Below are 115,343 nucleotides of genomic sequence, written 5' to 3'. Positions count from 1 at the left end.
GCCCCAGCTGTTTTGCCACAGACTCCAGCGCGTGCCCCTTCGACACGCCGCCCGCCATCACTTCCAGACAGGTTGGCAGCGAGAAACTGACGTTAACGCGATCGCCCCAGCGCGCTTCAATCGCCTGCTCCAGCGGCAGCAGACTGGCCGGATCGCTGCAGGTGAAGAAGACTTTGCTGATGCCATCGGTGGGCAATATTCCCGGCTCATAGAGCTGATACATAAACTCCGACTCCTGAAAATAGTCCTGCTCATCGGGATGGTGACGGTTCATAAACCACTCATCATCGCGATAAACATGGGTCAGAATGTTTTCATCCTGATATTTCAGGGCGTAAAGCTCGCTGGCGATATCGCCGTCAAGATTGTGGCTGAAAATCAGCTCGCCTGAGGCGTTATGCACGCGCGCGCCGTTGGAGGTGATCATGTACGCCGGAATGCCGAGCTTGTCGCGCATCTGTCCCACGTCGATATGGTGGCGGCCGGTGGCAAAAACAAAATGGATATCACGCGCCACCAGCGCCTGCAGCGTGGTACGGGCAAACGGCGTCAGACGATGTTGCGGCGAGAGCAGCGTGCCATCCAGATCGGATGCAACGATGTGAAACATGGAAACCTCGGGTTGTAATAACGGAAATAACGTCAGCTGAGATGACGGGCAAAAAAATCCACGGTGGCATTGAGCGCTTCGGCGCGCATTGCATCTGATTCAAACAGAATTTCATGTCGCGCGCCTTTAATGACGCGCGGTGCGTTACCTTCACAGGGATGCCCGGCTGCCGCCAGCGCCTGGCAGAAGAGATCCTGTGAACGGTTGTCCACCACATCATCTTCACTCGCCTGCAGCAGCAGCAGCGGCGTGGTGATATTTGCCGCCTGACGCATGATATTGCGTCCGGCCTGCACGCCTTCACGCACCCAGTGATAGGTCGGACCGCCGACGCGAATAGCCGGATCGTCAGCATAAAAGCGCAGATTGCGTCGATAGCGCTCGCGGCTGTGCGTCAGGCGGTTAATGCCAAACGGATGCGCGCGCCAGCGCCCGGTGCCAAGGGCGTATCCGTCGCGCAGCGCCGGCCGCTTCTCTGCCCAGTCAAGAATACGGTGCGCCAGAAAGGGCGGCAGCGGTAGCACAATGCCAAACATAGGTGCGCACAGCACCGCCGCATGAAATGCCCGCGGCTGCCGGGCCAGAAACAGCGCGACAATCGCACCGCCCATTGAGTGAGCGAGGACATAGCGCTGCTGATAATGCTGGCTGACAATCTCTTTCAGGTAGAGGGTCTCCAGATCGTCAACATAGTCGCTGAACTCCACCACGTGTCCGCGGTGCGAATCTGCCAGCAGCCGCTCAGAGCGCCCCTGCCCGCGATGGTCAATAATCACTACATCGTAGCCGCAGTGAAACAGGTCGTATGCCAGCTCCGGGTATTTGATATAGCTTTCAATACGCCCCGGCACAATCAGGATCACGCGCGTGTGGTGTGGCGCAGTAAAACGTACATAGCGGAGAGTAAGATTGCCCGTGCCGGTGAACTCACACTCTTCCCGCTGCCGCCAGAAGTCGAGCAGCGGACCGGTAGCAAACGCCGCAAAAGCGCGTTCACGCCTGAGCCAGCTCTCTCTGTGATGCTGCATCTGCCCCTCCCGGAGAGTTCAATTCGCCCTGCTGGTATGCCATAGCGCAGCGCAATTTTCTGGCGTATTGTGTCATACTTCGCTCGCTTCAGGGAATGTCATGTATGACTACAGAATGGTGGTTAACCTACCTGCTTACCACAACCATCCTCAGCCTTTCGCCAGGCTCGGGCGCTATTAATACCATGAGCACCGGTATCAGCCACGGCTATCGCGGTGCGGCCGTATCGATCACCGGCTTACAGCTCGGGCTGGCAGTGCATATTGTGCTGGTGGGGGCCGGACTCGGCGCGCTATTTTCACAGTCGCTGCTGGCGTTTGAGATCCTCAAATGGGCCGGCGCTGCCTATCTGATCTGGCTGGGTATTCAGCAGTGGCGCGCCGCTGGCAGCCTCGATCTGAACGCCGTTGCCAAAGCGATGCCGCGCCGGCACCTGTTTCAGCGCGCGCTGCTGGTTAACCTGACCAACCCTAAAAGCATCGTGTTTCTTGCCGCGCTGTTTCCGCAATTTATTCTGCCCCATCAGCCGCAGCTGATGCAGTATCTGATCCTCGGCGTGACCACGATCGTGATCGATATTATTGTAATGATTGGCTACGCCACGCTGGCGACGCGCATTGCGGGCTGGATCAAAGGTCCGAGACAGATGAAGCTGCTGAACCGCATTTTTGGCGGATTGTTTATGGCGGTCGGCGCGCTGTTAGCCAGCGCGCGCAAAATAGCGTAATAAACGGCCGGGTGTGCAGTCAGCCACACCCGGCGCAGCGTCGCCGTTTCAGGCGACCGGGCCTAGCGCGAAATAATCAGGTGAATGCCAAAACCAGCAAACAGCACGCCCGCCATGCCATCCACCCACTTTGCCATGCGCTGATACTTCTCGCGCATCCACGGCAGGGCAAAGATAGCGGCCACCAGCGCAAACCATGCAAAGGTTTCTGCAATAATCAGCAGGAATAGCCCCCAGCGCGTCGCGGCACCGACATCATTCCCGACAAACAGCGAAAAGACGCTGCCAAAATAGATAATGGCTTTGGGATTGGACAGGTTTGTCAGCAGCCCTTTCAGAAAACTCATGCCGCGCTTTGGCAGCTCTACTACGGGTGCATCACTCTGCGGCTGCTTATGGCGCTGACGTGCCGAGCGCAGCAGCTGCCAGCCCATCCACAGCAGATAGAGTCCGCCACCCACCATGATAATTTCATGCAGCCACGCCATTTTGGCCAGCAGCAGGTGCAGCCCCATCAGCGCTACGCCCGCCCAGATAACAATTCCCAGCGTAATGCCCAGCACGCCCATCATCGCCTCTTTGCGCGAGCGGCTGGCCGCAGTTTGCGACACAAAAAAGAAGTCCGGGCCGGGGCTCATCAGCGCAACCAGGTGCACCAGCGCGACGGTAGCAAACAATATCAGCATGCGTTTAGTCCTTTATTCGTCATTATCAAGATGTTCCCGGATCATCAGCAGGAACGGCTTACCAAAGCGCTCCAGCTTGCGATGCCCTACGCCGTTTACGCTCAGCATATCTGACGCGCTGACCGGCAACTGTTCTGCCATTTCAATCAGCGTGGCGTCATTAAACACCACGTAAGGCGGAATATTCTCTTCATCTGCTATCGCCTTACGCAGCTTACGCAGCTTGGCAAACAGCTTGCGATCGTAGTTGCCGCCGTACACTTTTGGCGCACTGCTGCGGCTTTTCGCCGTTACGGTGCGCGGTACCGCAAGCATTAGCGGTATTTCAGCGCGCAGTACCGGGCGCGCAGCCTCGGTGAGCTGCAGCGCAGAGTGCATGGCGATATTTTGTGTCACCATACCGAGGTGAATGAGCTGACGCAGTACGCTGATCCAGTGCTCCAGGCTCTGCTCGCGTCCCAGGCCATAGATCGGCAGTTTGTCGTGGCCGTTATCGCGAATACGCTGGCTGGCTGAGCCGCGCAATACTTCCACAATGTAGCTCATGCCAAAACGCTGGCCGGTACGGTAAATGCACGACAGCGCTTTCTGCCCGTCGACCAGCCCGTCATAGCGGCGGGGAGGATCGAGGCAGATATCACAGTTGCCGCAGGGCTGCTGACGTCCTTCGCCAAAGTAGTTCAGCAGTACCAGACGCCGGCAGGTTTGCGCTTCCGCAAACGCGCCCATCGCATTGAGCTTGTGACGCTCGATATCCTGCAGCGGCCCCGGGACTTTCTCCTCCAGGCATTTGCGCAGCCAGACCATATCCGCCGGATCGTAAAGCATCATCGCCTCAGCAGGCAGGCCGTCACGTCCGGCGCGACCGGTCTCCTGATAGTAAGATTCGATGTTGCGCGGGATATCAAAATGCACCACAAAGCGTACGTTGGGTTTGTTGATCCCCATGCCAAACGCCACGGTAGCGACCACAATCTGCAGATCGTCGCGCTGAAACGCCTCCTGCACATGCGCACGCTGTGCGCTGTCGATGCCGGCGTGATAGGCGCCCACGCTCAGACCACGGCTCTGCAGACGCGCGGCGGTATCTTCCACTTTTGCCCGGCTGTTACAGTAGATAATGCCGCTTTTGCCACGCTGCTCCTGCACATAGCGCAGCAGCTGATCGGTGGGCTTGAACTTCTCCACCAGGGTATAGCGAATGTTAGGACGATCAAAGCTGCTGACCTGAATCAGCGGATCGCGCATCTGCAGCAAATGAACAATGTCGTTACGCGTGGTTTCATCGGCCGTGGCGGTCAGCGCCATCACCGGCAGCTGCGGAAAGCGCTGCCTCAGCTGCCCGAGTGCGCCATACTCCGGCCGGAAGTCATGCCCCCACTGCGAAATACAGTGCGCTTCATCGACGGCCAGCATCACCGGATTCCAGTGCTGCAGCCCCTCGAGGAAGTTGTCCATCATCAGACGTTCCGGAGCGATGTAGAGCAGTTTGAGCTTTCCGGTACGGCAATCGGCAAAAACCTGCTGCTGCTGTTCGCGCGTCTGCGTCGAGTTAAGACACGCCGCCGCCACGCCGTTGGCCAGCAGCTGATCAACCTGATCTTTCATCAGTGAAATCAGCGGGGAGACCACCAGTGTCAGCCCGTCCTGCACCAGCGCCGGGATCTGATAACAGATCGATTTGCCGCCGCCGGTCGGCATGACGACCAGACAGTCGCGCCCCGAGAGCGCTGACTCGATAATGGATTGCTGACCCGGACGAAACTGCTGATAGCCGAAGGTGTCATGTAACACCTGCTGCGCCAGCGTTTCCTGATTGTGCACTGCCGAAATTGCCACGGTAATCCTGTTTTACTGATTAGAACAGATCGTTAAGCGTTACGCCCACGCCTAAACGGGTCTGACGGTGGTTATAGTCGATAAGCGATTCGCCATAGCCGCTGAACAGCTGCGTATAAAAGCGAACGTGTTCAGTGAGAGGATAGCTCCAGGCGAAGGTTGCGCCGCCGTAGCCGCTGTTCCAGTTATAGTTGCCTTCCACGCTGAAAATGCTGTCGCCCATCATATAGCCGAGCTTCGCGCGGTAATAACCCATGTATTTGGTAATGTCCGGGTTATCGTCATTGCTGGCGCTTTCCGGCAGACGATACCAGGGCTTGATCTCCGCAAGGAAGTTGCCGTTTTCTGCCATCAGGCGGGCGTAAAGGCGGTTCCAGCTGCGGGAAGTGGGATCGCTGCGACCATTGGACTGATGATTAACGCCCAGCTCCACATCGCGCAGCGTCCAGCCTGCCAGTGAGTAGTCCGTTGCCCAGCCCAGAAACAGCTGTGGCTCATAGTTCGTTTCGCGGAAGGGTGACGACGCGCCGCGATTCGACAGCTGCCACCATGAACGCTGAGTATACGAGGCGGCCAGTACTGAGTTATCACCTAAAATGCCGCGCCACAGCGGAAACGCCAGGCTGAGCTGGAATTTTACTTCATCTTTTTTCGCTTTGTCTGCCCAGTTGTAAGAGGAAATCGCCTCTTTATTCATGTCGCTGGTGTAGGTGTAAAGCAGGTAGTTGTTTTCATAGGGGTAAAGCACAAACGGATTGTCATGCTTTTCCAGCAGATTTGCGATCACGCTCCCCTTCACCGCAGGTGCGTCGTGAATATTTTTAATCGTGGCTTCATCTGCCTGCGCCAGTGCAGGAACGGTTAATGCCGCGGCCAGCATGACGTATTGCTTACGCATAGTGTTCTCCAGTGCGCTGCGTGGGAAGGTTTTCAGGGCGGTGGTACAAAAAGCAGGCCATTCTACACGCAAAGCGGGGCGTTGATCAGCGCCGATTTCTGAAACTGGAAAGCAGCGCGGGAGCAGCATAATATACACAACTTCTTAACATCTTAAGGCCGTAACTATGTCATCTCCGATGCTGACTCAGCAGGACGCGCGCCAGCTGATTGGTGAAATTTTTGTTTATCATATGCCGTTTAATCAGGCGCTGGGCCTGGAACTGGAACACCTTGATGCTGATACGGTCCGGCTGGCATTTGCCAATAAAACCATGCTGGTAGGCAACGCCGCACAGCAAATCCTGCATGGCGGCGTGATTGCCTCAGTACTGGATGTTACCGCCGGGCTGGTTTGCGTCAGCCATGCGCTGACGCGGCAGGAGAGCATCAGCGAAGAGGAGCTGCGGCAGCGGCTGGCGCGAATGGGCACTATCGATCTGCGGGTTGATTATCTGCGCCCGGGCCGCGGCGAGCGTTTTATCGCTACCGGCACTCTGCTGCGTGCCGGTAATAAAGTCGCCGTGGCGCGCGTTGAACTGCATAATGAGCAGCACGATTATATCGCTACGGCCACCGCCACCTACCTGATTGGTTAACCCGCGCAGCGCAACCGGTGCGCCGCCTTATGGACAATACAATGGACAGCCAGCAAACGCGGGAGGGCATTTTTTATGCGCTCGGCGCTTATTTTATCTGGGGCGTTGCTCCGGCCTACTTCAAACTGGTCAGGGCAGTGCCGCCCGCCGAAATCATGACCCATCGGGTGATCTGGTCCGTGCTGTTTATGCTGATCCTGATCACGCTGAGCCGCAGCTGGAAGCAGGTGCGCCAGGTGGCCGCTCAGCCGAAAAAAGTTCTGCTGCTGGCGCTGACCGCCGTCACCGTCGGCGGCAACTGGCTGCTGTTTATCTGGGCGGTCAATAATCAGCATATGCTGGAGGCGAGCCTCGGCTACTTTATCAATCCGCTGATTAATGTGGTGTTGGGTATGCTGTTTCTGCGTGAGCGCTTTCGCCGTCTGCAGTGGCTGGCGGTTGTGCTGGCGGCGGCGGGCGTACTGGTGCAGCTGTGGCAGTTTGGCTCGCTGCCGGTAATTGCGCTGGGGCTGGCGCTGAGCTTTGCGCTGTATGGTCTGGTGCGGAAAAAGATCCAGGTTGATGCACAAAGCGGCATGCTGATCGAGACGCTGTGGCTGTTCCCGCTGGCGGCGATCTATCTGTTTGGTATTGCCGACAGCGCGACCAGTCATCTCAGCGCCAATCCGCTCAGCCTCAATCTGATGCTGGTGGCCGCCGGCGTGCTGACCACCATTCCGCTGATGCTGTTTGCCGCAGCCTGCGCGCGTCTGCGCCTCTCAACCGTGGGCTTTTTCCAGTATCTTGGCCCGACGCTGATGTTTCTGCTGGCGGTACTGTTTTATGGCGAGCGCCTCACCCCCGATAAGCTGGTCACCTTTGGCTTTATCTGGCTGGCGCTGGCGGTGTTTATTTTTGACGCCGTACTCTTCTCAGCCCGCACGCGGATGCGCAAAGCGTGAGATAAAGCGCGCCAGTGCCGGGCCGGTGAGCAGAATGGTAAACAGACGCAGCGTCTGCAGCGCCATAACAAACGCCATATCGACCCGGCTGCCGGCGGCGATAATAGCGACGGTATCCAGCCCGCCCGGGCTGGTAGCCAGATAGGCGGTCATCAGGTCAATATGCAATACCCGCGTCAGCATCCATGCCAGCGCCGCACACAGCACCATCAGCCCGAGGATTGAGGCGAGCATCTGCGGCAGCGTCCGCAGCGCCAGCAGGAAAATCGGGCGCGTAAAGCGCAGTCCGACGCTCCAGCCAATCAGCGCATAGGCCAGCGCCAGCAGCCACTCCGGCACCTGCAACGTCGCGATTTCGCTCCCCTGCAGCGTGGCCCCAGTCAGCGCCGGCAGCAGCAGCGCACCGGAGGGGATCCGCAGGCGCTGCCCGAGCCAGGCACCGGCGATCATCACCACCAGCGTCAGCAAAAAACCGTGATCAAGCGCCGGAAACCAGATTAGTCCGGTCGCACCGCCGCTGGTATCCAGACCAATACGCGCCACTACCGCCGCCGCCGTGGCGACGAACAGCACGCGCAGATACTGCATAAACGCGACCAGCCGCACGTCAGCCCCGAAATCCCCCGCCATCGCCACCATCGCCGAGGCGCCGCCGGGCGACGATCCCCAGGCACCGGTAGGCCCCGGCAGGTTACTGAAGCGCACCAGCAGAAAACCTGAGAGACCGCTGGCGGCCAGCGTAAGGATCAATACCGCCAGCACCACCGGCCAGTCGTTTAATAAGGGGGTCAGTATGGCGGGCGACAGGCTCTGAGCGATCATGCAGCCCAGCACCGCCTGCGCCAGAATAAACAGCCGCTTATCGATGCGCAGCGTTGCGCCGCTGAGTCCCATTACGGTTCCGGTGATCATCGGGCCAAGCAGCAGCGCAGCGGGCAGGTGAAGCAGCTGGAGAGCAACGCCCAGCGTCAAAGATGCAACCACCAGCAGCATCCATTGTAAGCGGAGAGAGTAGTGTGACATGAGCAAAATCAGACAAAGATAAGAGTTCAACAGGTTACGCAGGTTGCGCCCCCGGAGCCAGCGCAAATCGTTTTTTAATCAGCAGGCGGGGGCGATGTTTGACCAGGGCGCCATGAATGGCGCCCCTACAGAAATGTAGGGGGCGCATTTATGCGCCCCTGGCGTCAGACGGGTGCGGTGTTCAACCAGGGCGCCATTAATGGCACCCCACGATCACAGCCAGTTTTTGCGTTTGAAATAGAGATAAGGTGCCAGGCCTGCCAGCATCATCAGGCAGATTGCGCCAGGATAGCCGAAGCTCCATTTTAGCTCAGGCATAAACTCAAAGTTCATACCATAGCTGGAAGCCACCAGCGTTGGCGGCAGGAACACCACCGAGACCACCGAGAAGATCTTGATAATGCGGTTCTGTTCGATATTGATAAAGCCCATCGCCGCCTGCATCAGAAAGTTGACCTTCTGGAACAGGGATTCATTGTGCGGCAGCAGCGATTCAATATCGCGCAGGATCTCACGTGCCTGCTCCAGCTGGTTACCTGGCAGGCGCGCCTTACGCACAAGGAAATTGAGCGCACGCTGCGTATCCATCAGGCAGAGACGGACTTTCCAGCCGATATCTTCCAGCTCGGCGAGACGCGACAGCGCCTCGTCATACTCTTCACCCTGCTGGCCTTCCATAATCACGCGGCTCAACTTCTCCAGCGCGCTATAGATATTTTCAATCTCATCCGCCAGCTGCTCAATTTTGGTCTCGAACAGATCCAGCAGCAGCTCGTAAGCGTTGCCGTCGGTCAGCTGCTGATTGCGGGCGCGCATGCGGTAAAGGCGAAAGGCTGGCAGCTCGCGCTCGCGCAGCGTATAGAGGCGATCTTCGCGGATTGTAAAGGCCACGGTGGAGTTGCCGGCGTGATCTTCAGCATCCTCAAAGAAAAAGAACGAGTGGATATGCAGGCCATCTTCATCTTCAAAGAAGCGCGCCGAGGCTTCAATATCTTCCAGCTCCGGACGCGTTGCCAGGCTCTGTCCCAGCTCTGACTGCACGCGCTCGCGCTCGCTGTCATCCGGCTCGATGAGATCGACCCATACCGACGTGTTGAGTTTATCGTTGTTGTCTTCCAGCTCGATGCGCGTCAGGCGATCGCGCTCGAGTTTAAATGCGCTCAGCATAGCAATACTCCCCATTGCAGACCAAATGGGACAGGGCGGTGCCCGTCACGTCCGAAACGTAACGGACACGGCAAAGCCTTAACGCGGAAACTTTCGCTTCAGGGTGTGATCAGTGCTGACTCATGCGACGGATAAGCAAAGGAGGTCGCGGATAACCTTTAAGGCTACCTGCGTAAAGAGGTAGCCTTAGATATTCCTGCTAAACAGGATGTTGAGCCAGCATCGACTGGGCGCGTCCAAGGCATTGTCCTCTCATGATAATAGTGCGCGCATGTTACGCTGAGACGAAAAAGTCGTCAAGGTAGCGCAGCCGCGCTACATCGCCTCCAGCCGCGCATACGCGGCGACCAGCCACTTAATGCCCTGCCCCTGGAAAGCGACCTGCAGGCGACTGTGCTCGCCGCTGCCTTCCAGATTAATAATGGTGCCTTCGCCAAACTTCGCGTGGCGCACCCGCTGACCCAGGGTAAAGCCGCTGTCGCTTTTGCTGGTGGGCGTGCCCATGCGCTGATGGCTGACCGGACGGCTGACGCTGGCGCGCAGGCGCACTTCCTCCACGCACTCTTCCGGCAGTTCGCCAATAAAGCGCGACGGGCGATGATAGACTTCCTTGCCGTAAAGCCGCCGCGTCTCGGCGTAGGTGAGCGTCAGCTTGACCATCGCCCGGGTGACACCAACATAGGCCAGCCGCCGCTCCTCCTCCAGACGCCCGCCCTCATCCAGCGACATCTGGCTCGGGAACATGCCCTCTTCCATGCCGACAATAAAGACCTGAGTAAACTCCAGCCCTTTTGCCGAGTGCAGCGTCATCAGCTGTACGGCATCCTGCCATTTATCCGCCTGACCTTCGCCCGCCTCCAGCGCGGCGTGCGATAAAAACGCCTGCAGCGGCATCAAATCTTCATCTTCATCCTGATAGCTGAACTGGCGGGTGGCCGTGACCAGCTCCTCTAAGTTCTCGATACGCGCCTGGCCTTTTTCGCCTTTTTCCTGCTCATACATCAGCCACAGACCGGAATCTTTAATCACGCGATCGGTCTGCACATGCAGAGGCATCTCTGCGGTTTCATGCGCCAGCGCATCAACCAGTTCGCAGAAGCGCTGCAGTGCCGACGCCGCCCGCCCTGCCAGGGCGCGATTCTGCAGCAGTTCCCGCGTGGCCTGCCACAGCGTCAGCTGTTTTTCGCGCGCCGTCTGCCGTACCACATCAAGTGTCCGATCGCCCACGCCGCGCGTCGGCGTATTGACCACGCGCTCAAATGCAGCGTCATCGTTACGGTTGGCAATCAGGCGCAGATAGGCGAGCGCATCTTTGATCTCCTGACGTTCAAAGAAGCGCATACCGCCATAAATACGGTAGGGCATGCTGGCCTGCAGCAGCGCCTCTTCCAGCACGCGCGACTGGGCGTTACTGCGATAGAGAATCGCGCAATCCTGCAGCGCATTGCCGTTCTCATGCCAGGTTTTAATGCGGTTAACCACAAAGCGCGCTTCATCCAGCTCGTTAAACGCGCAGTAGATTGAAATCTTTTCGCCGTCGCTGCCGTCGGTCCAGAGCTCTTTTCCGAGCCGCCCGCTGTTGTTGGCGATCAGGGCATTGGCAGATTTCAGGATATGGTTGGTGGAGCGGTAGTTCTGCTCCAGGCGGATAGTTTCCGCCCCGGGAAAGTCCTGCAGGAAGCGCTGGATATTTTCAACCTGCGCGCCGCGCCAGCCGTAGATGGACTGATCGTCATCGCCGACAATAATTACCCGGCTGCTGTCGCCCGCCAGCATGCGGATCCACGCATACTGAATGTTGTTGGTGTCCTGAAACTCATCGACCAGAATATTGCTAAAGCGCTCGCGATAATGATTCAGGATCTGAGGCTTATGCAGCCACAGCTCATGCGCGCGCAGCAGCAGCTCGGCAAAATCGACCAGGCCGGCGCGATCGCACGCCTCCTGATAGGCCTGATAAATACGCAGCCACGTCTGCTCAACCGGATTGTTGTAGCTTTCGATATGTTTTGGCCGCAGGCCCTCATCTTTCTTGCCGTTGATGTACCACATGCCCTGCCGTGCCGGCCACTGCTTATCATCCAGATTCATTGACTTAATCAGACGCTTCAGCAGCCGCAGCTGATCTTCGCTGTCGAGGATCTGAAAATCCTGCGGCAGTCCGGCATCCAGATGGTGCGCCCGCAGCAGGCGATGCGCCAGGCCATGGAATGTGCCAATCCACATGCCGCCCTGTCCGCTGCCAATCAGCTGATCGATACGATGACGCATCTCAGCCGCCGCTTTATTGGTGAAGGTGACCGCCATGATGGAGTATGGCGAGCAGTTCTCCACCGACAGCAGCCAGGCGATGCGGTGCACCAGCACACGGGTTTTGCCGCTGCCTGCTCCGGCCAGCACCAGCAGATTGCTGCGCGGTGCGGCAACCGCCTCACGCTGTTTGTCATTCAAGCCGTCGAGCAGATCAGAAACGTCCATAAGCACCGTTTTTAAAGAATAGAGTTGCGTACCCTGAGTCATTCGTCCTGCAGCGATGCTGCAGATCTCTGAATGGTCGCGCGCTTACGCAGGTAAGTCGCCAGAGTGAACCGGCACAGCCCGTAAAGCCGTGCGCCGGAGGATACGACTGGATAAATTTACAGCCATTATAGCAGTGAGGTCAGGGATGCCAACCGATGAATTTCAACGTGCGGCAGCAGACGGGCGTCATCAATCTGCATCAGATTGCCGCTGTTCAGGTTGATCCAGCACGCCTGCAGGCCGGCGCGCAGCGCGCCTGCAACATCGGTGGTCAGGTCATCGCCAACGTGCAGGATCGCCTCCGGCGCAATAGCAAGACGCTCCGCCGCGAGATGATACATATCCTGCCACGGCTTGGCGCGACCGTGCGGACCGGCGCGCAGCGTAAACTGAAAGTAGTGCTGAATGCCGAGCTTTTCCGGATCGGCATTGCCGTTAGTGATGGCCACCAGCGGCACGCGCTCGCCGAGCCAGCGCAGCGTCTGGTGCGTCTCTTCCGGCATCACAACCTGACTGCGCCAGTGGTGAAAGGTGCGCATAACCTCGCCTGCGCCCGCGGCAGCGTCGGCGGCCGGCAGGCCAATATTCAGCAACGCCAGTTCCACCGAACGGCGGCGCCACTCTGAGACGTCATGATAAATATCGGGTTCGCGCGCCAGCAGCTCATCACGCAGCTGCTGATAATCGGCCGGTGTGAATTCACGCAGCGCCGGGTGAAACGCCTGCAGCGCCGCATGCGTCTCCTGCGCGGTCTTACGGATCACCGGGCGGTTGTCATACAGCGTATCATCCAGATCGAAGGTCAGCGCCTTAACCGGATGCAGGGAGCGGTAAAACTTCATTCTGATTTTCCTCGTTTGGCACGCGGATGCGCGGCATCGTAGACCGAGGCCAGATGCTGGAAATCGAGATGGGTATAGATCTGGGTGGTCGAGAGATTGGCATGCCCGAGCAGCTCCTGCACCGCGCGCAGGTCGCCGCTTGACTCCAGCAGGTGGGTGGCGAAAGAGTGGCGCAGCTTATGCGGATGAATATGGCTGGCCACGCCCTGCTTGATGCCCCACTCGGCAAACCGCTTCTGCACGTTGCGCGCGGAAATCCGGCTGCCGCGCGAAGAGACAAACAGCGCATCATCCTGCGGAGCAAAACTGTCGCGCAGCGCCAGCCAGTGCTGCAGCCAGGTCACCGCCGTTGCGCCAACCGGCACGCGCCGCTCTTTACTGCCTTTACCCAGCACCTGGACTTCACCCGACTCCGCATCAAGATCGCGGCAGTTGATCCCGACCAGCTCGCTGAGACGCAGGCCGCCGCCATACATGGTTTCAAGCATTGCGCGATCGCGCACCGCCAGCGGGTCATTAAGGTCAATCTCCAGCAGCTGCGTGACTTCATCCACGTCCATATTCTTTGGCAGATGGCGGGCGTTACGCGGCGTGGCGATACCTTTCGCCGGATTTGCGCTCAGCATGCCCTGGCTGACCTGCCAGTCGAGAAAGCTGCGCAGGGCAGACATCCGCAGCGCCAGACTGCTCGCCTGCAGGCCATCGCGCCGGCTGCGCGCCGCCAGACTGCGCACCTGCGCCGGCTCCAGCTTTGACCATTCGGTTAACTGCATGCTTTCCGCGAGAGTCACAAGCGCCAGCAGCTGACGACGATAGTTTTTCTGCGTCAGCGGACTGAGCTGGCGTTCTACCTGCAGATAGCGCAGAAAGGCGTCGACGGCGGGCAGCAGCGTACTCATACGCGCTCGATCCAGCGCGCCAGCAGCGTCGGCAGCATCTGAGCCAGGTGCTGCAGTAAGAGTGTCCCCATGCCGGCCTGATAGTGCTGATTATCGCGGCTGCTGAAGATGACGACGCCCGCCTCACCCCGCTCGCCCAGCAGCGACATCGCAACCGAGCCAACGGCTTTTGCCTGCGGCAGCAGCAGCAGCAGCTCCGGTCCGTTCAGGCTGCCAAGATAGTGCTGCTGCTGACCAAAACGCTGAATACGCAGCGGCTCAAACGCCTGTCGCGCCAGACCCAGCTGGATAAAATCAGAGGGCGCGCCGAGGCGCCATTGATCGCTGAACAGCCGCACATTGGCGCCCGCCAGACCCAGCTCACGCGCCCAGCGCTGCAGGCGGTTCAGCATCTCCTGCAGGCTGTCAGCAGCGGCGAGATGCCCCTGCAGCGCCAGCAGGCGATCGAAGAGCTGATGATTAGTGTTGGCCTGCTCCATCAGCAGCGTGATCTCCTCTTCCAGCTGACGGATGTGGTTGCGCTGGCGCGCCATATGCCACTCTACCAGCGAGACGCTGCCGCGCACCGCGTGCGGCACCGCCATCTGTTCAACCTGACGTGCGTTGCGGATAAAAAAATCGGGGTTCTGCTGCAGATAAGCGCTGACGGCGCGATCGTCGAGCTGTACCGCGCTGTCAGTCTGCTCTTCCGGGTATTTCATAAATGGATAAATCCGTCATAAACGTGGGTGGCGGGTCCGGTCATATATAGCGGCTGTCCGGCCCCCTTCCAGGCGATATGCAGCGTCCCGCCCGGCAGATCGACACGCACTTTTTCTGCCAGCAGCCCCTGCTGAATACCACAGGCTACTGCTGCACAGGCGCCGCTGCCGCACGCCTGAGTTTCGCCGGCTCCGCGCTCATAAACGCGCAGGCGTACGTGCTCACGGCTGACCACTTCCATAAAGCCGACGTTAACGCGCTCCGGGAAGCGCTCGTGACTCTCCAGCGCCGGCCCCAGCGTCTCAACGGCTGCAGTGATCACGCTCTCCACCTGAATCACACAGTGCGGATTACCCATTGAGACTGCACCAAACATCACGGTCTGCTCAGCGACGCGCTGCAGATAGAGATTTTCCGCCTTGTTAGCGCGCAGCGGCACACGCTGCGGATCAAAGTCAGGCTCGCCCATATTGACCCGTACCAGCTCGTCGCTGGTCACGCTCAGCACCATACGTCCGGTTTGGGTGCTGACGCGAATGTCACTTTTGTTGGTCAGCCCTTTGAGGCGCACAAAGCGGGCGAAACAGCGCGCGCCGTTGCCACACTGCGCCACTTCACTGCCGTCAGCGTTAAATATGCGATAGTGAAAGTCGAGATCCGGATCGTAGGGTGGTTCTACGATCAGCAGCTGATCAAAGCCGATCCCCAGATGCCGATCCGCCAGGCGGCGAATCAATTCCGGCGAAAAAAAGACGTTTTGTGTCACTGCATCCACGACCATAAAGTCGTTGCCGAGACCGTGCATTTTCGAGAACTGCATTTTCTGCTCCGCCGGATAACTCATTAAATTTAGTTTGACTGTACGCCTGATGAGCTGCCGGTGACCAGGCCCCCGGTATCCGCCTGCTGAGCGGCCTGCTGCTGCTGTTCTGTCGGCTTGTCGTTCTGCTGCGGCTTATCCGCGGGCGGGAAGTATAACGGGCCTTTCAGGCCGCAGCCTGCCAGGCTGACCAGCATCAGCGCCATGCTCAACTGGCTTATGACTCGTCTCATTTTATCTGCTCGTATTGTCCAATTCTCAGCTGCTTATCATCGCAGCTGATGGTGTAAAAGCAACAGGAAATATCGGACAGGGTGGCCGCACAGGCTGGCTGAAAACCCGCGATCAGTGCACCTGATAACGCGGCATAAAATCGGCGTTGTCGTTATCCGGCGGGGTCGGGCAGAGCTGCGTCAGGGTCTGACTGCGGAACGGGATCACCTGAAAACGGTCGCCGGTGTTCACGATTTGATAAAACTGCGGCAGATTGAAATTGATAAAGCTTGAGCCGTAGGTAAAGCGATCGTGTGATGAAGAGTAGAAACGGCTGACGTCGCGCACCAGCTCCTCTTTACTGCCTTCGCAGTGGTGGTAAATCTCCACGCGATTGCTCTCATCGAGAATATAGATGTTGAATCCGCGATCGTCGCTGGTGTCTTCAAAGAAGAACTGAATAATGCCTTCGCTGGCGTAGCCGTTTACCACCGGCGGCAGCGGAGTCTGATTCGACTCCACCTTGATCGATAACCCATGCAGCTTGTTGTTGGAAATTGCGCCGTAAAACTCTACCGCGTTCTCCAGCTTCTGCACCGAGACGCTCATGCGTTCAAAGAAGAGTCCCCAGGTCTGCCCCGCGACGCGAATCGCTTTGAAGCGGCCCGGCTCCTGCCGCGTACTCGACAGGCGCAGCTCAATGCACTCTGATACCAGCTGCTGTACCCGCGTGCGGATCAGGCCACGCAGATGCTGACTGTAGCAAAATACCTCAACCGTATCGGGCGGCGCCGCATCCTGATGCATCTTGCCCAGAATGGTTTTCAGCGCGTCAATCATCGCCTGTTCACCGCTGAAATGCAGGGTGCGTACTTCATTCCACGAGTTGCGGTAGAGCAGATCGACGCTGCCAATCAGGCACTGCTGCTGCTGACCAAAGCTGAATACATCCAGCTTGCGGAAATCAAAGTGCACCACCTGGTTACGGAATGCCGCAGTGGGATCGTGCTCAAGATTGACAATAATCGCCAGATGGCGGATTTCGCACGGGCTGTAGAGCGCTTTTGGCGTAGGCGCCGGCAGGCGCAGCGGAAAGTGGCCGGAGACATCGCTGACCAGCTCCTGCAGACGCGCCAGGTCGCACAGCTCGTTACCTTTAATGTGCAGCCGCGTTTTCTGCGTCAGTAATCCGTTGAACCATGCCCACGCCACCAGCTTGTTCAGATAGCGGTTATATTCCAGCGGCTGATGGCTGATAATAGAACTCATATCCGGCGACTGATTATAGAGATACCAGCCTGGCCGGTTCGCGCGCCCGGCGGGCACGTGGATAAAGGTCAGATTCTCTTCTGACAGATCGGGTGATATTTGCGGGTTGACCAGCGTGACTTTACCCGGCAGCGCTTCAAAAGCGGCATACAGTTTACGCGTCAGCACGCCGATATCCTGCGGGCTGGCACTGACGCTTAAATTGTTCCGGCGCGCAAAGCGGATCAGATTACGATAGCTCTGCATCATCGCATCCAGCAGCTCATTATGCGCCTCGCGCACGCGCTCGATCTTCCACTCCGCCCGATTATCCAGAACGGCGAGTTTCGCTTCGTCCCAGCCCCAGGCTTTTACCAGCTGTAGCAGGATTTCGCGTCGCCAGCCGTTGCGGGCGTGCTGATCGTCTCCGGAAAGCTTCTCGCACACTTTCAGATAGAAACAGCGCCGCACCAGGTCGAGGCGGGCGTGATCTTCCACGCTGGTCAGATAGCGCGTGACCCGCTCCAGCATCATGCAGTAGGGGTCCAGCCCGAAGCTGACGATCTCGCCTTCATGCAGGCGCTGTCTGATATCCATCGCCAGCAGCTGCGTATTCGGATACTCCCAGCTGTACGCTTCCAGCAGCAGCGTTTTCAGCACCGCTTTATAAGGGGAGTCGATACTTTTATAGAGCTGCCACAGGCTGGCGCCAAAATACTCTTCTGCCGACAGCGTACCCAGCCCGCCTAAATCGAGCCATTCGTTCGGGGTCAGTACACCCTGTGAATAGAGCGACATGACGTAGTCGTCATAGTGATGCTCTTCCTCATTCGGCACCATATTCCACAGAACACGCTTACCCGCCATGCGCACCGCCGTACGGTAGAACTCATCGAGCAGCAAAATATGCTGTGTCGATCCGCAATCCTCACCGCCGAGGCTGCCGCTCTCGTTATGGCGAAAACGGTTTTCATCGATAAGGAAAAAGCTGACTTCCACACCCATTGACACACACCACTTCTGTAACAGCGTACACTTACGCTGCAGGGCCAGACGCTCTTCGTTATCAAGCCAGGAGTGGTGGCACACCCAGATATCCAGATCGGATGCGCTGTTCTGCCCGACCGACGAGGTGCTGCCCATTGAGTAGATAGCGGTAATTGGCCGTTCGCCCCCGGCCGCTGGCGTCAGGTCTGCCGCCGGTTTGCCGGTAACGGTATGCAGCAGCTGCTGTTGCTGTTCATCAGGCGTGAAGAAGCAGACGCCGTGTGGAACGTTACCTTCGAGGTAACCCGGCATCAGAGGATGATGATAGTGCAATAATGTTGGCAGCAGACTGTAGACGTGCTGGAAAGCAGGCCCCATGGCAGCCAGCGCGCGATCTACGCGCAGCTGGTTAATCGCATCCAGTCTCTGTTTAAGTGTCTCAATGTAGAGGTACAAGACGTTTCGCCTGATTGTCCCAGTGTTAAGCACCCTGCTTCCAGCGTTTGCCATTTTAATAATGAGGTATGCAGGCAAATTATTGCTGGAAACGTGATCAATCTAACACCAGAAGGATTGACCGTAAAGAAAGTTGCGCTACATGACAGTTTAGCATCTGCCGCAGAGCAACCCGCTTTTTTTGCGCCACGCCTGCTGAGGTATGGCGAGCCACAAATGAATAGTGCGGCCTTTTCAATCCGTTGAAACTGACAGCATTCCCCTATCGATGATAGGATAATCGATGAACGATCAAAATGGTTAACGGTATGTTAAACAAAATTTTCAGAATTGCTACCCGTCAAAGTCCTCTCGCACTCTGGCAGGCACAATATGTTCAGCAGCGCCTGATGGCAGCCCATCCGGGCCTGCAGGTAGAGCTGGTGCCGATGGTGACCAAAGGTGATGTTATTCTCGATACCCCGCTGGCAAAAGTGGGCGGCAAGGGTTTGTTCGTAAAAGAACTGGAACAGGCCATGCTGGAGAATCGCGCCGATCTGGCGGTGCATTCCATGAAAGATGTGCCGGTTAACTTTCCGGAAGGCCTGGGTCTGGTAACTATCTGCGAACGTGAAGATCCACGCGACGCCTTTGTCTCTAATCACTATAACGCTATCGATGAGCTGCCTCAGGGTGCAGTAGTCGGCACCTCCAGCCTGCGCCGTCAGTGTCAGCTGAGCGCACGCCGGCCCGACCTGGTTATCCGTTCGCTGCGCGGCAATGTTGGCACCCGTCTCGGCAAGCTCGATGCGGGTGAATATGATGCCATTATTCTGGCCGCTGCCGGTCTGAAACGCCTTGGGCTGGAAGATCGCATTCGTCAGGCACTGCCTGCAGAGCTTTCACTGCCCGCCGTGGGACAGGGTGCCGTAGGCATTGAGTGCCGGCTTGATGACAGCGCATTAATTACGCTGCTGCAGGCGCTGAACCACAGTGAGACAGCCGTATGCGTGCGCGCTGAGCGCGCCATGAATACCCGGCTTGAGGGTGGATGTCAGGTGCCGATCGGCAGTTTTGCCGTACTGGAAGATGATCAGCTCTGGCTGCGCGGTCTGGTCGGTGCGCCCGACGGCAGCCAGATGGTAACCGGTGAACGCCGTGGCCCGCGTGAGCAGGCGGAGCAGATGGGCATTTCGCTGGCTGAAGAGCTGCTGAATAAGGGCGCGCGCGAAATTCTGCATGAGGTCTATCAGGGGCAGCCGCCGGTATGACTATTCTCGTGACCCGTCCGGAACCGGCTGCCAGCGAGCTGGTTGCGCGCCTGCGCAGCCTGGGCAAGCTGGCGTGGGCGTTCCCGCTGATTGAATTTACGCCGGGTCGCGATTTAGCACAGTTACCGCAACAGCTGACGGCGCTGCGGCCGGGCGATTTGGTTTTTCTGCTGTCACAGCAGGTGGTGCATTTTGCACAACCGGCGCTGCAGCACAGCCAGACAGTCTGGCCCGCGGTCGCTGATTACTATGCGATTGGCCGCTCAACCGCGCTGGCGCTGCATACCGTCACAAATCTCAAAGTAGACTATCCTCATGCGCGGGAGACCAGCGAAGAGCTGGTTCGCCTGCAGCGCCTGCAGCAGGTCAGCGGCAAGCGCGCGCTGATCCTGCGCGGCACTCCCGGTCGGGAATTATTAGCTGAAACTCTCATCGAACGTGGCGCAGAAGTGCAATACTGTGAGTGCTATCAGCGCAATGAGAAGCACTACGACGGCGCTATTGAGGGTCGGCGCTGGCGCGACCGCGGGATTACCACGCTGGTGGTGACCAGCGGTGAAATGTTAAAACAACTCCATGCACTGTTTCCGCCAATCGATCGGCGGGAGTGGTTACTGCACTGTCGACTGGTGGTCGTCAGTGAACGTTTGGCTACCCAGGCCGCTGAAGCGGGCTGGCAGGAGATAGACGTAGCCGATGGTGCCGATAACGACGCGCTGCTGCGTGCGTTACGCTGAACTTAACAATGGGATGAGCCACAATGACGGAACACAAAGCTTCCTCCGCCATGGTTGAAGAAACTACCCCAGCGGACACTTCCCCGACGCCAGAAAACCAGCCGCCACGCGAAAAACAGCGCGATGGCCGGGTATTAAGCGCCGTGGCAATTGTGATTGCGCTGGCGATTGGCGCAGGCCTTTACCTCAACGGGAAACACCAGGCCGATGTACAGGCTCAGACTAACCAGCAGCTCAGCGAGCAGCTCAGCGCGCTGCAGCAGCAGCTTGGCAGCGACAAACGCCAGCTGACGCAGCAGCTGACTGACGCGGGCACTGCCCTGCAGGAAGCGCGCACGAAGCAGGATAACAGCGCAAAAGAGCTGGAAACGCTGCGCGAAAAAGTCGCCACTATCTCCGGTAATGACACCCGCACCTGGCTGCTGGCGCAGGCTGACTATCTGGTAAAACTGGCGGGCCGCAAACTCTGGAGCGATCAGGATGTCACCACGGCCGCTGCTCTGCTGAAAAGCGCCGATACCAGTCTGGCTGAGATGAACGATCCCAGCATGACCAATGTTCGTCGGGCGCTGACGCAGGATATCAGCTCACTTTCGGCCGTCAGCCAGGTCGACTACGACGGCATCATCCTCAAGCTGAATCAGCTCTCTAACGGCGTAGACAATCTGCGCCTGGCGGACAACGACAACGACGATGCGCCAATGGATAGCGACGGCGGCGAACTCTCCGGCTCGCTGCACGAATGGCGGCAGAATCTGGTGAAGAGCTGGCATAATTTTATGGATGATTTCATTACCATCCGCCGCCGTGATAATACCGCTCAGCCGCTTCTGGCGCCTAATCAGGACGTCTATCTGCGTGAGAATATCCGCTCCCGTCTGCTGGTGGCTGCGCAGGCGGTACCGCGTCATCAGGAGGAGATTTATAAACAGTCGCTGGATGCGGTATCGAGCTGGGTACGCGCCTGGTATGACACCAACGATGCGGCGACCCGGGCGTTTCTTGCACAGCTGGACGAACTGAGCCAGCAAACCATCTCAATGGATGTGCCGGATTCGCTGGAAAGTCAGCCGCTGCTGGAAAAACTGATGCAAACGCGCGTGCGCAATCTGCTGGCGCAGCCATCGGTTGCGGCTGAACAACAGGGAGGCTGACCATGCTAAAAGTACTGGTACTTTTCCTGCTGTTGCTGGCTGGCGTCGTGCTGGGCCCGATGGTAGCCGGGCATCAGGGTTATGTGCTGATCCAGACTGATAACTGGAATATTGAGACCAGCGTGACCGGGCTGGGGATCATCCTGGTCCTGAGCCTGCTGGTGATTCTGCTGGCAGAGTGGATCCTGCGTCGTCTGTTCCGCACCGGCGTCCGTACGCGCGGCTGGTTCACCGGCCGCAAACGTCGCAGCGCGCAGCGTCATACGCAGCATGCGCTGATGAAGCTGGCTGAAGGTGACTATCAGCAGGCAGAGAAGCTGCTGGCGAAGAATGCCGATCACGCCGATCAGCCGGTAGCAAACTATCTGCTTGCGGCTGAAGCGGCACAGCAGCGCGGCGATGAAACCCGTGCTAATCAGCATCTGGAACGCGCTTCTGAACTGGCAGAGAACAATACTATCCCGGTGGAGATCACCCGGGTCCGGCTGCAGCTGGCGCGCAACGAAGATCATGCGGCGCGTCACGGTGTTGACCGTCTGCTGGAAGTTGCGCCGCGCCATCCGGAAGTGCTGCGTCTGGCGGAGCAGGCCTATATTCGTACCGGTGCCTGGGGTGCCCTGCTGGATATTCTGCCGGCGATGCAAAAGGCCAAAATTAACGATGATGCGCAGCGTCATGCGCTGCAGCAGCAGGCGTGGCTGGGGCTGATGAACCAGGCGATGGCCGATCAGGGTAGCGAGGGCCTGAAGCGCTGGTGGCAGAGTCAGAGCCGCAAAACGCGGCAGGAGACTGCGCTGCAGGTCGCCATGAGTGAGCATCTGATCGAGTGCAACGATCCCGACACGGCTCAGGATATCGTGCTGGACGGTCTGAAAAAGCAGTATGACGATCGGCTGGTGCTGCTGATGCCGCGCATTAAAAGCGGCAATCCTGATGCGCTGGAGAAAGCGCTGCGTCAGCAGATCAAACAGCATGGGGCAACGCCACTGCTGCACAGCACGCTGGGGCAGCTGCTGATGCGCCACGGCGAGTGGCAACAGGCGGCCGATGCGTTTGAGCAGGCGCTGGCGCAGCGTCCTGATGCGTTTGATTATGCCTGGCTGGCGGATGTCTACGATCGCCTGCAGCGTCCGGAGGATGCGGCCAGCATGCGCCGCGAGGGCCTGCTGCTGACGCTGAAGAACAATCCGGCAACCTGATTTATGCTTGTTGTTTGTCTGCCGGGCTTGTCCCGGCTTTTTTTTGCCTGAACCGTGTCATCCCCGCCGTAAGCAGATAAAAAAACACCTGCCAGAAGCAGGTGTAAGATCAGGTCGTAAGACAACTGATGGTATCCGACTCAACGTAATGTCCGTCTAACTACAGTAGCGCACAGCGTTACTGCCAGGCTGGACAACGGATACCGTAAGGGGCTCTGCATCATTCCCAGGTTTATGTCGCCTGAGCGGACATAAGAGGTGGAATGAGCATCTACGACAGGAAGTATTGCACAAGATGTGCCAGATTGGCATTTTTCTTAAAAAGCTTTTCTGGTTCAGAGAGTTAACGCTGCTGTTCTCTTATCTGAAAAGCGACATGCCGCAGGCAGTATGCGATTGCGGTCATTTCCGTCGCAAAACAGCGACAAATAGATCTCTTATGGAATAAATTCAATTTATTCAAAGCGTTATTTGTCGCAAAAATACGACAAAAACTGTAGCGGTCGCATTGCGGGTTTAAACCAGGGCGCCATTAATGGCGCCCCTACGGTTTGGTGGGGGCCGCGCATCGTATCGCAGATTTTTTTGCAGGGGTCGCATTTATGCGACCCTGGCCGCAGATTACACGCAAACGAAAAAAGCCTGCTTTTTCAAGCAGGCTTTTCGAATATGGTCGGCGAGAGAGGATTCGAACCTCCGACCCACTGGTCCCAAACCAGTTGCGCTACCAAGCTGCGCTACTCGCCGATTTTTTACTTCTTTACTTCTTTACTTCTTTACTAAAATTCTGCCTGGTGCGAAGAGAGGGACTTGAACCCTCACGTCCGTAAGAACACTAACACCTGAAGCTAGCGCGTCTACCAATTCCGCCACCTTCGCATGTCCCAGCAAAATCTGGGGTGGCTAATGGGACTCGAACCCACGACAACTGGAATCACAATCCAGGGCTCTACCAACTGAGCTATAGCCACCATAATTCTGGTGCGTAAGCTGTTACGCTTACTATTCACTGCATAACGCGGTTAAAACCAACCACCGAAGCTCTTGCGCCCAAAAGAAAATGGCGCGCCCGACAGGATTCGAACCTGAGACCTCTGCCTCCGGAGGGCAGCGCTCTATCCAGCTGAGCTACGGGCGCGTAGCGCCGTTGCGGATGGGCATACTACGTATTTGGCTTCACCCTGTCCAGTGCTTTTTAAAGAAAAAAACGCGTTTGGTTATGCTTTGTGCATTCCGTCGATAAATAGCGCAATTTCACGCTTATAAGCTAAAAAATTGCTGGATTAATCAGCAGCCTCAGAGATCGCCCCTCCAGTGATAGCGCAAATATTTCAGCAGCTTTAACTGCCGGCGCCAGCGTGAAGGCTGCCGGATCAGCCGATAGAGCCACTCCAGCCCCAGACGCTGCCAGAGACGCGGTGCACGGGTAACGTTGCCGGTAAAAACATCATAGGTGCCGCCTACTCCCATATAGAGTGCGTCGGGCCAGTGCTGGCGGCAGTCACGCATCAGAAGCTCCTGACGTGGTGAACCCTGCGCTACGGTAACGATTTTTGCGCCGCTCGCAGCGATACGTGCAAACAGCGCCTCACGGTCAGCCGGGGCAAAATAGCCGTTCTGGCTGCCGACAATATTTACATTCCACTGACGCTGCAGTTTGTCGCAGGTCTCCTGCAGTACCTGCTCGCGGCCGCCAATTAAAAATACCGGGATCCCGGCGCGTCCGGCGCGCTCCATCAGCGCCTCCCACAGATCGGCACCGGCAATGCGGCTGACCTGCAGCTGCGGATACTTTTTGCGCAGCGAGCGGACAATACTGATGCCATCCGGATATTTAAACTCAGCTTCGCTAATCAGAGCGCGTAGCTGCGCATCTTCTTCCAGCGTCAGCATCTTTTCAGCATTGATGGCAATCAGCGTACCGCGCCGGGGCGTGTTATCAGGCAGCAGAAAGCTGACAAAGCTCTCCATATCGTTAAACGCGTGCAGATCAACGCCGCGTATCGCGTAATGCGGCTCAGTGGTCGTCATGGTTTTCATCTTCCGTTTTGCCCGATGATCAGGAGGAACCGCGCAGCGCCTGAACACGACGCGGACGAATAAGCCCTGCGCGCGCCAGCAGCCAGCTGAGCAGCTTTGCCAGGCCTGTACAGGCGGCAAAAATGATGCAGAAAAACACCACGCGCGAGCCGAATGCGTCCAGCCCCTCGCGAGCGAGAACGATCATGTTAAACACCGCACCGAAGCAGAAACTCTGCAGCACCGCGCCGCTATAGCGGTTGTCGCTGTCACGTCCCTGCGTATAAAGCGCGTCAAAGCCTTTCATCAGGAGGCCCACCGCTACCGCACCCAGCGGAATAAACAGCACGCCACCCATGATCAGCAGCGAACCGATCAGCGTCGGCGAAATGGCCAGGCCGGAGTGGTTATTCAGCACTTCCCAGGTAAAGTAGTTAGCGCTGTTCAGGATCGCAGAGGGACGATCGGGCCACAGCCAGCCCGGAATAAAGACATAAAAGTCGCGCCAGAGCGGCGCCAGCCCCTGAAAATCGATTTTGTCATAGTTCTGCAGCAGCAGCGCCAGGTTCTCCCACGGCGAGAACGTATCCCGAGTCAGGTAGAGAAACGTATAAAAGGCCTCTGCCCCGGCCACATCCAGGTTGTAGCGCCGCAGCGCCAGCCAGAACATACCGCAGATCGCCATCGCGCCTGCCCCTGCCAGCATCCAGAGCGTGATCCAGCCGCGCGTAATACCAATAAACAGAAACAGCGCAAAGGCGATGATGATGTTCGCGCGCGTACCGCCCACCAGCGCATAGGTCAGCAAGCCAAACGCCACCGTTACCAGCAGAAACAGCAGCCACTGCCGCTGTGTCGGATGCAGAAAATAGCGGATCAGCATCGCCGGAATAAAGAAATAGAAGAAGCGCTTGAGCGCCACGCCAGAAACCTCACTCGAGAAAATCTGGTTATAGGCCGAGAGCCGGAACAGCAGCAGCCCGTTGTGCATGAAAAACACGGTCACCGTGCCAATCGCCACCAGCGCCAGCAGCAGGCAGGTGAGATGCGTCTCCACCCGATCCATTACCAGCCACGGCTTGCGCGGCGCGGCGCTGGCCGGTCGCAGCCGGACTTTATAACTGACGTAGTAAATAGCGTAGAAGCTGGTGGCTGCCAGCAGCGCCTGCAGCAGAAAGGCGGGCGGTACCACGGCCACATCAAAGCGGAATACCAGTACGCTGGTCAGCGGAAAACCAAAGTAGAAGGTCAGCAGAAACAGCAGCGTAAAGAAGAGATGAAAGTTAAAGCGCACGCGCCTGAACTCACGCCAGGTCAGCGTCAGGATAAAGCCCAGCGAGCAGAGATAAACCACCAGCAGACCACTAAACTGCAGCAGACTCATGATGCACTTCCTTCACTCAGGCTGAGCGCATGGCGCCAGCCGGCAAGATAGCCCGGCGCAAAAAAAGCGATGGCCGGTTTGTCGCACGCCGTCAGCTGGCGCTGCGCTTCCGCGATGCGGCTGGCATCAAGTTCGTCACAGCTGAACAGCACCGGGATGCCCTGCTCGCTGAGATCGCGCCAGAACGGATTTTTACGGTTCAGCACAAAGGGAATGTTAGCCTGAATCAGCAAACAGAGCGTGCCAATCCCCTGCTGCCGCTCAAACATAAAATAGCCAAGCTGGCAGCGTCTGAGCAACTGCAGGTAGGCTGGAAAATCGAGCCTGTCGCGGATCAGCGTAACCTGCCCGGCCGGAAACAGACGCTGCGCCGCCGCATCGATCTCATCAATATAGGCATAGTTGTTGGCCGGGTAGCCGAGCGGAACCAGCACGCTGACCTGCTCGCCAAACTGCCGGCGTATCGCCTGCAATCCTTCAATGTGCCGGTTGCTGCGGTCGCCGGAGTTGCCCAGCAGGATCGTCAGCGCACTGTCCGATGCTGTGGCTGCCGGCAGCGCAATATCAGGCATGCGCGTCGGAAAATAGAGCAGTGACGCCGGCACCTGCGGATGCCGCTGCTGATAAAAAAAGAGATCGCCGCGCGTAGCAAACACCTGTGCCATACGCCCCTGCGCGATGCGGCGCAGCAGATAGAACAGACGATATTTCAGCCCGGCACCCTCTTCATACAGGTCAGCTCCCCAGACATGCCAGAACGCCTGATGGCGGCGGATCTTTCCGCTGAGCAGCGCCAGCCAGATACGCGGGTTAAACTGTCCGTGAAAGAAAAAGCGCCGGGAGCGATCGGCGGCGCGCGCTATTACCGCCTGCGCCAGCGCGGCTTTAGTAGCGAAAGTTTCGATCTGCAGCTGGCTACAGGCGGGCAGCGAGCCAGGCGCAGCAACCACCATAAAGCGGCGCGGCGCGGCGGCAGGCAATTCAGTGCCTATCACGTCATTAAAGAAACGCAGCACCGTCTGATTGTGATGCGGGATATCAGATCCCAGCACATGAAATAACGTCATTTTGTCCGGCAATAAATCAGGAAAGCGCCACAGCAAAGGGCAAAATAGAGTATATAGGTCGCCATATACGCCTGCGCTGCGCCAGTCGCGCCGTGAAGCGGGATCAGCCAGCGCGAAAACAGCGTCAGCAAAGCAAACTGGCTGATCTCGGTGAGAATATAGAAGCGCAGCGACGCTTTGGCGATCACCAGATATCCGAAAACATAGGCGCCGACTTTAAAGAGATCGCCACATAACTGCCAGATAAAAAGATCGCGCATGTCGCTAAACTGCGGGGAAAACAGCAGCCAGATCGCCATGTCGCGCAGCAGCCAGACCGCGAAACTGGCGGCCGCTACCGCCGGCAGTACAAACCGCAGCGCGCGGCCTATCTCCCGTGCAATCTGCGGCTTATGCTCCAGGCGTGCCAGCGTCGGCAGCAGCCAGACGCTGAAAGTAGCGGTAATAAACTGCAGATAGGCGTCAGAGATCGTCGTCACGCCCTGCCATAATCCCACCTGCGCCCAGCCCTGCTGTTCCGCCAGCAGATTACGCATCATTACCCACGCAACCGGCAGCGTGATCGACGTTATCAGCGCCATCAGCGTATATTTTGCCAGGTTGCGTGCCAGTTCCGGCTGCCATACTGGCCTGAGCCAGCGCAGCGGCAGCACCGCACGATGGCGCCGCAGCATAATCAGCGCCGGTATCACCAGCAGCGCCGGGACCAGCGCCAGTCCCGCCAGCGCCCCCTGATAACCGCCCAGCCACCAGCAAATAATATAACCGGCCACCCCTGTCAGGCTGCCGGTTATCAGCGCCAGCGCATTGCCGCGCGCATCGCGAAAGCCTTTCAGCAGCGCCAGTGCCAGATTCGCCCAGGCGATGCCAAACTGCAGAAACGCCACGATGCGCACCACGCTCTGGTAGTGCTCGTGCCCAAACAGCATCCGGCTGACCGGTGCCGCCCCCAGCAGCAGACACGCGGCCAGCAGCGCCGAAAAGCCCAGCACCATCGCAGAGGCCGTACCGGTCAGCGCCCGCAGCTGCGCAGGTTCATGCTGCAGCTGCGCCACGCTGGCGGTCACGCCATTAAAAATGCCTGCGCCAGCCAGTACGCCGAGCACGGTAATCAGCTGCCGGAAGTTACCCGCCTGCCCGACGCCTTCCGGACCGAAACTCAGCGCCAGCAGCTTTATCACCAGCAGGCCAGCCGCAATTTTTACCAGCGTGGAGGTCGCGGTCCAGACCGATGCTTTTGCCAGCGACATCAGGCAAAGTAGCTCAGCAGAGAGCTAATCACGGTACGCTGATTGTTATCTGACAGGTTATAGAACAGCGGCAGGCGCAGCAGGCGCTCGCTGTCGCGCGTGGTGACGCGATCTTCACCGTGGAAGCGGCCAAATCGCTCACCGGCAGGCGACGTATGCAGCGGAATGTAGTGAAACACCGTGAGGATCTCCGCTTCTTTCATCCAGCGTATCAGCGCTTCGCGATCGTCACTATCGCGCAGTTTCAGATAGAACATATGCGCATTATGACGGCAGCTATCCGGCACTGCCGGCAGCGCGATCCGCCCCTGAGCCGCCAGCGGCTGCAGCGCGTCGTAGTAGCGCTGCCACAGTCGCAGTCGCTGCTGGTTAATAGTCTGCGCCGCTTCCAGCTGCGCCCAGAGATAGGCTGCCTGCAGATCGGCCATCAGGTAGCTTGAGCCGATATCGCGCCAGGTATATTTATCCACCTGACCACGAAAAAACTGACTGCGGTTGGTGCCTTTTTCCCGGATAATTTCAGCACGCTCGGTGAGCGCTGCATCATTTATCAGCGTCGCACCGCCTTCACCTCCGGCGGTGTAATTTTTCGTTTCGTGAAAGCTAAAGCAGCCGATGTGCCCGATGGTGCCAAGCGCGCGGCCTTTATACTGTGACATGACGCCCTGTGCAGCATCTTCAATGACATAAAGCTGATGCTTTGCAGCCAGCGCCATAATGGTGTCCATTTCACACGCCACGCCCGCATAGTGTACCGGTACGATAGCGCGCGTTTTCGGCGTGATCGCAGCCTCAATCAGTGTCTCATCGATGTTCATCGTATCCGGGCGCACGTCAACAAAGACAATGGTGGCGCCGCGCAGCACAAACGCGTTTGCGGTGGAGACAAAGGTATAGCTCGGCATGATCACTTCATCACCGGGCTCGATGTTGATCAGCAGCGCGGCCATCTCCAGCGAGGCGGTGCAGGAGGGCGTCAGCAGCACTTTTTTACTGCCAAAATGCTGCTCCATCCACTGCTGGCAGCGGCGGGTAAAGCCGCCGTCACCGCACAGCTTGCCGCTGGCCATCGCCGACTGCATATAGTCTGTTTCAGTGCCCACCACAGGGGGGGCGTTAAAAGGGATCATGATGCTTTCCTGTAAAACCAGTAGGCGGTGCTTTCCAGCCGGGCACCGCAGCGTAAATAGAGGCGCATCGCTGCAAGATTGCTGAGCTGCGTGGCAACTCGCAGCTGCGCCAGCTGGCGCACCCGGCCCCAGTCAGCCGCAGCCAGCAGCAGACGCTGGCCAATACCCTGCGACCGGGCATCAGGCAGCACCGCCAGCAGTCCGATACGCACATCGCCGTTCACTTCACGCAGGGAGACAAAGCCCTGCAGGCTGCCCTGTTCATCGCAGGCGATCAGACACTGGTGATCGAAGGTGCCGCGCACCGCGTTTTCAATCCACTGCGCATAAAACCGGCCGCTGTCGGCCGCGTCAAACCACGGGGCACGAAACCGGCTCTGGCTGAAGGCTTCTGCAGCGGCGGCACGCAACGCCGGGATTTGCGCCTCACGCGCAATTCGTACGCCAGGCTGACGCGCCGTCTGCGTCAGCGGTAACGTCAGATCGGCTTCTCCCTCAACCAGCTGAAAGCCGTGCTGGCAGACCGCATCAATCGCCGCGGTCTGCTCTGCCGGCACTTTTATCTGCAGCAGGCCTGTCACCTGCTGCAGCGCCTGCGGCAACGTTAGTTCACCCTGCAGCGTCAGGCGCGCCGTGGGCTGATGAAAGAAGTCACTCTCCCACTCAAGGGGATCAATACTGACGCGGACGGGCATGTAAAATATCCAGCAGATACTGGCCGTAGCCGGTTTTGGTTAACGCCTCGCCTGCCGCCTGTAGCTGAGCATCGCTCAGCCAGCCGTTGCGCCAGGCAATCTCTTCCAGGCAGGCTATCTTGAATCCCTGCCGCTTTTCTACCGTCTGCACAAAGACGCTGGCTTCAACCAGGCTGTCATGCGTACCGGTATCCAGCCAGGCGAACCCGCGACCCAGCAGCTCAACAGAGAGTGAGCCAGCCTCCAGGTACATCTGGTTAATCGCCGTAATCTCCAGCTCACCGCGCGCCGAGGGCTGGACGCGCTTTGCAAACTCCACCACGCGGCGATCGTAAAAATAGAGTCCGGTCACCGCCCAGCGCGATTTTGGCTGCGCCGGCTTCTCTTCGATTGAAAGCGCATTAAACGCCTCATCAAATTCCACCACGCCGAACCGCTCGGGATCCATCACCTGGTAAGCGAAGAGCGTCGCGCCTTCCGTTCGGGCAGCCACTTTTTTCAGCTTCGGACTAAAACCCTGACCAAAGTAGAGATTGTCGCCCAGCACCAGACAGCAGTGGTCGTCACCAATAAACGATTCACCAATAATAAACGCCTGCGCCAGTCCATCGGGGCTTGGCTGTTCAGCATAGGAGAGCCGGACACCAAACTCACTGCCATCCCCCAGCAGACGCTCAAAGTGCGCCCGGTCTTCAGGCGTGGTAATGATCAACACATCGCGGATGCCTGCCAGCATCAGGACAGAAAGGGGATAATAGATCATCGGCTTGTCATACACCGGCAGCAGCTGCTTGGAAATTGCGCGGGTAATCGGATGCAGGCGCGTTCCTGAACCACCCGCCAGAATAATACCTTTCATCATTGCTCCTTCTGGCTCTGCTTCAGCGCGATGCGGTTAAGCCGAGGCGTTCAGCGCGATAGCTGCCGTTGAGAATAGCCTGCCACCACTGCGGGTTGGCCAGATACCACTCCACCGTTTTACGTATGCCGCTCTCAAAGGTTTCCTGTGGCGTCCAGCCCAGCTCGCGGGCAATTTTGCTGGCATCGATGGCGTAACGCAGATCGTGTCCGGGACGGTCGCTAACAAAGGCGATCAGCTCGCGGTAGCTGTTAATCACCGCAGGACGCTGCCCGGCGGCAAGCTCATCGAGCAGATCGCACAGAGCGTGCACTACCTCAAGATTACGTCGCTCATTATGCCCGCCAATATTGTAGGTCTCTCCTGCTTTGCCGTGACTGACAACGGTATAGAGCGCGCGCGCATGATCTTCCACATAGAGCCAGTCGCGGATCTGGCTGCCGTTGCCGTAGACCGGCAGCGCCTTGCCCGCCAGCGCATTGATGATAGTCAGCGGGATCAGCTTCTCCGGAAAATGGCACGGGCCATAATTATTGGAGCAGTTGGTGACGATCACCGGCAGTCCATACGTTCGCATCCAGGCACGCATCAGATGATCGCTGCTGGCTTTTGATGCGGAGTAGGGGCTGCTCGGCGCATAAGGCGTGGTTTCGGTGAAAAAATCATCCGTACCGTGCAGATCGCCAAAGACTTCGTCTGTGGAAATATGGTGCAGCAGGAAGCCAGCTTTGCGCGTGCTCTCCATCGCCTGCCAGTAGTGGCGTACCGCTTCCAGCAGATGATAAGTGCCGACAATATTGGTTTCGATAAAGGCAAATGGCCCATCAATCGAGCGGTCGACGTGGCTTTCTGCTGCCAGATGCATTACGCAGTCGGGCTGATACTGCGCCAGCACCCGATCAAGCTCCGGCCGGTTACAGATATCAACCTGTTCAAAGGCAAAACGCGGATGCTGCTGCACGCCCGCCAGCGACGCCAGATTGCCGGCGTAGCTTAGCTTATCCACCACCACGACCTGATGCTCCGTGCTTTCAATCAGAAAGCGCACCAGCGCTGAGCCTATAAATCCCGCGCCGCCGGTGATCAGAAAGCGTTTCATCGCCATACCCCTTTGGTATCGACAATCCACGGCTGGGCAATCTGCGCAGCGTCAATGGCCCGGAACTGTGCATGATCAACCAGCATCACCAGAATGTCAGCCTGCTGTAGCGCCTGCTCCACGGATACCAGCGAGGCGTCCTGCCCCAGCCGGTCAGGAATCGACGTAACGTGCGGCTCGACAACCCAGGTCTCTCCGCTGTGCCACGCCGCAATGCGCTGCGCGACCGCCATCGCCGGGCTCTCACGCAGATCGTCGATATCGGGCTTAAACGCCAGCCCGAAACAGGCAATAGCGATCTCGCTGGCGCGCTTATCGCTCTGCGTCGCGCACTCCGCCAGCGCCTGTTTTACCTGCTCCAGTACCCAGCCAGGTTTGGCATCATTCACTTCACGCGCGGTGCGAATCAGCCGCGCCTGCTGCGGGTTCTGCGCCACAATAAACCACGGGTCGACGGCAATACAGTGTCCGCCCACGCCCGGTCCGGGCTGCAGAATATTGACGCGCGGATGCCGGTTCGCCAGCGCAATCAGCTCCCAGACGTTGATCTTCTGATCGGCGCAGATCAGCGACAGCTCATTAGCAAAAGCGATATTGACATCGCGGAAGCTGTTTTCCGTCAGCTTGCACATCTCCGCCGTACGCGCGTTGGTTTCAACGCAGGCTCCGCGCAGGAAAATACGGTACAGCTCGCTGGCACGCGCCGAACAGGCGGGCGTCATGCCGCCAATCACGCGATCGTTCTCCAGCAGTTCGGTCATCACCTTGCCAGGCAGCACCCGCTCCGGACAGTAGGCGATAAAGATATCGCTCTCGCCCTCATGCTGAGGAAAACGCAGATCGGGACGCGCCTCGGCCAGCCATTCCGCCATCTGCTCTGTGGCGCCGACCGGCGAAGTCGACTCCAGAATCACCAGATCGCCTGTTTTCAGTACCGGTGCCAGCGACAGCGCGGCCGCGCGGACAAAGCTCAGGTCTGGCTGATGATCGTTCATAAAGGGCGTGGGGACAGCGATCAGAAACGCATCTGCCGGTTCTGCCGTCGTGGTGGCGCGCAGCAGCCCCTGCTGCACCGCCTGCCGGACCACCTCGCCGAGATCGGGCTCCACGATGTGGATTTCCCCCCGGTTAATGGTTTCAACGGCGCGCAGATTGACATCCACGCCCACGACCTGCTTTCCCCTTGAAGCGAAAACGGCTGCCGTTGGCAGCCCGATGTAACCCAGTCCGATCACGGAAATGGTATTAAAAGACATAATTAAACTCTGTTGTTGTTCAGCGCCTGCAGAATGCGTGCGCAGGCGTGGCCGTCGCCATAAGGGTTGTGTGCCCGGCTCATACTCTGCCACGCCTCTTCGTCCTGCAGCAGCAGGGTGACTTCAGCGACAATGGTATCGACATCGGTGCCAACCAGTTTTACCGTCCCTGCCGCGACCGCTTCCGGCCGCTCCGTGGTATCGCGCATCACCAGCACCGGTTTCCCCAGCGACGGCGCCTCTTCCTGAATTCCGCCGGAATCGGTGAGGATCAGCCAGGCACGGTTCATCAACCAGACAAACGGCAGATACTCCTGCGGTTCGATCAGAATAATATTGTCGATACCGCTAAGTATCCGGTTAACCGGCTCGCTGACGTTGGGATTGAGATGCACCGGATAGACGATCTGCGCCTGCGGATGAAGGCGCGCAATCTGCGCCAGCGCACTGCAGATACGCTCAAAGCCCTTACCAAAACTTTCGCGCCGGTGACCGGTAACCAGGATCAGCTTTTTGTCCGATTCCAGAAACGGATAGTGCGCCGCCAGGCGGGCATTGAGATCGGCGTTGGTCAGCACGCGATCGCGCACCCACAGCAGCGCGTCGATTACCGTATTGCCGGTGACAAAGATACGCGCATCAGGCAGGTTTTCCCGCAGCAGGTTCTGCCGCGATGTGGTGGTCGGCGTGAAGTGATAGCTTGCCAGATGGCCTGTGAGCGTGCGGTTAGCCTCCTCCGGCCAGGGCGACATCAGATTACCGGTGCGTAAACCAGCCTCGACGTGTCCCACCGGGATCTGCTGATAAAAGGCCGCCAGGCTGGCAGCCAGCGTGGTGGTGGTATCACCGTGCACCAGCACCACATCAGGTTTAAAATCGGCTAAAACGGTTTTCATGCCCTGCAGAATACGGCAGGTAATCTCGGTCAGCCCCTGCTCCGGGCGCATGATATTTAAATCGTAATCGGGCTGCAGCTGAAACAGATGCAGCACCTGATCGAGCATTTCACGGTGCTGTGCGGTGACGCACAGGCGGGATTCAAACGCAGCATCCTGCGCCAGTGCCTGCACCAGCGGCGCCATTTTGATGGCTTCAGGACGGGTGCCAAATACAGTCAGTACTTTCACGCTGATTCTCTTATTGGCGAATAGCTGATAACGCGCGCGGCCGGCGCACCAGCGCCACACCCGCTCCGACCAGCGCCCCGATCGCTCCCCACATCACCATCATAAACAGACGGCGCGGGCTGTCGCGTGAAACGGGCTCTTCCGGCGTGCGCAGGTAGCGGTAAGTCTGGAACTGTTTATCAAGGCGTGGGCCAGCCTGTAACGTGCTCAGCATCGCCCTGTTTTGATCATAGCTCAAATCGTAGGCGGGGCCGCTGGCCTGCAGCATATCGAGCTGCGCCTGTAGCCGCTGCTGGCCCAGTAAAAAGCGATCGCTCTCTGGCAGGCTCTCACCTGCAGCAGGCGCACGGTTATCGGTAATACCCTGCTGACTGGCGAGCTTCAGCGCCTGCTCAATGCGCTGACGCTGGCGATCGTACACCGCCTGCGCCACCGCCTGCTGCCGGTCAACCTGCGACTGCAGCTGCACGTTGCGCGCCTGCCATGCGCCTTTCAGCTCTTCATTCAGATGGCGTGCCGCACGCTCGCTGGCGTAAGCAATATACTGACGCAGAAGATTGTTAGCATCACCGGCGGTTTCTGCCACCAGCCGCACCGTATCAAGCGTGTTGTGCGCACTATCTGCCGGCATAAACTGGATGTTGGTGATCATATCGTCCAGCAAGGCCGCATCATTATGCGCATTACCACTTTTACGGCTTTTAAAATAGTCGGTCTGCTGCCAGAAATCGCGCCGCGTATCCCATGAAGCGAGCTGCATGGTGAACTCCTGATAGACCTCATCCATTACGGTAGGGGCCGGATTATTCAGGCTCAGCGTATTGCTGTGGATATCGAGGTTGTTCAGAAACTGCTGCTGTACATAGTAGTCGCCCAGCATGTTAACCGTAGGCCGGTCGGTGACTGCCGTGGTGCTCCACGCCTGCTTCATCAGCATTGAAGCGAGCCAGGCCAGCAGGGCAAACAGAACAGCGCAGCCCGCTATCCAGCGTTTACCGCGCCACAGCGTGCAGCCCAGGCCGCGAATATCCAGTTCGTTCTCCACAACAGAGTTCATAACAGCGGTGTCCTTATCTGATGCTTATCCAGGTCATGTTTTATTGATATGCGCTTGATTCCATCTGCGCTTGAGACGGCGAATCATTCGTGCCATACGCCACGCGTGTTTAATGCAGTAGCCATAGAGCAGAAATGCTACCAGGAAGAGCACCAGCATGACCCACTCAGGTATGAACGCCAGATATTCGCCGAGCACGCCGATGCCTGCCAGCAGCGCCGCCGCCAGCGTGATCAGTAAAAAAGCCTGACGTGACGAGAAACCGGCACGCATGATGAGATGGTGAATATGTTGCCTGTCGGCTGAGAATGGACTCATGCCCTTGCGCAGCCGGCGATACATGATAGCCACCATATCCATCAGCGGGATGGCGATCAGCCACAGCGCTGTTACCGGCGTAATAGGATGGCTCAGGCCCTGTGTCGTTTCCAGCAGGATCCAGATAATGGTGAAACCGATCATGGTGCTGCCGGCATCACCCATAAACACTTTATAGCGTTTGCCCAGAAAACCGAGGTTCAGCAAAATATAGGGAATAGTGGCGGCGATCATGGCAAAACACCACATTGCCAGGCTGGTCATGCCGTCAAAATAGAGAATGATCCCCATTGCACCGAACGTTACGCAGGAGAGTCCGCCCAGCAGACCATCGATACCGTCGACCATGTTAAACGCATTAATTGCCGCCCAGACGGCGAACAGCGTTAATACGTAGCCAAAGGGACCGACGACAATCTCCACCGGACCCACAATAAAACCGAGACTCAGCAAATAGAGCTTGGCGCCATACATCATGACAACGGCGATAATCGCCTGCATACAGGCGCGAAACTTTACGCTGATATCAAAGCGATCGTCGAGTGCGCCGACCAGCACCAGCACGCCGGCACAGAAGAGATAGAGCAGGCCGTTCGGCATATAGGACTGCGTAATAAGGAAAGCGAAGCAAACGCCAGCGTAAACGGAAATACCGCCAACGAGAGGGATAACGCCCTGATGCTTTTTCCTTGCATTAGGCTTATCAACTAATCCGATTTTTTTTGCGACCTTACGGGCCATAAAAAGGAATGCCAGAGAGAAGAGAAAAGTTAAACCCAGCTCTGCACCCATAGTGAGTAAATTCACATTAACGCTCTCAGCTAAAATCGTGGACAACAATAAGCAAAATCCCGGTTATTGCTGTATATCCCTGTCTGACCAGGCCGCAGCGCGCGCGGTTGCTGAAAAAATCGCCGCCTTTCTGCTTGCGTCATTCTAAAACTTTTCTGACTCGCCTAATCCTAATGCGCACAAATAAAAAACGCCACGATAAGCCGTGGCGTTTAACAGAAATAATGCCGATTTATTACCTGCGTAACAATATCATTGTTTCGCTTTTAACCGCTTATGAACGCTTCATCATGTCGAAGAATTCATCGTTGGTTTTGGTCATCGCCAGCTTGTTGATGAGGAACTCCATCGCGTCAATCTCGCCCATCGGGTGAATAATTTTGCGCAGGATCCACATCTTCTGCAGCTCTTCCTGAGAGGTGAGCAGCTCTTCTTTACGGGTACCGGAACGGTTGTAGTCAATTGCCGGGAAGACGCGTTTTTCCGCAATCTTACGCGACAGGTGCAGTTCCATGTTACCTGTACCTTTAAACTCTTCGTAAATGACTTCATCCATTTTCGAACCGGTATCAACCAGCGCTGTGGCGATGATAGTCAGGCTACCGCCCTCTTCCACGTTACGTGCTGCACCGAAGAAACGCTTCGGACGATGCAGGGCGTTGGCATCAACACCACCGGTCAGGACTTTACCTGAGGCAGGAACCACGGTGTTATACGCACGCGCCAGACGGGTGATTGAGTCGAGCAGGATGATGACATCTTTTTTATGCTCGACCAGGCGCTTGGCCTTTTCGATGACCATTTCAGCAACCTGCACGTGGCGGGATGCAGGCTCATCGAAGGTAGAGGCGATAACTTCACCTTTAACCAGACGCTGCATCTCGGTCACTTCTTCCGGGCGCTCGTCAATCAGCAGCACCATCAGGACGCAATCCGGATGATTATACGCAATGCTCTGCGCAATGTTCTGCAGCAGCATGGTTTTACCCGCTTTTGGCGGTGCCACAATCAGGCCACGCTGGCCGCGGCCAATTGGCGACGCCAGATCCAGCACGCGAGCGGTTAAGTCTTCAGTTGAGCCATTACCCCGCTCCATACGCAGACGACTGTTAGCGTGCAGCGGCGTGAGGTTTTCGAACAGAATCTTACTGCGGGCGTTTTCCGGCTTGTCGTAGTTAACTTCGTTAACTTTCAGCAGGGCAAAATAGCGCTCACCCTCTTTTGGCGGACGGATTTTACCGGAAATGGTGTCGCCGGTACGCAGGTTAAAACGACGAATCTGGCTGGGGGAAACATAGATATCGTCAGGACCGGCGAGGTAGGAGCTGTCTCCGGAACGGAGGAATCCAAATCCGTCCTGCAATATCTCCAGCACGCCATCACCAAAGATGTCTTCGCCGCTCTTCGCATGTTGTTTGAGGATGGCGAAAATAATGTCCTGTTTGCGCATGCGCGCCAGGTTTTCCAGCCCCATATTTTCGCCGAGAGTAATCAGCTCAGAAACCGGCGTATTCTTTAATTCGGTAAGATTCATAGTGATGGGTTCTTAAACTCGGGGTAATTCTCGAAATGATTGTCGTGAATGGTATGGCAAAAATTCCATGCCTGTTAATGGCTCTTTTTCAACACTGCTCGGCGGGTATCGTCTGATAGAGCGATAGGAAGCGAGAGACGGTCGAAAGATGATGCCGGGTATGCTAGCCGTCAGATTGCCAAACCACAAAAACGTTCAACTCGAGCGGGGTCTGACAAGAGAAATCTTTAGATGCAAACTACAAAGGTAAGTGCGTAATGCAGTATCGTCAAATTAGCACGCCTGACCAGCGGCGTCCAGCAGTGGCGAAAAAATTCACCACTGCGGAACAGAGCGCGTTGCGCTTACGCCAGATTGGCGTTCAGGAACTCTTTCAGCTGGCCTTTAGACAGCGCACCCACTTTAGTTGCCGCCACTTCGCCGTTTTTAAACAGCAGCAGGGTCGGAATACCACGGATGCCATATTTTGGCGCGGTACCTGGGTTCTCATCAATGTTCAGCTTGGCGATGGTAAGCTTACCGTCGTACTCTTCAGCAACTTCATCGAGGATCGGGGCGATCATTTTGCAAGGACCACACCATTCAGCCCAGAAGTCAACCAGGGTAACACCCTCGGCTTTCAGCACGTCAGTATCGAAACTGTCATCGGTGAGGTGAACGATTTTATCGCTGCTCATGTTTAACTCCAAAGATTATGCCTGGCGAATTGGCGTAAAATATACCAACGTTGGTTAACTTTATTTCATCGGATACGCTTTCGTAAAGCGATAGTAAGCTGATATTCTACCACACTATGAGCAAAACACACTTAACCGAACAGAAGTTTTCCGACTTCGCCCTGCACCCTCAGGTCGTGGAAGCCCTTGATAGCAAAGGCTTTCAGCACTGCACGCCTATCCAGGCGCTCGCACTGCCTTTTGCGCTTTCAGGGCGTGATGTTGCGGGTCAGGCGCAAACCGGTACCGGCAAAACGATGGCGTTTCTGACGTCAACGTTTCATTATCTTCTTTCTCACCCTGCTGCTGAAGGGCGCCAGGTTAATCAGCCACGTGCGCTGATCATGGCCCCTACGCGCGAGCTGGCCGTACAGATTCACGCCGATGCGGAGCCGCTGGCTAAAGCGACCGGCCTGAAAATGGGTCTGGCTTACGGCGGCGACGGCTATGACAAGCAGCTTAAAGTGCTCGCTGACGGTGTCGACATCCTAGTGGGCACTACCGGACGTCTGATTGATTACGCAAAACAGAACCATGTGAATCTGGGCGCTATTCAGGTTGTGGTGCTGGACGAAGCCGATCGCATGTTCGATCTCGGCTTTATTAAAGATATTCGCTGGCTATTCCGCCGCATGCCGCCTGCCACGCAGCGTCTGAGCATGCTGTTTTCCGCAACGCTCTCTTACCGCGTCCGGGAACTGGCGTTTGAGCATATGAACAACGCGGAATATGTCGAAGTGGAACCGGAACAGAAAACTGGCCACCGCATCAAAGAAGAGCTCTTCTATCCATCCAATGAAGAGAAGATGCGTCTGCTGCAGACGCTGATCGAAGAAGAGTGGCCCGATCGCGCCATCATCTTTGCTAACACCAAGTATCGCTGTGAAGATATCTGGGGCCATCTGGCCGCCGACGGTCATCGCGTCGGTCTGCTGACCGGTGATGTCCCGCAGAAAAAGCGCCTGCGCATTCTCGATGATTTCACCAAAGGCGACGTGGATATTCTGGTAGCAACGGATGTTGCGGCGCGCGGTCTGCATATTCCGGCCGTAACGCACGTCTTTAACTACGATCTGCCGGACGATCGCGAAGATTACGTTCACCGTATTGGTCGTACCGGCCGTGCCGGCGCCAGCGGACACTCTATCAGCCTCGCGTGTGAAGAGTATGCGCTGAATCTGCCCGCGATTGAGGAGTATATCGGTCACGGCATTCCGGTCAGCAAATACAACAGCGATGCGCTGCTCAGCGATCTGCCACCGGCAAAACGTCTGCAGCGCAACCGCACCGGCAACGGTCAGCGTCGCGGCGGCAATAACAGTAATCGCCGGAGCAGTGCGCCCCGTAACCATAACCGTAAACGCCCAGGTTAATCCCACATGCTAAGCGCATCATCACTCTATGCAGCGATCGACCTCGGGTCTAACAGCTTTCATATGCTGGTGGTGCGTGAAGTTTCCGGCACTATTCAGACCGTGGCGCGCATCAAGCGCAAAGTCCGGCTGGCAGCAGGACTTAATGCTGACAGCGAACTCTCTGCTGAGGCGATGCAGCGCGGCTGGCAGTGCCTGAAGCTGTTTTCGGAACAGCTGCAGGATATCCCGCCAGAGCAGATCCGCGTGGTGGCGACCGCCACGCTGCGCATCGCACGCAACGCGCCAGACTTTCTGACCACCGCTGAAGCGATCCTGGGCTGTCCGGTCAATGTTATCAGCGGTGAGGAAGAAGCGCGCCTGATCTATCAGGGCGTGGCCCATACGACCGGCGGCTCCGACCAGCGTCTGGTAGTCGATATTGGCGGCGGCAGCACCGAACTGGTTACCGGTGAAGGTTCGCACGCAACCACGCTGTTCAGCCTTTCAATGGGCTGCGTCACCTGGCTGGAGCGTTTTTTCAGCAATCGCCATCTGACGCAGGACAATTTTGACCGGGCAGAACAGGCGGCGCGCGACATGCTGCAACCCGTGGTAGCGGCGCTGCGTGAGAAAGGATGGCAGGTCTGCGTCGGTGCATCCGGTACGGTTCAGGCTCTGCAGGAGATCATGGTGGCGCAGGGGATGGATGAGCGTATCACCCTGAGTAAACTGCAGCAGCTGAAGCAGCGCGCTATTCAGTGCGGCAAGCTGGAAGAGCTGGAAATTGAAGGGCTGACGCTGGAGCGTGCGCTGGTCTTTCCCAGCGGTTTGTCGATTCTCATCGCCATTTTCAACGAACTGAATATTGATAGCATGACGCTGGCAGGCGGCGCGCTGCGCGAAGGTCTGGTGTATGGCATGCTCCATCTGCCGGTCAATCGCGATATCCGCAGCCGTACGCTGCATAATGTGCAGCGCCGTTTTTCTATCGATGTGGAACAGGCTGACCGGGTGCAGCAGCTGGCTGAACGTTTTTTTCGTCAGGTCAGCCAGAGCTGGAAGCTTGACCAGCGCTGTTGCGATCTGCTGTTAAGCGCCTGTGCCGTACACGAAATTGGCCTGAGCGTCGATTTTCGTCAGGCTCCCCGGCACGCCGCCTATCTGATTCGCCATCTCGATCTGCCTGGCTTTACGCCCGCGCAGAAAAAAGTGCTCGCCTGTTTGCTGCAGAACCAGAGCGGCAGTATCGATCTGGCTCTGCTGGCCCAGCAAAATGCCGTGCCGCCGCGTACGGCAGAACGTCTGAGCCGCCTGCTGCGCCTGGCGATTATCTTCTCCACGCGTCGCCGTGACGATACGCTTCCGGCGGTACGCTTACTGGCAGAAGAGGATACGCTGCACCTTACGCTGCCGGCGGGCTGGCTGGAGGCGCATCCGCTGCGCGCCGAGCTGCTGGAGCAGGAGAGCCACTTTCAGTCCTACGTTCACTGGCTCCTGACCTTCTCCTGATGACGTGACGGCTGCCACTACTTTTTTGCATTCGCCAGCATTGCCCGCAACCCGGCCACCCGGGTTTGCCCGGTTTTAACGCGCTCTTCTGCGCTTACCACTTTTTTCTCACGCTCCCACTCGACGTCATCCTGCGGCAGCTCCAGCAAAAAACGGCTGGGTTCAGGACGAATCAGCTCACCATACTGGCGACGCTCCCGGCAGAGCGTAAATGTCAGCTCTTTCTGTGCGCGCGTAATGCCCACATAGGCGAGACGCCGCTCCTCTTCGATGTTGTTCTCATCAATGCTGCTCTGATGCGGCAACAGACCCTCTTCCATGCCGACCAGGTAGACATAGGGAAATTCCAGCCCTTTTGATGCGTGCAGCGTCATCAGCTGAACCTGGTCGAGATCTTCATCACTCTCTCCCCGCTCCATCATATCGCGCAGGGTAAAGCGCGTGACAACCTGTGCCAGCGTCATGGGCTCATTCAGCTCATCACCTTCAAGCATTTCCGTCATCCACTGGAACAGCGTATTGACGTTTTTCATCCGCATCTCTGCGGCTTTCGGACTGCCGGAGGTCTCAAACAGCCAGCTCTGATAGTCGATACCGCGGATCAGATCGCGCACCGCGCTAATCGGCTCCCGTTCAGTCAGCTGCACAATCTCATTCAGCCAGTGGGTAAAACGCTGCAGATGCTCCAGACCGCGCCCGCTTAGCGTCTGAGCCAGCCCCATGTCAAAACTGGCATTAAACAGGCTCTTATTACGCAGCGTGGCCCACTCACCCAGCTTCTGCAGCGTGGCCGGGCCGATTTCGCGACGCGGCGTATTTACGATGCGCAGAAACGCGCTGTCGTCATCCTGATTAGTCAGCACGCGCAGATAGGCCAGCAGATCCTTGATCTCCGGGCGTGAAAAGAACGAAGTGCCGCCGGAAATACGGTAGGGAATGCGGTTCTGCATCAGCAGCTTTTCAAACACGCGCGACTGATGATTGCCGCGATAGAGAATGGCGTAATCTTTATACTGGGTGCGGTTGATAAAGTGATGTGCGATCAGCTCGCCGGTTACGCGCTCCGCTTCGTGGTCTTCATTATTCGCGCTCAGCACCTTCAGCGATTCGCCTGACCCCAGTTCAGAAAAGAGACGCTTTTCAAACACGTGCGGGTTATTGGCGATCAATATATTAGCCGCTTTGAGAATACGCTGCGTGGAGCGATAGTTCTGCTCCAGCTTCACGACCTCCAGCGCCGGAAAGTCCTCTTTCAGCAGCACCAGGTTTTGCGGACGCGCCCCGCGCCAGGAGTAGATAGACTGGTCGTCATCGCCCACCACGGTAAATCGCGCGCGCGCGCCGACCAGCAGTTTTACCAGCTCATACTGGCTGGTGTTGGTATCCTGATACTCATCCACCAGCAGATAGCGAATACGCTGCTGCCAGCGTTCGCGTACCGCCTCATTACGCTGCAGCAGCAGCGTGGGCAGCAGGATGAGATCGTCAAAATCGAGCACGTTGCACGATTTGAGATGCCGATCATAGAGCTGATAGCAGTGCGCAAATATCTGGTCACGCTGGGATTTTGCTATTGCTGCCGCACCCTGCGGATCGATCAGATCGTTTTTCCAGTTAGAGATCGTGGCAATCAGCTGCTGCAGCTGTGTTTTATCCTCTTCCAGCCACTGGCTGGTCAGCTCTTTCAGCAGCGCCAGCTGATCCTGGTCGTCAAACAGCGAAAAGCTCGATTTCATCCCCAGCGCGGCATATTCACGCTTGATAATCTCCAGCCCCAGCGTATGAAAGGTTGAAATCATCAGGCCGCGCGCCTCTTTGCGTCCCAGCGTTTGCGCCACGCGCTCTTTCATTTCGCGCGACGCCTTATTGGTAAACGTCACCGCAGCAATGTGGCGCGCCTGATAGCCGCATTCGCGGATCAGGTGAGCGATTTTATTGGTAATGACGCGGGTTTTACCGGACCCCGCCCCCGCCAGCACCAGGCAGGGGCCGGTGACAAATTCGACAGCACGTTGTTGGCCGGGGTTTAAACGCATAAAAAACATCACTCGATTGAATCAGACAGGAAGAATTACATCGCGTCGCAGGGTGCGTACCTGAACGCAAAGGTCGCCATCAATGGCGCCCCTGCAACTGACGCGCACTACGCTATAATGCGCCGCACATTATACATAACAGGAGAGCACCATGGCGAAAACCGCAGCAGCTTTACATATCCTTGTGAAAGAGGAAGTACAGGCGAAAGCCCTGCTGGCGCAGCTAGAGAAAGGAGGCAACTTTCAGCAGCTGGCAAAAAAACATTCAACCTGCCCGTCCGGACGCAACGGCGGTGATTTGGGCGAGTTTCGTCAGGGACAGATGGTGCCGGCTTTTGATAAAGCGGTTTTTACCTGCCCGCTGCTGAAGCCTTACGGACCGGTAAAAACCGCGTTTGGTTACCACATCATTAAGGTGCTATGGCGCAGTTAATCACTTCTGGCTCTTCATCTGCTGCAGCACATTGCTGCACTGATTAGCGTCGGTGTCGCTGGGTGAAATCAGCGCCAGCAGCGCGGCAGCCGGTGCCACAACCGCCCCCAGCGCTACGGCCGCCGCACCGCGTGCAATAAGCGGCCCGGTTTTAACCCCGGCATCCGGATTTTTAAAGGTTCCGCGCACGTAGAGCGGAGAACGCAGCGTAATAATGCGAATGCCTTTGCTCTCAGGATTTACCGACAGATCGAGTCGCTCGCTGGCAAAGTTAACGTTGCCGGTGACGTTGATTACCGCATTTTCGGTATCAAACACGAACAGGCGCGGCGTTGCGACGCCCTGGCGCAGCGTAAGATCGGTGGCGGCACAGTTGATGCGCACTTCATCATCACCAAACAGTTTACCCACCACGTAGTTTCCGACGTTAAGCCCGGCAATTTCCATCAGGCTGCGGCTGATAAGGCCATTGTTCATCAGCAGGCGCAGCTGACCGTTGCTGCTGCCCAGCAGTGCGGCAACCGAATTGCCGGTACCGCTTAGCGTTGCGTCTCCGTTGAGCTGGCCCAGGCTGCGCTGCATGGCGGTTACATCAGGGAACAGCTGGCGCAGCTGCAGTTTGCGCGCGTGCAGATCGGCGCGGCCGCGCATCGGTGAACGGCTGCCCTCAAGCCGGATAGTGGTATTGATATTGCCGCCGGCCATGCCGAAGCGCAGCGGATCAAGCAGCAGATCGCCTTTTTCCAGCGTCAGATGCGTATAGAGGTCGCTGAGCGGCAGCTTGCTGCTGTGCTCAATGCGCTTGCCGCTAAACTTCACGTCGGCATCCATCGCATCCCAGCTTTTGGTTTCAAACTTATCGTAAGGCAGCACGCGATCGGCAGGCTGCGTGGCGGCTTCACCACGCTGCGCCTTCGCCCGCGCCGTTTTCTCACTCCCTTTACCGGAATCAACGCCAATCAGCGGGCCGAGATCGGCCATGCGCAGCTGACGGGAAGTGAGTTCGCCGCTCAGCTTCGGCCGGGGTTTGCCCTGACGATAGGTGAGCGATCCATGGATATCACTGTCACCGATATGGCCATTAAACTTTTCATAGCGGAACAGCGCGCCTTTGGCGTCATTAAAGCGGGCAGTCAGATGACCGTCAGTTTCATAAGGGGGGGTATCAGGCAGCAACACGCCGGTTAAGCCATAGAGATTGGCCAGCGTATCGCCGGAAAATCGCAGGCGCACATCCAGCCCGCCCAGGTTCAGCGGATCCTGCAGCGTGCCTTCCAGCCTTACCCGCGTGGTGCCGTTACGCAGATCGGCCTGCAGCGGAAATGGCGTGGTTTTGCTGCGCAGTGAAAGCATGCCGCCAATTCTGCCGTCGCCGGAAAGCGGCTGCTGGTTATAGGTGCCTTTCGCCTGCCAGCCAAAAACAAAATCGCCAGCGCCTTTCTGCTTATCATCGCCGCCGGTAACCTGAGCATAAGGCACGGGTTTACCGAGTGAGTTAATATTCACCGTTACATCCGCTTTGTTGATCGCATCGCGGTAGCGCAGCTGCCCCTGATCAAACAGAATATTATCCATGCGGAATGACCAGGCTGAGGGAGCCGCGTCAGCCTCGCTGTTTTCGCTACTGGCGAGCGTAAATGTCCAGTTATTCTTCTTGCTGGCGAGCTGTATCAGACGCGCGTCGGGCTGCTGCAGCTTGATCCAGGGCAGGTAGATCTCTTTGTGCAGCAGCGCCAGGGGGGCCAGCGTCGCATCAACGCGCTGCAGGTGTACCATCGTCACGTCAGGAATGTCGGGCGGATTGCCCAGCATGATATCTTCAGCGTGTACCTGCGGCCAGGGGATCCAGCTGCGCCAGCCCGGCTCAGCGCGGTTACGCGCCCAGTGTACGCCAAGGTCGCCGCGTATCGCGAAAGGACGGTTCAGCTCTGCTGACACTTTCTGATTAATGGTTGGTTTCAGGCGGTTCCAGTCAAAGGTGGCAATCACCACAACCAGTACCACGATCAGTAACAGCAGAATGCCCGCCACCCAGCTGGCAGCTTTTCCCGTGCGAGTCATGCTTTTTCCTCCTTGTTCTCACGTCTCATTAAAGATAGTCGAGACGCGGCGCAACAACATCAGAGAAGCATCAACGGCAGCGATCCCAGCTCACTAAAAGGAAGCGGACGGGAAAAAAAGTATCCCTGAGCTGCAATAGCGGGTGAGGATTGTACCTGGCGCCACTCCTCTTCGGTTTCCACGCCCTCAACTATTACGCCATTGCAGTAGCGATTAATAAGCGTCAGCAGCGTTGAGAAAAGGACTCGCCCCTCTTCTGACGCGCGCAGCAGCATAAAGAGTTCACGCGATAATTTGATGTAGTCATAGCGCAGTTCGGTCAGCGCGGAAAAATTTGCCATGCCGGAGCCAAAATCATCCAGCCATAGCGGCCCCAGCTCCGGCATCTGCGCCACCATCTCCTCCTGCGGCAGCGCATGATGCTCAGTGAGTTCAAAGCGCACCCACGGCAGCTGGCCAATCAGCCGTCGCAGGGCCGAATGCTGCTGTATCGCCAGCAGCGTCGGCCCGTCAATATTGACCGATGCCACCAGCTGATGGCGGATAAAAAAGCGGGACCACGTCAACAGCAGAGTAAGTTGTTCATGCACCACATCCAGCCGCTGCTCTGTCGATAGCGCAGCAAAGTAGCTTTCCGGTGAAAGACGCTTTTCCGGCATAGCCGCGTGCGTAACGGCGGTCAGCAGCTCAATCGCCAGCAGGCGGCCAGATATCTGATAAATAGGCTGAAAAGTATAAGTACGCTGGCACTGCTGCCGGAAATATGCGATATCCGGTTGCGCATGTTTGAGAGAAACAGGCAGCCGGTGTCCGGAATTCTTCATCACCATGGTTTTTTCCTGGTCGGTGGTGAGTGCCTGCAGAAAGCAACCCGGCGGCAAGTATCGGCTGGTCCCTGGATAACTTTATCGCTTTGTGCAGCCATATAGGGCGTCGAGTCTAACAGCGCGCCTTTGCCTTAATCGCAGAAACAGAGGATGCTTTGTCTGCTAAATCGTCGCCGGAGGGCGATTTAAAGACTTAAGGCAAACTGACGCGCCAGAAAACCGGCCGCCGGAAGGGTTCGGAAAAAGGCGCAGCCGGAGGGATTTCTCCGCTGAAATTTCCCGTGACTGGTTTGACTTACTACTCTGTTTTATCCTGTTCATTGCGCTTAGTACGCCTCTTCCATCTTTCGCACTTTATCTGAAGTGTGCACTTATTATCTTCGCTAAACATAACTGTTTAAATTCAGTCTCTTGAAAGAGAATTCCCGCCTGCCAGGTATAGTCTGATTCTCGCTGGTTATCGTTTTTTCGGCTGGACGACAACGCAAAAGAAGACCATCTTTTAATCAATAACAGCAGGACGCTGTTCCTTCGGCCGCAGAAAAACAACGACTATACGCCCTGCTCAGGACAGATTTATGCACACAGAAATTATCAATATCTGGCCATCCGGTGATGCGCCAGGCGCCAGTGACTCCCGCGCTCAGCCGCAGATTGTTGACCTGGCTAAAGAGTATGAGCCTTACGATCGCGCAGCCACCGGCGTGCGCTGCCCGGAAATGGCTATCTGGTATCCGGAAATCTCCAACGGGATCACCCTGCTGGTGGCACCGGGCGGCGGTTATCAGCGGGTGCTAATCGATCGTGAAGGCAGCGCGCTGGCCACGTTTTTTACCTCGATGGGCTATACGCTGGCCGTAATGACATATCGCCTGCCCTATGACGGGCATCATGAAGGCGCGGATGCACCGCTGGCCGATGCCCAGCGGGCGGTCCGCGTGCTGCGCGAACGGGCGCAGCAGGGCAAAAACGGTAAGTACATTGTGATGATGGGCTTTTCCGCAGGCGGCCACGTTGCGGCCTCGCTGGGAACGCGGTTTAACGAGAAGCTCTATCCGGTCCAGGATCGTATCGATGCGCTCTCACCGCGCCCCGACGCTATGGTGCTGATCTACCCGATTATCAGTATGCGTGACGGCCTGGCACACGAAAGTTCACGCACGCGCCTGCTGGGCGCCTGGCCGGATCAGAAAAGTATCGATGCCTATTCGCTGGAGACGCGCGTGCACGCGCAAACACCGCCAGCCCTGCTGATCCATGCGGCTGACGATGAAGCGGTTTCCGTTAACCACAGCATGCTGTTCTTCAGCGCGCTGCGTGAACATAAAATTCCGGCCGAGATCCATTTTTATCAGAAAGGCGGGCACGGTTTCGGTATCCGCGGCGTAGCCGATCTGCCACTGGCAAGCTGGCCGATGCTGGTCACCGAATGGCTGCGGGCGAAAACCTGACGTTGTTACGCCCTGCGCGGAATTCATCACAGGGGGCGCATTTATGCGCCCCGATCGGTGCTGTTTTCTGCTTTACTGCTTTCGTCCGGGGCCGGTGCGGCGGGCGCATCAGGCACTGCCATCACCTTGTTCCAGCTCTCCTGCAACATCTTCACATTGGTCTCTGCTTCGCCCTGTGGCTGGATCAGTACCATAGTCAGCTCCTGCGTCAGCTGCTGACGCAGTTCCTGGTTGAGCTGCTCACGCGTTAACTCACTCAGGAAAGACTGGCGCAGTTTCTGATATTGCTCGGGAGCAATATCCACTACCGCATTCTGCTGCGAGCGCAGGCGCTGCCCCATCAGAATGTCAGTATCCGTACGGGCGTAGGTGGTAAACAGCTTATTCAGCTCCAGCAGCTTCTGCGCCATAAGCGCATCAAATTCATCCTGCGGCAGCCCTTTATCGCGAACCACGGCCAGCGCTTTAGCGATCTGATTCATGTTTTGCGGCAGTGACGCGTTGGGACTCTCCATATTGATGGAGCACTGCGCGCGCTGATAAAGCACGCGGCAGTCAAAGCCGACCTGCACATTTTGCGCTTTATTATCTGCCAGCGCGCGCTGCACGTGCCAGAACAGCGCTTCCCGCGCCAGATCGCTCTGCCAGTAACGTTGCAGATACTGCGATTCGCGAATCGGTTGCCACGACGTATCCCATACCAGCGACAGCCTGTCCTGCGCCAGAGAGCCATCAACCAGATTGACCGGCTGATGCGGCAGCGGCGACAGCGTGGGCAGTGGTGCCGGCGTATCGCGTTTTCCTTTCAGCGTTGCGAAAGTCTTGCCAATCTGCTCCATGATAGTGCGGCTGTCGACATTACCAACCACATAGAGCGTCATATTATCTGGCGTATACCACTGCTGATAAAAACTGTTCAGCTGCGCGGGATCGACCGGCGCGCGCGGTGGCTCACCGGGGTCGTGCGCCAGCATGGTTGAGCCTTTCAGGCGGTAGCGCCACCAGACATCCTGCGTGTCAGATGGCCAGGTGGCGATGGGATCGGTCGCGCTTAATGCCGTCGCGACCACCTGCTCATTAATGCTCATCTTACCCGCGGTCGCCGCCAGCCAGTTTAACGCTTCTTTAAGCAGTTCTGGCCGGTTGTTGGGCAGACTGAGGTTGTACTGAGTGTAGTCGTATGACGAGATCGCTGGCGGCAGCGGACGCTGCGGATCCATCGCCTGCTGCCACAGTGCACGCTGCTGATTGGTATCCAGCGCGGTGTTATGCACCATCGCCAGGCGCGGTAACAGATGACTGAAGCCGGTCTGCTGAGCGCTCTCCGCCAGCGAGCCGGTATTAACCACCAGGCGAAGCTCAATGCGATCGCTGGGACGTTGTGGTGTGGTCAGCAGCTGCCAACTGAACCCGTTGTCCAGTTTGCCCTCCTGCCAGGCGGGATCGGGCTGAAGTGTTTCGGCGTGCGCGCCGAAACCGGTTGCTGCAAGCAGCAAGCCGCCAACCAAAAGCCGAATTCTGGTGCCCTGCATGTGAACCCCTAATCAAACAGATAAACGCTTGTTAGCACGGACTGACTGGCCACCGGGAAAGCGGCCCGCGCGGCGTATTGCCGCCGCGTTTATTTAATGACAGTTCCTTTGACCACAGGATGGCCAGGAAGTCGCGCAACAAGGAAAAAAATCGGGAAAAAAATCAACGGGGTTTATTATGCAAATGCCCGCTGTCAGGGCAAGTGACAGCGGGCATTTAATTGGAAATTAACGCAAATTGCGGATTATGCGCCGGTATGAGAGACGTGATTGACTTTTTTCGCTGAAGAAAGCGTCTCTTTCATCTGGTTTTCATCCAGCTGACCCACCCACTTAGCCACCACCACCGTGGCTACGCCGTTACCGACCAGATTAGTCAGCGCACGCGCTTCGGACATAAAGCGGTCGATGCCCAGAATCAATGCCAGGCCCGCGACCGGCAGATGCCCTACCGCAGAGAGCGTCGCGGCGAGAACAATAAAGCCGCTTCCGGTAACGCCCGCCGCGCCTTTCGAGGAGAGCAGCAGAACCACCAGCAGGGTGATCTGATGGAAGATATCCATATGAGCGTTGGTCGCCTGCGCAATAAACACGGCGGCCATGGTCAGATAGATTGAGGTGCCATCCAGATTAAACGAGTAGCCCGTTGGAATAACCAGCCCCACCACCGATTTTTTGCAGCCGAGGCGCTCCATCTTATCCAGCATGCGCGGCAGCGCTGATTCAGACGATGACGTACCCAGCACAATCAGCAGCTCTTCTTTTATATAACCGATAAATTTGAAGATGTTAAAGCCAGCCCAGCGCGCAATTGCGCCCAGCACGATCACGACAAACAGGATACAGGTAATATAGAAACAGATGATCAGCTGGCCAAGCTGCACCAGCGAGCCGACACCATACTTACCGATGGTGAAGGCCATGGCACCAAACGCCCCGATAGGTGCCAGGCGCATAATCATGTTGATCACGCCAAAGATCACTTTTGAGAAGCTTTCGATAACGTTGAACATCACGGTACCGGCGCTGCCGAGGCGATGCAGTGCGAAACCAAACAGAATAGCGAACAGCAGCACCTGCAGAATGTTGCCGCTGGCAAAGGCACCAATGACGCTGCCCGGGATGATATCAAGCAGGAACGCGATCACACCCTGCTGCTCTGCCTGCTGTGCATAAACGGCTACCGCTTTCGCATCCAGGGTGGCGGGATCCACGTTCATTCCTGCGCCAGGCTGAACCACGTTCACTACCACCAGTCCGATGATCAGCGCGATAGTACTGACGATTTCAAAATAGAGCAGCGCTACGGCGCCAGTGCGTCCGACGGCTTTCATGCTCTCCATGCCGGCGATACCGGTCACCACCGTACAGAAGATTACGGGGGCGATGATCATCTTGATCAGCTTTACAAAACCATCACCAAGCGGCTTCATCTGCGCGCCTAATTCGGGATAGTAATGGCCTAACAGAACGCCGATGCCGATGGCAACCAGCACCTGAAAGTAGAGGCTTTTAAACAGTTTCATAACAGGTGTCCAGGTAGAGACGGCATTCACCGCCTGTGTCAGGGAGAAACGCATGCGGCAAGCCGCCTGAGAGCGTAAAACCTTACCGATAAACTGAAAATAACACCCTGTTAACAGGATGAGTATCCCCTGACATTCCTTACAAAAGTTACAAAACTCTAACTATGAACTGAAACGCTTCAGCTGGCGCTGTGGCGCGGTTTCTGCAGAACAATCAATTGATAAGGTCACTATCACGTGCGTGAACAGCGCTGCAGCCAGCCCTGTTCAAAGGTGGTAAGCGGCAGGGCTTCGGCATACAGATAGCCCTGACCAATAGTAATGCCACGCGCCAGCAGCCAGTCGCGCTGCTCCGCCGTTTCCACCCCTTCAGCCACAACGTCAGCATCCACAATCTTTGCCACGGCGGCCACAATGCGCACCATAGTGTCATCGTCCGGCAGCGCGGCGACAAAGCTGCGGTCCATCTTCAGCTTATTAACCGGTAACGCTTTAAACTGATGCAGATAATTGAGATTGCAGTAGCCCATACCAAAATCGTCCAGCGCAACGGCAACTCCGGTCTGCTGCAGCGCGAGCAGCAGCGCCATCGCCTGTTCGGCATCACCTATTCCGGCGGTTTCGGTGACTTCCAGCACTAAAGAACCCGGCCGGATGCGATGCCGTTCCAGCAGGCTCTGCAGATGCGTCACCATGCCGCTGTCGCGCAGCTGGACGGCCGAAATATTTACGCTCAGCGGCAGCGTAATCCCCCGTCGCTGCCAGCCGGCCAGAATGCGGCACGCCTCTTCAAATACCCAGCGACCGATGGCGGAAATCACGCCGATCTCTTCCGCGCTGGCGATGAACTCTTCCGGCAGCCCGAAGCTGCCATCCGCCATCCGCATACGCAGCAGCGCTTCAGCCCCCGTCAGCTCACCGGTTGCCATGTTAAGCTGGGGCTGCAGATAAAGCGCAAACTCACCCTCCTGCAGCCCCTGCAGAATGTCATGCTCCTGCGTCAGCCGCTTCTGCGCCCGTTCGGTCAGGACCGGATCAAAAAACAGGATCTGATTTTTCCCCTGATGCCGCGCTGACATCATGGCTGACGTCGCCCGATCCAGCTGCTCGCGGGCAGAGCAGAGGCTCTCGTCAGAGAGCGACAGCCCGATACTGGCATTGGGTCGCAGCTGCAGCTGATACAGATTGACCGGCTGATTGATACGCAGCATCAGGTTGCGCGCCAGACGCATCGCGCGGAAGGGGTTGTGCGCCCGCTTCAGCAGCAGCGCAAAATCGCTGGGCCCCGTCTGCGCCAGCAGCGTGTGGTCATCAATCGTACTGCGGATTTTCTCTACCAGCGTCAGCATCAGCGCATCACGCTGCTCATCGCTCAGCACGCCGTTGGCTTCCTGCAGCGTTTCGATACGGATAACCATGACGCTCCAGGGCTGCTGCCGGTGACGCTGCTGCAGATGCTGGTCGAGCAGTGCCAGGAACAGCGTGCGGTTAGGCAGATCCGTCACGGCAAAATGGGTGGTCAGCCGGCTCATCTCATCGTGAACGGACTCCAGCACCTGCTGATTGCGGTTATAGCTGCGGATCAGCATGCCTATCTCATCATCGCGGTGATTGCCGGGCAGCGTAAGCTTATGTGTCAGGATGGCTTGCGGCGGCAGCTCCTGCAGCTCGCGTGAAATATCGCGCAGCGGGTGCACAACCAGACGGTTAATACACCAGCTAATAGCGACTGAGAGGATCAGCGCCATCAGCAGCCAGGTGGTGATCATGGTTGAGAGCGTACTGAGCAGAAACTGGTAAACGCGCGAGGAGTCCGCCTGAAGCACCAGATAGGCGATGGGCTTTGGCATGCCGCCCCGCTCTATCGCATACAGCGGCAGCGTGATCTGCACCGGCAGTTCAAACAGCCGGGCGACCAGACGCGGAACCGGCTTTTCCGGTGCAAAATCGGCGTGCAGCGCCTGAAACGCATTGGGCAGCACCACATCGGCCCGCGACAGGATACCGGCGGGTTTCAGTGTATTAAGAATATGCTCCGCCTGAGGGATGTCCGCTTTCAGCACCGCCTCTGAGAGCGGCTGGCGTACCGTGTGCGCCACATTCTCCATCTGCTGGGCGTAATCAACCCTGCGCTGCTGCACAAAATGAAAAAGCTGGATAACGATAAAAATCGTGATCGTCACCAGCACAACCGCAGACACGGCTGCCATTTGCTTGATGGTTAACGAGCGACTGACGCGCAACAAAATTTCTCCCGGCCGCAATGCCGCCATAATTCGCAGTGATAGTAGCCTGAATGCGCAGCAAGTATATCCCAGGTCTCAGACGTTGTACGCCGCGATAAGGGTGAAAATCATCGGTCGGAAGGAAGAGAGGCGCGTTTTCAGCGTTTTACCCGTTGCCGGGAGCGTAGAAAGCGAGCGCGCACCGCGCGCTCGCAGGAGAGCATTAACCTTTTTCCTGCCAGGCAAGCCACACTAATAGCTGCAGGCTGGCAGAGAAGTAATTCTGTTCCGGCTGAATGCGGTCGCTGAGATGACCGGTCTGGTTCAGCGTCAAATCGCGTACCGCTGTCAGGCCGCCTTCCATATTATAAGGCGCCGGGCTGTTAGCCAGTACGTCGAACCAGGCCGGCGTAGTCTGACGCGGATAGCCCTGCCAGACGTGCTGAAAAGGCACCAGCCGCAGGCTCTGCGGATCGTACCACCAGATATTCAGCGGCACGCGAATCGCATCATAACTGAACCGATTAGAGTACCCCACCGCCGGTGCGACAGAGCCATCCGCGTTCAGCGCGACCCAGTCCAGTGGCAGCGCGGTTTTACCAAACTGCATCTCACCCAGCAGCGTCATGCCATCGTCAATGAGCGTATTCCAGACGCGCAGATGGCTCTGCTGAGCAAACGCCTGCCAGGCAGCAAACAGAAAATAGGAGGGGTTCAGCACGACGTAGCTCGACTTATTAAAGCCGTTTGCGCCAGGCAGCATAACTTTGTGTCCGGCGTAATCGATCACGTTCAGCTTAATAATTGCCCGCTGAATGCGATCGGAATCCTGCTGATAATCTCCTCCCCACTTTTGGGCCGCGCGCTGCAGCGCCCAGGCAATGAGCACATTACCGTCGCTGGCGTCGTTTTTGTCTGCCACCGGATCGGCCGCATCAGGCACATAGCGCCAGTAGAACAGGTCATTTTGCGGATTATGCAGATGCGCACGCGTCCACTGCCACAGCAGATCAAAGGTAGCGCGATCGTTATTCGCTACCGCCAGCAGCATGCCATAGCCCTGACCCTCTGTATGGCTGACGCCTTTGTTGCCGGTATCGATAATCCGGCCGTCGCTGTTCAGAAAGCGGCTTTTATAACTGCTCCAGCCGTCTGCCATCGCCTGCGCGCTAAAAAATATCATCATTAAACAGAGCATCCACCGACGCCCGTGCCGCATTACATTCATTACCGCTTCCTATTGATATCGATACAGCAGCGTTGAGCCATTGTCGTTTTCCAGCGTCAGCGGTACTGCGGCGCTGCCGCCCTGACCGCGCAGCCACTGCGCATACAGCCCGCCCAGCACGGCCCCCATTGCCAGCCGCCAGCGTTCAGCCGGCAGCGTGTCGTGACCGGCCGGCAGCGCATGATGCTCAATCTGAATCGCATTTTCTGCCGGATGAATCTGCACAAAGCCCCAGTTGAAGCGGGCCAGCTGCAGATTCATCTCCCGTTCCAGATCCTGCACGGTACGTGAAGCCGGCAGCGGATAGCGCATCGCCAGCGTCTCCCCGGTGCTGGCCAGAAAAGCCGTGGCTTCATCACCGCCGTTCTCCAGCACGCTCTCTGTCATCACGTAGACCAGGTCAAACCAGCCAGGCTGATGCGACCAGGTCACGCGTGCGGTGGGTTGCTCGCTCATCAGTTATCTCCAAACATATAGCGGAAGTAGAGGTTGGCAGTGCTTTCGTTGTAGTCGCCAAAGGTGTCATACCCCAGCTGCCCGCCAATCGTGACATCTTTATTAATTTTATAATCCGCACCGGCGTGCAGGTTGTAACCTATGCCGTTTTTACTTTCACCGCTGTAGTAAGCACTTCTGACAAAGCCGCGATCGGCCAGACTCTGCAGCTGCGACTGCAGCGCAGCATCGTCCGGGAAGTAGGCGCTCTTATCCTGGCTGTAAGACTGATACCCTACCGATCCCCCGACGTTGACTTTCAGATCGTCAAACTGACGGCTGAAATCCACCGGGAATGAAACGGATGCATAGTTCTGCGGGCTGAAATAGCCGCCCTGGCCATAACTGAAATAGCTGAGGTTTTTGGAGAAATCCATCCAGGAGAGGTTCATTCCCACCTTCAGCTCGCGATCGTCGTAGTGGAAAGGCCGTACATAAACGCCAGCGGTTGCCTGAACGCTCTGGTTACTCGCCACATTTTCGCCAATGTAGCTATAAGCGCCGCCGCCGGCATAAAGTCCGGCATCGCCGTTGTCATAGCTCAGCAGGGCATTCGCGCCATTTTTCGTTACGCGTCCCCAGCGTTTGCCGCTGGTTTTATCTTCTGCTCCCACATACGAAAGCAGGCTGTCGGTCATGGCACGGCGTTCACCGGTCAGGATCAGCGTCAGGAAATCAGTCAGCTTCGGTGACCACTGGATCCCGCCCACCAGCGTGCTGAGATCCTGGCCCAGCGGCGTGCTGCCGAGATCGATTTTATAGCTGTCGCCCTTCAGCGCCATGTTCAGCTCAACGCCGGAAGCGGACTGCGAATCGGTGGCTGAAGCGGGAACGTCCGTGATTTTCGCATCCCCGGCTGCCACGACATTGCTCTGCACCAGCGCATTGCTGCCAAAGCGGCGCCATGCATCTCCGCCAGCGCTGCCCGCGGTCAGTGAAACCGGCGTAACGGTAAAATCAAACCGCGACTCGCCAAACGGCACCGTGGAAAAGGTCAGCGGCGCTTTCGCTTCGGTCAGCTTACTCAAGCCTGACTCGCCATCGCGTCCGCGCACCTGCATCTGTCCCTGTACCCAGGTCCCGGTTTTCTCCTGCAGCGCGTCCATCATCGTGTCAATCTGATGCAGCGTCTGGTTCTGCTGCAGCACAGGCGTATTGGCTGCCAGCGCAGTGTCTGCTGTGCGGCTTACTGTTGGTGCGTTCTGCCACGGCATGACCGCGCCATAGCTGGAAGAGGAACGGCCAACCGGCGAGGTGCTGCGGTTAATAAAGGGATTGTCTGCCAGCGCCAGTCCGCCAACCACAGGTACGCTGCCGCTTTGCGCGCCCTGCAGACCAATCATTTTACCGCGTGCGGTACGCAGATAACGCATCGCTTCGCCGTGCTCGCCGTTGGCTTCCGCTACGCGCGCCAGCAGCAGCAGCCGCTCCGGCGTCTCTTCATTGCGCAGTCCGCGCGTCAGCGTATTCGCCCTGCTGATATCATTCTCTGCCAGCGCCACGTTAATGGCCCCGGTGCGCGCATCCTGTTGCGGCGTATCCTGCGTGATCAGATAGTCATAGACCACGCCCGCCTCTTTGTTCATTTTGCCGGACTGATAGAGACGCGCCATGGCAAACATCAGATCGCGGTTTTGCGGATCCTGCTGCAGCGCACCCACCAGTTTGTCATAGGCCGCCGCATACTGTTTCTGCTCACGCAGGCGATCTACTTCATTGATCAGATAGCCGTTGCGCACATCAGCCAGCTGCGCTGGCGTACTGCGCGCCTGCAGTTCAGGCGAGCTGAGAAAACGCTGCGCTTCACCGCTCAACCCGGCCTGGTTGAGCACCGTGACCTGCGTGGCATAGTCCCCGGCGTTACCCTGCACGCCGCGCTGCATGTTGCTGCGTACCACCGCCACGGCGCTGGTGAGATCGCCCGCTTTCGCCAGTTTCTCCGCCAGATTGCCGGCGTCAACCGGATTAGCCGGCGGGGCAGCAGCCAGCGCGCGCAGCGTATTCGCCGCCGCCGCATCCGAGCCCTGTGCCAGATACTGATCGGCCGTTGCCATTTGCAGATTAAAGTTAACGCGCTGCGCCAGTTCACGCATTGCGCCGGTTTTACTGCGATCGGGAATACGTGCCAGCAGCTGGCTCGCCTGCTGCCACGCGCCGCTTTCGCTGGCGTTGAGCGCACCGGCATAGAGTTCGCTGCTGGTCGCGCCATTGCGCATCACCGGCTGCATCACATTGGCTGCCATCAGCGTATTGCCCTGCGCGCGGTAGAGCCGCGCCAGATCCAGACGCAGCCAGCCATCGGTGGGATAGCGCTGTACGCCGCTGGTCAGCGTGGCGATCGCGGCGGCGCTGTTGCCTGCGGCCTGCTCGCGTTTCGCCTGTGCCCGGATGGGATCGCTGTTATTACCGCGTGGCGCCACGCTCTGCCGCACGCTGTCGGGCAGTGAGGCGAGCAGGCTGTTAGCTTCAGCGCTGCGGTTCTGCTGGCGCAGCACATAGAACAGTCCCTCTTTGGCGCTGCGGTTATCCGCATCGCTTTGCAGGATCGCACGGTAGGTCTGCTCCGCCTGCTGCAACTGATTGGTGCGGCGCTGCACATCGGCACGGAACAGTTTTGCCGCCACGCCTTTTTCGCCTTCAGCCTGGGTCAGCGGCTCGCTCAGCGCCAGCGCCTGCGCACTGTCGCCGCTTTTCAGCGCCTGCTGAGCGGCGGCAAGCTGCGCGTAAAAGCGGGCATCCGCCGCCTGCTTCTGCCGCGCATCGCTCTGATCGCCACCCAGCTGTGCCGCCCGGTTCAGGTAGTCTGCGGCTTCAGCGTAGCGCCCGGCGCGCTGCGCAACATAGCCCATGCCCGCCAGCGCATCCGCATCCTGCGGGTTCGCCTGCAGCACTTTTTCAAAGCTGGACTGCGCACCGCTGACATCGCCGCTGTTCAGGGCCGTAAAGCCGGCGCCCTTTTCCGCGCCGCCCACGTTTTTACGGTAGTAATCCACTACCGCGTTATCCTGAGGATGACGCTGCTGCCAGGTCTGATAGAGCGCAGCGTCCTGAGCCTGCGGTGCCAGCCAGAGCAGCGCCTGACGCAGCGAGCGGTCAGCCTCTTTATTGCCGTCAGCCATACCGGCCAGCAGCTCAATCCCCTGGCGACGGGTCGGCTCCTGATAGGTCATCGCCTTGCCCAGCGCCAGCTGCGCACCGGTATCCTGCGGATGATCGGCGGCAAACTGCCGCAGCGCTTCAACCGCCTGCGGCAGCAGCGTGCGATCGCCGGCCATGGTCAGATAATATTCAGCGGCGACGCTCGGCGGTGGCTCGTTACCGCTGAAGGTGTTGCGCCACGTCTGCAGCGCTGCGGCGATGTTGCCGCTGCGTGCCTGCTGACGCGCCAGCGATAGCTGCGCCTGCGGAATACTCTGCAGCTGACGGGCGTTATCCAGTTCGGCCAGATGCGCATCGTTGGGCGAAACGGCACTCAGCCGCGCACGCCACTGCGCTGCCTCGGCGGTACTTCCGGTCTGCTGGGAGTAGAGCGCCAGCAGATAGAGCGCCTGGGTATTATTCGGCTCCGCCTGCAGGATTTTCTGCAGCGACGCCTTTGCCAGATCGTCATGCGCTTTCTGATGCCAGTAGGCAGCCTGGTCAAACAGCGCCTGCAGCGCAGGATTGTTGCTCTCTGCCGCCAGCAGCGGCTGAGAGAGCGTCAGCGCCCCGCCCAGCAGCAGGGCGTGGCGGATGCCGGCACTCAGTATATTTTTATGCATTCTTTTTATCCTTACTTCCTGCCGGACTGACTGTCTGCTTTGGGGTTAAGACGCCGCCATGCGTGACGCTTCAGCATGAGCCAGGCGCTGCTGCCGATCAGCACGGCAACCAGCAGCGCGGCCAGCGCCATCAGCACCGAGTGCTGGTTGGCGTACCACACCACCATCATGTACCACGGCATTTCACCGCTCGGAAACTGCGGACCAACCCGGAAGCTGCGGATCCCATTTTCATCGGTAATGATGGCGGTATCGCCGCGAATACCGGCGTTGATACGCGCTGAATTGAGATCGTCATGCAGGCGCAGCAGCTGCTGATCGCTGGTTGCCACCGTCATGACCACCAGCCGGTCGGCGCTCCACGGCGAGCGATAGCTGACAAATCCGCGCCACGCCTCATTTGAGGAAAAGTAGCGATCGGCATCCAGCTCCTGGCGATACCAGTCGCCGGTCAGCCAGCCGTGCAGTTTTTCCATCAGGCCAGGCTCGTTAACGCTCAGCGTATTGCCGCTGGTCTGCCACGGCGTGCCGTGCAGCATCTGCTGCGTAAAGGCGCTGTGCTGCATGGTGCTCACCGCCAGCACATCATTCTGCTGCAGCCGGCTCAGATTGGTGCCGCCTTCAGGCAGGCCAAACAGTACCTGATTTTGTACCAGCGCCACCCCGGTTGCGTTACCCGCGCGCGCCGCCATATCGAGTAGCGTGGCGATCTCCGCATCACCCGGTTTTTCCGGCAGCAGCAGCGTGGTCTGCGAAAAATCCGCCAGGCGCGTGAACGGGAACGCGGCCCCGACAAAGTAAGAGAGGTTCGGCAGCATGGTGAAGTGACGGGTGTGGCTCAGATCGATCCACGAATCCTCTTCGATGCGGCTTTTGATATTGTTGTTAAGCAGTACGCCGCACGGCGCATCCGCTTTTGGCTTGATATTAAAGTAGAGCGCCAGCTGGTTATCGCCGTAAATCAGATATGGCTCCAGCTTCAGGGTGTAGTGCTCCTGACGCGCGTCGCCGCCCAGGCGGTGCCAGGCGCTCTCCAGCAGGCCGACTTTGTTAACCGTCAGGTTACGCAGGAAAGTCCCGTTGAGGGCGACATTCAGGAACGAATTGTTTTCGTCGATCCAGCTTTCAGTGGGAAAACGGTAGTTCAGGTTGACCGGAATCGTATCGCCATCCCATAAAAACAGATCGGGCGCCGCGCGGAAGTTTACGCGCAGCGCATCATGCCAGATACCGGTCGTGGTCAGGCTCTGATCTTTGCGCAGCAGTTCACTCAGGCGTACCGGGCGTGAGGTGTTGATCCAGCGCGGGGCATCGTAAGGCTTACGCTGGGCCAGCGGCTGCGGCTGCACAGCAAGCTGGCTGGCATCGGTAGTCAGCGGTTTGGTTGTCAGACGATTCGCGGCCTGACGCAGCTGTGCGTCATCGCTGCCCACAATCAGCAGCAGTTTATAGACCGGATTATCCGGGTTATCGATCACCTGCAGCAGCGGGCCATTGCTGGCCGGCAGCGTCACGATGCCGATTTTGTCGCCCGGATGCCCGACCAGAATACCGTTGCGCTCTGGCAGCGCGCCGCGACTCACCGGAAAGCGAATGCCGCGGTAGTCAGACTGAATACCCATCCACGACGCCACCAGCGCGGCAGCGCTCACCGCATCCGGCGTCACGCTGCTGGCAAAACCAAAGGTGACGCTGGCCGGCGTCATACGCTGCGCATCGATAAACGGGCGCGGGAAGTTACGCAGGCTGGTGCCGATATTCAGCTGCTGCCCCTCCAGGCTCAGCGTGGTTTGCGGCAGAATCGTTACCTGATACTGCTGTGCGCTCTCTTTTTCACACAGCAGCTTATCCGCATCGTTGATTTTAAAGCTGAGGTTGTTATCTGACACTACCATGGCAGCCGGAATATCCAGCTGATAGTCGCTGACGTCGCTGTCGCTGGAGCCGAGCGGCAGCGTGCCGAGCGGCTGTCCGTTCAGCATCAGCTGCAGCGACGTATTGCGCGCGGCCAGCGCTGATGAGACGCGCAGCGACAGGTTGAGCCGTGCGTTGGTAACCACCTCATCACCGGGCAGGGTAAAGACAATGCCCGACTGCAGCTGTTCTCCGGTCAGGGTGATGCCCTGTTTCTGGCCCATCTGCGCCACAGAAATCGTACTGCTTACCGGCTGGTTGAGGACAGTGCTTCCGGTATCAGCCGCAGGCAACAGAATTGCCGGCGCCTCAGCCTCAGCCGGCGTGGCGGCACTGCTTTCCGGCGCGTCACTACCGCTTTCCGGTGCATAAGGGGCGGCACCGGCCGCCTGCTGCAGCTGCGCGTCAGCCGTGCTGTCGAGCCCTTCCGGCGGCGGCACGGCTGACAGCGCACTGCTGTCCTGCGTAACCGCAGGCTCTTCAGCCTGAACCGATGTCAGCAGCAGTGCGGTCGCCAGCGAACTGGCGAGCAGCGTTTGCGTTAATTTCTTCATGCTGCGCTGTCCTCTTTGGCCGCAGGCTGGTCATCACGCTTGTGCTTCTCGCGGCGATCTTTCCAGGTCAGCCAGAACAGCTCAAAAACGGTACGAATAATAGTGCCGATCGACACCAGCGGATTATCCTGCTTATACTCCGGCTGGATCCACGCATCCGCTCGCGCCAGCACGACGCGCACCAGCTCGCGGCGACGCGCCAGCGGCATCGCGCCAAAGCGCAGACGGATTGTCTCTGCATCGCCGGAAATTTTACTGACCGGGATAGTGATAGTGCCGGACTTCAGCAGCAGATCGATCTCTTCAATCTCATCCATTTCATGCCGGTTGTCAGGCGCATCCAGCTGCGCACCGCCCATCGAGAGATCGCTGGTGCGGGTACGCGACGAAATTCCGCTGGCGTAGTGGATCACAGCCGGGATCTGCACCTCAATACGAATGGTTTTACGCACCTGCTTGGTTTCGCGCGCCACGGCGATGGCCGCCATCAGAATAATCAGACTGAAAATAGCCCAGCCAACGTTGAGCGCGATAACCCAGGGATCGACCCCGAAATAGTCATGCGCCGTCGCGCGGACCACGCCGGCGACAATACCGATGGAGAGCAGCGTCGCGACAATGACGTGTGGCCGTACGATATGGAAATCAAAGAAGCCCTGATCGAGCAGACCGCCTTTATCCGTTACGTTGAACTTGCCATGTTTCGGCGACAGTAGCGTCAGCAGGGTCGGGATGACCAGATGGAAGCACATCACCGTTTCGTAAATCTCTCCCCAGAAGGTATAGCGGAAGCGGCCATTCATACGGGAGTTAACGTAGAGCGACATCACCAGATGCGGCAGCACATAGGCGAAGATCAGCGACGCCGAAGAGTGGATGATATTCAGGTTAAACAGCAGATAAGCCAGCGGCGCGGTAAGAAACGCCACGCGCGGCAGGCCAAACTGAAAGTGCAGCATGGCGTTGAGGTAGCAGAGGCGCTGCTGCCACTTCAGACCACGGCCAAACAGCGGATTATCCACGCGGAAAATCTGCGTCATGCCGCGCGCCCAGCGGGTACGCTGAATAACGTGCAGGCCGAGGCGTTCCGTTGCCAGACCGGCCGCCAGCGGGATCGCCAGAAACGCTGAGCCCCAGCCGCGACGCTGCATTTTCAGCGCGGTGTGCGCGTCTTCCGTCACGGTCTCAACGGCAAAGCCGCCAATCTCTTCCAGCGCGCTGCGCCGGATAACGGCACAGGAGCCACAGAAAAAGGTCGCATTCCAGTTGTCATTGCCCTGCTGTACCGGACCATAAAACAGCGATCCCTCGTTAGGAATAGAGCGGGCGGCACGCAGGTTGCGCTCGAACGGATCGGGAGAGTAGAAATAGTGCGGCGTCTGCAGCAGGGCCAGCTTCGGATCTTTCAGGAAGGGGCCGACCGTTGCCTGCAGGAACGCGCGCGTGGCGACGTGATCGCAGTCGAATACGCAGATCAGCTCGCCTTTGGTAATGGTCATCGCGTGATTAAGATTGCCCGCTTTGGCGTGCCGGTTGTCATCACGCGTGATATAGCCCACGCCCACGTCAGCGGCGAATACCGCAAACTCGCTGCGCTTGCCGTCATCCAGCAGATAGACTTTGATTTTATCGCGCGGGTAATCGATACACTGCGCCGCCAGCACGGTATCGCGCACCACGTCCAGACTTTCGTTATAGGTCGGTACGTATACATCCACCGTGGGCCACAGACGGGTATCATCCGGCAGCGGTTCAATCGTACGCTTTAAAGGCCAGGTGGTCTGCAGGAACCCGAGAATTAAGATCAGCCAGACGTAAAGTTCAGCCAGATATAAGCCAATGCCGAGAATAGCTTCGATCTCGGAATTAAACTCCAGCGTTTCGGTAGTGCGCCACCAGATATATCGGGTCGACATCAGCGCGGAAAGAATAACCATTACCACGGTTATTTTACGGCTTTTGCTGAAGCCCAGTAAAAACATCATACCGATGCTGATTAAACCAAAAATATATTGTTTCTGGCTGTCCATAGGCGTGATGATGATTACCGCCGCCACCGGCGCGAGCACCAGCAGCAGCAGGTAAAACCCGAGTTTACTCATGAGTCACCCTGAAAAAGCGTTATAAATTATCTGAGCCGGGCCTGAGCCCGGCTATTAATACTGGCTGCGGATCGGCGCCTGAACTTCACCGTTGCCGACCTGAATACTGAGCAAATTAGCCACGCGCTTTGCCACCAGTTCAATATCGAAGGCGGCCGCAGACGCGGGGCTGAAATCGTACACTGACTGCTGTGATGCATTCGCTTCCGCCACGCTTTCATCGCGGTGGACAACGCCAAGCAGGCTATCGCCCAGACGCTGCTGCATAAATGATGTGACTTCACGGCTGATATTGCGGCGATTGTCGCTTTGGTTCAGCACAAAATAGTGGCCATGTTTATTATTCAGCGGCTGACCAATCATGCGGTTATTTTCAATTTGCGGCAGCAGAGAGACGGATGCCGTATCCGCAAGCATGACTACTAAATGCATATCGGCAAGTTGCTGCATCGCTTTAAGCGCCGGCCCCGGACCGGGAGGAAAATCGGCCACAATTACCAGGCCGGGATAATTCAGCACGGTATCGAGACCGCGCCGCAAAAAATGGGTGTCGCTGGCAAGCTTGTGCTCAAAGCGTTCACGCTGCTCCTCTGTGACGTCGCCGTAGGGCAGCACAAAAATATTGCCGCCGGTGGTCAGAATCGACTGGCTCCAGTCAGCCTGCTCTTCAGAGCGCGCAACAAAGCCGCGGCCATCCTGCAGCGGGACGCCAAAATGCAGACGCAGCGCATTCTGCACATCAAAATCGATTGCCAGCACCTTGCTGCCGGCGCGCGCCAGACTCCATGCAAGGTTGGCCGCCATGGTGGTCTTCCCTACTCCCCCTTTTGGCGAGCACACACAAACTAACGGCATAACGCAATCTTCTCCAGTAGCGGTTTGAGGAGTGTTTCTTTAGACAATGCAGCGGGTTCAGCCGGACGCGAGCGAAACAGCGTGCTGAAGCGGGCAGAGGCGGGCGGAGCAACAGGCGCTGCTGCGGCCGGCACCGCGCTGGCAGGCGGCTGCGGGGCCGCTGGGCGGGTCACGACCGGCTCAGAAAGCGGAGGCGGAAACAGTGAGCCGGCGCGCTGCCGCTCCACAAGCGCCGCCGCGGGCATCGCTGCCGGCGCGCGCTTCGGCGGCGGCGGCGGAAATAGCGCACTGCTGCCCGGCGCGGCCTCGCGGACCGGCGCGGTGGCCGCCAGGCTGCTGAGCAGCGAGGCGCCCTCCTCTGCCGGAGCACGCGGAGCGGCAGGTATGGCTGGCGCGGCAAATGCCTCAGGGCCGGCCGGCTGTGGCTGCGGCAGATCGATACGCTGCCCCTGGCCCAGCTCCGGCGCATCATCTGTGCTCAGCTGACGCAGAATGGCCCACTGATGATGATCGGCGCTCTGCGCCTGACCCGACATATCTTTGAAATCGATATCAAGCGTCTGCGTTTTTTCTTTGAAACGCTGCAGATCGTCATAATTCTTCATGATCAGTGCCTGTGAAAGCAGAGGGAATTTTTTGGCGAATATAGCACACACATTAAAAGACGGTGAGAAAATTCTGATTATTAAAACCGCATATCTGATAAAGCTGCTTTATCTGTGTTTATAAAAAACCGGATGCTTTACCGGCGGGAGATGCGCGGCGAAAAGAGACTAATGCATTGCCGTTAACCGAAACGAAAATGCCGCCGAAAAGAAATTAAATATCTGTAAAATAAGGATATTTATGATTTTGGCGTTGCGTAACCCCAGCGGTTAAGCCGGCAACGCCTGCGCGGTGATTTAAGAATTTGTCTTAGCGCGCTGCGCAGGGAGCCCTGTCGCTGACGGTCAGATAACGTAATGTGATAGATTTCCGGTCCTGTGCCCGGTTAACCTGATAAAGGTTAGCATTGCTGAACTGTTTTCGCTAAAAAAAAGAAAGGCTCCCGCGGGAGCCTTTTTTATCAGTAGCGTTAATCAGGGTGTTTCCAGCGGCTGGTTTTCATCCTGATCGACGGCAAAGCAGGCAACCTGCTGATCGCCATAGCGTTTGAGTTTTGGCTGCAGCTGCACGCAGGTGCCAAAACGGCGCCGGCAGCGCGCGTTGAACGCACAGCCCGGCGGCGGATTGAGCGGGCTGGGCAGCTCACCGGTCAGTTTGATACGCTCGCGCCGCTCATCCGGATTAAGACGCGGCGTGGCGGAAAGCAGCGCCTGCGTATAAGGATGGCGCGGATTGCTGAAGATCGCCTCTTTACTGCCTTTCTCCACGCAGCGCCCGAGGTACATCACCATAACTTCATCGGCGATGTGCTCGACCACTGAGAGGTCGTGCGAAATAAAGACGTAGGAGAGGCCCAGGTCCTGCTGCAGATCCATCATCAGGTTCAGCACCTGCGCGCGTACCGAAACATCGAGCGCTGAAACCGGCTCATCCGCGATCAGGACATCCGGATCCAGCATCAGTCCGCGCGCAATGGCAATACGCTGACGCTGACCGCCGGAGAACATGTGCGGGTAGCGATCGTAATGTTCGGTCTTGAGACCCACTTTCGCCATCATCTCCAGCGTTTTTTCGCGCCGCTCCGCTTTGCTCAGCGCGGTGTTGATAATCAGCGGCTCCTCAAGGATCTGGCTGATTTTTTTACGCGGGTTGAGCGAGCCATAGGGGTTCTGAAAGATGATCTGAATTTTCTGCCGGCGCAGTTTTTGCGCCTGCGGATCGTGCTTCAGCAAATCCTGTCCGTGCCAGTAAAGCTCGCCTTCGGTCGGGGTTTCGATCATGGTCAGCAGACGGCCAAGCGTGGATTTTCCGCAGCCCGACTCACCGACTACCGCCAGCGTTTTACCCCGTTCGAGGTTGAAGGAGACGCCATCCAGCGCCTTCACCAGGCGCTCCTGACCAAACAGGCCTTTCTTCACCGGGTAGTGTTTTTTCAGGTCAATCGCCTGCAGCAGATAATCCTGCTTCGTGTTATCAGGACTCATAGGTCGGTCTCCCGGCATCATCCAGTGGGAAGTGGCATTTAGACTGGCGGCCCGGAATGTCGCGCAGCGCAGGTTCTTCGGTACGGCAGCGATCGGTCACATAGGGGCAGCGCGGATTCAGCAGGCAGCCAGAGGGCCGGTCATATTTGCCCGGCACCACGCCCGGCAGCGATGCCAGCCGCGCCTTGTCTGCCGCAAACTCCGGCAGCGCCCGCAGCAGCGCCTGCGTATAGGGATGACGCGGCGCCCTGAAGATATCCACGGCTTTGCCGCTCTCCACCACCTGACCGGCATACATCACAATAATGTGCTGCGCCGCTTCGGCAACCAGCGCCAGATCGTGGGTGATGAGGATCAGCGCCATGTTCTCCTGCTTCTGCAGCGCCAGCAGCAGTTCGATGATCTGCGCCTGAATGGTGACATCCAGCGCCGTGGTTGGCTCATCGGCAATCAGCAGCTTAGGCTTGCAGGCAATCGCCATGGCGATCATCACGCGCTGGCTCATGCCGCCCGACAGCTGGTGCGGATAGACATCAAGCCGCGAAGCCGGATCGGGAATACCCACCTGCTCCAGCAGATCGATAGCGCGCTGGCGGCGGGTGCGTTTACTGCCGCCCTGGTGCACCTTGAGCGCTTCCATAATCTGGAAACCCACGGTATAGCAGGGATTGAGGCTGGTCATCGGATCCTGAAAAATCATCGCCACTTCTGCGCCAACCAGCTGCCGGCGCTCTTTTTCAGAAATCTTCTGCAAATCGCGCTGGTTAAACTCCAGCTTCTCAGCCATGACGCGGCCAGGAAAATCGATCAGACCCATAATCGCCAGCGAACTGACTGATTTACCGGAGCCCGACTCACCGACAATCCCTACGACCTGGCCCTGCTCTACCTGATAACTGATGCGGTCAACCGCACGGAACGGTGTTTTTTCGTCGCCGAAATGCACCGATAACTTCTCTACATTTAATAACGCCATCTCGGTGCCTCTTTACTGCTTGAGTTTCGGGTCGAGTGCATCACGCAAACCATCGCCCATGAGGTTGAATGCCAGAACCGTCAGCAGGATGACCACTCCGGGGAAGGTCACTACCCACCAGGCACTTTGCGCATACTGCAGAACGTCAGAGAGCATGGTGCCCCACTCCGGCGTCGGCGGCTGCGCCCCCATTCCGAGAAAGCCCAGCGCCGCCATGTCGAGAATGGCGTTGGAGAAACCGAGCGATGCCTGCACAATCAGCGGAGCCAGGCAGTTTGGCAGAATATTGATGAACATCTGACGCAGCGTTCCCGCACCTGCCACGCCGGAAGCGGTGACATAATCGCGGTTAACCTCAACCAGCACCGCCGCGCGCGTCAGGCGGATATAGTGCGGCAGCGCCACAAACGTCAGCGCCAGCGAAGCGTTGACGATGGAGGGGCCAAAGATGGCTACCAGCACCAGCGCCAGCAGCAGGCTGGGCAGCGCCAGCATGATATCGACCAGACGCATAATAGTGGCATCCACCACGCCACCGAGGTAGCCCGCCATCAGGCCAAAAATCACGCCAAAAATCAGTGACAGTACCACGACCAGGCAGCCTACCAGCAGCGACAGGCGCGCCCCGAACATCAGGCGTGACAAAATATCGCGGCCCACATCATCGGTGCCGAGGATATAACTCCAGCTGCCGCCCTCCTGCCATACCGGCGGATGCAGCAGCGCATCGCGGAACTGCTCTGCCGGACCGTGCGGTGCCAGAAAATCGGCAAAAATTGCAATCAGCAGCATCAGCGTGATGTAGACCAGGCCGATGACTGCGCCCTTATTACGTTTAAAATAGTGCCAGAATTCCTGAAACGGGGTCATCGGCTTTGGTGCGGCAGTTACGCGCGCGGGTTCAACAGCAGACATAGCTCCCCCTTATTTCTTATGTCGGATGCGCGGGTTAACCACGCCATACAGCAGATCAACCAGCAGGTTGACCAGAATGATCAGGATGGCAACCAGCAGCACGCCGCCCTGCACTACCGGATAGTCGCGGCGCTGCAGCGCTTCAATCAGCCAGCGGCCCAGACCCGGCCATGAGAAGATAGTCTCGGTCAGAATCGCACCGGCCAGCAGCGTACCGACCTGCAGACCGATAACGGTAACCACCGGCAGCATCGCATTACGCAGCGCATGCACGACAATAACCCGCATGCGCGTCAGCCCTTTGGCGCGGGCGGTGCGGATATAATCCTCGCCCAGCACCTCCAGCATGGAGGAGCGCGTCATACGCACAATCACCGCCAGCGGAATGGTGCCCAGCACAATCGCCGGCAGGATCATATGCATGACCGCATCTTTGAAGTCGCCCTCTTCCCCCCACAGGAGCGTATCGATCAGCATAAAGCCGGTCAGGGGATGGCTGTCGTCAAGGAAGATGGTATCGCTGACCCGGCCAGAGACCGGCGTCAGGTTGAGCTGCACCGATACCAGCATAATCAGCATGATCCCCCACCAGAAGATCGGCATGGAGTAGCCGGTCAGGGAGATCCCCACGGCGGTATGATCGAAAACCGATCCGCGCTTTACGGCGGCCAGTACGCCCACCGGAATACCCACGGCGATAGCAAACAGCATGGCACAGATGCCCAGCTCCAGCGTCGCCTGGAAGCGCGGGACAAACTCATCCCACACCGGAATGCGGCTCTTCAGAGAGATACCGAGATCGCCGTGCAGCACCCCGTTGATATAGGTGATGTACTGCTTCCACATCGGCTGGTCGAGGCCAAACTGCGCCATCAGCTGTGCGTGACGCTCCGGGGAGATACCGCGTTCGCCCGCCATGATCAGCACCGGGTCGCCGGGGATCAGATGAACAAACGCAAAGGTCAGTAGGGTAATACCGATAAACGTCGGGATGACAAGGCCCAGACGTCGGAGTATGAATTGCAGCATAAGCCGGATTCTCAGTCATTCTCCCGCAGCGGAAAGTCGTCGCGGGACTACATTGCTCATAACGCGCGGTCGGCAAAGCCGGACGCGATGCAGGCAGCGCTTCAGTAAAAGTATTTGCCGGAAAAAAGTACGGGACACGGATGGCGAAGAGCGCATCCGAGGGCCAGCAGGCTGGCCCTCACCGTGATAATCCGAAAGGGTTATTCCTGAATATCGACGTTTTCGAAGTGATGCTTACCTAACGGATCAACCACATAGCCGCTCACTTTCTTGCTGACAGGCTCATAGACGGTCGAGTGTGCAATGATCAGTGCCGGAGCCTGATCGTGCATAACAACCTGCGCCTGCTTGTAGAGCGCAATACGTTTATTGTGATCGGCTTCCGCACGGGCCGGCTGGATCAGATCTTCAAACGGCTTGTAGCACCAGCGGGAGTAGTTGGAGCCATCTTTTGCCGCTGCACAGCTGAACAGGGTGGCAAAGAAGTTATCCGGATCGCCATTGTCGCCGGTCCAGCCCATCATCACCGTCTGGTGTTCACCTGCTTTGGCGCGCTTGAGATATTCGCCCCACTCATAGGTAACAATTTTGGCTTTTACGCCAATTTTCGCCCAGTCCGCCTGAACCATCTCCGCCATGCGGCGCGCGTTCGGGTTGTATGGACGCTGCACCGGCATTGCCCAGAGATCGATAGAGAAGCCATCCGCCATGCCTGCTTCTTTCAGCAGCGCTTTGGCTTTTTCCGGATCGTAGGCGTAATCTTTGATCTCGTCGTTATAGCCCCACATGGTTGGCGGGATCAGGTTTTTCGCTGCCTGCCCTGCTCCCTGATAGACCGCATCGATGATCGCCTGCTTGTTGACCGCCATGGTCAGTGCCTGACGCACTTTGGCGTTATCCAGCGGCTTTTTCTCTGTGTTAAATGAGAGATAACCCACGTTCAGGCCAGGCTGCTCCATCAGATTGATTTTGCTGTCTTTCTTCATGCTGGCGATGTCAGCCGGGTTTGGATAAGGCATCACCTGGCACTCGCCCTTCTGCAGCTTGGCGTAGCGCACTGACGCATCTGGCGTAATAGAGAAGACCAGACGATCGATTTTTGGTTTAGTGCCCCAGAAGTCCGGGTTCGCTTTGTAGAGAATGCGTGAATCTTTCTGATACTGCTGCAGTACAAACGGGCCGGTGCCGACCGGATTCAGGTCGAGTTTTTCCGGCGTGCCTGCTTTCAGCATGTTATCCGCATACTCTTTAGAAAGAATAGAGGCGAAGTCCATACCGAGGTCAGCGAGGAAAGGCGCTTCAGGACGGGTCAGGGTAAAACGCACGGTGTGATCGTCAACTTTTTCAATTTTGCCGATCAGCTTCGGCATATCCATGCCTTCAAAATATTCGTAGCTGCCGCCAGAGACGCCGTGGAATTTATTGTTTTTATCGAGCTGGCGCTCAAATGAAAACACCACGTCATCGGCGTTAAATTCACGCGTTGGTTTGAAATCTTTCGTGCTCTGCCACTTCACGCCCTGGCGCAGGTGGAAAGTGTAGGTTTTGCCATCTTCGCTGACATCCCACTTTTCAGCCAGGCCTGGCTGCAGTTCAGTGGTGCCGGTTTTAAACTCAACCAGACGGTTATAAATCGGGACCGAGCTGGCGTCATAGGTGGTGCCAGAGGTAAAGAGCTGCGGGTTGAAACCTTCCGGCGAGCCTTCTGAACAGTAGACAAGGGTCTTCGCCTGAACACCGGCAGCGACGGTCATCGCAATCAGGCTGAGACCGGCCTTCAGCATCCTGGATTTAGCCCGGGAGTTCATCATGTTTTGCTCCATTGTGATGTGATGTTGTGTGCATCGCCCGTCCTCTGATTTTTTTATGCGGTACGGGCAGGTCTGACAGCGACCAGAATGTGAGCGGTTATTGTTATTGCCCTGGCGGGATACACCAGCCAGATGCGTCCGTCTCTACATCTTACTGAAGCATCAATTTGTCAACAGTTGCAACGAACGTCAATACAACGTGGGGTTATTTACACAGAGTGTGAGTAAGTGCAAGCAACGATAAAAAAGAGCACTGGAGAGAGAAACCGATATATAAGGCGGTGAAAAAGCGTTCGATACCGCTGGATTATCTGGCGCTTGCGTCAAATAACAGTGATTATCACCGCTAAAAAACATTTTAAAATTGTCGATAAACGTCGAATATCTGAACGATTCCCCGTGCGTTATGACGTTCGGGTAGCGAAATATGCTGGCGTAATGGCATAAGAAATCAGCAAAAAGCAAAAGCCGGTCATAAGCAGAATGTGTCGCGAATTAAGAGAGGTGCTTTGATGCAGCAAGTGATGAAGAGCGGTGTTGAGGAATAATAAGGTTTATCCCGGTGATGATTAATGGAACGCGTAAATTGATGACTTTGCTTGATCGCTGCCGGGATGTGAGTCTGGTTCAGGGAAGGCCAGTAAATCCTCAGTCATCACCGAAGCCGGATAAAGGATGAAATGCGGGGCCGTGGAGTAAAGCGTCACACGCCATGGATGGCGTGTGACGGGCGATCAGGGACGGACCTCGTCTTTACGAAGCGGTCGCGGATTTCACCCTGAGAGTGCAAATACGACAGACAAAAAAACCTGCTTTTTGCAAAGCAGGTTTCTTAAATGATGGTCGGCGAGAGAGGATTCGAACCTCCGACCCACTGGTCCCAAACCAGTTGCGCTACCAAGCTGCGCTACTCGCCGATGGGGGCGAATATTACTGCTGCGCCTTTACAGCGTCAATCCCTTTTCCCTTTAAAGCTGCCTGATTGCCTGAAAAGCAGGCAACCCGCGCCGGGAAGGCGATCTCAGCGCGGGCATACCGGTCAGAGATTGCTCGGTGCTTTAGCGGCCGGAGCCTGACACCAGTTGTTTGCCGGATTGATACCGCCATTGGGTGAGGTGTAGCCCAGACAGCCCAGTATGGTATCAAACAGCTCAACGTGACGATGCGTTTTACCGACACGCTGCTGCGCCTGCAGTCGCTCAAAGTTGCTGCGGTTCACCGGATCGTCCAGATATTTATCGGACGCCCAGACCATCATCGGCACGCGGAACTGCTCAGGCGGCGCCATCTCACGTGGGGTGCCGTGCAGGTGCATATTTTCGCTGATCGACTCGCCGTGGTCCGCCGCATAGAACACCAGCGCTTTTTTATCACGCAGCTGATCCAGTACGCTGTCGAGCATCGAGTCCACATACAAAACAGAGTTGTCATAAGCGTTGATCAACTGCGCCTTGCTGCAGGTGTCATCCACGCCCATGCACTCAGGCTGATAACGCGCGAAGCTGCGGGGATAGCGCTGCGAGTAAAGATAGTGTGAGCCTTTGGTATGCAGCACCACCAGATGTTTGCCTTTCGGGAAACGCTGCAGGGAAGCCTGCAGTTCCGGCACCAGCAGCATGTCGTCTACCGCTTTACCCTGATTACGCTTTTCAGAGCCGATCTGCTCGCGGAAAGAGAAGTTATTCACATCGGCATTGTCATAGAACCAGACCTCGCTCTGCATGGCGAACAGCTCAGAGGTAAAACCCAGCTCTTTCATGACGGCAAATACGTTCTGCTCTTTCAGAGTACGGCCCGGATTATCCATGGTGCCGCCTTCGCGAACAAACATGCAGCGCAGCGAGAGCTTGGTTGCGGTGTCGCAGGACTCACCGCGGAACGCCACCAGGTTTTTCTCTTTGGAGAGCTTTGGCGTGGTATCGCGATCGTAGCCCAGCATCCCCATATGATCCCAGCGCGTGGTTTCACCGATAACAAACACGACGTAAGTGTCATCAATGCCTGCCGGTGCCACATAGGTAAAGTTTTTCGCCGGATCGAACAGCGCTTCGCTGTCCAGCTTTTCATCCACTTTAGTCCAGGTAAACAGCCCCAGAGCAGCAATCCAGTTAGAAGGCAGATAAGAGTGTGCCACTACCCCGCCATAGCTGGGCAGATCGATATTCGTGATCTCTTCCTGCGTTTTCTGCAGTTTGTCAAAATAGCGGATCGGCAACCATACCAGCGCCACGCTCAGCAGCATAATGGCTACCGGTTTCAGGCGCTGTCCCGGTGTTTTTAGCTGCTCAATCAGCGTCATACGCAGCCGGTTGCGCCAGATCAGCAGCAGCGGCAGCGCGCTGACCAGCACCATCCAGACAATAAAATGCAGGCCGATCACTTCTTTAGAGAGATCGATGTCGGTTGTCATAACCGAAGCCACAATGCCGTAGCCAATCACGACATTAAAGAAGGTCATGTAATATGCCGCGGCCACGGAAATCACTACCAGCAGACTGGCCAGCACGCGGTAAGCCCATTTTCCACCCAGCGAGAGCAGGCGCATCAGGAAAAAGGTAAGTAAAACAGCGGCCGTGACTTCAGCAACAGCAGAAAGCCAGTCGGACGGGGTTGATTTGGTTAAGAAGCCGTCAAAGCGGCGGTAAAAAATTGGCAGGTTTAGCAGGATGCCAAGATAAAGTGCGAGCAGCAGAGAAAGCTTCTGCTGAGTTAAACTTTTGATATAATTCATTTAAATTTTCTGTTCCCGACCCGGTGTCGATTTATCACCGTTCCTGTGACTCTGTTCAGACAGCAAGGTTCGCTTTGAGAATGGAAAAGCGTGACGTATCGAGCAGGATCGGGACGAATCTGAACCGAAAATAACTGCGATGCCGTGTTAAGCGCAGCAGTAGAACATTTAACCAATGGTAAGACCAGATTTTTTTGTGCGGGCTAAAAGCGGGTGAATAAAAAAGGCTCCCGCAGGAGCCCGGTTAACCGCGTGCGTGCTTAATTAATGATATTCAGCGTCACGTCGATATTGCCGCGGGTGGCATTAGAGTAAGGGCACACGATGTGTGCAGCATCGACCAGCTTTTGGGCTTCTGCAGCATCCATCTCCGGCAGGTGGATATTCAGCGTAGCTTCAATACCAAAACCGGTCGGAATCGGGCCGATGCCAACTTCACCTTCAATCCACGCCTCTTTTGGCATCGCGATTTTGTCGCGACCGGCAACAAATTTCATGGCGCCGAGGAAACAGGCTGAATAGCCTGCAGCAAACAGCTGCTCCGGATTAGTCGCCTCGCCACCGGCTCCGCCCATCTCTTTTGGCACGCCCAGCTTAACGTCCAGGACGTTGTCAGAAGAGGTTGCACGTCCGTCACGGCCACCGGTTGCTTTTGCTTTAGCTGTATAAACCACTTTGTCTAAAGACATACTTTATCTCCGTTCGCTATATAATAACGCGCTACTTATCCGCGCCGATGTAAATGCTTTTTTATCCGCGCAGTCAGCCTGCGCGGTTCAGATTGGTGCGCAGCATATCAAGCTGCTCTTTCAGCGCTGCCATCGTCCCGGTGTCACAGGCCGTCGCACACTGCACCGCTTCCGGAATCGCAGCGGCGCGCGCCTGTAGCTCGCGCCCCTCATCGGTCAGCGTCACCACGACCTGCCGTTCATCCTGGCGTGAACGCTGCCGGCGCACCAGCCCGGCTGTTTCCAGCCGCTTAAGCAGCGGCGTCAGCGTCGCGGAGTCAAGAAACAGCTGTTCGCCAATCTCTGACACCGTGACATCATCCTGCACCCAGAGCACCAGCATCACCAGGTATTGCGGATAGGTGATATTGAGTGCCGCCAGCTGCTGACGATAGACCTTATGCATGGCCAGATTCGCCGAGTAGAGCGCGAAACAGAGATGCTGATCAACCTGGAGTGGCGGCCGCTTCACTTTTTTGCCATCTTGATTACTGTTCATGCAAATTAATATAGATAGCGCGCTAGATAATTGCAAGCTACTTTTCACGGGAGAGTGAAGATGCAGGATTCACTGGAGGAGCAGGCGCGTCGTTTTGCTACTGAACTTCATGCAGCTACAGGCCAGCGACGTAAATACACCGATGAGCCCTATATCGTTCACCCGCAGGCAGTGGCTGAACTGGTGCGCAGCGTAACCGATGATGAAGAGATGCTGGCAGCTGCCTGGCTGCACGATACGGTAGAAGACACATCCAGCACGCTACAGGATATTGAACAGCAGTTTGGCCAGCGCGTAGCCGGCCTGGTCGCGATGCTGACTGATAGCGCCCAGCCGCAGGCCAGAAACCGCGCGGCGCGCAAACTGGCACACTTCCGGCATACGGCGGACGCCTCACCCGAAGCGCAGACGATCAAGCTGGCAGATATTATCGATAATACCCGCGCGATAGTACAGTTTGACCCGGATTTTGCGCGCGTTTATCTGATTGAGAAGCAGGTGCAGATTCAGCTACTGCTGCAGGGCGATAAACAGCTCTGGCAGCAGGCGCATCAGAATATCAAACAGGGATTGCAGCAACTGTCGCAGCCCCCCTATAACGTTCCGGAAAGCTGGTTCGCCCGTCAGACGGCTAAATTTGAAGCGCTGAAATAAAAAACCCGCCGTGCAGGCGGGTTCGGAGAACCGATAATTGGTTACTCAAGCAGCTGCCGTCCCAGATAGGGATTCGCCTGCAGCAGCTTCATCAATTTGCGTGCCGTAGCGGAGGGGCGCGTGCGCTGCGCTTCCCAGCTTTTTACTGATGAGACGCTCACCCCCATCACGCGGGCGAACTCATCCACCTGCATGCCGGTCATCTCACGTAAACGCTGTGGCTCGGGAACTGACACCGTGTTGAGTGCAATATCTGATACGGAAGGCTTAGCATCACGTGTCAAAACAATTTGCTCAAGACTGCTGAGTAATTCAACCATTGGATCTTTTAATTCCATAGAGAACTCCTTAAAACTCACTATGAAGCACGTGAAAGTAGAGAGGTAAGCATCAAATGATGCTGAAACCAGGCTTTATCAGGCTGCATCCCGCAGCGGTTTGGACGTTAGATTTATAAAACCGTTACGGGACACAGCCTGCTGGGCACTGCGAACATGTCAGCGCAATGCAACAATTGCCGGGTTTCTTAGTATGGGTCAGAATCCAGGAATTGCTGTCTGTTTTTTGATTATTTTTTCATCTTGCTTATGGCTAAAACCTGCAGTAACGCTTAAGTGCCTGTCAGGTAAAAAGTTGCTGTCTGTCACACTCTGCCCCCTGTCCTGAATGAAGCAAAAATAGCGCCAGATCCGCATTTCGCATCCTGCGGACGTTTCGCACCGCCGCTGCGGCATTTTTGTTCGCATTGTGCTCAATAATAGAGCAGAGATGCACCAGTCTGATGCATATTAAAGGAAAGGTTATGAGTTATGCCGCCTCTGCTGCGTGCACTCCTTCGCCTGCTACGCTGGTCAGGGGCTGAAATGGGGCAGCGGTCTGCCACATCGTTGACTATTGCTGTGCCACACGGGCGCGCTGACCGGAGAGCATCACACTGCACGCCTTCGGTCATTGTGCACGCCAGGCCATTGCACTATTCTTTAGGACCATTCTCAGCGATTCACATATTGCCATTTTGTCACGACAGGAGTTGAAACATGGCGTCAGGAACTTCCCGCATCTGGATGCGTACCGGCATGCTGCTCGCCAGCGCGCTGGTCATATTGCAACTCACCGCCTGCGGTGACAAAGAGGGCGATCAGCGTAAGGCGTTTAACGATTTTCTGCAAAATACCGTGATGCGCAGCGGTGAACATCTGCCGGCACTGAGTGAAAACCAGAAGCAGACCTTCGGTAACTACGCCAGTGACTATGCCATTCTGTATGGCTTTTCTCAGCAGGTGAGTCAGGCCACGGAACAGGGTATGCGTCCGGTCGTGGATGAGCTGGCAGCGATTCGCGTTCCGCAGGATTATCTGACCCGCCGCGATACCCTGCGTCAGGTGAGCGGCAATCTCAGCGTTCTGACGCAGCAGATCCAGAGCGCGAAAATGCAGGCTGACAGCAGCAAGGCGACGCTTAAACAGCCCGACGACCTGAAAAAGTCGTATGACGCAGCCTATGCAAAAGTGGTTACACAGCCGGCAGGCACGCTGATCCCGCTGCTGCCTAAGCTGCAGGCGCTGAGCCAGAGCGCTGTACAGACCGGAGACTATCTGCAATCGCAGGGAACACGCGTCACTTTTAATGATGGTGGCGTACAGTTCCCGACGCAGGATCAGGCGACCCGGTACAATGCGCTGATGAGTGAGCTGTCTGCAAATGCGCAGGCGCTGACGCAGGCGCAAAATGCAGTACAGGGTTCCTGGCAATAACGCCGGTTACGGGCAGTATTACCACTGCCCGGTTCTCGCTGCGCTTCGCTTTATAACGGCCTGTCGCTTTACCTACCCGCCTGTGATCTGACGCAATTATGACCAGAAATTCTTTGTGACGCTAATCACACTTCCGCAATAAACCCGCACTACCAAAGAGTGAGGCTTATCACATAAAACCCGCTTTTTTGCTGAATTTTTCGGCGTCGCTGCTTTTTTATCCTGTCTTTGTGTGACAAGAGTCACATTAACCCCCCCTGTTCACCCCGCTTTTGCGTGATATGGATCACACTAATTCCGGACGCTACGCACGCTCCTGAACAAGTGCTAGAGTCCGCCTGCATACAGTAATGCCACGGCCCCCGCCGTAATGTCTCAACAAAAACAAATGCGCGCTCTTATTGCAGCGCGTCTCAATAAGGGGTGGGTTTATGTCCTCATCAGTCAAGGTCAGAGTGCAGAGCTTTGGTCGCTTTCTGAGTAATATGGTGATGCCTAACATCGGTGCGTTTATCGCATGGGGTATCATCACCGCGCTGTTTATTCCAACCGGATGGATCCCGAACGAAACGCTGGCGAAACTCGTCGGTCCGATGATTACCTATCTGCTGCCGCTGCTGATTGGCTTCACCGGCGGCCGTCTGGTCGGCGGCGATCGCGGTGGCGTGGTCGGCGCCATTACAACAATGGGCGTCATTGTCGGTGCCGATATGCCGATGTTCCTCGGCGCGATGCTTGCCGGACCGCTGGGCGGCTGGGCAATCCGCGCGTTTGACCGGGCCGTTGACGGCAAGATCAAAAGCGGTTTCGAGATGCTGGTGAATAACTTCTCCGCCGGCATCATCGGTATGCTGCTGGCGCTGCTGGCGTTCCTGGCTATTGGTCCGCTGGTGCAGGGGCTGTCGCACATTCTCGCCGCCGGGGTTAACCTGATGGTGCAGAACAACCTGCTGCCGCTGACCTCTATTTTTGTTGAGCCGGCGAAAATCCTGTTCCTTAACAACGCCATCAACCACGGCATTTTCTCGCCGCTGGGTATTCAGCAGGCGAGCGAAGCGGGTAAATCGATCTTCTTCCTGATCGAAGCTAACCCGGGCCCGGGCATGGGCGTGCTGGTCGCTTATATGATCTTTGGTCGCGGCAGCGCCAAACAGTCAGCGGGCGGCGCCGCCATTATCCACTTCCTTGGCGGCATCCATGAGATTTACTTCCCGTATGTGCTGATGGCGCCGCGCCTGCTGCTGGCGGTGATCCTGGGCGGTATGACCGGCGTATTTACGCTGACGCTGCTGAATGGCGGTCTGGTCTCTCCGGCGTCACCGGGTTCTATCCTGGCCGTGCTGGCAATGACGCCAAAAGGCGCCTATTTTGCTAACGTTGCCGCTATCGTAGCCGCTTTTGCCGTCTCTTTTGTTGTCTCTTCTATCCTGCTGAAAACCAGCAAAGTGAAAGAAGACGAAGATATTGAAGCGGCGACCCAGCGTATGCGCGACATGAAAGCGCAGTCTAAAGGCCAGCCGGCGGCAGGCGCGCCGGTAGTAGCTGACGCTCACAGCGTAGACGTGAGCCACGTGCGTAAAATCATCGTTGCCTGTGACGCCGGTATGGGTTCCAGCGCCATGGGTGCCGGCGTGCTGCGCAAAAAAGTGCAGGATGCGGGCCTCACGAATGTGTCGGTGACGAACAGCGCTATTAATGCGCTGCCGGGTGACGTTGACCTGGTGATCACACACCGCGATCTTACGGAACGGGCGATGCGTCAGGCACCGCAGGCGCAGCATATCTCGCTGAATAATTTCCTTGATAGCGCGCTCTACACCAACCTGACCGAGCGACTGGTCACGGTAAACCGCAGCGTGGCGCATCGCGAAACGGTGCAGTCAACGCTGGCAGACAGCTTTGATAACGAGAATACGCACCTGTTTAAGCTCGGGACGGATAACGTATTCCTCGATCTGAGCGCCAGCAACAAAGAACAGGCGATCCGCTTTGCCGGTGAGCAGCTGGTAAAAGGTGGCTATGTCCAGCCAGAGTACGTTGAGGCGATGCTGGCCCGTGAAAAGCTGACGCCAACCTATCTGGGTGAGTCGATTGCGGTTCCGCACGGAACGGTAGAAGCGAAAGATCGCGTGCTGAAAACAGGCGTGGTGTTCTGTCAGTATCCGGCAGGCGTACAGTTTGGCGATGAGCCGGATGAGGTGGCGCGCCTGGTGATCGGGATTGCGGCCCGCAACAATGAGCACATTCAGGTGATCACCAGCCTGACCAACGCGCTGGATGATGATAGCGTGATTGAACGACTGGCGCAGACCCGCAGCGTGCAGGAAGTGCTGGATCTGCTCTCAGGCAGCAGCGTCAAAGCGTAATCAGTCAGCAGTTTTTTCCCCGGGGCGGGCAGGCCCGCCCTGTGTCCGGGGCGGAAATGCCCGCCCTTTCGCTATTTGAGATGGGTCAATTTTATGAAAGCGTTACATTTTGGAGCAGGCAATATTGGTCGCGGATTTATCGGCAAGCTGCTGGCCGATGCCGGCATCGAGCTGGTCTTTGCTGACGTCAATCAGGTTGTGCTGGATGCCCTTAACGCCCGTCACACTTATCCGGTTCATGTTGTTGGCGAACAGGCAAAAACGGAGACGGTCACCGGCGTCAGCGCCGTTAACAGCACCAGCGATGACATCATTGCGCTGATCGCTGAAGTCGATCTGGTCACGACTGCCGTCGGACCGCAGATCCTCGAACGTATTGCCGGCAGCGTGGCGCAGGGTCTGATCGCCCGTCACGATCGGGGTAATACGGCACCGCTTAACATCATCGCCTGCGAAAATATGGTGCGCGGCACCAGTCAGCTGAAGCAGCATGTGCTGAAGGCGCTGCCGGCGCAGCATCACGCCTGGGCAGAAGCGCACGTCGGCTTTGTCGATTCCGCCGTGGATCGTATTGTCCCGCCTTCTGAAGCGGGCAGCAGCGATCCGCTGGAAGTGACCGTTGAGACCTTCAGCGAATGGATTGTTGATAAAACGCAGTTTAAAGGGGCGCTGCCGGCGATCCCTGGCATGGAACTGACCGACAATCTGATGGCGTTTGTTGAACGCAAGCTCTTTACCCTTAATACCGGCCACGCTATTACCGCTTATCTGGGCAAACTGGCGGGTCATGTAACCATTCGCGATGCGATCCTGGATAGCCGCATTCGCGCCGTGGTTGAGGGGGCCATGCAGGAGAGCGGCGCCGTTCTGATCAGGCGCTACGATTTTGATGCAGAGAAACATGCGGCTTACATCAGCAAAATCCTTACCCGCTTTGAGAACCCTTATCTGAAAGATGACGTCGAGCGCGTAGGCCGCCAGCCGCTGCGCAAGCTGAGCGCAGGCGATCGCCTGATTAAACCGCTGCTCGGCACGCTGGAGTACCAGCTGCCGCACGATAATCTGGTGCAGGGGATCGCAGCCGCGATGCACTACCGCAGCGATGCCGATCCGCAGGCGCAGGAGCTGGCCACGCTGATCGCGGAACAGGGCGTTGCAGAGACGCTGGTAAAAATTTCCGGCCTGGAGCCGGAGAGTCAGGCAGTAGAGGCTGTGGTGAGCGCTTACAGCGCTATGGCATAATGCGCGCCCCCGGGTGAGCAAACCGGGCGCAACAGGGTTGCGCCCGCAGACGGTAGCTGAACGATGCAGGCAATGATGGAAGAGAAGCAGGCTTTTGAAAACCAGGTGCTTGAGCGCCTGAACGCCGGTCGTTCGGTGAGAAGCTTTCTGATTGCTGCGGTTGAACTGCTGGCAGAAGCGGTTAATCTGCTGGTGCTGCAGGTTTTTCGCAAAGATGATTATGCGGTAAGGTACGCCGTCGAACCACTGCTGCTGGGAGACGGGCCGCTGGGCGAGCTGTCGGTACGTCTTAAGCTTGTTTACGGACTGGGCGTGATTACGCGGCAGGAGTATGAGGATTGCGAACTACTGCTGACGCTGCGCGAAGAGCTGAACCACGACGCCAGCGACTATCGCTTTACCGATGACGAGGTGCTGGGGCCGTTCAGTGAACTGCACTGTGTGGTCGCCTGGCCGCCGCAGCCCGACTTCACCCGCGATGATGAGGCGCTGCGCATTATGCAGCAGCAGCGTTATCTGCAGATGGTGCGATCCACCATGGTGCTCTCTTTGACCGAACTGATTTCCCGAATTTCGCACAAGCAGGCATTCAAAAAGCCCGCTGTCTGACCTCAGGCAGCGGTACATCGAACAGTCATACTGCCCGCCCGGCCTAAATTAATGTATCCTTTCCCTGTTTTCCTTAATGAGTTTTTCCAATGAAAGAACAAGTCAAAGCCGAGATCAAACGCCTCAGCGATCAGCTGGACGCACTGAACCGCAAAGAACCCCAGCTGCTGGAAGCGGGTGACGCTGAAAAGCTGGGTGCGCTGCTGAAAGAGAAAGAGACGCTGGTGCAGGAGATTGAACGTCTGCGCGGCGTACGTGATGAAAAGCTGAGCAAAGAGGCGCAGCAGCTGCAGCAGCTGCCGTTCAGCCGTGAAATCACGAAAAAAGAGCAGGCCAACATGGGTGCGCTGAAGAAAAGCGTGCGCGGCCTGGTTGTGGTGCATCCGATGACCGCGCTGGGACGAGAAATGGGTCTGAAAGTCATGACCGGCTACGCAAAACAGCCGTTCTGAGGCTGTTCAGGCTGCACGGTCTGCGCGGTGAGCGCAGCCGGCGGCCTGCTGAACCTGCTCTTTCAGGCTGTCGAGCAGCGTGTAGCGCCGGCGATATTCGGCGCGCTTTTTACTGGCTATCTCCTCCAGCGCTTTGCGCTCCATCTGCAGCGGCAGCGTAAAGCAGCCGTCGGCCCGCTCCTCGCCGCCCAGCGACAGCCAGAACTCACTGTAGCTGGCAAAAAACTTATCCCCTTTACTGTGTCGATAGCGCAGGCTGCGAAACACATGCGTGGTGTCGCCGACGGCGGCTATCGCTTCTGCTCCACACGCCTCCGCCAGCAGAAACAGTGCTTCCATCAGCACGCGCTTGGGAAACAGACCGTGCGCCGCTTTGGTCGCTTCGCGGATCGCCTCCGACGGAATATGCTTGCGCGGCCCCTGCAGTCCGCCAATAAACAGCGTACACCGCTGCGGCCCGCCAATCAGCGAGAATGAGAGGGAGGCCAGCAGCATACTTTGATAGTGCAACGTCAGCGTCAGCTCACCTTCGCGATCGTAATAGCCGGAGCTGCAGGCAATCGTAAACTGCTCTTCATTTTTGCCGCTGAGCTGTGCAACAGGTGTCCCGGCCGGATTCAGCATTAGCTGACGCAGGGCGGGATTATCAAGCTGTGCAACATGCTGGTAGTGCTGCACGATAGCGCGTGCGCGCTGCGCCACGCTAAACCGCGAACAGAGATAGGGACGATGCGGTTTAGCGGGCAGCAGACCCTGGCTGGCCATCAGCTGTGGCAAAAAGGGCAGCTGCGCCAGCTGCTGCAGATAGGTCAGCGTGGTAAACGGATAGAGCGCCGTTCGCAACGCAAACTTGGTACGAAAGCGGCCGCTGTGCCAGAGATTATCAGGTCGAAGTTTGCCGCTGATCAGCGGAAAAAACAGCGCTGAAGAAGAGAGATCGCCCGATTCAGTGTGGGTAATTGTTGTCATAAGGAGCTTAACGTCTCGAAAAAACCTGCTGCAATGTTAAGCACAGCCGCTTCAACGATTCGTTAATGACCCCACCCCGCCGGCACTAAACGGTTTGCTGTTTAGCCGGGGTTTAGATTGCCGTGACGCAGATAAAAAAAACCGGCGACATCGCACCGGTTTTTTACGCAGAAATAAGCGCTGATTATTTTGCTGAAGCAAAACGCGCTGCTGCTTCGTCCCAGTTCACTACGTTCCAGAACGCTTTGATGTAGTCAGGGCGCTTGTTCTGATACTTCAGATAGTAAGCGTGCTCCCACACATCCAGACCAATGATTGGGAAGCCAGACGCACCGGCGATCGCGTCACCCATCAGCGGGTTATCCTGGTTAGCGGTTGAAACCACAGCCAGTTTGTCGCCTTTTTTCACCAGCCACGCCCAGCCAGAGCCAAAACGGGTAGCTGCTGCTTTTTCAAACTCTTCCTGGAATTTCTCAACGCTACCGAAATCTTTTTCGATCGCCGCTTTCAGGTCGCCCTGCAGCGTGGTGCCGGTTTTCAGGCCTTTCCAGAACAGGCTATGGTTAGCGTGGCCGCCAGCGTTGTTACGCAGCGGGCCTTTTTTGTCTGCTGGCAGCTGATCCAGTTTGGTAATCAGCTCATCAACCGGCAGATCGGCGAATTCGGTACCTTCCAGCGCTGCGTTAGCGTTGTTTACGTAGGTCTGGTGGTGTTTGGTGTGATGGATTTCCATCGTCTGCTTGTCGAAGTGCGGTTCCAGTGCGTCGTAGGCGTACGGCAGGGATGGCAGTGAATAACTCATGTTCTTCCTCTCCATTTAATGTTTTGCAGCATCACCTTACCAGTGTGCCGCGTAAGCAGTGGGATCATTATAGTTAAAATCATGATCCATAAAAGGGTTATCAATGCCGTAGAAATGATAAGGATTTGCGGTTCAGCGGCCTGAACCGGCTAGCGCAGCCGCTGCGGGTGGGTATAGATCGTTGCCCGCCCTGGCTTACTGAAGCCTACCAGCGTCAGATTACTGCGCTGCGCAACCTCTACCGCCAGCTGGGTGGCGGCCGAGACCGCAAACAGGATCTCCACGCCGCACATGGCGGACTTCTGCACCATCTCATAGCTGGCGCGGCTGGAAACCAGTACTGCGCCCTGCTGCCATCCCTGCTGACTGCGCAGCCCCAGCAGCTTATCCAGCGCAACGTGCCGCCCGACATCTTCACAGCCGCCCGGCAGCAATCCCTCGGGTGAGAGCCATGCCGCCGCGTGCGTACAGCCGGTAAGATTGCCCACCGGCTGATAGTCACGCAGCCGCGCCAGCCCGCTGTCCAGCTGAGCCAGGTCAAACGTCTGGGTAAAAGGCAGCGGCTTCAGCGGCTTACCAATCTGATCCAGCTGCTCAACGCCGCAGACGCCGCAGCCGGTTCGCCCCGCCATCGCCCGGCGCTGCGCTTTTAACGCCATAAACCGGCGGCTGGCGAGCTCAATCTGTACTTCAATGCCGTTGCAGCCCGGCACCACATCGATGCCATAGATCTCAGCCGGTTGTTCAATAATCCCTTCTGAAAGCGAGAAACCCAGCGCAAACGCCTCAAGGTTGTCAGGCGTCGCCATCATGACCACATGCGAGATGCCGTTATAGACCAGCGCTACCGGCACCTCCTGTGCCAGCCAGTCAGTTTCGGCCGTTTCCGGTGTCCGGCGCTGCCACACTTCAGCCTGGCTTACGCCAGCGATCGTTTTCACAGGTTGCTCACCTGCCTGCTGTTTTGCTGTCACGTTATCTGTCTCTTATTGCACTCATCAAAAGCGGCGGGCCTCACGGCCTGTACGCTATACCGGCTGCCGGTTCAGATGCTGAGCATGAACGTCGGCCAAAAATTTTTCTTCAACTTATGTGCTGGCACTCTGGCTGCGCGGCCCGCGGCGGTCACAGAATCGTCCCTCCCTCCGGCTGCCGTCACCGGCAGTTAATCGTCCGTCAGCCAGCCGCCTGAGCGTCAGGCTGCTATCATCAGCGTAGTCGTGCTGCTTTCATTGTTGGCAGCGTTATCGCCAGAAAATAGAGGTGTTCCCTGATGAGTATTCGCATTATTCCGCAGAATCAGCCGGAAACACGCGAACCGCAGACCGCGGAACAGATCCCGCCGCTGCTGTTTCCCCGGCTGAAAAATCTCTATAGCCGTCGCGCTGCACGCCTGCGCCATCTGGCGGCAAAAAATCCGCTGGGTGACTATCTGCGCTTTGCTGCAGTGATCGCTCAGGCGCAGGAGATTGTGCTGTATGACCATCCGCTGCGGCTCGATCTGCGTCCGCGTCTTGCAGAAAGCGCGCAGCGCAATGAGCCGCCGCTTGATATTCGCCACTATCCGCGCGATCGTCACTGGCAGCAGCTGCTGCATTCACTGATTGCAGAACTCAAACCGGAGATGAGTGGCCAGGCGCTGGCGGTGCTGGAGAACCTGGAAAAATCGTCCGCCAGCGAGCTGGAGACGCTTGCCGGCGCGCTGCTGGCCGGGGAATTTAGCCGGGTCAGCAGCGATAAGTCGCCTTTTGTCTGGGCTGCGCTGTCGCTGTACTGGGCGCAGATGGCCGCTATGATACCCGGCAAGGTGCGGACGGAACAGGGCGATCACCGGCAGTTCTGCCCGGTCTGCGGCAGCGTTCCGGTTACCGGCCTGGTGCATATGGATGTGGCGCAGGAGGGATTACGCTATCTGCACTGCAACCTGTGCGAAAGTGAGTGGCACGTCGCCAGTGACCGATGCTGCAACTGTGAGCAGACGCGCGATCTGCACCTCTGGTCGCTCGATAATCACCAGGCTGCCGTTCATGCAGAGAGCTGCGGCGACTGCGGCACCTATATGAAACTGCTCTGCCAGGAGCGGGATCCGGCGGTAGAGCCTGTTGCCGACGACCTGGCGTCGCTGGTGCTGGATGCGCGCATGGAGCAGGAAGGGTTTGCCCGCAGTAGCCTGAATCCATTTATGTTTCCCGGCGAATAGCTGGCCCGGGCGTTACCGCTACGTACCGCGTTTTATACGGAGGCTTTGATGAAACTGATAGGCAGTTATACCAGCCCGTTCGTGCGCAAAATTTCAGTTATTCTGCTGGAAAAGGGCATCGTGTTTGAGTTTATAAACCATACACCCTGGGCGGAAGATAGCCAGGTGCCCCACTATAATCCGCTGGGAAAAGTACCGGCTCTGATCGACGAGCGCGGATTAACCTGGTACGACTCTTCTGTCATTGCTCAGGTTATTGAGCTGCGTGATGAAGCACCCGCCCTGCTGCCTGATGATGCGCTGCGCGCGCTGCAGGTACGCCAGCTGGCAAAGCTGGCTGATGGTATTAACGACGCGGCGGTGACCATTGTGCGGGAACAGATGCGGCCTGGCGCGCAGCAGTCTGAAGAGGTGCTGCTGCGCAACCGCGAAAAAATCCAGCGCGGTCTGGATGCGCTGGAGGCGGCCGCGGCGAAAGCGGAGTTGATCAACACCGGCACACTGAACCTGGCGGATATTGCGACCGGCTGCATGATTGGCTATCTGAATTTCCGTCGCGTGCTGCCGAACTGGTGTGTAAACCGCCCGGCGCTGGTCAAACTGGCGGAAACCCTGTTTCAGCGCGAGAGCTTCGCGCGTACCGTGCCGCCGGCAGGTTAGACGGCAATAAAAAAGGGACGATTGCTCGTCCCTTTCGCTACCGCATCCTGCTGCCGTTTACTGCAGCAGGGAAATATCTGCCACCTGCAGGAACAGCTGACGCAGCTGTGCCAGCAGCGTCAGACGATTCACGCGCACGGCATCATCTTCTGCGTTAACCATAACGTTGTCGAAGAAGTTATCTACCGCTTCACGCAGCTGTGCCAGCTCCACCAGCGCATCCTGATAGCGGCCTTCAGTAAACCAGGGCTGCAGCTTGTCGCTCAGCGCGGTGACGAAAGTCGCCAGCTGGATCTCCGCGTTCTCTTTCAGCAGCGATGCCTGCACGCTGTCGTTCAGCGGATCGCTGGCTTTTGCCAGAATGTTCGACACGCGCTTGTTGGCCGCTGCCAGCGCTGAGGCTGCCTCCAGCGTGCGGAAATGCGATACCGCTTTCATGCGCGCATCGAAATCTGCCGGACGGGTAGGACGACGCGCCAGTACCGCCTGAATGGTATCAACGCTGTGACCCTCTTCCTGATACCAGGTACGGAAGCGACCCAGCATGAAGTCGATCACCTCATCAACCACTTTCGCGTTGCTCAGCTTGCTGCCGTAGAGGCGCACGGCCTCTTCGGTCAGACTCTGCAGATCGAGCGGCAGATTCTTCTCGACGATAATACGCAGTACGCCCAGCGCGGCGCGGCGCAGTGCAAAGGGATCTTTGTCGCCTTTCGGATGCTGACCGATACCAAAAATGCCCGACAGCGTATCCATTTTATCTGCAATCGCGACGGCACAGGCCACCGGGTTAGAAGGCAGCGCATCGCCAGCAAAGCGCGGCTGATACTGCTCATTGAGCGCTACCGCCACATCTTCCGCTTCCCCGTCATGACGGGCGTAGTGCATACCCATGACGCCCTGGGTGTCGGTAAATTCAAACACCATGTTGGTCATCAGGTCGCACTTGGAGAGCAGGCCGGCGCGGGTCGCGTGATTGACATCTGCACCAATCTGCGCGGCGATCCAGCCTGCCAGCGCCTGAATGCGGTCGGTCTTATCACGCAGCGTGCCCAGCTCTTTCTGGAACAGCACCGTCTCCAGACGCGGCAGATTATCTTCCAGACGCTTTTTACGATCGCTGTTAAAGAAGAACTCCGCATCCGCCAGACGGGGACGCACAACTTTTTCATTACCGGCCACGATCTGCTGCGGATCGCCTGACTCGATGTTGGTAACGAAGATGAAGTTCGGCAGCAGTTTTCCTTCCGGGCTGTAGACCGGGAAATATTTCTGATCGCCTTTCATGGTATAGACCAGCGCTTCCGCCGGTACTGCCAGGAACTTCTCTTCAAACGTTGCGGTCAGCACCACCGGCCACTCCACCAGCGAAGCAACCTCTTCCAGCAGGCTGTCGCTGAGATCGGCGACGCCGCCCAGCTGCTGTGCAGCCGCTTCCGCATCCGCCTTGATTTTTGCTTTACGCTCAGCGTAATCAGCCATTACCTTACCGCGCGCCAGCAGCTGCTGCGGATAGTGATCGGCGTGCTCCAGCGTAAACTCCGGCTCGCCCATAAAGCGGTGGCCGCGAATGGTGCGCGCTGACTGTACGCCCAGGATAGTGGCCGGGATCAGCTCCTCTCCCAGCAGCAGCGTCACGGTATGCACCGGGCGCACGAACTGGACATCGCTGGCGCCCCAGCGCATCAGTTTTGGAATCGGCAGCTTGCTCAGTGCGGTAGTGACCATTGCCGGCAGCAGCGCGCTGGCCTGCTCGCCCTTCACCGCGGCGCGATGCACCAGCCATTCGCCTTTATCGGTGCTCAGGCGCTCAGCCTGATCGACCGTGATGCCGTTGCCGCGTGCCCAGCCTTCAGCTGCTTTCGTCGGATTACCCGCTGCGTCAAACGCAGCCGCGACGGCGGGGCCGCGCTTCTCAATCTCGCGATCGGGCTGCGCCGCCGCCAGCGCTGCGACTTTCAGCGCCAGACGGCGCGGAGCAGCAAACCAGCTGACTTCGCCGTGCGTCAGGCCAGCGCTGTCCAGCTCGGCAGTAAAGTGTGCAGCAAAAGCTTCCGCCAGGCTGCGCAGGGCTTTCGGAGGCAACTCTTCGGTGCCAATTTCCACCAGGAAAGTTTTATCGGTCATGGCTGCCTCTTACTTATTACGGTTGCACATCGGGAAACCCAGCGCCTCGCGTGACGCATAGTAGGCTTCCGCCACGGCTTTCGTCAGGGTGCGAATACGCAGAATATAGCGCTGGCGTTCGGTAACGGAGATCGCCTTGCGCGCGTCGAGCAGGTTAAAGCTGTGGGCCGCTTTCAGAATGCGTTCATAGGCTGGCAGCGGCAGCGGCTTCTCCAGCGCCAGCAGCTGCTGCGCCTCTTTCTCATACTGCTCAAAACAGCTGAACAGGAAACCGACGTCGGCATATTCGAAGTTATAGGTCGACTGCTCTACTTCGTTCTGATGAAACACATCGCCGTAGGTGGTTTTGCCAAATGCACCGTCGCTCCAGGTCAGATCGTAGACGCTGTCCACGCCCTGGATATACATCGCCAGACGCTCCAGGCCATAGGTGATCTCACCCGTGACCGGCTTGCACTCAAGGCCGCCAACCTGCTGGAAGTAGGTGAACTGCGTCACTTCCATACCGTTGAGCCACACTTCCCAGCCGAGGCCCCAGGCGCCCAGCGTCGGGTTTTCCCAGTTATCTTCTACGAAACGAATATCGTGGATAGTGGGATCGATACCCAGCTCTTTCAGCGAGCCGAGGTAGAGCTCCTGAAGATTGTCCGGGTTAGGCTTGATCACCACCTGGAACTGATAGTAGTGCTGCAGACGATTGGGGTTTTCACCATAGCGTCCGTCGGTCGGCCGACGTGAAGGCTGCACGTAGGCGCTGGCCATCGGCTCCGGGCCAATAGCGCGCAGGCAGGTCATCGGGTGTGAGGTGCCGGCGCCCACTTCCATGTCCAGCGGCTGGACAATGGTGCAGCCCTGGCGCGCCCAGTAATCCTGCAAGGTCAGGATCAGGCCCTGAAAGGTCTTGGTATCAAACTTTTGCATGTTGAATTCGCACGGGATACGGGTGAATTAAAAAGAGTTCGACAGTATACCCTTTGACCGGGCAATGTGCAGCCGGAAATCCTGAGGCTGTGCGGGTCGCGCGCGCTTTTGCCGCACAGAGGGCTCTGAATTACGGCGGCAGATGTTGTTGAGTGGCGGCACAGCGGCTACCCTTCCTCGCACCATCTGTACGCGAGGATCCCATGCCGCAAAAAATTAGCTGGATCGACAACTTACGTGCGGTCGCCTGCCTGATGGTGATCGTGATCCATACCACGACCTGGTATATCACCGGACCGATGGCGGTCACCGGCATAACCTGGGATGTGGCCAACCTGATGAACGCCGCCTCCCGCGTCTGCGTGCCGCTGTTCTTTATGATCTCAGGCTACCTGTTTTTTGGCGAGCGCAGCGCGCAGGCGCGACATCTGATACGCATTGTGCTTTGCCTGCTGTTCTACAGCGCGGTCGCGCTGGCGTATATCACCTGGCTGACACCGATCAGCGAAGGTCGATCCATCATGAAGCTGCTGCAGAAGCCGGTGTTTTATCATCTGTGGTTCTTCTTTGCGATTATCGGTATCTACCTGCTTTCGCCGCTGATACAGGTCAAAACGGTACAAAAACGCTATGTGGCGCTGCTGGTGGTGGTGCTGGCGGTGGTGGCAAACCCGAATACGGTCAGCCAGTCAGTGGGATCCTTTCGCTGGCTGCCGGTCAATCTCTATGTCAGTGGCGACAGCATCTACTACCTGTTGTACGCCCTGCTCGGACGCGCTATCGGCTGTATGGAGACGGGCGGCCGCCGGATCGGCTGGCTGGCGGGAGGCGTTTTTATCGCCTGCGTGCTGGGTATTGCACTCGGTACAAAGCAGCTGCTGCAAATCAACGGCGCCTTCAACGACACCTGGTATCTCTACTGCGGGCCGCTGGTCTTTATCGCGGCCATCAGCCTGCTGGTTCTGTTTAAAAACAGCCTGAACCAGCGGCCGCTGCCGCTGCTGGCGACCATTTCTCGCTATTCGCTGCCGGTATATGGTTTTCACGCGCTGTTTATTCACTATCTGCGTACTCACCACTATGACGATATGTCACGCCCCTGGCTCGATTTGCCGTGGGTGTTTGGCGTCACGCTGCTGGGCAGCCTGCTGCTGGCAAAGGTGCTGAAGCGCATCGATACGCGACAGCTGGTCAGCTGAAAGCGCTGACCGGCTCGCCAGAGTTCATCGCGCATTCTGGCTTTTACCGGTCAGTCAGCGTGTTCTGCCAGTCATGAAACAGCGTCAGCCAGTTTCTTACCGGCAGCTTTAGTTTTTGTCCGGTCCCGAAACCGTGCCCGCCCTGCTGGAACAGGTGCATTTCTGTTTTCACTTTATGCTCGCGCAGCGCGGCAAACATCAGCAGCGTATTCTGCGCTGAAGCCGTACCGTCATTCAGCGCGTGAACGAGAAACGTCGGCGGCGTACGATCGCTGACGCGCGCTTCCTGCGACTGCTGCAGAAGGGTCTGCGGGCTGATGTTTTTGCCGTACATGGCGGCGCGCGTGCCCGGATGTGTTACGCCATCCTTAAGCGACAGTACCGGATAGATAAGGGCAGTGAAGTCGGGACGGGCTGAGACGCTGTCCTGCGCATCCTGTGCCGGATAGTTATCAGCCTCCGGATCGTTACTGAGATTCGCGGCCAGATAAGCCCCTGCAGAAAAACCCATCACGCCAATACGATCGGCAGCAATATGGTATTGCGGGGCATTAGCCCGGATAAGCCGAAGTGCCCGCTGCGCATCCGCAAAGGCCGCCTGGCGATTCTGTGTGGTGCCGTCATGCGGCATACGATAAAGAAGAACGAAGGACGTATAACCCTGACGACTTAACAGCGTGGCGATATTAAGCCCCTCAAGATCTTTCATAATATAAGAAAATCCCCCACCGGGAATGATAAGCACGGCTGTGTGATTATTTTTTCCCGCAGGCGCTACATAAATCATTTCCGGCGAATTAACCTGCGTAACGGCACGATTATTATCAGCAGGATTTTTACTGAAATTAATAAATTTATTCTGTGTTATGTTTTCGCCCGGCCAGATAGGAATTTCCTTAGAGGCAAAGGCCAGCGGAAGATAAAACAGTAAAAACGCGCTTATCAGGCGAAAAAGGATCATTCTTCTGGCTCCATATTATTAATAAAAACAGTTACAAACGCACTTTAGCCTCGGCCTTTTCTTTACCTCTGCGGATCGGCAACTCTCTGAAAAGGAAAAATATCAGCAGCAGAATTTGAAAATAGCAGAAAGCGGATGAATAATAATCCCGGCAGTAATCTGATAAAATACCGGGCCAGGAAAAATTAGACTTTTCTCATGTTTACCAAAACATAGCCCTATGTTATAAGTGCATTTTAAACTATAAGAATCTGTGACCATGGGAATTTACTGGATCATAAGTCTTAGCATGACTTTTGTCGCAATTGTCGAAATCATGTTAAGTAAAAATGAAAACACAGCACATATCAGGACGTGGCTTTATTTTATTGCTGTTGTAGTACTTTTTACTTTTGGCGGCATCCGTGGCCTGGGAACCGGCCTTGATGACTTCCAGTATCGCGACTTCTATGCACAGTTTCTCGATAAAATTATTATCGAGGGCTTCTGGCGCGCCGTGGTCGAGTTTCGCTATGAGCCTGCTATTTATGCGATTGCCGGTGCAACGCGCATTTTTACGGCCAATGCTGACATCTTTATCTTTGTTATCGCCTTCATCGCGGTATGCGTTAACGCGCACTACTTCCGCAAGCTGACGCCGCTGCCGCTGGTCGCGCTGGCCGTCTACTCGGCGCACCTGTTTATCAACAAAGATATGAACCAGATCCGCTTTGGTCTCTGCTCGGCGTTTCTGCTCGGCTTTGTCTGGCATATGTCGCGTCGCAGTAAATCGGGTATGGTGACCACATTTCTGCTGTCGTTTTTCTGCCACGCAACGGCCGTTGTCGCGCTGCTTATTCCGATGGCGATGATTATCCGCAAAAACAAATATGTGCCGATTGCGATCGTCGTTATCAGCCTGCCGCTGGCCTTTATGGGAAGCTCGGCACTGATCTCCGCGCTCTCCAGCCATCTGGGTTCACTGGGCGACAGGGCCATGGGCTATGCCGATGCAGAGTCGCGCCAGGAGCAGGGTATTCTTACGCTCTCTAACCTGAAGAACATTGGCTTTGTCTTTATCTTCAGCTACATGCTGCTGAGTGATAAAATCAGAAACGCCGACCCGGCAAAATTTAACACTTACTATATTCTGGCGATTACGTTTGCCATCGGCAGTGGCCTGCGTATGGCGCTGCAGGACTACGCCTCTGGCGGCCGCCTGGCAAACTACCTGCTGCAGGTTGAACCGGTGCTGATTTCACTCTGTATCTGGGAAACCAAAAAGCTGAGAAAGGTCATCGCCGTAGCGATAACCGTGCTGATGGTGCTCTACTATCTCTACTATAACACCATGGCCAGTAAGCAATCGATCGTCGGCTACGAGGTGTCGCGCAGCTTCCAGCTGTTCCGTTAATTGTTAAAAACGCTAACCAACTGGTTAGCGTTTTTTATTTATAACCTCTTTTTTCCACCATACCAGGGAAATTCTGAATATTACGCCGCGCTTATACATCGCTTGATTTTTCTATCGTTTAAAACTCTAATAGTTTACATCTGCCGCGGCAGAGCTTAACGCTTTTAATCAGAACACCATCCGATACAGGCGCTTTAATTATTATTACAGCGCGTTGTTATCCCATTAAAAAGAATGCTGATATGAACGAAAAAAATAATTTTGATATTGTCAGGCTTTCGCTCGCCTTTATCGTTTTGCTGGTACACTCAGCTGAAGTCACCAGAAATGCCGACATTCGTTTCCTTGCACATTATCTGAATAGCGATTTTGCTGTGAAAGGATTTTTTGCAATAAGCGGATTTCTTATTGCAAAAAGTTACTTAAGAAGCCGCTCGCTGAACTCTTATTTTATTAAGCGCGCCCAGCGCATCCTGCCCGCTTATATATTTGTGATTTTGATGTGTTTTACCATTGGCCTGTGTCTGACGACATTGCCGCTAATGGATTTTCTGAAACATCGTGAAACTATTAAGTATCTGGTGGCAAACTTTACCTTTCTGAATTTTATTCAGGCTTCACTGCCGGGTGTGTTTACCGATAATCCAAACCAGCCGATGGATGGCTCACTCTGGACGATCAAAGCGGAACTGACGCTCTATGTGCTGTTACCGTTTATCGTTCCGCTGATGAAGCGTAATCCGCTGAAAGTCTGGGGCGCCATTTTCATCATCTCCTGCGCCTGGTTCTTCTATTTCACCTCTGTCTATAGCGGCCCCAAAGCCGATACGCTGGCGAAGCAGTTTGTCGCCCTCTCCTCGTACTTTTTCTTTGGCAGCCTGCTGGCGATACACAAGCCCGCTTTTGATCGGCTGAAGCTGATTACGCTGGTGTCGATGGCGGCATGGCTGCTGTGCAAACGCAGCGAGTATGCGTTTCTTATTGAGCCGGTCGCGTTCTCTTCAGTGGTGATTTTCTGCTGTACCAGCCTGTGTCGTGAGATAAAAATCAGCCAGTTTGGCGATCTTTCTTATGGCATGTACCTTTATCACTGGCCGATTATTCAGGTACTGCAGCACTTCGGCGTGTTCAGCGCCAACGCCTTTGCTGGCCTGCTGCTGACTATCGTCATCACTCTGGCGCTGGCGTGGACCTCATGGACCCTGCTGGAGAGCCGCTTCCTGAAACGGGCGCATCATACACCGCCTTCCATCGTACCACCGGCTGCTGCCCGCGACTGAATCAGCCAGCAGGCCACCTGCGGGTGGCCTGACCTGCGATGAGGTAAAAAGAAGGGTGCACGGCGTTAATAATCTGCCTGCTCATACTGCGCAATAACCGCCAGAGCCAGACCCTGGGCCGGCTCAAGGCGCTGCGCCAGAAAATGGAGCGTCGTATGCGCGTGGGTGAACGCCAGCGTACTGGCCTGCATCGTCTGCTGTACCGCCTCCCTGAAAACAGCTGAGCTGTTCCACGGCGCGTCAATAATGATACAGGCCGGGTTAACCAGCTGCATGACCTGACTCAGCGCAAAACCAAGATGCTCGCCCGCTTCGCTCATCAGCGGATTAAACAGTGAAGGTTCACTCTCACCCTGCTGCCAGCGCAGGCCCGGCTTGCGTTTGCTCAGCTGCTGCTGAATGGCGGGCTGACCGATCAGCGTCTCCAGGCACCCCCGGCGGCCGCAGCTGCAAAGCTGCCCCTCGCGCTGCATCCGCAGATGGCCGATTTCACCGGCGGTCCAGCTGCTGCCGGTAAACAGCGCGCCGCGATCGATCAGCGCGCCGCCCACGCCCTCCGCAATACGCAGATAAAAATGGCTCTGCGCCTTACTGAGCTGCAGCTGCTGTACAGAGAGCAGCGCGGCTGCCTTGACGTTGTTGAGCACCAGCAGCGGCAGGCTGACGCAGCGTTGCAGCGGTGCCAGCACCGCCACGTTCTCCCAGCCAAGCGGCGCAGAGAAGTGCACAAAGCCGCGCTGTGAATCGATAATGCCCGGCAGACCAATCGCAATCCCTGTCAGCTCCGGATGCGCGGCGCATAATGTCTGACACACTTCAGCCAGCTCCTGCAGCAGCCGCTCCGGGGCGGCCGTTTCGGTGCGCCACGTCTGTTCCGCAATAACCTGTGAGAAGTAGTCGCGTACCTGCCAGTGGATCGTCTGTCGCGCTACCATGATGCCAGCGCTTTTCAGTTTTTCCGGCCGCAGGGCGATCTCAATTTTGGGCCGTCCTGCCGCCGTCACGCTGACCGGCCCCAGCTCGCGCACCAGCCCCTGCGCCAGCAGGTCGTCGATAATCAGTGAAACCGTGTTTTTGCTCAGATCCAGCGCCCGGGCGATGTCCTGACGGGAGGTGATGCGGGCGGAGCGCAGCTGCGCCATGACCCGCTTCAGATTATTCAGTCGAAGTACCGCTGGTCCTTTACCGGCTGCTTTCATGGCGCCTTCACCTGAGGATGAGATACGGTTCAGTTTAGCAGCCCGGCATCACCCGGGCGCGCAGGCGGCCGCGCAGTTTACCCGTTTCAGCTATCAATATTCATCACCGCGCACGCGGCTGCGGTAGCTCTCCCAGTCGAAGCGTACCCACAGGCTGTTTCCCAGCCGCATCCGGTCCATTACGCGCTCGCCCAGCAGGCTGTTCATTCCTGCCGGGTCAAGATTAGAGAGCATGCCGGTAGGGCGTTTTGAAGAGGAGCGCCGATCGACAATCTGATTAATAATCACTTTTTCGTAGCGCGATTCACTCTGCATGCCGATCTCATCGATCACCAGCAGATCAACCTGCGTAAGATCCTGCAGCAGCCGCTCTTCCGTGATATCGCTGCCGCCGCTGAACGTACCCTTCATGCTGGACATCAAATCGGCCACCGTCACAATCAGGACGCTCCTGCCGCGAATGATCAGATCATTCCCGATCGCCGCCGCCAGATGATTCTTTCCGGTGCCGGGACGGCCGGTAAACACAAAGCTGGCAATACTGTTCTCAAATCCGGCCGCGTACTCGCGCGCCAGCGCCAGCGCTTTGCGCTGCCCGTCATTCTCTACGCGATAGTTGTCAAAAGAGCAGTTCATATGCAGTTCGCGAATACCGGAGCGGCCCATGATGCGCTGCATCTTCATGGCGCGGTTCTCACGCACTATCGCTTCTGAGCGCAGACGGCCCTGCTCCTGATTCCACGCCAGCAGCTCAGCGCCATTTTTGAATTTTGGCTGCACCTCTTTCGGCATGATTTTTTTCAGGCGATTGAAAAGATCGGTTGGCGTTTTCATTACTCACCTCGGAAACCATCGGGAATATCGTAATCAGTATTGTCGATACGCGTAATATCGCGCTTTGGCTGGCCCCCATTGCCGGCACGATGCATCTGCACGCTGCGCGCCAGCTTCTGCTGCCACTGCACATGATGAAACGGCCGCCCTTCTGCCTGCCAGTAAGCTACAAAGGTAGCCAGCTCAGCGGGCGTCACCGGCTCGCTGAGCGCCACGCCCCATATGGCGGCCTGACGCTGAAAGTCGCTGTCGGGCTGCCAGCCCTGATACATGGCAAACTTACCCGCCGGGATAGCCAGCGCGGCGCTATCCGGCTGAAAAAGAGTGTCATCCAGCGCGACATCGCTGGGCTGCCGGGCTGCCGCCTCCAGCGCCAGCAGCGCTGCCAGGCGCTGCGGCGTCAGCGCATAAAAAGCGGGCACGTTATCCTGCAGCACGGCCAGCGTACCGTTATCGGCCTGGTGCAGTGCGGCAAGCGGATCGCGGCAGAAGCTGTCCAGCCCGGCCAGCGTTGAAGATAAGATTTTTACGGACATGAAGAGACCTGACGTTGAGCATTTCGGGGCGCCAGATAACCCGGCGCCAGAGAGACAGTGTACCTGTTTTAGCACCGGGGATCGTCATAAAAGGCAGGAATCAGCGTGCAGCGCGGCTCAGCACAGGCGAGACGCTATCGCGGGGCAGAGACGCCTGCGCCGTATGTGTCTGCCACAGATAACGCAGCGATGCGATAAGGCAGAGAGTGTAACCAAAGAGTTCGCAGCCCTCTTCGGCCATATTCTTCACGACCCGGTTATACCCCTCCATCATCAGCTGCTGCCAGAGCTGATGCATACCGAATAGCCGGGAAAACACCAGTATGGCCAGTAAACCTGCGGCCATCATCTGCCAGCTGCGATGCTGCAGCAGCGCAGCGAGGCCAGGCAGGATCTGCGCCGGGGTACGCAGCGCCAGCGCCAGTGACGCGGCGGTGGTCGCGAGCGCAAACCAGAGCCAGGCACCGTGCCGGATAAGATCAAACAGATAATCGAGTTCGCGTATCAGCATGCAAGTGTAGAATCCACCCACCAGAATCAGCGCGCTGCGCTGCTCCGGTCGCTGCGACGCGGCGCGGAAGAACAGCGCAGCAAGCAGAGTCAGCATCACAGCCTGCGTGATTTCAGTAAACGACGTTTCGTGTAATGCGTTGTGCATCCAGGCGACGTCGATATATATCATCGCCATACAGAAAACCAGAAACGATCCACTGATGAGAAAGGCCGCCATCTCGCGGCTAATAAGAGTAATATGTTCACGCATTATAATGTAACCAAATGATAAAATAATTAGCGTGCTTAGTATATTTCACCCGACTTCTCGCGCTTCTCATTTGGTGCCGGTTTTCAGCCTTGCCGCTGAACGTTCGTAGCAGAAACAGGGAGCAGAGCATGCAGCGATGTGGCTGGGTAACCGCAGATCCTCTTTACGTGAGTTATCACGACCGTGAATGGGGAATTGAGCAGAGAGAGAGGCGCGCCCTGTTTGAGATGCTCTGCCTTGAAGGGCAGCAGGCGGGTCTCTCCTGGATCACCGTGCTGAAAAAGCGCGAAAATTACCGCCGGGCGTTTCATGATTTCGATCCGGCCACCGTCGCGCGAATGGACGAAGCGGATATCAGCCGTCTGATGCAGGAGAGCGGAGTGATCCGCCATCGCGGCAAGCTGGAAGCGATTGTGCAGAACGCACGCGCCCTGCTGGCGCTGGAAGCAGCAGGCGACGATTTTTCCCGCTTTATCTGGTCATTTGTGAACGATCGTCCCGTTTTGCACCATTATGCCGATTACCGGCAGGCACCGGTCACTTCTGAACCGGCTATGGCGCTCTCTAAGGCCCTGAAGCAGCGCGGCTTCAAATTTATCGGCCCGACAATATGCCACGCATTTATGCAGGCCTGCGGGCTGATTAACGATCATCAAACCACCTGTTTCCGCCATCCCGATAATCTTTAACGCAAAAATTTACATTTTCAGATTCGGCCTCACGAATTTCCCCATCTTTGAACGGCATAATAGTGGCCTTCCGGGAGTGTTACCCATAAGTATATTGAGGGACTGATGATGAAAAAGCGTGCTCTGACGCTGGCCTTGTTTGTAAGCGGCAGCCTTGCGCTGTCGGGTTGTACTACCAATCCTTATACCGGCGAATCGCAGGCGGGTAAGTCCGGAATTGGTGCAGGTCTGGGTGCCGTGGTCGGTGCCGGAGTAGGCGTGCTCTCCTCCTCTAAAAAAGATCGTAAAAAGGGCGCGCTGATTGGCGCGGCATCCGGTGCGGCGCTGGGCGGCGGCGTGGGGTATTACATGGATGTTCAGGAAGCGAAACTGCGCGACAAAATGCGCGGTACGGGCGTCAGCGTAACCCGTCAGGGCGACAACATTGTTCTGAATATGCCAAACAATGTCACCTTTGACTCCAGCAGCGCAACGCTGAAAACGGCCGGCGCCAACACCCTGAGCGGCGTGGCTATGGTGCTGAAAGAGTATCCAAAAACCGCCGTTAACGTTGTCGGCTATACCGACAGCACCGGTTCACGCGCGCTGAATATGCGTCTGTCGCAGCAGCGTGCCGAAAGCGTGGCCAGCGCACTGGTGCTTCAGGGCGTAGCGCAGAATCGCCTGCGCACGCAGGGCATGGGACCGGATAACCCGGTTGCCAGCAACAGCACTGAAGAGGGCAAAGCGCAGAACCGTCGCGTTGAGATCACCCTCAGTCCGCTGAACTAAACAGCCTGCCGGCCTGCACCCGCAGGCCGGTTTTCTGACCCTTTCCGGAAATAACTGGAAACCATTCCAGAAAACAGTATATACTGCCCCCGCTCTCTGAAGACTACACTGGCTTATACCAGCGTGACAAAAACTCAACCGGTCGGATACGCCCATGTCACTCAAAGCGATCGCTGCCGCCCTTGGCCTCTCTGTTACCACCGTCAGTCGCGCGCTGAACGGCTACGACGACGTGGCGGAATCAACCCGGCAACGCATTCAGGATGAAGCACGCCGTCGCGGTTATCGGCCAAACATTGCGGCACGCCGTCTGAAAACCGGCCGGGCAAACGCCGTCGGGCTGGTATTACCCGTCAGTACCGCCTCGCTTAACGACAGCTACTACAGTGAAATGCTGCTGACGCTGGATCGGTGCCTGGCGCGTCAGGATATCGACCTGCTGCTGCTGCCGGATAAACCGCGCGATCAGCAGCGCAATTTATTGCGCATGCTGCGCAGCGGCGCACTCGATGCGCTGATCGTTACCCATACCACTCCGCGCGACGCCCGCCTGGAGCGCCTGCAGCAGAAAGGCTTTCGCTTCCTTACCCTCGGCCGCAGCAAGCTGCCGCAGCCCTACGCCTGGTTTGACTACGATAACTACGCGGGGGCGCAGCTGGCGGCGCGGCACGCCCTGCAGCAGGGGCTGACGCGGCTTGCCTGGCTCGGTACCGATGAACCGGGCACCTATATCCTCGATCGCCGCCGCGGCTTTCTCGATACGCTGCGGGATGCCGCACAGCCTGCAGAATTTGTTGCGGCACTGCCGCCTACCCGCCGTGCCGGACTGCAGCAGACGCTCGCCTGGCTGCGTCACCCTGCGCCGCCGCAGGCCATTATTACCGACTGCAGCACGCTCGGCGAGGGTGCAGCCATTGCGCTCCAGCAGCAGCAGCGGCTCTCCGGTGCGCGTGCGATCGCGCTCTACGTCTATGACGGTCTGCCCCATGACTCGATTATCGACCATCCGGTTAATGTGATCCTGCAGATCTCTCAGCAGCGCATCGGCGAATGTGTGGCGGAGATGGTGCTGCAGCTGCTGGCAGACAGGCCGGTCACCGAGCTGCAGACACTCTGGCAGCCGGTTTTGCGCCTGGCCGCTGACGCCTGATGATGGCGCGCCGCGCGTGCTGTGATAGTCTTCGCCTGATTTAACTTTTCAGGAATATGCAATGAAAACCAGGCCGCCACGCGCCACAATCAGCGATGTTGCCCGCACGGCAAATACCGGTAAAACCAGTGTTTCCCGCTATCTGAACGGGGAAGAACATCTCCTTTCGCCCGATCTGAAAACCCGTATTGAGCAGGCGATTGACGCGCTGAATTATCGTCCCAGCCAGATGGCCCGCGGCCTGAAGCGTGGCCGTACGCGATTAATTGGCCTGATCATTGCAGATATCACCAATCCCTATTCCGTGGATGTGCTGAGCGGCATTGAAGCAGCCTGCCGCGCCCGCGGATTTACGCTGCTGATGTGTAACACCAACAATGAGGTCGATCTGGAGCAGCACTATCTGCAGCTGCTGAGCAGCTATCAGGTTGAGGGCATCGTGGTTAACGCGGTCGGTATGCATGAAGTGGTACTCAACCGGCTGCAGCAGTCAATGCTGCCAATGGTATTGATCGACCGTAAAATTCCTGAGTTCGCCTGCGATGTTGTCGGGCTGAATAACCAGGAAGCAGCCTGCAACGCCACGCGTCATCTGCTGGATAATGGCTATAACGCCCTGCTGTTTCTCAGCGAGCCGCTGGGCAGCGTCAATACCCGCCGCGAACGCCTGCGCGCCTTTTTTGCCACCGCAGGTGCCGCGCCGGACGCCATCGCGGAGAATGCGGAAGTGCCGCTGCACCAGCCAGAACCTCTGGATCGGGCGCTGCTGGACTTTTATCAGCGGCATGCCGGCAGACGCGTTGCCGTGGTAGCTGCCAACGGTGCCCTGACGCTGCAGGTGGCACGGGCGCTCCAGCGCCTGGAGCTGGTCTGGGGTAAAGATATCGGCCTGCTGGGGTTTGATGAACTGGAATGGGCGGCGCTGGCCGGCGTCGGCATTACCACGCTGCGTCAGCCCACCTGGCAGATTGGCTATGCGGCGCTGGAGCAGGTGATCACCCGTATTGACGGCAGCGATGCACCGATACGGGATCAGGTGTTTTCCGGCGAGCTGATCGTGCGCGGGTCGAGCCAGCCGCTGCGCTGATACCGGAACCTGATGCTGACTTCGTGAGCAGGATCATAAATCCGCAGTCTGCGTCTTTCCTTTGGAACCGGTTCCATCTAACGTTTTCTCAACGATTGGGAGGCAGTTTGGTGCCCGGAGAGACGTGATGAGACCAGAAATTATTGTAGTGACCGCCGCCTACGGCGCGCATAAAATTGCCGAGCTTGGCGGGCAGAGCCGCCTGCTGCCGCTGATCAAAGCGGCCGGCGCTGACGGCGTTGAGATTCGCCGCGAGCTGTTCAGCGACATTGAGCTGCAGCAGCTGCCGGAGCTGGGCCAGACGGCGCGTGAGCAGTCGCTGCAGGTCAGCTACTCCGTTCCGGAATCGCTGTGGCTGGCAGATGGCGCACTCAATCCACGGCTGGCACAGTTTTTCCATGAAGCGGAGCAGCTCGGCGCGCAGCGGCTGAAACTCGCTATTGGCCACTTTGTTCAGCTGGCTGACCGGCAGCTGGCAGAGATTCTGGCGTCAACATCCGTGACGCTGGTGATTGAGAACGATCAGACCGCTGACAGTACGCTGGCGCCCATGCTGCGCTTTTTTCACCACGCCTGCGACGCCGCCCTGCCGCTGGATATGACGTTCGATATGGGGAACTGGCTCTGGACCGGCGAGGATGCGCTGCAGGCTGCTCATCAGCTCAGCCGCTACGTCAGCTATGTGCACGTTAAAGCGGCCGTTGCGCATCGCGACACGTTCCGGGCGATCGCCCTTGATGATGCGGATGAGAGCTGGCGCACGCTGCTGCACGCCCTGCCCGCAGATGCACCGCGCGGTATTGAGTTCCCGCTGGAAGGCGGCGATCTGCTGGCGGTAACCCGCCACTATGTTGACCTGCTGCGTGCCGCCTAAGGAGCCTGCCATGACACAACCTTCTCAACTTGATGTCGTCACCATTGGCGAAGCGATGGCGATGTTTATCGCGCAGCAAACCGGCGACCTTGCGGCAGCAGAGCGCTTTATCAAGCGTATTGCCGGCGCCGAACTGAACGTTGCCATCGGTCTGGCGCGTCTTGGCCTGCAGGTTGGCTGGGTCAGCCGCGTCGGGGATGACAGCTTCGGGCGCTTCACGCTGCAGCAGCTGGCAAAAGAGAGCGTTGATCACCGCTGTGTGACCACGGATGCCCGCTACCGTACCGGCTTTCAGCTGAAAGCGCGCGTCGACGACGGCTCCGATCCGGAAGTGGAATATTTCCGCAAAGGATCGGCGGCAAGCCACCTCTCGCCGGACGATTTTAATCCGGACTATTTTGGCAGCGCGCGCCATCTTCATCTGAGCGGCGTGGCCGCTGCGCTCTCTGATTCATCGCTGGCGCTGCTGCACTATGCGGCACAGACAATGCGGGCGCAGGGTAAAAGTATCTCTTTCGATCCCAATCTGCGTCCGGTGCTGTGGCGCAGCGAAGCAGAGATGCGCCAGCAGCTTAATGCGCTGGCAGAGTATGCCGACTGGGTGCTGCCGGGTGAAAAAGAGGGCTATATCCTGACCGGCTATCGCCAGCCGGAAGCGATTGCTGATTTCTACCTCGATAAGGGCGTCAAAGCGGTGGTGATTAAAACCGGCTGCGACGGTGCCTGGTATAAAACGGCACAGGGAGAAAAAGGCGTGGTCGCCCCGGTGCTGGTCGACAACGTGGTGGATACCGTGGGCGCAGGCGACGGCTTTGCCGTGGGCCTGATCAGCGCCCTGCTGGAAGATAAAACGCTGCCGCAGGCGATTCTGCGCGGCAATAAGATCGGATCGCTCGCTATTCAGGTAGCGGGAGACAGTGAAGGCTTACCCACCCGCGCGGCGCTGGGTGATTACTGAGTTACTGCGCCGGCACGATACTACTTACCCTACAACACTATTATTCTGAGGCGCATCCACGGAATGTGCCCGCCTCAACCAGAGGAGTCACGCATGAAATCGCAGACAATCGCGCCAAAACGCTGGTGGTATATCATGCCCATCGTGTTTATCACCTACAGTCTGGCGTATCTGGACCGGGCGAACTTCAGCTTCGCCTCTGCCGCAGGCATTAATGACGATCTCGGCATTACCAAAGGGATGTCATCGCTGCTGGGCGCGCTGTTTTTTCTCGGCTACTTCTTCTTTCAAATCCCCGGTGCTATCTATGCCGAGCGCCGCAGCGTAAAAAAACTGATTTTCTGGTGCCTGATCCTGTGGGGCGGCTGCGCTTCGCTGACCGGAATCGTCAGCAATATTCCGATGCTGGCAGCGATCCGCTTTATCCTCGGCGTGGTGGAAGCGGCCGTGATGCCCGCGATGCTGATCTACATCAGTAACTGGTTTACCAAGTCGGAGCGTTCGCGCGCCAATACCTTTCTGATCCTCGGCAACCCGGTCACCGTACTGTGGATGTCGGTGGTGTCCGGCTATCTGATTAATGCCTTTGGCTGGCGTGAGATGTTCATCATCGAAGGTTTTCCGGCGGTGATCTGGGCTATCGCCTGGTGGTTCCTGGTGCAGGATAAACCGGCGCAGGCAAAATGGATGAGCGATGAGGAAAAAGCCGCGCTGCAGGCGCAGCTGCAGAAAGAGCAGGAAAATATCAAAGCGGTGCGGAACTACAGCGAAGCGTTTCGCAATCGCAACGTCATCATCCTTTGCATGCAGTATTTTGCCTGGAGTATTGGCGTATACGGCTTTGTGCTGTGGCTGCCTTCCATTCTGCGTAACGGCACGCAGATGGGTATGGTGGAAGCGGGCTGGCTCTCAGCGGTGCCTTATCTGGTCGCTACTATCGCCATGGTGGTGGTGTCGTGGGCGTCTGATAAAACGCAGAACCGGAAACTGTTTGTCTGGCCGCTGCTGCTGATTGGCGCACTGGCGTTCCTTGGCTCTTATCTGGTAGGTCCGGGCAATTTCTGGCTCTCCTATGCGCTGCTGGTGATTGCCGGCGGAGCGATGTATGCCCCTTATGGTCCGTTCTTTGCCATCATTCCGGAAATGCTGCCGCGCAACGTTTCGGGTGGTGCCATGGCGCTGATTAACAGCATGGGTGCGCTGGGTTCCTTTATCGGTTCATGGATTGTCGGCTATCTTAATGGAGCAACCGGCAGCCCGGCCGCATCTTATATCTTCATGGGTTCAGCCCTGCTGGTTTCGGTCTGGCTGACGCTGATCGTCAAGCCTGCCGCAAACAAAACGCCGCCGATTCACGGGGCGAAGCACGCCTGAAAGCGTAAGAGATGACTTCTCCGGGCGGCACCTGTCGCCCGTCACCTATTTCTACAGGAAGCGATTCATGAAACCTGCTGTGATCCTCTACAAAAGCCTGCCTGACGATCTGCGCCGCCAGCTCGATACGCATTTTCACGTTACCGAAGTAAAAGATGTTTCACCGGAAACGGTGCGCCAGCATGCGGACGCGTTTGCGCAGGCAGAAGGTATTATCGGTTCCGGCGGCAAAGTCGATGACGCACTGCTGTCGCAGATGCCGGCGCTGCGCGCCTGCTCCACCGTCTCCGTCGGCTATGACAACTTTAACGTTGACGCGCTGAATCAGCGCAAGGTGCTGCTGATGCACACCCCGACGGTCCTGACCGAGACCGTAGCGGATACCATGATGGCGCTGGTACTGAGCACCGCACGCCGCGTGGCCGAGCTGGATAAATGGGTTAAAGAAGGCAACTGGAAAAAGAGCATCGGTCCGGATCTGTTTGGCACCGACGTTCACCACAAAACCATGGGGATTTTAGGCATGGGCCGTATTGGCCTGGCGCTGGCGCAGCGCGCCCATTTCGGTTTTGGTATGAATATTCTCTATAACGCCCGTCGTCAGCATGAAGAAGCGGAGAACCGCTTTCAGGCCCGCGCCTGCGATCTGGAGACGCTGCTGAAAGAAAGCGATTTTGTCTGCATCAGTCTGCCGCTCACCGAACAGACGCACCATATGATTGGTGCCGCGCAGCTGCAGCTGATGAAGCCCGGCGCAATTCTGATCAACGCGGGTCGCGGCCCGGTGGTGGATGAGCAGGCGCTGACGGCAGCGCTGAAAGCGGGCACCCTGCTGGCTGCCGGACTGGACGTTTTTGAGGTAGAACCCGTTCCCGCTGAGGCAGAGATCCTTACCCTGCCAAACGTGGTGGCGCTGCCGCATATTGGTTCAGCCACGCACGAGACGCGCTACGGCATGGCCCGTGATGCGGTTGAAAATCTGATTGCCGCGCTGACCGGTACACCGGATAAAAACTGCGTTAACCCGCAGGTTCTGCGCTGACAGGACCGCTTTAGCCATTGCGCCCGCCGCAGGCGGGCGTTATGGTGGTTTTCTCCATTCGCTTTCACAAAATTTTTACTTCCTATGTCCTTTTCTCAGTTCGGCGACAAATTTACGCAACCCACCGGTATCTCCCGTCTGATGGAAGATATGGGAGAGGGACTGCGCACACCCGGCACCATCATGCTGGGCGGCGGTAACCCGGCACAGATCCCGGCAATGAACGATTATTTTGACCAGCTGCTGCTGCAGATGCATAAAGATGGCACGCTGAGCGAGGCGCTGTGCAACTATGACGGGCCACGCGGCAAGGCGCAGCTGCTGGCATCGCTTGCCACCCTGCTGCGCGAGCAGTTTGGCTGGCCTGTCGCGGCGCAAAATATTGCGCTGACCAACGGCAGCCAGAGCGCGTTTTTCTATCTGTTTAATCTGTTTGCCGGACACCGCGCCGACGGCAGTAAAAAGCGCGTGCTGTTTCCGCTGGCGCCGGAATATCTCGGTTACGCTGACGCCGGCCTCGAAGAGGGGCTGTTTGTTTCAGCGAAGCCCACCATCGAGCTGCTGCCAGAAGGGCAGTTTAAATATCATGTCGATTTCGACCATCTGCCGCTGCATGAGGATATCGGGCTGATTTGCGTTTCGCGCCCGACCAATCCGACCGGCAATGTGGTCACTGACGATGAGCTGTTGCAGCTGGATGCGCTGGCACAGCAGCATGGCGTGCCGCTGTTGATCGACAACGCCTACGGCGTGCCCTTCCCCGGTATCATTTTCAGCGAAGCGCGGCCGCTGTGGAATCCCAACACCATTCTCTGCATGAGCCTCTCCAAGCTCGGCCTGCCTGGCGCACGCTGCGGCATCATTATTGCCGATGAAAGCACCATCAGCGCGCTGGGTAATATGAACGGTATTATCAGCCTGGCGCCCGGCAGCATTGGCCCGGCGCTGGCAAACGAAATGATTGTACGCGGCGATCTGCTGCGCCTCTCTGATGAGGTTATCCGGCCATTTTATCAGGCTAAAGTGGCGGAAACGCTGGCGATCCTGCGTCGCTACCTGCCGGAAGATCGCTGTCTGATCCACAAGCCGGAGGGGGCAATTTTCCTCTGGCTCTGGTTTCGCGATCTGCCCATCACCACTGAAGTGCTCTATCAGCGTCTCAAAGCGCGCGGCGTGCTGATGGTGCCGGGCCACTTCTTCTTCCCGGGGCTGGAGCAGGCGTGGCCGCATACGCATCAGTGCATGCGCATGAACTACGTACCGGAAGCGGCAAAAATTGAGCAAGCAGTCCGGATCCTGGCGGAGGAGCTGGAGCGCGCGCTCCGCGAGGCCGAAAGCGTCACCTGCCCCGCAGACGGGAACCAGATTTAACCGCCCGAAACCGGCTACAGCCTGAGAACAGGAAGCCCTTATGTCCGTGAAAGATATGCTGTTAGCGCTGTGCGTCGTTGTGGCGTGGGGCGTCAATTTTGTGGTGATCAAACTCGGGCTGCAGGGCATGCCGCCTTTTCTGCTGGCGGGACTGCGTTTTGCCCTGGTGGCGTTTCCGGCCCTGCTGTTTGTAAAGCGTCCGGCTATTCCGCTGCGCTGGCTGGTCATCTATGGCATGACGATCAGCTTCGGGCAGTTTGCCTTCCTGTTTTTAGCCATCAAGCTTGGCATGCCCGCCGGGGTAGCGTCGCTGGTGCTGCAGGCGCAGGCGTTCTTCACGCTGCTGCTGGGCGCGCTGCTGCTGGCTGAGAAGCTGCGCTGGAATCATATTACCGGCATCGTGATTGCGACCCTGGGGATGTATCTGCTCGCCAGCGCCGGTATGGCGGGCCAGACGGCAGGCGGCATTACCCTGACAACCATGCTGCTGACGCTGGCGGCGGCGGCCTCCTGGGGGCTGGGCAATATCACCAATAAAATCATTCTGCGCAATCACCGCGTACCGGTGATGTCGCTGGTGGTGTGGAGCGCGCTGGTGCCGGTTATTCCCTTTTTCATCTGCTCCTGGTGGTTTGAAGGCAGCGCGCTCATCGTGCACAGCCTGCAGGGCATTTCACTGCAGACTATTCTGGCGCTGATCTATCTGGCTTTCATCGCCACTATCATCGGTTATGGCATCTGGGGCCGGCTGCTGAGCCGCTATGAAACCTGGCGCGTCGCGCCGCTGACGCTGCTGGTGCCGGTGGTGGGGATTATCAGCGCGGCCGTTGTGCTGGATGAAGCGCTGACCGCGCAGGAGCTGCTGGGCGCAGCGGTGATCGTTGCCGGTCTGCTGATCAATGTCTTTGGCGGCCTGCTGAGCCAGCGGCTGCTCTCCCGCGCCTGAATCTGATCAAAAAAAAACGCCGCATTGCTGCGGCGCTTAAGGCTTATGTGATGGCCTTATTTCAGAATTTCAATCCGGCGCGGTTTCGCCTCTTCAGGAACGATGCGCTCCAGATCGATGCTCAGCAGACCGAGTTCGAGACGCGCATCGCGCACCACGATGTGATCGGCCAGCTGGAATTTACGCTCAAAATTGCGCTCGGCGATGCCCTGATAAAGATATTTGCGCTCCGGCTGCTCTTCAGGGTGCGCGCCGCGTACCACCAGCATATTGTCGTGGGCGGTGATATCCAGCTCATTCTGGGCAAAGCCTGCTACCGCAATCGTAATGCGGTAGTGGTTTTCATCCACCAGTTCGACATTGTAAGGAGGGTAGCCTCCGTTCGCCTGGTTCTGATTGGTTTCCAGCAGATTAAACAGACGATCGAAACCGATGGAAGAACGATAAAGTGGAGAGAGATCAAAGTTACGCATAATAAGACTCCTGATAATCAGCAAGTTTTGGCAACCTTCCACTATGGACAGGTTGTCCGGCCTGGCACTGTCCCATGCGGCAACAGTCATACGGCCGTAATGTGAAAATGGGTATGGTAGCGATCTTTTCAAGGGCCACCGGCGTGATTTTTTTGCAGCAAAACCGGTGAGATGACATACACTCAGGAAACCCTGCACCTGCACTGAAAACAGAGCCAGAGAGCGCTGATAACGTCAGGTGACATATTGCTGCCAGGGATGCAGCCATGACTGAAGGGATGATGACAATGAAGATGATAAAACGTTTTCCACTGACCGGCCTGCTGGTGTGCTGTGTGATAACCACCTCCGGCTGCTCCAGCATGATGTCGCACTCCGGCGGCAGTCAGGGTTACTATCCTGGCACCCGCGCCAGTGCCAAAATGCTGACTGATGATGACACGGGCTGGGTGCTGAAGCCGCTGGCGCTGATCGATCTGCCCTTCTCTGCCGTGCTGGATACGCTGCTGCTGCCGTGGGACTACTTCCACGCCGGTGAGGACAAACGCAGCTCCTCACCGCGCGAACGCGTGCTGCAAAGTGAAAGAGAGGCCAATACCCAGGCGAGCCTCGCTACGGCTGCTGCGATGCCGGCGTCGCACTGACGCAGAACAGCTGGCGCCAGCCCTCCACTTCACGCATATAGGCGATCTGTTTTCCGTCCGGCGACCAGACCACTGCGTCGCCGCTCAGCGCGGCGGCAGTGACCGGCGTCAGTGGCGTACAGCGACCGTCTGCCATTTCGCAGCGCATTACGCGGTCGGCACAGATAAAGGCGACGGCATCACCCTGCGGATGCCAGCTGAACGCAGACTGGATACTGCTGCTGAGCCGGGTGATCTGCCGCGGCTCACCGCCGTTGGGCGACACGCTCCAGAGCTGAATAATGTCCTGCTCATCGGCCAGCAGAAAGGCAATCGCGCTGCCGTCTGGCGCCGCGCGCAGCCAGTGACGCGGCTGCAGCGCCAGACCCCGGGTATGCGTCAGCCGCTGCTGCTGCACCCCTGCCGGCGGTGCCGGCATCCGGGTATCGCTGCCCTCCAGCGGCGAGCTGCCGGGACGGGCGTAATCAGCCAGCGCGTCCGGTAAATCCACGATAAACACCTCCGGCACCTTCTGCCCGCTGGCGCTGCGCGTGTCGCCGATAAAGGCGATAGCCCAGCGCTGCCAGCTGCCGTCAGCTTTCTGATAGCCGCGATCGCCAATCCAGCACTCTTCATAAGCGCGATCGATTGCATCGCTGCCGGGCTGCGGGTCGCGCTGCGTCTGGCTGATCAGCACGCAGTAGTGGCTGCCATCATACTCACGCGGATGTTTTTCAGCCGGACAGACCGGATGCAGCGGCACGGCCACGCCGACGTTGCGCAGCTCCTCGCGGCTGTCGCGCTCATGCATCACATGATCGTTGTAAGTAAAGCTGAGGCGGGTGCCGTCCGGGCTAAAGACATGCACATGCGATCCGCCGCGCAGCGCGCCCGGCGTATAGGGCGCGGTAATATCGCAGGCGTCCAGCGTCTCCGCATGGCCATTCTGCACGATCACGCCACGGCGATGGTGAAAATCGTAATGCCAGTGCGCATCAGGATGTTCCGGGCCATGAATAAAGACGTAGCGCGGCGGCAGGTCGGGGCTTACGGTCACCACCCCAACGTGAGCCCCGTCGCGCGCCTGATAGAGAAGCTCAACGGCGCCCGTAAAGACGTTAACCCGCTCAATGGTCAGGCCGGTAAAAGAGGCGCCGGAGGGGCGCACATCAAACGCCAGCCACTGGCTGTCGGCGGTCCAGACGTTGATATTGGTCAGCTGGTGATGACGCTGCGCAAAGGTAAGCTGTTTTTCTGACATGGGACGCTCTGACAAATAACCGATGCTGATACGGTACGCGATTCCCTGCCGGGGTGCAGCAGTTTTGCGGGGATGCGCGCTTCCATGCGCGCCTCGTCGGATCAGCCAACGCGTTTCACGTCGCCGACCAGCAGAATGTAGGAGAGTGCGCCCACCAGCGCCACGGCGGAGATATACACCAGAGCCGGAGCAAAGCCATAATCCTGCGCCAGATAACCGACCACCAGCGGAACCGTAATACCGCCAAGTCCGCCGATAAAGTTGAACATGCCGCCGGTCAGACCAATCAGACGAACCGGTGCCAGCGATGATACCAGTGACCAGGTGATTGAGGCGAAACCGTTACCGAAGAACGCCAGCGCCATCAGCACCATAATCCACACGGGATCATTGGTGTAGTTAGCACCCATGATGCAGGTAGAGATCAGCAGACCGCAGATGATCGGCGTTTTGCGTGCGAAGCCGATTGAGCGTCCGCTGCGCACCAGCCTGTCGGCCACGATACCAGACAGGATCACGCCGAAAAAGGCGGCCAGAAACGGTACGGTTGTCATGAAACCGGCGGTTAATGCGGCAATATGCTTTTCCTGGGTCAGGTAGTTAGGGAACCATGTCAGGAAGAACCACAGCGTTGAGGTCACCGCAAACTGACCAAGGTACACGCCGCACAGTTTACGGTGGAACACCAGTTTCCAGTCGGCAGCTGTAAGCCGGGTGCGTGCTTTTTTCTCTGACGGCGCATCACCGTCAACCATTGCGCCACCTTCGCGAATATAGTCCAGCTCGGCCTGATTGATCCCTTTGCTGTGTCTGGGTGCCCGGTACACTTTGATCCACACCAGCGACCAGACGATGCCAATTCCGCCGGTAATGATAAACACCCAGTGCCAGCTGAGCAGCTCCTGGATCCAGATCAGCAGCGGCGTCAGGAATGCCAGTCCGACAAACTGTCCGGAGGTGTAGAAGCCAACGGCAGACGCACGCTCCTGCTCCGGAAACCAGCTGGTTACCAGGCGATTATTTGTCGGGAATGCCGGCGCCTCAAATATACCGGTAACCGCACGTAAGCTAATCAGCGATAATAAGCCCGTGGCAAATCCCTGAAATAATGTCGCCACCGACCAGCCGAGGATGGCAATAAAATAGGTCAGCCGCGAACCCACGCGATCGAGAAACCAGCCTCCCGGGATCTGGCAGAGCGTATATAGCCAGGCAAAGGCGGAAAAAATATAGCCCATTTCCGCTTTGGTAATGCCAAACTCCTCCTGAATATGGGCTGAGGCTACCGCTAAATTAGCGCGGTCCACATAACAAATAACCACGGTAATAAATATCATTAACAGCGTAATATAACGCCGCCGCGTTGGTCTGGCCTGAACAGCAGAGAGATCCATGGTGTTTCTCCGTCATGATGTTGTTCGCAGGGCGCAGCAAGGCGCACCGCAAACAATGCAGGGTAAGATAGTCAGATGTAATCCGCCGTAGCGGTAAATATGCCGTGCCGTCAGTAAGGCTGAGGGGTAGCCTGAGCCTTATTTATCCGGCACTTTTTTTAAAATATTTATAAATTTCCAACAGCCTGAATAATCCGGCCTGACGCAGGGTGATTATTTTAATCAGTCACCCGCAGAGCAGCGATCACCATTCAGCCACAGAGCCGTCCGGGAAGCGCCATAGCGGATTACGCCAGTCTGGCGCATTTTTACTGCGCTCAATCACCAGCTCTTCGTTAATTTCCACGCCAAGGCCTGGTTTATTCGACGGATAAAAGTGGCCATCATCCATTTTAAAATCGTCTTTATTAATAACGTAATCGAGCAGTTCGGCACCCTGATTGTAGTGAATACCCATGCTCTGCTCCTGGAATACCGCATTACGCGATACGAAGTCGACATGCAGACAGGCCGCGAGCGCAATCGGGCCCAGCGGACAGTGCGGCGCCAGCGCAACATCATACGACTCTGCCATGGCGGCAATTTTGTAGCATTCGGTGATACCGCCAGCGTGCGACAGATCGGGCTGGAGAATGGCCAGCCCGCCCGCTTCCAGCACGCGTTTGAACTCAAACCGCGAGAACATCCGCTCACCGGCAGCGATCGGCAGGTGAGTCTGTGCAGCCAGGCGCGGATAGTATTCCGCCTGCTCGGCCAGCACCGGCTCTTCAATGAACAGCGGACGATAGGGCTCCAGCTCTTTGATCAGCACTTTTGCCATCGGCGCGCTGACGCGGCCGTGGAAATCGAGGCCAAACTCAATCTCGCTGCCGAACGCTTCGCGGATTTGCGCCACGGTATTGACCGCCGCGTCGACTTTGCGCGAGTTATCGATAATGCCCATCTCTTCGCAGCCGTTGAGCTTGAAGGTATCAAACCCGATGGCGCGCAGTTTCTGAATGCCATCGATGACCTCCGCCGGCCGGTCGCCGCCTACCCAGCTATACGCTTTGATACTGTCGCGTACCAGACCGCCCAGCAGCTGATATACCGGTACGCCAAGCGCTTTGCCTTTGATATCCCACAGCGCCTGATCGATGCCGGCAATGGCACTCATCAGAATCGGACCACCGCGGTAAAAGCCGCCGCGGTACATCACCTGCCATAAGTCGTTGATGCGCGCCGGATCCTGCCCGACCAGATACTCTGACAGCTCATGCACCGCTGCTTCGACGCTGCGGGCGCGTCCTTCAATTACCGGTTCACCCCAGCCGGTGATGCCCTCGTCGGTTTCGATTTTCAGGAACATCCAGCGCGGCGGCAGACGATACGTCGTGAGTCGGGTAATTTTCATTGTACAGCGTCCTTGTAAGCAGCAATAAATGCGCGGGCCTTCTCTGCCGTGCGTGACAGCGGCTGGCCGGCGCGATAGAGATCGCTGCCCAGACCGGCGCCGATGCAGCCTGCAGCCATAAATTCATGCAGATTTTCGGGTGTAACGCCGCCAACGGCAAACACCGGGACTTCCGGCGGCAGGACCGCTTTCAGCGCTTTGATATAGCCGGGGCCAAAGGCTGAAGAGGGGAAAATTTTCAGCGCCTGCGCCCCCGCCTTTAAAGCGGTAAAGGCTTCTGAAGCGGTAGCACAGCCGGCTGCAACAATCATGCCCTGCGCGACCGCCTGACGAATCACGTCCGCATCCGTATTGGGCGTGACCACCAGCCTGCTGTTCAGCGTGGCCAGCCTGTCGACCTGTGCCGTTTCCAGCACCGTTCCTGCGCCAATCAGCGCGCTATCGCCAAACGTTGCCACCATCGCCCCGATGCTTTGCGCCCAGTCGGGCGAATTCAGCGGAATTTCGATGGCATCAAAGCCAGCCTCAATAAGCGCACCGACGTGCGCTTCAGCTTCATCCGGTGTAATGCCGCGCAGAATAGCAATCAGCGGCAGTTTAGTGGGCCAGGGCATTCGCAATACTCCTCATTCCATGCCGGAATGCAACATCGCCTTCCAGCGTAACTGAATCCCGGTTAATAAAAGTCAGCGCCTGCTGATAACGCTGCGCCAGCGTGTGGCCGCCAATAATGGCGATCGGCTGGGGTGCCGCAGCCATGCGCTGCGTCATCAGCGCCACTTCATGACCAATTAACAGGCCGGAAAGAAACTCACTGACATGACGGCGATCGCGGGCGCCCAGCACATGCGCCGCGCGCACTTCAAACAGGCGGGCAATAACAGACGCATCCTGGCACCCTCTTTCCACCCCCTGCATAAATGCCGTCCGGGAGGTCTCCTGTTTGGGCAGACCGGCACCAATCAGCGACTGCTGCAGCAATAAATGGTGCAGCTCACCGGTCATGACCGTACGGAAGTCCAGCACCCGATCCTGTTCCAGCTGAACCCATTTGGCATGCGTGCCGGGCATCACACACAGCGCTACCGGCTGCAGCGCTAGCGCACCCAGCAGCTGCGTCTCTTCACCGCGCATCACATTGTAATTGTCATCGCGTTCAACGCTCAGTCCCGGCACAATCCACGCTTTTTGCTCCACACGCGTCAAATGAGCGTGCAGCGCATTCAGGCTGGCCGGACAGGGCAGATACGGGACCGACAGCCAGCCGGCATTGCTGCCGACCATGCCGGCCATGATTACCGGCACCTCATCCACGGGCCAGCCAGCGGTGACGCTGGCAAAGACCTGCGCTGGCGTCTGCCCGCCGAGGCGCGTGATGCCGGCGGGGGAACGGCGTTCATCAACGCAGACGCCCTGCTGATAATGCCAGGCGCGTAAATTCGTTGAGCCCCAGTCAATAGCGATATAGCTGGTCACAAAATCTCTC

At 57.3% G+C, this 115,343-nt stretch carries 101 protein-coding genes and 5 tRNA genes (2 of these 106 cut by a window edge); 33 read left to right on the top strand and 73 right to left on the bottom strand.

The genetic code is table 11. The features are described from left to right. Positions 1 to 610, bottom strand: the 5' portion of a protein-coding gene (gene yigL, locus B4M48_RS14575) for a sugar/pyridoxal phosphate phosphatase YigL (protein WP_071668205.1). The gene continues 191 nt to the left of window position 1, outside the view; only the first 610 of its 801 coding nucleotides appear in the window; the start codon lies at positions 608 to 610; its stop codon lies beyond the left edge, outside the window. Positions 611 to 642: 32 nt separating this feature from the next. Beyond that, positions 643 to 1,638 (bottom strand): lysophospholipase L2, encoded by a 996-nt coding sequence (pldB, locus tag B4M48_RS14570; RefSeq protein WP_166714348.1) that lies wholly within the window; start codon positions 1,636 to 1,638, stop codon positions 643 to 645. 104 nt (positions 1,639 to 1,742) lie between these two features. Between pldB and rhtB the strand changes: the two genes are divergently transcribed. Then, a complete protein-coding gene (gene rhtB / locus B4M48_RS14565) occupies positions 1,743 to 2,366 on the top strand; it encodes a homoserine/homoserine lactone efflux protein (protein ID WP_039381773.1) in 624 nt (207 codons plus the stop codon). A gap of 62 nt (positions 2,367 to 2,428) precedes the next feature. Here the strand turns inward: rhtB and rhtC are convergent, their stop codons facing one another. Genes rhtC through pldA form a run of 3 tightly spaced genes read right to left on the bottom strand, consistent with a single transcriptional unit; the run spans position 2,429 to position 5,789 of the window. Then, positions 2,429 to 3,052, bottom strand: coding sequence for a threonine export protein RhtC (rhtC, locus tag B4M48_RS14560; protein WP_250341284.1), 624 nt, complete (start codon positions 3,050 to 3,052; stop codon positions 2,429 to 2,431). 12 nt (positions 3,053 to 3,064) lie between these two features. Continuing rightward, complete coding sequence (gene recQ, locus B4M48_RS14555) at positions 3,065 to 4,891, bottom strand: ATP-dependent DNA helicase RecQ (protein ID WP_039381770.1); 1,827 nt, start codon at positions 4,889 to 4,891, stop codon at positions 3,065 to 3,067. Positions 4,892 to 4,910: 19 nt separating this feature from the next. After that, positions 4,911 to 5,789: a phospholipase A gene (gene pldA / locus B4M48_RS14550; RefSeq protein ID WP_039381766.1), complete on the bottom strand. Its 879-nt coding sequence runs from the start codon at positions 5,787 to 5,789 to the stop codon at positions 4,911 to 4,913. 166 nt (positions 5,790 to 5,955) lie between these two features. Here pldA and B4M48_RS14545 point away from each other — a divergent pair, with 166 nt between their 5' ends. Then, positions 5,956 to 6,426 carry a thioesterase family protein gene (locus tag B4M48_RS14545; protein ID WP_039381765.1) on the top strand — a complete coding sequence of 157 codons (471 nt, stop codon included), beginning with the start codon at positions 5,956 to 5,958 and terminating at the stop codon, positions 6,424 to 6,426. A gap of 41 nt (positions 6,427 to 6,467) precedes the next feature. Next, positions 6,468 to 7,367 (top strand): EamA family transporter RarD, encoded by a 900-nt coding sequence (gene rarD / locus B4M48_RS14540; RefSeq protein WP_039381763.1) that lies wholly within the window; start codon positions 6,468 to 6,470, stop codon positions 7,365 to 7,367. Here rarD and B4M48_RS14535 read toward each other — a convergent pair. From B4M48_RS14535 to B4M48_RS14495, 10 genes are all read right to left on the bottom strand, one after another. Next, positions 7,338 to 8,390, bottom strand: a complete 1,053-nt coding sequence (locus B4M48_RS14535; protein WP_071668209.1) for an AbrB family transcriptional regulator — start codon at positions 8,388 to 8,390, stop codon at positions 7,338 to 7,340. The genes rarD and B4M48_RS14535 overlap by 30 nt on opposite strands. A 213-nt stretch (positions 8,391 to 8,603) precedes the next feature. Then, complete coding sequence (gene corA, locus B4M48_RS14530) at positions 8,604 to 9,557, bottom strand: magnesium/cobalt transporter CorA (protein ID WP_039381760.1); 954 nt, start codon at positions 9,555 to 9,557, stop codon at positions 8,604 to 8,606. A 186-nt stretch (positions 9,558 to 9,743) separates the two neighbouring features. Beyond that, the gene (ysgD, locus tag B4M48_RS18050) at positions 9,744 to 9,797 is read right to left on the bottom strand and encodes a YsgD/CorL family protein (protein ID WP_349919670.1); all 54 of its coding nucleotides are present in this window, start codon (positions 9,795 to 9,797) and stop codon (positions 9,744 to 9,746) included. Between the two features lie 75 nt (positions 9,798 to 9,872). After that, entirely contained in the window at positions 9,873 to 12,035 is a 2,163-nt protein-coding gene (uvrD, locus tag B4M48_RS14525) for a DNA helicase II (protein WP_039385680.1), read from the bottom strand. A gap of 167 nt (positions 12,036 to 12,202) precedes the next feature. Continuing rightward, positions 12,203 to 12,919 carry a 5-amino-6-(5-phospho-D-ribitylamino)uracil phosphatase YigB gene (gene yigB / locus B4M48_RS14520; RefSeq protein ID WP_071668210.1) on the bottom strand — a complete coding sequence of 239 codons (717 nt, stop codon included), beginning with the start codon at positions 12,917 to 12,919 and terminating at the stop codon, positions 12,203 to 12,205. Beyond that, a complete protein-coding gene (xerC, locus tag B4M48_RS14515; protein ID WP_108570304.1) occupies positions 12,916 to 13,818 on the bottom strand; it encodes a tyrosine recombinase XerC in 903 nt (300 codons plus the stop codon). Before xerC ends, yigB begins: the two co-directional genes overlap by 4 nt. Continuing rightward, positions 13,815 to 14,519, bottom strand: a complete 705-nt coding sequence (locus tag B4M48_RS14510; protein WP_288657081.1) for a DUF484 domain-containing protein — start codon at positions 14,517 to 14,519, stop codon at positions 13,815 to 13,817. Before B4M48_RS14510 ends, xerC begins: the two co-directional genes overlap by 4 nt. Next, positions 14,516 to 15,340, bottom strand: coding sequence for a diaminopimelate epimerase (gene dapF, locus B4M48_RS14505; RefSeq protein ID WP_039385679.1), 825 nt, complete (start codon positions 15,338 to 15,340; stop codon positions 14,516 to 14,518). Before dapF ends, B4M48_RS14510 begins: the two co-directional genes overlap by 4 nt. A gap of 29 nt (positions 15,341 to 15,369) precedes the next feature. Further along, complete coding sequence (lptM, locus tag B4M48_RS14500) at positions 15,370 to 15,573, bottom strand: LPS translocon maturation chaperone LptM (RefSeq protein ID WP_288657078.1); 204 nt, start codon at positions 15,571 to 15,573, stop codon at positions 15,370 to 15,372. Between the two features lie 112 nt (positions 15,574 to 15,685). Next, on the bottom strand, positions 15,686 to 18,244 hold the full coding sequence (locus tag B4M48_RS14495) for a class I adenylate cyclase (RefSeq protein ID WP_288657075.1): 2,559 nt from the start codon (positions 18,242 to 18,244) through the stop codon (positions 15,686 to 15,688). A 308-nt stretch (positions 18,245 to 18,552) separates the two neighbouring features. Here B4M48_RS14495 and hemC point away from each other — a divergent pair, with 308 nt between their 5' ends. From hemC to hemY, 4 genes are read left to right on the top strand one after another with little or no spacing between them, the layout of a single operon-like run. Continuing rightward, positions 18,553 to 19,494, top strand: coding sequence for a hydroxymethylbilane synthase (hemC, locus tag B4M48_RS14490; RefSeq protein WP_039385678.1), 942 nt, complete (start codon positions 18,553 to 18,555; stop codon positions 19,492 to 19,494). Then, complete coding sequence (hemD, locus tag B4M48_RS14485; protein WP_039381741.1) at positions 19,491 to 20,231, top strand: uroporphyrinogen-III synthase; 741 nt, start codon at positions 19,491 to 19,493, stop codon at positions 20,229 to 20,231. Before hemC ends, hemD begins: the two co-directional genes overlap by 4 nt. 23 nt (positions 20,232 to 20,254) lie before the next feature. Further along, the gene (hemX, locus tag B4M48_RS14480; protein ID WP_039381739.1) at positions 20,255 to 21,385 is read left to right on the top strand and encodes a uroporphyrinogen-III C-methyltransferase; all 1,131 of its coding nucleotides are present in this window, start codon (positions 20,255 to 20,257) and stop codon (positions 21,383 to 21,385) included. A 2-nt stretch (positions 21,386 to 21,387) separates the two neighbouring features. Then, entirely contained in the window at positions 21,388 to 22,584 is a 1,197-nt protein-coding gene (hemY, locus tag B4M48_RS14475; RefSeq protein WP_071668214.1) for a protoheme IX biogenesis protein HemY, read from the top strand. A 670-nt stretch (positions 22,585 to 23,254) separates the two neighbouring features. Here hemY and B4M48_RS14470 read toward each other — a convergent pair. From B4M48_RS14470 to trxA, 18 genes are all read right to left on the bottom strand, one after another. Beyond that, positions 23,255 to 23,331 (bottom strand) — tRNA-Pro (locus tag B4M48_RS14470). A 45-nt stretch (positions 23,332 to 23,376) separates the two neighbouring features. Next, positions 23,377 to 23,463, bottom strand: a tRNA-Leu gene (locus B4M48_RS14465). Positions 23,464 to 23,479: 16 nt separating this feature from the next. Next, positions 23,480 to 23,555: transfer RNA gene (locus B4M48_RS14460), tRNA-His, on the bottom strand. A gap of 90 nt (positions 23,556 to 23,645) precedes the next feature. Continuing rightward, positions 23,646 to 23,722, bottom strand: a tRNA-Arg gene (locus tag B4M48_RS14455). A 158-nt stretch (positions 23,723 to 23,880) separates the two neighbouring features. Beyond that, the gene (gene wecG, locus B4M48_RS14450; RefSeq protein WP_288657072.1) at positions 23,881 to 24,624 is read right to left on the bottom strand and encodes a lipopolysaccharide N-acetylmannosaminouronosyltransferase; all 744 of its coding nucleotides are present in this window, start codon (positions 24,622 to 24,624) and stop codon (positions 23,881 to 23,883) included. Between the two features lie 19 nt (positions 24,625 to 24,643). Next, positions 24,644 to 25,987: an ECA oligosaccharide polymerase gene (gene wzyE / locus B4M48_RS14445; RefSeq protein WP_039381732.1), complete on the bottom strand. Its 1,344-nt coding sequence runs from the start codon at positions 25,985 to 25,987 to the stop codon at positions 24,644 to 24,646. Continuing rightward, positions 25,984 to 27,054, bottom strand: a complete 1,071-nt coding sequence (locus tag B4M48_RS14440) for a TDP-N-acetylfucosamine:lipid II N-acetylfucosaminyltransferase (protein WP_039381728.1) — start codon at positions 27,052 to 27,054, stop codon at positions 25,984 to 25,986. Before B4M48_RS14440 ends, wzyE begins: the two co-directional genes overlap by 4 nt. Continuing rightward, the gene (wzxE, locus tag B4M48_RS14435) at positions 27,051 to 28,304 is read right to left on the bottom strand and encodes a lipid III flippase WzxE (RefSeq protein WP_288657070.1); all 1,254 of its coding nucleotides are present in this window, start codon (positions 28,302 to 28,304) and stop codon (positions 27,051 to 27,053) included. The genes B4M48_RS14440 and wzxE overlap by 4 nt, the downstream gene beginning before the upstream one ends. Further along, positions 28,304 to 29,434 (bottom strand): dTDP-4-amino-4,6-dideoxygalactose transaminase, encoded by a 1,131-nt coding sequence (gene rffA, locus B4M48_RS14430; RefSeq protein WP_071668217.1) that lies wholly within the window; start codon positions 29,432 to 29,434, stop codon positions 28,304 to 28,306. Before rffA ends, wzxE begins: the two co-directional genes overlap by 1 nt. Next, positions 29,431 to 30,129 (bottom strand): dTDP-4-amino-4,6-dideoxy-D-galactose acyltransferase, encoded by a 699-nt coding sequence (rffC, locus tag B4M48_RS14425; protein ID WP_288657067.1) that lies wholly within the window; start codon positions 30,127 to 30,129, stop codon positions 29,431 to 29,433. The genes rffA and rffC overlap by 4 nt, the downstream gene beginning before the upstream one ends. Further along, on the bottom strand, positions 30,107 to 30,988 hold the full coding sequence (gene rfbA, locus B4M48_RS14420) for a glucose-1-phosphate thymidylyltransferase RfbA (RefSeq protein ID WP_039381718.1): 882 nt from the start codon (positions 30,986 to 30,988) through the stop codon (positions 30,107 to 30,109). The genes rffC and rfbA overlap by 23 nt, the downstream gene beginning before the upstream one ends. Before the next feature lie 22 nt (positions 30,989 to 31,010). Next, positions 31,011 to 32,087 carry a dTDP-glucose 4,6-dehydratase gene (gene rfbB / locus B4M48_RS14415; RefSeq protein WP_288657064.1) on the bottom strand — a complete coding sequence of 359 codons (1,077 nt, stop codon included), beginning with the start codon at positions 32,085 to 32,087 and terminating at the stop codon, positions 31,011 to 31,013. After that, positions 32,084 to 33,343, bottom strand: coding sequence for a UDP-N-acetyl-D-mannosamine dehydrogenase (wecC, locus tag B4M48_RS14410; RefSeq protein ID WP_071668218.1), 1,260 nt, complete (start codon positions 33,341 to 33,343; stop codon positions 32,084 to 32,086). The genes rfbB and wecC overlap by 4 nt, the downstream gene beginning before the upstream one ends. Positions 33,344 to 33,345: 2 nt before the next feature. Then, positions 33,346 to 34,470 carry a non-hydrolyzing UDP-N-acetylglucosamine 2-epimerase gene (wecB, locus tag B4M48_RS14405; protein ID WP_039385676.1) on the bottom strand — a complete coding sequence of 375 codons (1,125 nt, stop codon included), beginning with the start codon at positions 34,468 to 34,470 and terminating at the stop codon, positions 33,346 to 33,348. Between the two features lie 10 nt (positions 34,471 to 34,480). Then, positions 34,481 to 35,527 carry an ECA polysaccharide chain length modulation protein gene (wzzE, locus tag B4M48_RS14400; RefSeq protein WP_071668219.1) on the bottom strand — a complete coding sequence of 349 codons (1,047 nt, stop codon included), beginning with the start codon at positions 35,525 to 35,527 and terminating at the stop codon, positions 34,481 to 34,483. A 33-nt stretch (positions 35,528 to 35,560) separates the two neighbouring features. Further along, entirely contained in the window at positions 35,561 to 36,637 is a 1,077-nt protein-coding gene (gene wecA, locus B4M48_RS14395; RefSeq protein ID WP_071668220.1) for a UDP-N-acetylglucosamine--undecaprenyl-phosphate N-acetylglucosaminephosphotransferase, read from the bottom strand. 274 nt (positions 36,638 to 36,911) lie between these two features. Beyond that, positions 36,912 to 38,171 carry a transcription termination factor Rho gene (gene rho / locus B4M48_RS14390; protein ID WP_039381703.1) on the bottom strand — a complete coding sequence of 420 codons (1,260 nt, stop codon included), beginning with the start codon at positions 38,169 to 38,171 and terminating at the stop codon, positions 36,912 to 36,914. Between the two features lie 344 nt (positions 38,172 to 38,515). Further along, on the bottom strand, positions 38,516 to 38,848 hold the full coding sequence (gene trxA, locus B4M48_RS14385) for a thioredoxin TrxA (RefSeq protein WP_039381699.1): 333 nt from the start codon (positions 38,846 to 38,848) through the stop codon (positions 38,516 to 38,518). 116 nt (positions 38,849 to 38,964) lie between these two features. Between trxA and rhlB the strand changes: the two genes are divergently transcribed. Further along, entirely contained in the window at positions 38,965 to 40,260 is a 1,296-nt protein-coding gene (gene rhlB / locus B4M48_RS14380) for an ATP-dependent RNA helicase RhlB (RefSeq protein WP_039381696.1), read from the top strand. Between the two features lie 6 nt (positions 40,261 to 40,266). Next, positions 40,267 to 41,751 carry an exopolyphosphatase gene (ppx, locus tag B4M48_RS14375; RefSeq protein ID WP_288657060.1) on the top strand — a complete coding sequence of 495 codons (1,485 nt, stop codon included), beginning with the start codon at positions 40,267 to 40,269 and terminating at the stop codon, positions 41,749 to 41,751. Between the two features lie 17 nt (positions 41,752 to 41,768). Here ppx and rep read toward each other — a convergent pair whose 3' ends face one another. Then, complete coding sequence (gene rep / locus B4M48_RS14370) at positions 41,769 to 43,787, bottom strand: DNA helicase Rep (protein WP_039385675.1); 2,019 nt, start codon at positions 43,785 to 43,787, stop codon at positions 41,769 to 41,771. Positions 43,788 to 43,938: 151 nt separating this feature from the next. Here rep and ppiC point away from each other — a divergent pair, with 151 nt between their 5' ends. After that, on the top strand, positions 43,939 to 44,220 hold the full coding sequence (gene ppiC / locus B4M48_RS14365) for a peptidylprolyl isomerase PpiC (RefSeq protein ID WP_288657057.1): 282 nt from the start codon (positions 43,939 to 43,941) through the stop codon (positions 44,218 to 44,220). On the opposite strand, the gene B4M48_RS14360 is transcribed toward ppiC, so the two are convergent. Further along, positions 44,221 to 46,281 carry an AsmA family protein gene (locus B4M48_RS14360; RefSeq protein ID WP_108570100.1) on the bottom strand — a complete coding sequence of 687 codons (2,061 nt, stop codon included), beginning with the start codon at positions 46,279 to 46,281 and terminating at the stop codon, positions 44,221 to 44,223. A gap of 59 nt (positions 46,282 to 46,340) precedes the next feature. After that, positions 46,341 to 47,111 carry a cyclic-guanylate-specific phosphodiesterase gene (pdeH, locus tag B4M48_RS14355; protein WP_250341290.1) on the bottom strand — a complete coding sequence of 257 codons (771 nt, stop codon included), beginning with the start codon at positions 47,109 to 47,111 and terminating at the stop codon, positions 46,341 to 46,343. A gap of 575 nt (positions 47,112 to 47,686) precedes the next feature. On the opposite strand from pdeH, the gene B4M48_RS14350 reads away from it, so the two are divergent. Further along, on the top strand, positions 47,687 to 48,559 hold the full coding sequence (locus tag B4M48_RS14350) for an alpha/beta hydrolase (protein ID WP_283341336.1): 873 nt from the start codon (positions 47,687 to 47,689) through the stop codon (positions 48,557 to 48,559). Between the two features lie 41 nt (positions 48,560 to 48,600). Here B4M48_RS14350 and B4M48_RS14345 read toward each other — a convergent pair whose 3' ends face one another. The 19 genes from B4M48_RS14345 to B4M48_RS14255 all read right to left on the bottom strand — a co-directional run bounded on the left by B4M48_RS14345 (position 48,601) and on the right by B4M48_RS14255 (position 75,530). Continuing rightward, positions 48,601 to 50,091 (bottom strand): M16 family metallopeptidase, encoded by a 1,491-nt coding sequence (locus B4M48_RS14345; protein WP_094111169.1) that lies wholly within the window; start codon positions 50,089 to 50,091, stop codon positions 48,601 to 48,603. 245 nt (positions 50,092 to 50,336) lie between these two features. Next, on the bottom strand, positions 50,337 to 51,617 hold the full coding sequence (locus tag B4M48_RS14340) for a dicarboxylate/amino acid:cation symporter (RefSeq protein ID WP_039385674.1): 1,281 nt from the start codon (positions 51,615 to 51,617) through the stop codon (positions 50,337 to 50,339). A 233-nt stretch (positions 51,618 to 51,850) separates the two neighbouring features. Further along, a complete protein-coding gene (gene hmsP, locus B4M48_RS14335) occupies positions 51,851 to 53,860 on the bottom strand; it encodes a biofilm formation regulator HmsP (RefSeq protein ID WP_175540445.1) in 2,010 nt (669 codons plus the stop codon). A gap of 205 nt (positions 53,861 to 54,065) precedes the next feature. Further along, a complete protein-coding gene (locus B4M48_RS14330; protein WP_039381672.1) occupies positions 54,066 to 55,070 on the bottom strand; it encodes a glycosyl hydrolase family 8 in 1,005 nt (334 codons plus the stop codon). A gap of 9 nt (positions 55,071 to 55,079) precedes the next feature. Then, on the bottom strand, positions 55,080 to 55,526 hold the full coding sequence (gene bcsD, locus B4M48_RS14325) for a cellulose biosynthesis protein BcsD (protein ID WP_288657052.1): 447 nt from the start codon (positions 55,524 to 55,526) through the stop codon (positions 55,080 to 55,082). Continuing rightward, complete coding sequence (locus tag B4M48_RS14320; protein ID WP_288657050.1) at positions 55,526 to 59,326, bottom strand: cellulose biosynthesis protein BcsC; 3,801 nt, start codon at positions 59,324 to 59,326, stop codon at positions 55,526 to 55,528. Before B4M48_RS14320 ends, bcsD begins: the two co-directional genes overlap by 1 nt. An 11-nt stretch (positions 59,327 to 59,337) precedes the next feature. Further along, positions 59,338 to 61,794 carry a cellulose biosynthesis cyclic di-GMP-binding regulatory protein BcsB gene (gene bcsB / locus B4M48_RS14315; protein WP_071668227.1) on the bottom strand — a complete coding sequence of 819 codons (2,457 nt, stop codon included), beginning with the start codon at positions 61,792 to 61,794 and terminating at the stop codon, positions 59,338 to 59,340. After that, positions 61,791 to 63,896 (bottom strand): UDP-forming cellulose synthase catalytic subunit, encoded by a 2,106-nt coding sequence (gene bcsA, locus B4M48_RS14310; RefSeq protein WP_071668228.1) that lies wholly within the window; start codon positions 63,894 to 63,896, stop codon positions 61,791 to 61,793. Before bcsA ends, bcsB begins: the two co-directional genes overlap by 4 nt. 54 nt (positions 63,897 to 63,950) lie before the next feature. Then, positions 63,951 to 64,751 (bottom strand): cellulose biosynthesis protein BcsQ, encoded by an 801-nt coding sequence (bcsQ, locus tag B4M48_RS14305; RefSeq protein ID WP_071668229.1) that lies wholly within the window; start codon positions 64,749 to 64,751, stop codon positions 63,951 to 63,953. Beyond that, the gene (bcsO, locus tag B4M48_RS14300; RefSeq protein ID WP_039381657.1) at positions 64,742 to 65,356 is read right to left on the bottom strand and encodes a cellulose biosynthesis protein BcsO; all 615 of its coding nucleotides are present in this window, start codon (positions 65,354 to 65,356) and stop codon (positions 64,742 to 64,744) included. The genes bcsQ and bcsO overlap by 10 nt, the downstream gene beginning before the upstream one ends. Positions 65,357 to 65,830: 474 nt before the next feature. Beyond that, a complete protein-coding gene (gene dppF, locus B4M48_RS14295; protein ID WP_039381655.1) occupies positions 65,831 to 66,841 on the bottom strand; it encodes a dipeptide ABC transporter ATP-binding subunit DppF in 1,011 nt (336 codons plus the stop codon). Then, positions 66,831 to 67,817 carry a dipeptide ABC transporter ATP-binding protein gene (gene dppD / locus B4M48_RS14290; protein ID WP_039381653.1) on the bottom strand — a complete coding sequence of 329 codons (987 nt, stop codon included), beginning with the start codon at positions 67,815 to 67,817 and terminating at the stop codon, positions 66,831 to 66,833. Before dppD ends, dppF begins: the two co-directional genes overlap by 11 nt. Before the next feature lie 12 nt (positions 67,818 to 67,829). Next, the gene (gene dppC, locus B4M48_RS14285) at positions 67,830 to 68,732 is read right to left on the bottom strand and encodes a dipeptide ABC transporter permease DppC (RefSeq protein WP_039381650.1); all 903 of its coding nucleotides are present in this window, start codon (positions 68,730 to 68,732) and stop codon (positions 67,830 to 67,832) included. A gap of 9 nt (positions 68,733 to 68,741) precedes the next feature. After that, a complete protein-coding gene (gene dppB, locus B4M48_RS14280) occupies positions 68,742 to 69,761 on the bottom strand; it encodes a dipeptide ABC transporter permease DppB (RefSeq protein WP_039381648.1) in 1,020 nt (339 codons plus the stop codon). A 200-nt stretch (positions 69,762 to 69,961) separates the two neighbouring features. Then, positions 69,962 to 71,572: a dipeptide ABC transporter periplasmic-binding protein DppA gene (dppA, locus tag B4M48_RS14275; RefSeq protein ID WP_039381644.1), complete on the bottom strand. Its 1,611-nt coding sequence runs from the start codon at positions 71,570 to 71,572 to the stop codon at positions 69,962 to 69,964. 840 nt (positions 71,573 to 72,412) lie between these two features. Continuing rightward, positions 72,413 to 72,489 (bottom strand) — tRNA-Pro (locus B4M48_RS14270). A 122-nt stretch (positions 72,490 to 72,611) separates the two neighbouring features. Continuing rightward, the gene (gene eptB, locus B4M48_RS14265; RefSeq protein ID WP_039381642.1) at positions 72,612 to 74,303 is read right to left on the bottom strand and encodes a kdo(2)-lipid A phosphoethanolamine 7''-transferase; all 1,692 of its coding nucleotides are present in this window, start codon (positions 74,301 to 74,303) and stop codon (positions 72,612 to 72,614) included. Positions 74,304 to 74,563: 260 nt separating this feature from the next. Then, positions 74,564 to 74,992 carry an organic hydroperoxide resistance protein gene (locus tag B4M48_RS14260; RefSeq protein WP_039381640.1) on the bottom strand — a complete coding sequence of 143 codons (429 nt, stop codon included), beginning with the start codon at positions 74,990 to 74,992 and terminating at the stop codon, positions 74,564 to 74,566. 73 nt (positions 74,993 to 75,065) lie between these two features. Further along, positions 75,066 to 75,530: a MarR family winged helix-turn-helix transcriptional regulator gene (locus B4M48_RS14255; RefSeq protein ID WP_071668230.1), complete on the bottom strand. Its 465-nt coding sequence runs from the start codon at positions 75,528 to 75,530 to the stop codon at positions 75,066 to 75,068. 60 nt (positions 75,531 to 75,590) lie between these two features. Between B4M48_RS14255 and B4M48_RS14250 the strand changes: the two genes are divergently transcribed. After that, positions 75,591 to 76,184, top strand: coding sequence for an HD domain-containing protein (locus B4M48_RS14250; protein WP_039381635.1), 594 nt, complete (start codon positions 75,591 to 75,593; stop codon positions 76,182 to 76,184). A 41-nt stretch (positions 76,185 to 76,225) separates the two neighbouring features. On the opposite strand, the gene B4M48_RS14245 is transcribed toward B4M48_RS14250, so the two are convergent. Continuing rightward, positions 76,226 to 76,522 carry an HTH-type transcriptional regulator gene (locus tag B4M48_RS14245; protein WP_039381633.1) on the bottom strand — a complete coding sequence of 99 codons (297 nt, stop codon included), beginning with the start codon at positions 76,520 to 76,522 and terminating at the stop codon, positions 76,226 to 76,228. Positions 76,523 to 77,221: 699 nt separating this feature from the next. Between B4M48_RS14245 and B4M48_RS14240 the strand changes: the two genes are divergently transcribed. The 5 genes from B4M48_RS14240 to B4M48_RS14220 all read left to right on the top strand — a co-directional run bounded on the left by B4M48_RS14240 (position 77,222) and on the right by B4M48_RS14220 (position 82,607). Further along, on the top strand, positions 77,222 to 77,938 hold the full coding sequence (locus B4M48_RS14240) for a DUF3053 domain-containing protein (protein WP_071668231.1): 717 nt from the start codon (positions 77,222 to 77,224) through the stop codon (positions 77,936 to 77,938). A 431-nt stretch (positions 77,939 to 78,369) separates the two neighbouring features. Next, positions 78,370 to 80,304, top strand: coding sequence for a PTS mannitol transporter subunit IICBA (locus B4M48_RS14235; RefSeq protein WP_039381628.1), 1,935 nt, complete (start codon positions 78,370 to 78,372; stop codon positions 80,302 to 80,304). 93 nt (positions 80,305 to 80,397) lie between these two features. Beyond that, positions 80,398 to 81,546, top strand: coding sequence for a mannitol-1-phosphate 5-dehydrogenase (gene mtlD, locus B4M48_RS14230; RefSeq protein ID WP_039381626.1), 1,149 nt, complete (start codon positions 80,398 to 80,400; stop codon positions 81,544 to 81,546). A gap of 63 nt (positions 81,547 to 81,609) precedes the next feature. Continuing rightward, the gene (mtlR, locus tag B4M48_RS14225; RefSeq protein WP_175540444.1) at positions 81,610 to 82,155 is read left to right on the top strand and encodes a mannitol operon repressor MtlR; all 546 of its coding nucleotides are present in this window, start codon (positions 81,610 to 81,612) and stop codon (positions 82,153 to 82,155) included. 89 nt (positions 82,156 to 82,244) lie between these two features. Further along, positions 82,245 to 82,607, top strand: coding sequence for a YibL family ribosome-associated protein (locus B4M48_RS14220; RefSeq protein ID WP_065647847.1), 363 nt, complete (start codon positions 82,245 to 82,247; stop codon positions 82,605 to 82,607). Positions 82,608 to 82,613: 6 nt separating this feature from the next. Here B4M48_RS14220 and B4M48_RS14215 read toward each other — a convergent pair whose 3' ends face one another. From B4M48_RS14215 to fdhD, 3 genes are all read right to left on the bottom strand, one after another. Next, a complete protein-coding gene (locus B4M48_RS14215; protein WP_094111897.1) occupies positions 82,614 to 83,576 on the bottom strand; it encodes a VirK/YbjX family protein in 963 nt (320 codons plus the stop codon). A gap of 184 nt (positions 83,577 to 83,760) precedes the next feature. Then, positions 83,761 to 84,378 carry a superoxide dismutase [Mn] gene (gene sodA, locus B4M48_RS14210; protein ID WP_039381619.1) on the bottom strand — a complete coding sequence of 206 codons (618 nt, stop codon included), beginning with the start codon at positions 84,376 to 84,378 and terminating at the stop codon, positions 83,761 to 83,763. Positions 84,379 to 84,527: 149 nt separating this feature from the next. Continuing rightward, complete coding sequence (gene fdhD, locus B4M48_RS14205; RefSeq protein ID WP_039381616.1) at positions 84,528 to 85,319, bottom strand: formate dehydrogenase accessory sulfurtransferase FdhD; 792 nt, start codon at positions 85,317 to 85,319, stop codon at positions 84,528 to 84,530. A gap of 332 nt (positions 85,320 to 85,651) precedes the next feature. Here fdhD and fdhE point away from each other — a divergent pair, with 332 nt between their 5' ends. After that, positions 85,652 to 86,578: a formate dehydrogenase accessory protein FdhE gene (fdhE, locus tag B4M48_RS14200; RefSeq protein WP_071668234.1), complete on the top strand. Its 927-nt coding sequence runs from the start codon at positions 85,652 to 85,654 to the stop codon at positions 86,576 to 86,578. 48 nt (positions 86,579 to 86,626) lie between these two features. Next, complete coding sequence (locus B4M48_RS14195) at positions 86,627 to 87,238, top strand: glutathione S-transferase (RefSeq protein WP_071668235.1); 612 nt, start codon at positions 86,627 to 86,629, stop codon at positions 87,236 to 87,238. Between the two features lie 57 nt (positions 87,239 to 87,295). Here the strand turns inward: B4M48_RS14195 and glyS are convergent, their stop codons facing one another. Together glyS and glyQ are read right to left on the bottom strand one after the other, a co-directional pair. Further along, positions 87,296 to 89,365, bottom strand: a complete 2,070-nt coding sequence (gene glyS / locus B4M48_RS14190; RefSeq protein ID WP_288657044.1) for a glycine--tRNA ligase subunit beta — start codon at positions 89,363 to 89,365, stop codon at positions 87,296 to 87,298. A gap of 9 nt (positions 89,366 to 89,374) precedes the next feature. Further along, on the bottom strand, positions 89,375 to 90,286 hold the full coding sequence (gene glyQ / locus B4M48_RS14185) for a glycine--tRNA ligase subunit alpha (RefSeq protein WP_039381606.1): 912 nt from the start codon (positions 90,284 to 90,286) through the stop codon (positions 89,375 to 89,377). A gap of 203 nt (positions 90,287 to 90,489) precedes the next feature. Between glyQ and B4M48_RS14180 the strand changes: the two genes are divergently transcribed. Further along, a complete protein-coding gene (locus B4M48_RS14180; RefSeq protein WP_039381604.1) occupies positions 90,490 to 91,485 on the top strand; it encodes an acyltransferase in 996 nt (331 codons plus the stop codon). Between the two features lie 43 nt (positions 91,486 to 91,528). On the opposite strand, the gene B4M48_RS14175 is transcribed toward B4M48_RS14180, so the two are convergent. Then, entirely contained in the window at positions 91,529 to 92,272 is a 744-nt protein-coding gene (locus B4M48_RS14175) for an alpha/beta hydrolase (protein ID WP_349681453.1), read from the bottom strand. A gap of 463 nt (positions 92,273 to 92,735) precedes the next feature. On the opposite strand from B4M48_RS14175, the gene B4M48_RS14170 reads away from it, so the two are divergent. Then, a complete protein-coding gene (locus B4M48_RS14170; protein ID WP_224144796.1) occupies positions 92,736 to 93,839 on the top strand; it encodes an EpsG family protein in 1,104 nt (367 codons plus the stop codon). 242 nt (positions 93,840 to 94,081) lie between these two features. Continuing rightward, the gene (locus B4M48_RS14165) at positions 94,082 to 95,119 is read left to right on the top strand and encodes an acyltransferase family protein (RefSeq protein ID WP_039381595.1); all 1,038 of its coding nucleotides are present in this window, start codon (positions 94,082 to 94,084) and stop codon (positions 95,117 to 95,119) included. 65 nt (positions 95,120 to 95,184) lie between these two features. On the opposite strand, the gene B4M48_RS14160 is transcribed toward B4M48_RS14165, so the two are convergent. The 4 genes from B4M48_RS14160 to B4M48_RS14145 form a co-directional block, all read right to left on the bottom strand. Then, complete coding sequence (locus B4M48_RS14160; protein WP_071668238.1) at positions 95,185 to 96,318, bottom strand: ROK family transcriptional regulator; 1,134 nt, start codon at positions 96,316 to 96,318, stop codon at positions 95,185 to 95,187. Between the two features lie 93 nt (positions 96,319 to 96,411). Further along, on the bottom strand, positions 96,412 to 97,152 hold the full coding sequence (gene dnaC / locus B4M48_RS14155; protein ID WP_071668239.1) for a DNA replication protein DnaC: 741 nt from the start codon (positions 97,150 to 97,152) through the stop codon (positions 96,412 to 96,414). Then, complete coding sequence (gene dnaT / locus B4M48_RS14150; RefSeq protein ID WP_039381566.1) at positions 97,152 to 97,688, bottom strand: primosomal protein DnaT; 537 nt, start codon at positions 97,686 to 97,688, stop codon at positions 97,152 to 97,154. Before dnaT ends, dnaC begins: the two co-directional genes overlap by 1 nt. Before the next feature lie 100 nt (positions 97,689 to 97,788). Further along, on the bottom strand, positions 97,789 to 98,451 hold the full coding sequence (locus B4M48_RS14145) for a hypothetical protein (protein WP_039381563.1): 663 nt from the start codon (positions 98,449 to 98,451) through the stop codon (positions 97,789 to 97,791). 128 nt (positions 98,452 to 98,579) lie between these two features. On the opposite strand from B4M48_RS14145, the gene B4M48_RS14140 reads away from it, so the two are divergent. The 10 genes from B4M48_RS14140 (at position 98,580) to B4M48_RS14095 (ending at position 108,713) form a co-directional block, all read left to right on the top strand. Continuing rightward, on the top strand, positions 98,580 to 99,140 hold the full coding sequence (locus B4M48_RS14140; RefSeq protein WP_039381560.1) for a DNA-3-methyladenine glycosylase I: 561 nt from the start codon (positions 98,580 to 98,582) through the stop codon (positions 99,138 to 99,140). A 108-nt stretch (positions 99,141 to 99,248) separates the two neighbouring features. Further along, positions 99,249 to 99,911, top strand: a complete 663-nt coding sequence (locus B4M48_RS14135) for an OmpA family lipoprotein (RefSeq protein WP_039381558.1) — start codon at positions 99,249 to 99,251, stop codon at positions 99,909 to 99,911. A 154-nt stretch (positions 99,912 to 100,065) separates the two neighbouring features. Next, positions 100,066 to 101,061: a LacI family DNA-binding transcriptional regulator gene (locus B4M48_RS14130; RefSeq protein ID WP_288657038.1), complete on the top strand. Its 996-nt coding sequence runs from the start codon at positions 100,066 to 100,068 to the stop codon at positions 101,059 to 101,061. Positions 101,062 to 101,122: 61 nt separating this feature from the next. Next, a complete protein-coding gene (locus B4M48_RS14125) occupies positions 101,123 to 102,148 on the top strand; it encodes a LacI family DNA-binding transcriptional regulator (RefSeq protein ID WP_039381552.1) in 1,026 nt (341 codons plus the stop codon). Positions 102,149 to 102,275: 127 nt separating this feature from the next. After that, positions 102,276 to 103,022: a sugar phosphate isomerase/epimerase family protein gene (locus B4M48_RS14120; RefSeq protein WP_288657036.1), complete on the top strand. Its 747-nt coding sequence runs from the start codon at positions 102,276 to 102,278 to the stop codon at positions 103,020 to 103,022. A gap of 10 nt (positions 103,023 to 103,032) precedes the next feature. Continuing rightward, complete coding sequence (locus B4M48_RS14115) at positions 103,033 to 103,980, top strand: sugar kinase (RefSeq protein ID WP_071668244.1); 948 nt, start codon at positions 103,033 to 103,035, stop codon at positions 103,978 to 103,980. Positions 103,981 to 104,073: 93 nt separating this feature from the next. After that, positions 104,074 to 105,354: an MFS transporter gene (locus B4M48_RS14110; protein ID WP_071668245.1), complete on the top strand. Its 1,281-nt coding sequence runs from the start codon at positions 104,074 to 104,076 to the stop codon at positions 105,352 to 105,354. Between the two features lie 67 nt (positions 105,355 to 105,421). Further along, on the top strand, positions 105,422 to 106,396 hold the full coding sequence (gene ghrB, locus B4M48_RS14105; RefSeq protein ID WP_039381539.1) for a glyoxylate/hydroxypyruvate reductase GhrB: 975 nt from the start codon (positions 105,422 to 105,424) through the stop codon (positions 106,394 to 106,396). 84 nt (positions 106,397 to 106,480) lie between these two features. Continuing rightward, positions 106,481 to 107,767 carry a valine--pyruvate transaminase gene (locus tag B4M48_RS14100; RefSeq protein ID WP_288657034.1) on the top strand — a complete coding sequence of 429 codons (1,287 nt, stop codon included), beginning with the start codon at positions 106,481 to 106,483 and terminating at the stop codon, positions 107,765 to 107,767. 40 nt (positions 107,768 to 107,807) lie between these two features. Continuing rightward, a complete protein-coding gene (locus tag B4M48_RS14095) occupies positions 107,808 to 108,713 on the top strand; it encodes an EamA family transporter (protein ID WP_039381533.1) in 906 nt (301 codons plus the stop codon). A 56-nt stretch (positions 108,714 to 108,769) separates the two neighbouring features. Here B4M48_RS14095 and ibpA read toward each other — a convergent pair whose 3' ends face one another. Next, a complete protein-coding gene (gene ibpA / locus B4M48_RS14090; RefSeq protein ID WP_039381531.1) occupies positions 108,770 to 109,186 on the bottom strand; it encodes a small heat shock chaperone IbpA in 417 nt (138 codons plus the stop codon). Positions 109,187 to 109,473: 287 nt separating this feature from the next. Here ibpA and B4M48_RS14085 point away from each other — a divergent pair, with 287 nt between their 5' ends. Next, positions 109,474 to 109,830, top strand: coding sequence for a YceK/YidQ family lipoprotein (locus B4M48_RS14085; protein WP_223811800.1), 357 nt, complete (start codon positions 109,474 to 109,476; stop codon positions 109,828 to 109,830). Here B4M48_RS14085 and B4M48_RS14080 read toward each other — a convergent pair. From B4M48_RS14080 to B4M48_RS14055, 6 genes are all read right to left on the bottom strand, one after another. Further along, positions 109,799 to 111,070, bottom strand: a complete 1,272-nt coding sequence (locus B4M48_RS14080) for a DUF3748 domain-containing protein (protein ID WP_288657031.1) — start codon at positions 111,068 to 111,070, stop codon at positions 109,799 to 109,801. The two genes, B4M48_RS14085 and B4M48_RS14080, sit on opposite strands and share 32 nt — an antisense overlap. A 101-nt stretch (positions 111,071 to 111,171) precedes the next feature. After that, on the bottom strand, positions 111,172 to 112,464 hold the full coding sequence (locus tag B4M48_RS14075; protein ID WP_288657028.1) for an MFS transporter: 1,293 nt from the start codon (positions 112,462 to 112,464) through the stop codon (positions 111,172 to 111,174). Positions 112,465 to 112,708: 244 nt separating this feature from the next. Then, complete coding sequence (gene dgoD, locus B4M48_RS14070; protein WP_039381519.1) at positions 112,709 to 113,857, bottom strand: galactonate dehydratase; 1,149 nt, start codon at positions 113,855 to 113,857, stop codon at positions 112,709 to 112,711. Next, the gene (locus B4M48_RS14065; protein WP_071668247.1) at positions 113,854 to 114,471 is read right to left on the bottom strand and encodes a 2-dehydro-3-deoxy-6-phosphogalactonate aldolase; all 618 of its coding nucleotides are present in this window, start codon (positions 114,469 to 114,471) and stop codon (positions 113,854 to 113,856) included. Before B4M48_RS14065 ends, dgoD begins: the two co-directional genes overlap by 4 nt. Then, positions 114,455 to 115,333 (bottom strand): 2-dehydro-3-deoxygalactonokinase, encoded by an 879-nt coding sequence (locus tag B4M48_RS14060; protein ID WP_071668248.1) that lies wholly within the window; start codon positions 115,331 to 115,333, stop codon positions 114,455 to 114,457. Before B4M48_RS14060 ends, B4M48_RS14065 begins: the two co-directional genes overlap by 17 nt. After that, positions 115,330 to 115,343, bottom strand: partial view of a FadR/GntR family transcriptional regulator gene (locus B4M48_RS14055; RefSeq protein ID WP_039381509.1) — the 3' portion only. Its footprint extends 685 nt past the window's final position; 14 of the gene's 699 nt are visible here — the last part of the coding sequence; its start codon lies off the right edge, out of view; the stop codon is at positions 115,330 to 115,332. Before B4M48_RS14055 ends, B4M48_RS14060 begins: the two co-directional genes overlap by 4 nt.

The organism is Pantoea sp. UBA6567, from assembly GCF_002434165.1.
GTDB lineage: Bacteria > Pseudomonadota > Gammaproteobacteria > Enterobacterales > Enterobacteriaceae > Pantoea > Pantoea eucrina.
This window is presented reverse-complemented; position numbering and strand designations above follow the sequence as displayed.

Excerpts from the sequence above, each read along its gene's own strand:
- pldB (WP_166714348.1), bottom strand. The coding sequence starts at position 1,638 with ATGCAGCATCACAGAGAGAGCTGGCTCAGGCGTGAACGCGCTTTTGCG.
- rhtB (WP_039381773.1), top strand. The coding sequence starts at position 1,743 with ATGACTACAGAATGGTGGTTAACCTACCTGCTTACCACAACCATCCTC.
- rhtC (WP_250341284.1), bottom strand. The coding sequence starts at position 3,052 with ATGCTGATATTGTTTGCTACCGTCGCGCTGGTGCACCTGGTTGCGCTG.
- pldA (WP_039381766.1), bottom strand. The coding sequence starts at position 5,789 with ATGCGTAAGCAATACGTCATGCTGGCCGCGGCATTAACCGTTCCTGCA.
- B4M48_RS14545 (WP_039381765.1), top strand. The coding sequence starts at position 5,956 with ATGTCATCTCCGATGCTGACTCAGCAGGACGCGCGCCAGCTGATTGGT.
- rarD (WP_039381763.1), top strand. The coding sequence starts at position 6,468 with ATGGACAGCCAGCAAACGCGGGAGGGCATTTTTTATGCGCTCGGCGCT.
- B4M48_RS14535 (WP_071668209.1), bottom strand. The coding sequence starts at position 8,390 with ATGTCACACTACTCTCTCCGCTTACAATGGATGCTGCTGGTGGTTGCA.
- corA (WP_039381760.1), bottom strand. The coding sequence starts at position 9,557 with ATGCTGAGCGCATTTAAACTCGAGCGCGATCGCCTGACGCGCATCGAG.
- uvrD (WP_039385680.1), bottom strand. The coding sequence starts at position 12,035 with ATGGACGTTTCTGATCTGCTCGACGGCTTGAATGACAAACAGCGTGAG.
- yigB (WP_071668210.1), bottom strand. The coding sequence starts at position 12,919 with ATGAAGTTTTACCGCTCCCTGCATCCGGTTAAGGCGCTGACCTTCGAT.
- xerC (WP_108570304.1), bottom strand. The coding sequence starts at position 13,818 with ATGAGTACGCTGCTGCCCGCCGTCGACGCCTTTCTGCGCTATCTGCAG.
- B4M48_RS14510 (WP_288657081.1), bottom strand. The coding sequence starts at position 14,519 with ATGAAATACCCGGAAGAGCAGACTGACAGCGCGGTACAGCTCGACGAT.
- dapF (WP_039385679.1), bottom strand. The coding sequence starts at position 15,340 with ATGCAGTTCTCGAAAATGCACGGTCTCGGCAACGACTTTATGGTCGTG.
- lptM (WP_288657078.1), bottom strand. The coding sequence starts at position 15,573 with ATGAGACGAGTCATAAGCCAGTTGAGCATGGCGCTGATGCTGGTCAGC.
- hemC (WP_039385678.1), top strand. The coding sequence starts at position 18,553 with ATGTTAAACAAAATTTTCAGAATTGCTACCCGTCAAAGTCCTCTCGCA.
- hemD (WP_039381741.1), top strand. The coding sequence starts at position 19,491 with ATGACTATTCTCGTGACCCGTCCGGAACCGGCTGCCAGCGAGCTGGTT.
- hemX (WP_039381739.1), top strand. The coding sequence starts at position 20,255 with ATGACGGAACACAAAGCTTCCTCCGCCATGGTTGAAGAAACTACCCCA.
- hemY (WP_071668214.1), top strand. The coding sequence starts at position 21,388 with ATGCTAAAAGTACTGGTACTTTTCCTGCTGTTGCTGGCTGGCGTCGTG.
- wecG (WP_288657072.1), bottom strand. The coding sequence starts at position 24,624 with ATGAAAACCATGACGACCACTGAGCCGCATTACGCGATACGCGGCGTT.
- wzyE (WP_039381732.1), bottom strand. The coding sequence starts at position 25,987 with ATGAGTCTGCTGCAGTTTAGTGGTCTGCTGGTGGTTTATCTCTGCTCG.
- B4M48_RS14440 (WP_039381728.1), bottom strand. The coding sequence starts at position 27,054 with ATGACGTTATTTCATGTGCTGGGATCTGATATCCCGCATCACAATCAG.
- wzxE (WP_288657070.1), bottom strand. The coding sequence starts at position 28,304 with ATGTCGCTGGCAAAAGCATCGGTCTGGACCGCGACCTCCACGCTGGTA.
- rffA (WP_071668217.1), bottom strand. The coding sequence starts at position 29,434 with ATGATCCCTTTTAACGCCCCCCCTGTGGTGGGCACTGAAACAGACTAT.
- rffC (WP_288657067.1), bottom strand. The coding sequence starts at position 30,129 with ATGCCCGTCCGCGTCAGTATTGATCCCCTTGAGTGGGAGAGTGACTTC.
- rfbA (WP_039381718.1), bottom strand. The coding sequence starts at position 30,988 with ATGAAAGGTATTATTCTGGCGGGTGGTTCAGGAACGCGCCTGCATCCG.
- rfbB (WP_288657064.1), bottom strand. The coding sequence starts at position 32,087 with ATGAAACGCTTTCTGATCACCGGCGGCGCGGGATTTATAGGCTCAGCG.
- wecC (WP_071668218.1), bottom strand. The coding sequence starts at position 33,343 with ATGTCTTTTAATACCATTTCCGTGATCGGACTGGGTTACATCGGGCTG.
- wzzE (WP_071668219.1), bottom strand. The coding sequence starts at position 35,527 with ATGAACTCTGTTGTGGAGAACGAACTGGATATTCGCGGCCTGGGCTGC.
- wecA (WP_071668220.1), bottom strand. The coding sequence starts at position 36,637 with ATGGGTGCAGAGCTGGGTTTAACTTTTCTCTTCTCTCTGGCATTCCTT.
- rho (WP_039381703.1), bottom strand. The coding sequence starts at position 38,171 with ATGAATCTTACCGAATTAAAGAATACGCCGGTTTCTGAGCTGATTACT.
- trxA (WP_039381699.1), bottom strand. The coding sequence starts at position 38,848 with ATGAGCAGCGATAAAATCGTTCACCTCACCGATGACAGTTTCGATACT.
- rhlB (WP_039381696.1), top strand. The coding sequence starts at position 38,965 with ATGAGCAAAACACACTTAACCGAACAGAAGTTTTCCGACTTCGCCCTG.
- ppx (WP_288657060.1), top strand. The coding sequence starts at position 40,267 with ATGCTAAGCGCATCATCACTCTATGCAGCGATCGACCTCGGGTCTAAC.
- rep (WP_039385675.1), bottom strand. The coding sequence starts at position 43,787 with ATGCGTTTAAACCCCGGCCAACAACGTGCTGTCGAATTTGTCACCGGC.
- ppiC (WP_288657057.1), top strand. The coding sequence starts at position 43,939 with ATGGCGAAAACCGCAGCAGCTTTACATATCCTTGTGAAAGAGGAAGTA.
- B4M48_RS14360 (WP_108570100.1), bottom strand. The coding sequence starts at position 46,281 with ATGACTCGCACGGGAAAAGCTGCCAGCTGGGTGGCGGGCATTCTGCTG.
- pdeH (WP_250341290.1), bottom strand. The coding sequence starts at position 47,111 with ATGGTGATGAAGAATTCCGGACACCGGCTGCCTGTTTCTCTCAAACAT.
- B4M48_RS14350 (WP_283341336.1), top strand. The coding sequence starts at position 47,687 with ATGCACACAGAAATTATCAATATCTGGCCATCCGGTGATGCGCCAGGC.
- B4M48_RS14345 (WP_094111169.1), bottom strand. The coding sequence starts at position 50,091 with ATGCAGGGCACCAGAATTCGGCTTTTGGTTGGCGGCTTGCTGCTTGCA.
- B4M48_RS14340 (WP_039385674.1), bottom strand. The coding sequence starts at position 51,617 with ATGAAACTGTTTAAAAGCCTCTACTTTCAGGTGCTGGTTGCCATCGGC.
- B4M48_RS14330 (WP_039381672.1), bottom strand. The coding sequence starts at position 55,070 with ATGAATGTAATGCGGCACGGGCGTCGGTGGATGCTCTGTTTAATGATG.
- bcsD (WP_288657052.1), bottom strand. The coding sequence starts at position 55,526 with ATGAGCGAGCAACCCACCGCACGCGTGACCTGGTCGCATCAGCCTGGC.
- B4M48_RS14320 (WP_288657050.1), bottom strand. The coding sequence starts at position 59,326 with ATGCATAAAAATATACTGAGTGCCGGCATCCGCCACGCCCTGCTGCTG.
- bcsB (WP_071668227.1), bottom strand. The coding sequence starts at position 61,794 with ATGAAGAAATTAACGCAAACGCTGCTCGCCAGTTCGCTGGCGACCGCA.
- bcsA (WP_071668228.1), bottom strand. The coding sequence starts at position 63,896 with ATGAGTAAACTCGGGTTTTACCTGCTGCTGCTGGTGCTCGCGCCGGTG.
- bcsQ (WP_071668229.1), bottom strand. The coding sequence starts at position 64,751 with ATGCCGTTAGTTTGTGTGTGCTCGCCAAAAGGGGGAGTAGGGAAGACC.
- bcsO (WP_039381657.1), bottom strand. The coding sequence starts at position 65,356 with ATGAAGAATTATGACGATCTGCAGCGTTTCAAAGAAAAAACGCAGACG.
- dppF (WP_039381655.1), bottom strand. The coding sequence starts at position 66,841 with ATGAGTCCTGATAACACGAAGCAGGATTATCTGCTGCAGGCGATTGAC.
- dppD (WP_039381653.1), bottom strand. The coding sequence starts at position 67,817 with ATGGCGTTATTAAATGTAGAGAAGTTATCGGTGCATTTCGGCGACGAA.
- dppC (WP_039381650.1), bottom strand. The coding sequence starts at position 68,732 with ATGTCTGCTGTTGAACCCGCGCGCGTAACTGCCGCACCAAAGCCGATG.
- dppB (WP_039381648.1), bottom strand. The coding sequence starts at position 69,761 with ATGCTGCAATTCATACTCCGACGTCTGGGCCTTGTCATCCCGACGTTT.
- dppA (WP_039381644.1), bottom strand. The coding sequence starts at position 71,572 with ATGATGAACTCCCGGGCTAAATCCAGGATGCTGAAGGCCGGTCTCAGC.
- eptB (WP_039381642.1), bottom strand. The coding sequence starts at position 74,303 with ATGAATTATATCAAAAGTTTAACTCAGCAGAAGCTTTCTCTGCTGCTC.
- B4M48_RS14260 (WP_039381640.1), bottom strand. The coding sequence starts at position 74,992 with ATGTCTTTAGACAAAGTGGTTTATACAGCTAAAGCAAAAGCAACCGGT.
- B4M48_RS14255 (WP_071668230.1), bottom strand. The coding sequence starts at position 75,530 with ATGAACAGTAATCAAGATGGCAAAAAAGTGAAGCGGCCGCCACTCCAG.
- B4M48_RS14250 (WP_039381635.1), top strand. The coding sequence starts at position 75,591 with ATGCAGGATTCACTGGAGGAGCAGGCGCGTCGTTTTGCTACTGAACTT.
- B4M48_RS14245 (WP_039381633.1), bottom strand. The coding sequence starts at position 76,522 with ATGGAATTAAAAGATCCAATGGTTGAATTACTCAGCAGTCTTGAGCAA.
- B4M48_RS14240 (WP_071668231.1), top strand. The coding sequence starts at position 77,222 with ATGGCGTCAGGAACTTCCCGCATCTGGATGCGTACCGGCATGCTGCTC.
- B4M48_RS14235 (WP_039381628.1), top strand. The coding sequence starts at position 78,370 with ATGTCCTCATCAGTCAAGGTCAGAGTGCAGAGCTTTGGTCGCTTTCTG.
- mtlD (WP_039381626.1), top strand. The coding sequence starts at position 80,398 with ATGAAAGCGTTACATTTTGGAGCAGGCAATATTGGTCGCGGATTTATC.
- mtlR (WP_175540444.1), top strand. The coding sequence starts at position 81,610 with ATGCAGGCAATGATGGAAGAGAAGCAGGCTTTTGAAAACCAGGTGCTT.
- B4M48_RS14220 (WP_065647847.1), top strand. The coding sequence starts at position 82,245 with ATGAAAGAACAAGTCAAAGCCGAGATCAAACGCCTCAGCGATCAGCTG.
- B4M48_RS14215 (WP_094111897.1), bottom strand. The coding sequence starts at position 83,576 with ATGACAACAATTACCCACACTGAATCGGGCGATCTCTCTTCTTCAGCG.
- sodA (WP_039381619.1), bottom strand. The coding sequence starts at position 84,378 with ATGAGTTATTCACTGCCATCCCTGCCGTACGCCTACGACGCACTGGAA.
- fdhE (WP_071668234.1), top strand. The coding sequence starts at position 85,652 with ATGAGTATTCGCATTATTCCGCAGAATCAGCCGGAAACACGCGAACCG.
- B4M48_RS14195 (WP_071668235.1), top strand. The coding sequence starts at position 86,627 with ATGAAACTGATAGGCAGTTATACCAGCCCGTTCGTGCGCAAAATTTCA.
- glyS (WP_288657044.1), bottom strand. The coding sequence starts at position 89,365 with ATGACCGATAAAACTTTCCTGGTGGAAATTGGCACCGAAGAGTTGCCT.
- glyQ (WP_039381606.1), bottom strand. The coding sequence starts at position 90,286 with ATGCAAAAGTTTGATACCAAGACCTTTCAGGGCCTGATCCTGACCTTG.
- B4M48_RS14180 (WP_039381604.1), top strand. The coding sequence starts at position 90,490 with ATGCCGCAAAAAATTAGCTGGATCGACAACTTACGTGCGGTCGCCTGC.
- B4M48_RS14175 (WP_349681453.1), bottom strand. The coding sequence starts at position 92,272 with ATGATTTATGTAGCGCCTGCGGGAAAAAATAATCACACAGCCGTGCTT.
- B4M48_RS14170 (WP_224144796.1), top strand. The coding sequence starts at position 92,736 with ATGACTTTTGTCGCAATTGTCGAAATCATGTTAAGTAAAAATGAAAAC.
- B4M48_RS14165 (WP_039381595.1), top strand. The coding sequence starts at position 94,082 with ATGAACGAAAAAAATAATTTTGATATTGTCAGGCTTTCGCTCGCCTTT.
- B4M48_RS14160 (WP_071668238.1), bottom strand. The coding sequence starts at position 96,318 with ATGAAAGCAGCCGGTAAAGGACCAGCGGTACTTCGACTGAATAATCTG.
- dnaC (WP_071668239.1), bottom strand. The coding sequence starts at position 97,152 with ATGAAAACGCCAACCGATCTTTTCAATCGCCTGAAAAAAATCATGCCG.
- dnaT (WP_039381566.1), bottom strand. The coding sequence starts at position 97,688 with ATGTCCGTAAAAATCTTATCTTCAACGCTGGCCGGGCTGGACAGCTTC.
- B4M48_RS14145 (WP_039381563.1), bottom strand. The coding sequence starts at position 98,451 with ATGCGTGAACATATTACTCTTATTAGCCGCGAGATGGCGGCCTTTCTC.
- B4M48_RS14140 (WP_039381560.1), top strand. The coding sequence starts at position 98,580 with ATGCAGCGATGTGGCTGGGTAACCGCAGATCCTCTTTACGTGAGTTAT.
- B4M48_RS14135 (WP_039381558.1), top strand. The coding sequence starts at position 99,249 with ATGAAAAAGCGTGCTCTGACGCTGGCCTTGTTTGTAAGCGGCAGCCTT.
- B4M48_RS14130 (WP_288657038.1), top strand. The coding sequence starts at position 100,066 with ATGTCACTCAAAGCGATCGCTGCCGCCCTTGGCCTCTCTGTTACCACC.
- B4M48_RS14125 (WP_039381552.1), top strand. The coding sequence starts at position 101,123 with ATGAAAACCAGGCCGCCACGCGCCACAATCAGCGATGTTGCCCGCACG.
- B4M48_RS14120 (WP_288657036.1), top strand. The coding sequence starts at position 102,276 with ATGAGACCAGAAATTATTGTAGTGACCGCCGCCTACGGCGCGCATAAA.
- B4M48_RS14115 (WP_071668244.1), top strand. The coding sequence starts at position 103,033 with ATGACACAACCTTCTCAACTTGATGTCGTCACCATTGGCGAAGCGATG.
- B4M48_RS14110 (WP_071668245.1), top strand. The coding sequence starts at position 104,074 with ATGAAATCGCAGACAATCGCGCCAAAACGCTGGTGGTATATCATGCCC.
- ghrB (WP_039381539.1), top strand. The coding sequence starts at position 105,422 with ATGAAACCTGCTGTGATCCTCTACAAAAGCCTGCCTGACGATCTGCGC.
- B4M48_RS14100 (WP_288657034.1), top strand. The coding sequence starts at position 106,481 with ATGTCCTTTTCTCAGTTCGGCGACAAATTTACGCAACCCACCGGTATC.
- B4M48_RS14095 (WP_039381533.1), top strand. The coding sequence starts at position 107,808 with ATGTCCGTGAAAGATATGCTGTTAGCGCTGTGCGTCGTTGTGGCGTGG.
- ibpA (WP_039381531.1), bottom strand. The coding sequence starts at position 109,186 with ATGCGTAACTTTGATCTCTCTCCACTTTATCGTTCTTCCATCGGTTTC.
- B4M48_RS14085 (WP_223811800.1), top strand. The coding sequence starts at position 109,474 with ATGAAGATGATAAAACGTTTTCCACTGACCGGCCTGCTGGTGTGCTGT.
- B4M48_RS14080 (WP_288657031.1), bottom strand. The coding sequence starts at position 111,070 with ATGTCAGAAAAACAGCTTACCTTTGCGCAGCGTCATCACCAGCTGACC.
- B4M48_RS14075 (WP_288657028.1), bottom strand. The coding sequence starts at position 112,464 with ATGGATCTCTCTGCTGTTCAGGCCAGACCAACGCGGCGGCGTTATATT.
- dgoD (WP_039381519.1), bottom strand. The coding sequence starts at position 113,857 with ATGAAAATTACCCGACTCACGACGTATCGTCTGCCGCCGCGCTGGATG.
- B4M48_RS14065 (WP_071668247.1), bottom strand. The coding sequence starts at position 114,471 with ATGCCCTGGCCCACTAAACTGCCGCTGATTGCTATTCTGCGCGGCATT.